Annotated in this window: 73 protein-coding genes, 1 tRNA gene and 3 pseudogenes; 41 read left to right on the top strand and 36 right to left on the bottom strand. The window is 56.1% G+C overall.

Annotated elements, in window-relative coordinates; all coding sequences use genetic code 11:
• The first annotated feature begins 146 nt into the window (after nt 1-146).
• Nucleotides 147-1469 carry an LLM class flavin-dependent oxidoreductase gene (locus HK22_RS12485; protein ID WP_086649490.1) on the top strand — a complete coding sequence of 441 codons (1323 nt, stop codon included), beginning with the start codon at nt 147-149 and terminating at the stop codon, nt 1467-1469.
• 292 nt (nt 1470-1761) lie between these two features.
• Complete coding sequence (locus tag HK22_RS12480; protein WP_233142627.1) at nt 1762-3450, top strand: TonB-dependent siderophore receptor; 1689 nt, start codon at nt 1762-1764, stop codon at nt 3448-3450.
• 146 nt (nt 3451-3596) lie between these two features.
• Here the strand turns inward: HK22_RS12480 and HK22_RS12475 are convergent, their stop codons facing one another.
• The 5 genes from HK22_RS12475 to HK22_RS12455 form a co-directional block, all read right to left on the bottom strand.
• Nucleotides 3597-4457, bottom strand: coding sequence for an SDR family oxidoreductase (locus tag HK22_RS12475; RefSeq protein ID WP_062028082.1), 861 nt, complete (start codon nt 4455-4457; stop codon nt 3597-3599).
• A gap of 113 nt (nt 4458-4570) precedes the next feature.
• Nucleotides 4571-5578, bottom strand: a complete 1008-nt coding sequence (locus tag HK22_RS12470) for a putative FMN-dependent luciferase-like monooxygenase (RefSeq protein ID WP_062028081.1) — start codon at nt 5576-5578, stop codon at nt 4571-4573.
• Between the two features lie 96 nt (nt 5579-5674).
• Nucleotides 5675-6289, bottom strand: a complete 615-nt coding sequence (locus HK22_RS12465) for an alkylhydroperoxidase domain protein (RefSeq protein ID WP_086649488.1) — start codon at nt 6287-6289, stop codon at nt 5675-5677.
• The gene (locus HK22_RS12460; protein WP_086649487.1) at nt 6286-6936 is read right to left on the bottom strand and encodes a CMD domain protein; all 651 of its coding nucleotides are present in this window, start codon (nt 6934-6936) and stop codon (nt 6286-6288) included. The genes HK22_RS12465 and HK22_RS12460 overlap by 4 nt, the downstream gene beginning before the upstream one ends.
• A 35-nt stretch (nt 6937-6971) precedes the next feature.
• Entirely contained in the window at nt 6972-9602 is a 2631-nt protein-coding gene (locus HK22_RS12455) for a TonB-dependent siderophore receptor (protein ID WP_233142625.1), read from the bottom strand.
• A 365-nt stretch (nt 9603-9967) separates the two neighbouring features.
• Between HK22_RS12455 and HK22_RS12450 the strand changes: the two genes are divergently transcribed.
• The 4 genes from HK22_RS12450 to HK22_RS12435 are packed head-to-tail and all read left to right on the top strand — an operon-like array spanning nt 9968 to nt 14977.
• Entirely contained in the window at nt 9968-11578 is a 1611-nt protein-coding gene (locus HK22_RS12450) for a TIGR04028 family ABC transporter substrate-binding protein (protein WP_233142623.1), read from the top strand.
• The gene (locus HK22_RS12445) at nt 11575-12567 is read left to right on the top strand and encodes an ABC transporter permease (protein WP_086649486.1); all 993 of its coding nucleotides are present in this window, start codon (nt 11575-11577) and stop codon (nt 12565-12567) included. Before HK22_RS12450 ends, HK22_RS12445 begins: the two co-directional genes overlap by 4 nt.
• Nucleotides 12564-13379 (top strand): ABC transporter permease, encoded by an 816-nt coding sequence (locus HK22_RS12440; RefSeq protein WP_086649485.1) that lies wholly within the window; start codon nt 12564-12566, stop codon nt 13377-13379. The genes HK22_RS12445 and HK22_RS12440 overlap by 4 nt, the downstream gene beginning before the upstream one ends.
• Complete coding sequence (locus tag HK22_RS12435; RefSeq protein WP_086649484.1) at nt 13376-14977, top strand: ABC transporter ATP-binding protein; 1602 nt, start codon at nt 13376-13378, stop codon at nt 14975-14977. The genes HK22_RS12440 and HK22_RS12435 overlap by 4 nt, the downstream gene beginning before the upstream one ends.
• A gap of 1 nt (nt 14978) precedes the next feature.
• On the opposite strand, the gene HK22_RS12430 is transcribed toward HK22_RS12435, so the two are convergent.
• Nucleotides 14979-17456 carry a TonB-dependent siderophore receptor gene (locus tag HK22_RS12430; protein WP_086649483.1) on the bottom strand — a complete coding sequence of 826 codons (2478 nt, stop codon included), beginning with the start codon at nt 17454-17456 and terminating at the stop codon, nt 14979-14981.
• 235 nt (nt 17457-17691) lie between these two features.
• Here HK22_RS12430 and HK22_RS12425 point away from each other — a divergent pair, with 235 nt between their 5' ends.
• Nucleotides 17692-18630, top strand: a complete 939-nt coding sequence (locus tag HK22_RS12425) for a LysR substrate-binding domain-containing protein (RefSeq protein ID WP_062029076.1) — start codon at nt 17692-17694, stop codon at nt 18628-18630.
• Here the strand turns inward: HK22_RS12425 and HK22_RS12420 are convergent.
• Complete coding sequence (locus tag HK22_RS12420; RefSeq protein WP_086649482.1) at nt 18623-20098, bottom strand: aspartate ammonia-lyase; 1476 nt, start codon at nt 20096-20098, stop codon at nt 18623-18625. The genes HK22_RS12425 and HK22_RS12420 overlap by 8 nt on opposite strands.
• A 174-nt stretch (nt 20099-20272) precedes the next feature.
• Here HK22_RS12420 and HK22_RS12415 point away from each other — a divergent pair, with 174 nt between their 5' ends.
• Entirely contained in the window at nt 20273-21475 is a 1203-nt protein-coding gene (locus tag HK22_RS12415) for a pyridoxal phosphate-dependent aminotransferase (protein ID WP_062107255.1), read from the top strand.
• Between the two features lie 52 nt (nt 21476-21527).
• Here the strand turns inward: HK22_RS12415 and HK22_RS12410 are convergent, their stop codons facing one another.
• From HK22_RS12410 to HK22_RS12395, 4 genes are read right to left on the bottom strand one after another with little or no spacing between them, the layout of a single operon-like run.
• Complete coding sequence (locus HK22_RS12410; protein ID WP_062029072.1) at nt 21528-21971, bottom strand: hypothetical protein; 444 nt, start codon at nt 21969-21971, stop codon at nt 21528-21530.
• On the bottom strand, nt 21968-23335 hold the full coding sequence (accC, locus tag HK22_RS12405) for an acetyl-CoA carboxylase biotin carboxylase subunit (protein WP_086649481.1): 1368 nt from the start codon (nt 23333-23335) through the stop codon (nt 21968-21970). Before accC ends, HK22_RS12410 begins: the two co-directional genes overlap by 4 nt.
• Entirely contained in the window at nt 23332-23730 is a 399-nt protein-coding gene (locus tag HK22_RS12400; RefSeq protein ID WP_233142621.1) for a biotin/lipoyl-containing protein, read from the bottom strand. Before HK22_RS12400 ends, accC begins: the two co-directional genes overlap by 4 nt.
• A gap of 41 nt (nt 23731-23771) precedes the next feature.
• Nucleotides 23772-24527, bottom strand: coding sequence for an SDR family oxidoreductase (locus tag HK22_RS12395; protein WP_086649498.1), 756 nt, complete (start codon nt 24525-24527; stop codon nt 23772-23774).
• Nucleotides 24528-24903: 376 nt separating this feature from the next.
• On the opposite strand from HK22_RS12395, the gene pxpB reads away from it, so the two are divergent.
• The 5 genes from pxpB (at nt 24904) to HK22_RS12370 (ending at nt 29614) form a co-directional block, all read left to right on the top strand.
• On the top strand, nt 24904-25536 hold the full coding sequence (gene pxpB, locus HK22_RS12390) for a 5-oxoprolinase subunit PxpB (RefSeq protein WP_086649497.1): 633 nt from the start codon (nt 24904-24906) through the stop codon (nt 25534-25536).
• A complete protein-coding gene (locus HK22_RS12385) occupies nt 25533-26537 on the top strand; it encodes a biotin-dependent carboxyltransferase family protein (RefSeq protein WP_086649479.1) in 1005 nt (334 codons plus the stop codon). Before pxpB ends, HK22_RS12385 begins: the two co-directional genes overlap by 4 nt.
• The gene (locus HK22_RS12380; protein WP_062107241.1) at nt 26534-27301 is read left to right on the top strand and encodes a LamB/YcsF family protein; all 768 of its coding nucleotides are present in this window, start codon (nt 26534-26536) and stop codon (nt 27299-27301) included. The genes HK22_RS12385 and HK22_RS12380 overlap by 4 nt, the downstream gene beginning before the upstream one ends.
• 71 nt (nt 27302-27372) lie before the next feature.
• Entirely contained in the window at nt 27373-28290 is a 918-nt protein-coding gene (locus HK22_RS12375; RefSeq protein ID WP_062029060.1) for a DMT family transporter, read from the top strand.
• 148 nt (nt 28291-28438) lie between these two features.
• Nucleotides 28439-29614 (top strand): MFS transporter, encoded by a 1176-nt coding sequence (locus HK22_RS12370; RefSeq protein ID WP_086649496.1) that lies wholly within the window; start codon nt 28439-28441, stop codon nt 29612-29614.
• Between the two features lie 19 nt (nt 29615-29633).
• Here the strand turns inward: HK22_RS12370 and HK22_RS12365 are convergent, their stop codons facing one another.
• Entirely contained in the window at nt 29634-30086 is a 453-nt protein-coding gene (locus tag HK22_RS12365; protein ID WP_062029055.1) for an Rrf2 family transcriptional regulator, read from the bottom strand.
• A 79-nt stretch (nt 30087-30165) separates the two neighbouring features.
• On the opposite strand from HK22_RS12365, the gene HK22_RS12360 reads away from it, so the two are divergent.
• The 10 genes from HK22_RS12360 (at nt 30166) to HK22_RS12315 (ending at nt 44830) form a co-directional block, all read left to right on the top strand.
• Nucleotides 30166-31344: a globin domain-containing protein gene (locus HK22_RS12360; protein WP_086649478.1), complete on the top strand. Its 1179-nt coding sequence runs from the start codon at nt 30166-30168 to the stop codon at nt 31342-31344.
• Between the two features lie 293 nt (nt 31345-31637).
• Nucleotides 31638-32861, top strand: a complete 1224-nt coding sequence (locus tag HK22_RS12355; RefSeq protein ID WP_086649477.1) for a LysR family transcriptional regulator — start codon at nt 31638-31640, stop codon at nt 32859-32861.
• Nucleotides 32858-34156: an MFS transporter gene (locus HK22_RS12350; RefSeq protein ID WP_086649476.1), complete on the top strand. Its 1299-nt coding sequence runs from the start codon at nt 32858-32860 to the stop codon at nt 34154-34156. Before HK22_RS12355 ends, HK22_RS12350 begins: the two co-directional genes overlap by 4 nt.
• Nucleotides 34153-36537 (top strand): TonB-dependent receptor, encoded by a 2385-nt coding sequence (locus HK22_RS12345; protein ID WP_086649475.1) that lies wholly within the window; start codon nt 34153-34155, stop codon nt 36535-36537. The genes HK22_RS12350 and HK22_RS12345 overlap by 4 nt, the downstream gene beginning before the upstream one ends.
• A 10-nt stretch (nt 36538-36547) precedes the next feature.
• On the top strand, nt 36548-37903 hold the full coding sequence (locus HK22_RS12340; protein WP_086649474.1) for an MFS transporter: 1356 nt from the start codon (nt 36548-36550) through the stop codon (nt 37901-37903).
• Complete coding sequence (locus HK22_RS12335) at nt 37900-39420, top strand: aromatic amino acid lyase (protein WP_158093564.1); 1521 nt, start codon at nt 37900-37902, stop codon at nt 39418-39420. The genes HK22_RS12340 and HK22_RS12335 overlap by 4 nt, the downstream gene beginning before the upstream one ends.
• Nucleotides 39413-40765 carry a dihydroorotase family protein gene (locus HK22_RS12330; protein WP_086649472.1) on the top strand — a complete coding sequence of 451 codons (1353 nt, stop codon included), beginning with the start codon at nt 39413-39415 and terminating at the stop codon, nt 40763-40765. The genes HK22_RS12335 and HK22_RS12330 overlap by 8 nt, the downstream gene beginning before the upstream one ends.
• Entirely contained in the window at nt 40762-42015 is a 1254-nt protein-coding gene (locus HK22_RS12325) for a Zn-dependent hydrolase (protein ID WP_086649471.1), read from the top strand. Before HK22_RS12330 ends, HK22_RS12325 begins: the two co-directional genes overlap by 4 nt.
• 55 nt (nt 42016-42070) lie before the next feature.
• The gene (locus tag HK22_RS12320; protein WP_086649495.1) at nt 42071-43183 is read left to right on the top strand and encodes a DUF917 family protein; all 1113 of its coding nucleotides are present in this window, start codon (nt 42071-42073) and stop codon (nt 43181-43183) included.
• A 3-nt stretch (nt 43184-43186) separates the two neighbouring features.
• Nucleotides 43187-44830, top strand: a complete 1644-nt coding sequence (locus HK22_RS12315; RefSeq protein WP_086649470.1) for a urocanate hydratase — start codon at nt 43187-43189, stop codon at nt 44828-44830.
• A 5-nt stretch (nt 44831-44835) separates the two neighbouring features.
• On the opposite strand, the gene HK22_RS12310 is transcribed toward HK22_RS12315, so the two are convergent.
• Nucleotides 44836-45744, bottom strand: coding sequence for a LysR family transcriptional regulator (locus HK22_RS12310; RefSeq protein ID WP_086649469.1), 909 nt, complete (start codon nt 45742-45744; stop codon nt 44836-44838).
• Between the two features lie 291 nt (nt 45745-46035).
• On the opposite strand from HK22_RS12310, the gene HK22_RS12300 reads away from it, so the two are divergent.
• Nucleotides 46036-46713, top strand: coding sequence for a peroxiredoxin-like family protein (locus tag HK22_RS12300; protein WP_086649468.1), 678 nt, complete (start codon nt 46036-46038; stop codon nt 46711-46713).
• 45 nt (nt 46714-46758) lie between these two features.
• On the opposite strand, the gene HK22_RS12295 is transcribed toward HK22_RS12300, so the two are convergent.
• The 6 genes from HK22_RS12295 to HK22_RS12270 all read right to left on the bottom strand — a co-directional run bounded on the left by HK22_RS12295 (nt 46759) and on the right by HK22_RS12270 (nt 54997).
• Nucleotides 46759-47940: an MFS transporter gene (locus tag HK22_RS12295; protein WP_233142619.1), complete on the bottom strand. Its 1182-nt coding sequence runs from the start codon at nt 47938-47940 to the stop codon at nt 46759-46761.
• Between the two features lie 143 nt (nt 47941-48083).
• Nucleotides 48084-49376 carry a Zn-dependent hydrolase gene (locus HK22_RS12290; protein WP_198945551.1) on the bottom strand — a complete coding sequence of 431 codons (1293 nt, stop codon included), beginning with the start codon at nt 49374-49376 and terminating at the stop codon, nt 48084-48086.
• Between the two features lie 33 nt (nt 49377-49409).
• Complete coding sequence (locus tag HK22_RS12285) at nt 49410-49835, bottom strand: VOC family protein (RefSeq protein ID WP_062029032.1); 426 nt, start codon at nt 49833-49835, stop codon at nt 49410-49412.
• 143 nt (nt 49836-49978) lie between these two features.
• Nucleotides 49979-51295 (bottom strand): CapA family protein, encoded by a 1317-nt coding sequence (locus HK22_RS12280; RefSeq protein WP_086649467.1) that lies wholly within the window; start codon nt 51293-51295, stop codon nt 49979-49981.
• Between the two features lie 21 nt (nt 51296-51316).
• On the bottom strand, nt 51317-52615 hold the full coding sequence (locus HK22_RS12275) for an MFS transporter (protein ID WP_158093563.1): 1299 nt from the start codon (nt 52613-52615) through the stop codon (nt 51317-51319).
• A 57-nt stretch (nt 52616-52672) separates the two neighbouring features.
• Nucleotides 52673-54997, bottom strand: coding sequence for a TonB-dependent receptor (locus tag HK22_RS12270; RefSeq protein WP_158093562.1), 2325 nt, complete (start codon nt 54995-54997; stop codon nt 52673-52675).
• Nucleotides 54998-55363: 366 nt separating this feature from the next.
• Here HK22_RS12270 and HK22_RS12265 point away from each other — a divergent pair, with 366 nt between their 5' ends.
• The 3 genes from HK22_RS12265 to HK22_RS12255 all read left to right on the top strand — a co-directional run bounded on the left by HK22_RS12265 (nt 55364) and on the right by HK22_RS12255 (nt 58636).
• Nucleotides 55364-56764 carry an amidohydrolase gene (locus HK22_RS12265; protein ID WP_369827266.1) on the top strand — a complete coding sequence of 467 codons (1401 nt, stop codon included), beginning with the start codon at nt 55364-55366 and terminating at the stop codon, nt 56762-56764.
• Nucleotides 56765-56849: 85 nt separating this feature from the next.
• Nucleotides 56850-57719: a LysR family transcriptional regulator gene (locus HK22_RS15455; protein WP_086649463.1), complete on the top strand. Its 870-nt coding sequence runs from the start codon at nt 56850-56852 to the stop codon at nt 57717-57719.
• Nucleotides 57720-57754: 35 nt separating this feature from the next.
• Entirely contained in the window at nt 57755-58636 is an 882-nt protein-coding gene (locus tag HK22_RS12255) for a LysR family transcriptional regulator (protein ID WP_077802716.1), read from the top strand.
• A gap of 10 nt (nt 58637-58646) precedes the next feature.
• Here the strand turns inward: HK22_RS12255 and HK22_RS12250 are convergent, their stop codons facing one another.
• The 3 genes and pseudogenes from HK22_RS12250 to HK22_RS12240 form a co-directional block, all read right to left on the bottom strand.
• Nucleotides 58647-59306: a methionine ABC transporter permease gene (locus tag HK22_RS12250; protein WP_086649462.1), complete on the bottom strand. Its 660-nt coding sequence runs from the start codon at nt 59304-59306 to the stop codon at nt 58647-58649.
• Between the two features lie 109 nt (nt 59307-59415).
• A pseudogene (locus HK22_RS12245) lies at nt 59416-60096 on the bottom strand (methionine ABC transporter ATP-binding protein); the annotation flags it as partial.
• Nucleotides 60097-60107: 11 nt separating this feature from the next.
• Nucleotides 60108-62564, bottom strand: coding sequence for a TonB-dependent siderophore receptor (locus HK22_RS12240; protein ID WP_086649461.1), 2457 nt, complete (start codon nt 62562-62564; stop codon nt 60108-60110).
• A 188-nt stretch (nt 62565-62752) separates the two neighbouring features.
• Between HK22_RS12240 and HK22_RS12235 the strand changes: the two genes are divergently transcribed.
• Genes HK22_RS12235 through mgrA form a run of 3 tightly spaced genes read left to right on the top strand, consistent with a single transcriptional unit; the run spans nt 62753 to nt 65697 of the window.
• Nucleotides 62753-63796 (top strand): isopenicillin N synthase family oxygenase, encoded by a 1044-nt coding sequence (locus tag HK22_RS12235; protein WP_086649460.1) that lies wholly within the window; start codon nt 62753-62755, stop codon nt 63794-63796.
• Nucleotides 63789-64631 carry a MetQ/NlpA family ABC transporter substrate-binding protein gene (locus HK22_RS12230; protein ID WP_233142618.1) on the top strand — a complete coding sequence of 281 codons (843 nt, stop codon included), beginning with the start codon at nt 63789-63791 and terminating at the stop codon, nt 64629-64631. Before HK22_RS12235 ends, HK22_RS12230 begins: the two co-directional genes overlap by 8 nt.
• Before the next feature lie 43 nt (nt 64632-64674).
• Nucleotides 64675-65697: an L-glyceraldehyde 3-phosphate reductase gene (gene mgrA, locus HK22_RS12225; protein WP_086649459.1), complete on the top strand. Its 1023-nt coding sequence runs from the start codon at nt 64675-64677 to the stop codon at nt 65695-65697.
• Between the two features lie 7 nt (nt 65698-65704).
• Here mgrA and HK22_RS12220 read toward each other — a convergent pair whose 3' ends face one another.
• Complete coding sequence (locus HK22_RS12220) at nt 65705-66547, bottom strand: helix-turn-helix transcriptional regulator (protein ID WP_062027467.1); 843 nt, start codon at nt 66545-66547, stop codon at nt 65705-65707.
• A 92-nt stretch (nt 66548-66639) separates the two neighbouring features.
• Here HK22_RS12220 and HK22_RS12215 point away from each other — a divergent pair, with 92 nt between their 5' ends.
• Nucleotides 66640-67545, top strand: coding sequence for an SDR family oxidoreductase (locus HK22_RS12215; RefSeq protein ID WP_086649458.1), 906 nt, complete (start codon nt 66640-66642; stop codon nt 67543-67545).
• A gap of 78 nt (nt 67546-67623) precedes the next feature.
• Here HK22_RS12215 and HK22_RS12210 read toward each other — a convergent pair whose 3' ends face one another.
• Nucleotides 67624-70467, bottom strand: coding sequence for a hypothetical protein (locus HK22_RS12210; RefSeq protein WP_086649457.1), 2844 nt, complete (start codon nt 70465-70467; stop codon nt 67624-67626).
• 282 nt (nt 70468-70749) lie between these two features.
• Nucleotides 70750-71586 carry an N-formylglutamate amidohydrolase gene (locus HK22_RS12205; RefSeq protein WP_086649456.1) on the bottom strand — a complete coding sequence of 279 codons (837 nt, stop codon included), beginning with the start codon at nt 71584-71586 and terminating at the stop codon, nt 70750-70752.
• A 74-nt stretch (nt 71587-71660) separates the two neighbouring features.
• Between HK22_RS12205 and HK22_RS12200 the strand changes: the two genes are divergently transcribed.
• Nucleotides 71661-71735: transfer RNA gene (locus HK22_RS12200), tRNA-Val, on the top strand.
• A gap of 80 nt (nt 71736-71815) precedes the next feature.
• Here HK22_RS12200 and HK22_RS12195 read toward each other — a convergent pair.
• From HK22_RS12195 to HK22_RS12190, 3 genes and pseudogenes are all read right to left on the bottom strand, one after another.
• Nucleotides 71816-72910 (bottom strand): site-specific integrase, encoded by a 1095-nt coding sequence (locus HK22_RS12195; protein WP_086649455.1) that lies wholly within the window; start codon nt 72908-72910, stop codon nt 71816-71818.
• Between the two features lie 17 nt (nt 72911-72927).
• Nucleotides 72928-73080: pseudogene (locus HK22_RS15525) on the bottom strand (helix-turn-helix domain-containing protein); the annotation flags it as partial.
• The gene (locus HK22_RS12190) at nt 73080-73352 is read right to left on the bottom strand and encodes a hypothetical protein (protein ID WP_143412422.1); all 273 of its coding nucleotides are present in this window, start codon (nt 73350-73352) and stop codon (nt 73080-73082) included. The pseudogene HK22_RS15525 and the gene HK22_RS12190, both read right to left, overlap by 1 nt.
• Nucleotides 73353-73951: 599 nt before the next feature.
• Between HK22_RS12190 and HK22_RS12185 the strand changes: the two genes are divergently transcribed.
• Nucleotides 73952-74764 carry a hypothetical protein gene (locus HK22_RS12185; protein WP_198945550.1) on the top strand — a complete coding sequence of 271 codons (813 nt, stop codon included), beginning with the start codon at nt 73952-73954 and terminating at the stop codon, nt 74762-74764.
• A 446-nt stretch (nt 74765-75210) separates the two neighbouring features.
• Here the strand turns inward: HK22_RS12185 and HK22_RS15005 are convergent, their stop codons facing one another.
• Nucleotides 75211-75399: a hypothetical protein gene (locus tag HK22_RS15005; protein ID WP_143412421.1), complete on the bottom strand. Its 189-nt coding sequence runs from the start codon at nt 75397-75399 to the stop codon at nt 75211-75213.
• Between the two features lie 156 nt (nt 75400-75555).
• Here HK22_RS15005 and HK22_RS12180 point away from each other — a divergent pair, with 156 nt between their 5' ends.
• Nucleotides 75556-76443 carry a hypothetical protein gene (locus tag HK22_RS12180; protein ID WP_143412420.1) on the top strand — a complete coding sequence of 296 codons (888 nt, stop codon included), beginning with the start codon at nt 75556-75558 and terminating at the stop codon, nt 76441-76443.
• 860 nt (nt 76444-77303) lie between these two features.
• On the opposite strand, the gene HK22_RS12170 is transcribed toward HK22_RS12180, so the two are convergent.
• Nucleotides 77304-78155, bottom strand: coding sequence for a hypothetical protein (locus HK22_RS12170; RefSeq protein ID WP_233142616.1), 852 nt, complete (start codon nt 78153-78155; stop codon nt 77304-77306).
• A 2234-nt stretch (nt 78156-80389) separates the two neighbouring features.
• On the opposite strand from HK22_RS12170, the gene HK22_RS12165 reads away from it, so the two are divergent.
• The 6 genes from HK22_RS12165 (at nt 80390) to HK22_RS12140 (ending at nt 88920) form a co-directional block, all read left to right on the top strand.
• Entirely contained in the window at nt 80390-81067 is a 678-nt protein-coding gene (locus HK22_RS12165) for a recombinase family protein (protein WP_086649452.1), read from the top strand.
• Nucleotides 81068-81212: 145 nt separating this feature from the next.
• Nucleotides 81213-81785: a recombinase family protein gene (locus HK22_RS12160; protein WP_086649451.1), complete on the top strand. Its 573-nt coding sequence runs from the start codon at nt 81213-81215 to the stop codon at nt 81783-81785.
• A 43-nt stretch (nt 81786-81828) separates the two neighbouring features.
• On the top strand, nt 81829-85206 hold the full coding sequence (gene hsdR / locus HK22_RS12155; protein WP_086649450.1) for a type I restriction-modification system endonuclease: 3378 nt from the start codon (nt 81829-81831) through the stop codon (nt 85204-85206).
• Entirely contained in the window at nt 85207-86673 is a 1467-nt protein-coding gene (locus HK22_RS12150; RefSeq protein WP_086649449.1) for an N-6 DNA methylase, read from the top strand.
• Nucleotides 86670-87998, top strand: a complete 1329-nt coding sequence (locus HK22_RS12145; RefSeq protein ID WP_086649448.1) for a restriction endonuclease subunit S — start codon at nt 86670-86672, stop codon at nt 87996-87998. Before HK22_RS12150 ends, HK22_RS12145 begins: the two co-directional genes overlap by 4 nt.
• Nucleotides 87999-88002: 4 nt before the next feature.
• Nucleotides 88003-88920, top strand: a complete 918-nt coding sequence (locus tag HK22_RS12140; protein ID WP_086649447.1) for a restriction endonuclease — start codon at nt 88003-88005, stop codon at nt 88918-88920.
• A 212-nt stretch (nt 88921-89132) separates the two neighbouring features.
• Here HK22_RS12140 and HK22_RS12135 read toward each other — a convergent pair whose 3' ends face one another.
• The 6 genes from HK22_RS12135 to HK22_RS15000 form a co-directional block, all read right to left on the bottom strand.
• Entirely contained in the window at nt 89133-89528 is a 396-nt protein-coding gene (locus HK22_RS12135) for a type II toxin-antitoxin system death-on-curing family toxin (protein WP_086649446.1), read from the bottom strand.
• Nucleotides 89528-89755 carry an AbrB/MazE/SpoVT family DNA-binding domain-containing protein gene (locus tag HK22_RS12130; RefSeq protein ID WP_086649445.1) on the bottom strand — a complete coding sequence of 76 codons (228 nt, stop codon included), beginning with the start codon at nt 89753-89755 and terminating at the stop codon, nt 89528-89530. Before HK22_RS12130 ends, HK22_RS12135 begins: the two co-directional genes overlap by 1 nt.
• An 89-nt stretch (nt 89756-89844) precedes the next feature.
• On the bottom strand, nt 89845-90363 hold the full coding sequence (locus HK22_RS12125; RefSeq protein WP_086649444.1) for a helix-turn-helix domain-containing protein: 519 nt from the start codon (nt 90361-90363) through the stop codon (nt 89845-89847).
• Between the two features lie 425 nt (nt 90364-90788).
• On the bottom strand, nt 90789-91430 hold the full coding sequence (locus HK22_RS15225; protein ID WP_082780066.1) for a tyrosine-type recombinase/integrase: 642 nt from the start codon (nt 91428-91430) through the stop codon (nt 90789-90791).
• 469 nt (nt 91431-91899) lie between these two features.
• A complete protein-coding gene (locus HK22_RS15125) occupies nt 91900-92055 on the bottom strand; it encodes a hypothetical protein (protein WP_158093561.1) in 156 nt (51 codons plus the stop codon).
• Between the two features lie 154 nt (nt 92056-92209).
• Nucleotides 92210-92455 carry a hypothetical protein gene (locus HK22_RS15000; protein ID WP_143412419.1) on the bottom strand — a complete coding sequence of 82 codons (246 nt, stop codon included), beginning with the start codon at nt 92453-92455 and terminating at the stop codon, nt 92210-92212.
• A gap of 139 nt (nt 92456-92594) precedes the next feature.
• Here HK22_RS15000 and HK22_RS15345 point away from each other — a divergent pair.
• Nucleotides 92595-92807 (top strand): annotated as a pseudogene (locus HK22_RS15345) (IS3 family transposase); the annotation flags it as partial.

The following is a 92807-nucleotide window of genomic DNA, read 5'->3' as shown; positions in this document are numbered from 1 at the left end:
ATGCGATGTCGGCCCGGGTCTGGTCGGCATCGTAGCCGCGATCCGCCAGAAGCCTGTCGAGCCGACCGCCACCTCCAAATGGCAGCGTTGAATCAATCTCGCTCACCCGCGTCAAGCTTTGTCCACGAGCGTTAGAAGACCTTTGCATGACGGCTTTACGCAGCACGCGCGCGCCCTTTGTTCTTGGGGCTTATTTTACGGGTTCAGCCACCAACGGAGATGCCTGGCGTGCGCCGGGTGAGGACACGGACGCCGATCTCTCGTTCGAACGTTATCGTGACTATGTCGCAACTCTGGAAAAAGGGCGCTTCGACGCCATTTTTCTTTACGACAACGTCCTGCCCGTCCCTGATCCTTCGCGTATTGCCCGCACTCCTGCCCTCGCGCGCTGGGACACTTTCACCCTGCTTGCCGCGCTGGCGGTTACGTCTTCTCATATCGGCCTGATCGGCACGGCCTCAACCACTTTCAACGAACCCTACAACATCGCGCGGCGTATCGCCTCTCTTGATGTGCTGAGTGGCGGAAGAGCGGGATGGAACGTCGTGACAGCTACGGGCGGCGGCGAAAATTTCAACCTCGTTTCCCATGTTGATCATGCTCTACGCTATGAACGCGCCCATGAATTTGTCGATGTCGTCAAAGGATTGTGGAAGAGCACCGAGACGGAAGCTTTCATCCGGGACAAACACACTGGCGTGTGGCTCGATCCCTCCCGCGTGCACCCCCTGAATCACAAAGGACGATTCTTTCAGGTCGCCGGGCCGCTCAATGCGCCGCCTCCCATTCAACGCCCTCCCATTCTGGCACAGGCGGGTGCCTCAGGCGCGGGAAAGGAGCTCGCCGCGCGCATAGGCGAAGTCATCTATACTGCCGAATACGATATCGATGCCGACCGCGCTTACCGCGCCGATGTTCTTGAGAGAGCTGCGCGTTATGGACGTGATGAACGGCATATCCGCATTCTGCCGGGTCTCGCGCCTGTTGTCGGAAGGACGGAAAGCGAAGCACGCGAAAAATTTGAGCGTTATCAAAGTTATCTCGACAAGGCCGATATCCTGCAGGCCATTTCATCCTATTCCAGCCTTGGGACAGACCTGTCCCAGTGGCCGGAAGACAAACCCGTCGAATTGGGTCTGGTCGAAGAAACCAACACCCACAAAAGCCGTCAGTCCCTGATCGTGGACTGGATCCGGAAAACGCGCCCCACAGTCAAAGACATCCTCCAGAATTTCACGCGCGGCGGACACCGCCTTCTGGTGGGAACTCCGGCGTCTATCGTCGATGAAATCGAGGAATGGTATCGCACAGGTGCCTGCGACGGTTTCAACATCATGTTCACATCCGCACCCGATGGAATCAATGATTTCGTGGAGCTCGTTGTTCCAGAGCTTCGAAGGAGAGGCCTAACACAACAGGCTTACAAAAGCAGAAATTTGCGGGAAAACTTGAAAATACCGTCTACATAAAACAATAATTTAAAACTCTGGTTTTTAATAAACTCATTTTACTTAAAAAAGGATCAATCATATTGATTATACACTTATGAACTCACCCAAATATTTGGAAATTCGAAATGAAGGCTTCGTTCTCTATCCTTCGATGGAATAGACATGTGGCAGTCCCGTTAAGCCTCGTTTCCGGCATTCTGCCACCTCTGACAGGTTGGGCGCAGACCGTAAGGAGCACTACCGCCCAGACACCTGAGGCGGTAACCGTTACCGCCAGATTTTAGGCAGTCTGGAGTCCGAGCGGCAAAGTGTGGCTTACAATCTTGAAATTCCCCTGAATGAGAAAATCCGGTTTTATTCTTATGCCACCTATACCCACCGCACGTCTTTCGCCGCCGCCTGGTACAGGCCATCAAACTCGCAACAGAATATCATGAGTGTTTATCCGGACGGCTATCTGCCGACCGATACGACTGAGGATAATGATTTCCAGTTTACGAGTGGGCTGAAAGGGGATGACTTCTTCGGCTGGCACTGGGACGGCAGCGTCAATTACGGTCGTAACGACAGCAGCATCGGCATCCAGAACACCATCAACAATTCGCTCGGTACGGACAGTCCGCACAATTTTCGCCTGCAATCTCTGGCGAACTCTGAGCTGACAGCGGATTTCGATATTCGTCATTCATTCCGGACAGGCCTCTTCAAAAACCCTCTTCAGGTCGCAGCCGGTATTGAATATCGCTACCAGCAGTACGAGGTAGACGCAGGTGAGCATTCAGCCTGGGCGGATGGCGGCTACATCAATCCTGCCAGCTACGTCTTCCCCAATGCGACTCCCGCCCTTCCCTTCGCATCCGGTCTGGGCGCAACCTCTCCCTCTCAGGCGGGCATCCATTCCCGGATGAATGGCGCTTTTTATCTCGATCTGACCCAGAAAGTGACGGACAAAATAACGGTTGCCCTTTCCGGTCGAGATGAACAGTACAGCGATTTTGGCAACGCACTGAGTGGGAAAACTTCACTGCGTTACCAGGTCACGCCCTGGATCGCACTGCGCGGATCAGCCAGTAATGGCTTTTATGCTCCGACGCTCCGGCAGGAATATTTCCAGAGCACGGCTCTTTATTATTCCATTCTGCCCAGCACCAACCAGCTCGTGCAATCCTATACGAACTACGCCTCTGTCACGAATGCTGGTGCACGGGCTCTCGGTGCAACGCCCCTCAAACCCGAAACCTCACATAATTTGAGTGCTGGCTTCGTTCTCACGCCTCTCAAACGACTTGATATCTCTCTGGACGCCTATCGTATCGACATTTTCAACCAGATCGTTCCCATTTCTGTCTCCGGCGCAGGCGTTTCCGGCGCGACCGTGCTGAATATCCTTCATCAGGAGGGTATCGTTCCGAACGACGGTCGCTACTACGGCTATACTTGCGAACGGAACGCAGCTCATACCCGTGCCATGGGCCTTGACCTTCAGGCGCACTATCTCAGCCGTTTCGGACGAGCCGGAAGCGTTCTGTGGACTGTCATGATGAACCAGCAACAGCACCAGATCATGAGGGTCAATCCTCTGAACGTGAACCTGGGTTCTGTCGTTACGGCACTCTACCGCAGCCAGATCGGCAACATTACCGCGATTTATCCCCGCAATACCCTTCGTCTCAGCGGAACTTGGAACATAGACAACTGGAGCACGACCGTCCGGGTCTCACGTTATTCAAAAACTCAGCTCTGGAGCGATCGCGGGGCCGCTTATGATCAAACGGTAGCTCCCGCATGGCTGATGGACTTTGATGTGTCCTGTACTTTCCCGAACCGTATCCGCGTTTCAGCAGGCGGCAATAATGTCTTCAACCACCGTCCACAGACCCTCAGCAAACTGGCGCAGGGTGCCCAGTCTCTCCTTCAGGTGAACCCGAACTGCAGCTATGCTTCAGCATATGGGCTGGATGGGAGCTATTTTTATGGGCGTGTCAGTTATTCATGGTGAAACCCAGAATGACCGCGTGAAGCTGATACCCTGGCCAATGATCCTTGAACCTATACTCCACTTCGAAGGATTGAGACGACCGAGATCGTTCTGTCTGTGCCTCTTTTTGCAGTCAAACCGCTGCAAGAGGCACATAAGGAGCTTTATCAGCCGTTGATGATCATCCCACCATTCACATGCAGTGTCTGGCCCGTTACGAACGACGCATCTTCGCTTGCCAGATAAACATAAGCTGGACCCAGTTCGGCCGGATCACCGCAACGCCCCATCGGCGTATCCTTCCCCAGGTCGGCAACCGCCTGCGGGTCAACAACACCCCAGCTTGCCGGCTGGAGCGGCGTCCACACTGGTCCCGGAGCCACGGCATTTACCCGGATGCCCTTCGACACCAGCTGAAGCGCCAGAGCCCGCGTCATCCCCATTTCCGCTGCCTTGGTCGTGGAATAGGCCAGAAGAGCCTTGTTTCCTGCAAAAGCATTAATGGACGATGTGTTGACGATGGCGCTGCCCTTTTTCAGATGTGCAAGTGCCGCGCGAACAAGATAGAAATAGCCGTTGATATTGGTGTCCATATGAAGTTGCCATTCCTGATCGGAAATGGCTTCGATGTCTTGTTCCACGATCTGAACTCCGGCATTGTTGACCAGAATGTCCAGTCCGCCAAGTTCCTTTACCGTGTGCTCCACGGCGTCGTTACAGATCTGACTGGAAGAAACATCTCCCGCGATGGCGAGCCCTTTACGTCCTTCTTTTTCAATAAGACGGACCGTTTCCTTGGCATCCTCATGCTCTTCCAGATAGAGGATCGCAACATCCGCACCTTCGCGGGCAAAATGTATAGCCGCAGCACGCCCGATCCCGCTATCTCCCCCGCTGATCAAGGCCTTCTTTCCTGCGAGTTTGCCACTTCCGCGGTAATCAGGGCGGATATGGATTGCCTTGGGCTGCATCAGCTCTTCAAGACCGGGCTGATGGGTCTGGGACTGCGGAGAGATATGATCAGGCATGGGACAACGCTCCGAAAGGGTTCAGGTGCTTTCAGAAGAAAACACTTCCTTTCCGTTTAACTGCCGAAGCGGACAAGCGTTGCCTCACGTCTTTGCGGGATGGGATCCGGAGGTTAGTTCGTGCGGGAAAAATATTCGTGCAGCACAGGTGCAACCTGAGTAGCGAAAAGCTCCAGAGAACGCAGAATATACGTATGTTCCGGATCAATGGAATGCACCTGAATGGCAATTTCGGTCGCATGCTCCAATGTCCTGTCCCGCAGAAGGGAAGCAACGACTTCTTCCGGTGTGCCAATGTGCACGTCAAAGGTGCGGATCAGGGTATCAATATTCGTATCATCTATCGTATGGCCTGCGGCACGGAATTTCCTCACCTGACGCGACAGGCCTTTTTCCGCCAGTCGCAAGGCCTCGGCCCGATCATCGGCAACAAAAACCGACCGTGACGCCAGAATTCGCGGGTTCCGACCGTCAGGAAGGGCGTTGAGGTAGGCTTCCACCATTGGAACCTGCAATTCCCACAATGAAGCATCCGGTTTTTCCGGCCGGCGGGGCTGCGTACGCGACAGTAGCAATCCGTCACCATCGCTCCCTGCCCGCTCCCCCCCGAATACGGAGAACGTTGCCTGCCAGCTACGGTTCTCAAGCCCCGTGCCACCCGGCCACAAACGGTTGCCGTCCGGTAATTCTTCTCCGGTCCATGCCGATTTCACCGTATGGAGTTTTCGGTTGAAGACGGCATGTCGATCCGCAAAATTCTCACCAAATGCCGGATAAGACGTCGGGGTTCCCCCAGAGCCAAAACCGACTTCCAGTCGCCCTCCTGATAAAATGTCCGTAACAACAGCATCTTCCGCAACCCGCACAGCATCTTCCATGACGAGCGTGACAACGCCGGTTCCCAGACGAATTCGAGACGTCTGGGCAGCAGCATGAGCCAGAAAGGGAAAAGGGGACGGAAGGCCGCCTTCATCCCCATGGAAATGGTGCTGGGCAACCCAAGCGCTCTGAAAGCCATAAGCTTCCGCAGCCCTGATCTGCTCCAGCGCAAGAGCATATCGCTGAGCGGCAGGGACATCATCCAGAAGGCGGGTAAAAAAACCGAACTGTTTTTGTGACACGGACCAGATAACTTTCAGTCTGATTCAGGGTATGGTTTGGTGCTCTATGAAATATTCCATAATCAATCGGTATCTCCTGCAGGGAATGCCGATTGATTACTCTGACGGGAGTGTCGGATATCCCAAAGAAAGCATGAGGCGATTTGCCCAGTTAAAGAATGAAGAGGCATTGATCAGATCCAGAATTTCCGCGTTTTCAAACCCGGCCTGTCTCAACACTCTGATATGAACATGCGAAAATCCGACTGGTGTTTCAGACACACGTCGGGCGATTTCCTCCACAAGCTGCCATTTCAGATCTGTGTCGTGGGGAAGCTGCCCCGTTTCCAGCAATGCGGCGAGAGCCTCTGGGGAACCGCCTTGACGCTCACTGAAACGTGCGTGGACGGAAGCGCAGTAGATGCATCCGTTAAATCGCGAAACAACAGTGGCCGCAAGCTCCCGTTCCCTGCGTGGCAATCCTCCTGAGACATTGTAGAAAATATCCTTGTCGCTGCGTGTCCGGGCTCCAAGGATCTCGGGGTCCCGTGCCAGCAGCCTGAAATATGGAGATTTAGCCCGTGCACGGTCTACAAGCCCCTCGTAATGGACCTCAGTCAGGTTGCCTTCTTCAAGAGGCTCAAGCCACGGGTGCCAGTCCAGTTGAGCCTTTGTAAAACGGTCGGGTTCCTGAGTGTCTGTCTTTGAAACAGTCTGCTCTGTCACGCTCATGATGGGTTCTCCGAAAGGGTGGCACCTGCTGCCGGGCCGACATCGCGCAGCACGCTCAGGCCATGAATAACGCGGATCTGGAACGCCAAAAATGAAATGAGCTGGGATAACGTCACGATGCCCGTGTCAGTCCACCCGGCTTTTTTCAGTCTTTCAAGTGCCTGTACCGAGGCGTCCCGGGGATGAAATGTCAGGAAATGAGCGTGCTCCAGAGCCCGCGCCAATGATCTGTCAACATTGACGTCCGAAACTTCAAATTCAGAGCCCTTGAGATCCTCACCTGAAAGTGGACCGGCTGGATAAGCTCCATAAGGCCCCAGTGTTCTTCCCTGCCGGGACAGATTTTCGATAACCGGTGACAGCTCCTTTCCTGGTTCCGATTGTTCAAGAAGGTCCAGATAGAGGCGATAGATCGCCGTATCGCCATGTAGTCCCGCAACAAAGGCGGCGACGGCCAGTCGATGCGTCTGCGGGAATTCTCCATCCTCCAGGGGATTGAGGAGCAGCTCAGCGCTCTTTTGCGCATTGTCACGCAAAACCTCACGCCCCCTCCTGAGGGTATCCAGCCAGGAATCTGCATCAATTCCGACCACGTAATCAATAAGATCTAGGGGTGGATCTGCTTTGAAAGAAAAAATTGTAGTCATCAGTCTATCCGAATATCTGAAGTATCTGGGAAAGCTCAGAAGACATAGCCAATCCGGGCATAATAATATCCGCCCTCGTACCCGCCAGGGGCCGTCTCCGGATACTTGATTGTGCCCTGGGTTTCGGAAATGGTACTGGTCTTCACGCGGGTGGGAAACTTGTTGAACAGATTATTGGCCCCTGCCGTCAGCGTAAAACCGCTCCCAACGCGGGCGCTGAAAGCAAGATTGGTCTGAACCTGTGGTCTTATATGTGTCCAGGTTGAGGAGGGATCGCCGCTATAATTGATCCATTCCACCCCCGCGTAGCGCTGTTCCTGAACATAGAGATTGTAGCGCCCCCTGCTCCAGTCCAGCGCAAAGGATTCCTTGTTCTTTGGAGATGCCCTCAGCAGATTGTTTCGCGACAGGCTGTCATAATACGTCTGCCCAAGCTGCTGTAGAACGCCGGGAGTGTCGGCGTAATGCGTCACTTCGGTGTCCGCCACATTGGCCTGTACACTTCCTGTCAGAACGCCCCAGCGTTTTGCGAGAGGAAACTGGTAACTGAGCTTTGCCGTAAAGCCATTGGTGGTCGTGTTGCCGATATTGGTCATGTAATTGACGAATATTCTGTCAGTTGGACTGCTGGTAATTCCCTGGCTGTACAGGAATTCATTCATCCGGGTGCCTGAAAATTCCGTCGTGCTCTCGATCCGGTCATTGATGTCGATCCGGTAACCGTCCAGCGTCACGCGAAGAGAGTTGATGGGTGTCCAATCAAAACCGATGTCATAACTGCGGGAGGTTTCTCCTTTGACGCCGGTTGCACCGAGAAGTCTGGCAACCGGATCAAACGAAGACAGGTTTTCCGTCACCTGTCCGGGGCCAGTTGACGTTGCGTTGTAATGAACCGCTCCCAGGGTCGGCGCCCGATAGCCTGTATTGATGCTGGCGCGCAGAGCAAAGCGCTTGTTGAAATTGTAACGCATCCCGATCGAACCTGTCGGAGCAGCCCCCTTGTCGGAATAACTGACTGCACGGCCGCCGATCGTCAGTTCCCACTTCCGGGTCAGGAACAGATCGAGGCCGACGTGACCGTCAAAAATATCGCGGGACCAGTTGCCAGCGTTCTGCGGCTCAAAGCCGGCATAACCGGCGGCGCCTGAACTCGGCTGGACACCCGTTTGTCCAACAAGAACAGGTCCGGTTGCCCAGGACTGATAGTCTCCCTGCCCGATCTGATAGGTATCGTGACGATATTCCAGACCGAAATTAAGTTCGGCAGGTTTCGCAAGCTGCGGAATTGCAAACTTCTTTGAGAATTTCGCCCCCCCGATCAGTTCGGATGCGATGATCTGTCCCTGATGGAAGTTCGTCTGGCTATCCACGCCGAAAGTCGGGTTTTCGTCGTTTTCGACATTTTCGTTTACACGCTCACGTCCGAACGAGGCGTAGGTATTCCAGGCGAGCCCATGCGCCAGAACCCCACGCAAACCGCCATTGACCTGAAAATCCAGTTCATCGAATGTTTCAAGTGGCGAGTATCCGTTAGGGTAAAGAGCGCGGGTGGTATTGTTATTGGCCGGCCCGCGAAAAAATCCGACACGCACGGTCGAGCGATGTCCGAGAGTGCCAGTCGCATAGCCTTCCACGCGGTCGGTAATGGGGACATGACCATTGAAGCTGAAGACTTCAGCCAGAGATTTGCTGACACCCTCGACACGATTGACATCCTGCCCGACCCGCTGCTGCATCTCGGCATCCTGTGGCAGGTCGTAAAGTTTGGCCGTGTTGAGCGCGTCCCGATGGCTTGGAAGCTGGTTCAGGACCTGCCAGGCGACATCAATTCCGCCCCCCTGATTACCGATCTTGTGCTCGATATCGCCATAGCCTTCAACGGCCTGTCCGTCTCCCGCATAAAATCCGCTGTTCATGAGGTTGACCGTGCCACCATTTTTTGTACCGCTCTTCAGAACGATATTGATGGCACCACCAATTGCATCCTGCCCGTAAAGAGCCGTCGCACCCTCTGTAATGATTTCGATATGATCAATGGCGCTCAGCGGGATGAGGCTCAGATCCGCAGGCTCGGTTCCTTTGGCGGGACCATCGCCCCAGTTACCAAGAGCGCTGATATGCCGCCGCACACCGTTGACAAGGACGAGCGTTTCATCAGCATTGAGATTGCGAAGAATGACCGTCTGGGTGGGCGTTGTGGAATAGGCGCCCCCACCTCCTCCCGGCGGAGCATTCAGTTCGGGCGATGTCTGCTGAAGAGCTGCGATGACATTGGTCTGCCCTGTCTGCAGAAGCTGTGCCCCTGAAACAATAGCGACGCTGACCGTACTTTTCGTGGGTGTCGCAACCCTGAACGCAGGCGCGATATTGCCCTGACTTCCTGTCGCGACGATCCGCTCGACCCCGCTGTGGTCTTCAACACTTCCGGGCGCCGTCGAAGCAGTGTGCGAAAGTGATTTGGCGGGGGAACTTGCCTTGTGTTCCGCAGACTGTGGGCGTCTGGCCTTGACGTATTTCCGTGTGTCCCGCTCGCTTTCCGACGCAGTTGTTGCATCTGCGGCAATCGCGGCGCCGGTCGCCCCCAGAGACAGCAGAAGAGTCGTGGCAATCCATACGGGTCTTGAACCGGAACGCCGCAGAGAGTCATGAGTCCGTCTATACGGCATAGCTATTTCACCATCGGATATGATGTTTGTGCCAGCGATGAATCACCAGTCTTCAATGTTGATAAACATGATTCGACATAAACAACAACCCGAAATGTTTTATGAATATAATAACTATTATATATAGTTTATTCTTGTCTGTGATTCGCTTCCTGTTTTTCAGGAAAAACGCTCCGCCCTTCTTGTCCTGTGGGTAAGACGCCTGAATGACGCTCTGGGAGCGCAACAAATATTTTCATCAAACATCTTTCCAAAATAGGGAATTTAAGGATATACATATTAACAACTATTTATTTAAGTTATTATTCCCCGCCCGCGTTTCAACGCAGTCCCTCCTGAAGGTGATAATGCCGGTTCATCACTCCGTGTCTGTCCGACGATCTGCGCTAGCAACCGTGTTTCTTGCGGGGCTCTCTGTTTTTCCGCAGGCCCAGAGCCGGGTCCCGGACCGGACGATCATCTACCTGGACCCACAGGAGCATACCAATCTCTACCCTCCCGCTGGCGGATTCTACCCAAACGGCGGCATTCTGAGCCAAATCACGGATCGTCTGACCTGGCAGGATCCTGAAACACTTGAAATCAAACCATGGCTGGCAACCAACTGGTCCGTGAATGCCGATAGTACGATTTACACATTCCACCTGCGTTCCGGTGTCACGTTTTCTGACGGGACCCCGCTCGATGCGCAGGCTGTAGCCCTGAATTTCCAGACATACGGCAAAGGCAATCAGGCACTTCATTTCCCGGTTTCAGAAGCCATCAGCAATTTCGATCATGCGGAAGTTGCCAGTCCCACAACCGTCATTTTCCATTTCACGCACCCTGCCCCTGGCTTTCTGCAGGCCACGTCTGTTCTGGGTTCGGGGATTGTCTCTCCCGCGACACTGGGGCGTCCGTTCGATGACCTGGGAACGGCAACAGGCATCATAGGCTCCGGTCCTTTCGTCGTTTCAGCTGATATTCCGGGGCGGGAGGTCGATCTTGTCGCGCGTCAAGGCTATCGCTGGGGGCCAAAAGCAGAAGAGGGCAGAGCCACGGTGGACCGGATCAAGATTCTGGTCGTTCCTGAGGATAGTATTCGGGTGGGAGCGCTTCTTGCAGGTCAGGCCGACATTATCCGGCAGGTCGAAGCCTATGACGAAGAACAGATACGCCGTGCGGGATACAGGCTTTTTGCACCATCCACTCGCGGCGTGAACACCGGCCTTGCCTTCCGGCCCGATAACCCTCTGGTAGCGGATATCCGGGTTCGGAAGGCGCTCCTCCATGGAACGGACCGGCAGGAAATCGTGAGTGTTCTGTATTCGCGGAACTATCCCGTAGCCCGTTCGATCCTGTCCTCACAGGCCGCAGGATATGCCGATTTCTCCCAAAAACTGAAATATGATCCTGCCCTTGCTGCGAGTCTTCTGGACAGCGCGGGCTGGAGAATGGGCGAAGATGGCCTGCGTCACCGCAACGGACAGACGTTACGATTGGGAATTCATGTCTCCCTGCCCCATCCCCAGAACAAGACCATGCTCGAACTGATTGCCCAGCAATGGCGTCGACTGGGCGTGCAGCTCGACATCATGTCCGGGGCTGCGGCAGGGGTTCTTCTGGACAACCTCAACCCGCAAAGAACGCCCCTGACCGTTTCGGAAGTGGGACGGGCCGATCCCGATGTTCTCAAGAGCGAATTCTTTCCACGAAACCGCGATTCCCTTCTTCAGAAGGGAGGACAAAGCACGAAAGTCCGTGCTTTCAGGGACGAGACTCTCGACACGATGCTGCTTGATATCGCCTCCATCACCGATCGCAAGGAACGTCTCAGACGGGTTGTCGCGGTTCAGGAATATCTGATCGACAATGCCTATGACATCCCGCTTTTCGAAGAGCCACAGGTCTATGCCGCATCCCCGGACTTGAAAGGCCTGCGCTTTGAGGCTGTCGGCCGACCGGTTCTGCGGGATCTGGAGTTTACGGCCCCATGAATGTCTCTCATTTCCCTGAACGCCGTGGCTTTGCCGGACATTTCCTGGTGCAGGTCGGTCGGGCTCTTCTGATCCTCTGGGGCGCCTTCACGCTGACTTTTATCCTGTTGCAGATGATGCCGGGAGATGCCGTCATGATCCGCTTTATGGACCCTGAACTTGGCCTGTCGCCCGAGCAGATCGAAACCATGCGCGTTCTGTACAGCGGGTCGTCAAACCCTGTGTTTCAGTATTTTCACACCCTCTGGCAGGTTCTGCATGGCAATTTCGGATATTCCGTCCAGCTTGGCGTTCCTGTCGGGAAACTGCTGTCAACGGCACTTCCCGTTACTCTGCGGCTGGCAGGCGTCGGGTTTCTGCTCTCTCTCGTCTGGACCCTAGCGATTGCCGTAGGGGCCAGTCTTCTGCCGATGCGGGCCCTGCGACAGGCCGTTCATGCCCTCCCCGGACTCTGGAGCGCAATTCCACTCTACTGGTCCGGAATTCTTATCATTCAGGTTCTGTCCTTCAGGTTGCACCTGCTGCCTGTCGTCGGAGTCGGGGCATGGGAAGGTGTGCTTTTACCGGGTTTGGCCGTCAGTCTGCCGGTTGCAGCCCCTCAGGCCAAACTTCTGCTCCAGCAAATCGAGGAAACGGAGCGCCTTCCTTTCGTCATGGCCAGCCGGACACGCGGGGCCAGTCGGGTTTCTGTTTTCTTCCGTCATATTCTCCCCAATTCCGTCATTCCGTCCCTGACGATGGCAGGGCTGTCGCTGGGGGAACTGATTGCAGGCGCCATCGTCACCGAGACCGTTTTTGGTCTGAACGGTCTGGGTCAGATGACGCGGGATGCCGTCTCGGGGCAGGACGTGGCCGTTCTTCAGGCTGTCGTCTTGATTGGTGCGGCAGGTTTCGTAGGCGCCAACCTCGCTGTTGATCTTCTCATTCCCCTGATTGACCCGACTTTGCGCATGTCCCATCGGATCGGAGGCGGCAAGTCCGGATCATGAAGCGATTTTCCATTCCTTCTCCCCTCTCCGTGCTCTCCGCCATTGTCATCGGGATCTGTGTGGTTGCAATCCTGTGGCCCTCCGCTTTGACGAGCGGAGATCCGGCGACAGGCGTGGCTCCGGAACATCTTCTGCCGCCAGACAATGCGCACTGGTGTGGAACCGATCAGCTCGGGCGCGACGTCCTGACCCGCATCATTTACGGCGCGCGCGAAACGCTGCCAGCCGCTTTCGTGGCGACCATGACCGGTATTGTGCTTGGCTCGGTCATCGGGGGATTTGCCGCACTGTCAGGGCCTGCGGTGGACACGCTGCTTTCGGGTGTCATTGATGTCCTTCTCGCTATTCCTGAACTTCTTCTGGCTCTGACGGTCGTCATCCTGACGGGTTTTGGCCCGGTTCATGCCGCTCTTGCCGTCGGTATAAGCCAGACGGCCGGCTTTGCGCGCATTGTCCGCAACCTCGTCCGGACACTACGGTCGCAGACCTATGTCGAGGCCGCCCGCCTGTCAGGAACCGGTTTCTGGGGCATAGTCGGATGGCATATCCTTCCCAATGCCTTTCGTCCGCTGCTCGGGATGGGGATCCTGCGCTATGCCACGGCCATCCTGTCCCTCGCCACTCTGGGCTTTCTTGGATACAGCGCACCTCCGCCAACGCCGGAATGGGGGCTCATGATTTCAGAAGGACGGGATTATCTGGCCACAGCATGGTGGATGACCACATTCCCCGGCCTCGCCCTGCTGACCGTCGCTCTGGCAGCCAACCGCCTGAGCCAGGCCATGACGAACGCAGGGGAAGAACGGCCATGACCTCTCCAGCCCCTGTTCTGGACGTAAACGATCTGGCCATTTCCTATGGTGACAGGATCGCCGTGAACGGCATTTCGTTTACGGCGCTGCCCGGAAAGACGACAGCCCTGATCGGAGAATCCGGCTCCGGAAAATCCACCATCGCCAAGGCTGTCATCCGACTGTTACCGCCTTCCGCGCGTATTGATCGTGGCAGCATTACCCTGAACGGGCAGTCTCTGCTTGCGGCATCGTCGCGCACCCTCGATACCATTCGTGGACGTCAGATCGGGTTCATCCCTCAGGATCCGGGCAGTTCGCTTGACCCTCGCATTCCCATCGGCCGACAGGTGGGGGAAATTCTGCGTCTGCATACTTCCGAAGGTCGGCAGGAGCGTCATGACCATGCGCTGGCCCTTCTGGAAAAGGTTGGCCTGCCCGAACCTGGACGGTGCTTTTCGCAGTTTCCCCATGAACTCTCGGGAGGCATGAAGCAGCGCGTGCTCATTGCCATCGCCGTTGCCCTCGCTCCCGGCCTCATTATTGCCGACGAGCCCACGAGTGCTCTGGACGTCACGGTCCAGCGTCAGATTCTGGACCTGCTCGACCGTCTGCGCGAGGAAAACGGCTGTTCGGTTATCATGATTACCCATGATCTCGCCATCGCCCGTGACAGGGCGCATGACGTCGTTGTCATGCAACACGGTGTGGTCGCGGAACGCGGTTTTTCAGACAACCTCTTCAGTGCACCCCATTCTCCGTATACCCGCAGACTCCTGAGGGATTCTCCTGCCTTTCATCCCAGAATTCCTCCCGCGCGAAAGGTCGCCCCGGCGCAGGTTCCGGCCCTGGAGGTCTCAAACCTCACCATCACCCATAGGACTCACGGAGGGCGCACAAGTCCGACCGTGCGGAATGTTTCCTTTACCGTGCAGCGTGGCACGACCCACGGCATTATCGGAGAATCCGGCTCCGGCAAGACCACGATCCTGCGTTGCCTTATGGGACTGATTGCTCCGATTTCAGGAAACGTCCGGATCCATGGGGCCGATGCTTTTGGTGGCCGCCCCGGCGACCGGGGCCCGTTCCGCAGCATGCAGCTTGTCTATCAAAATCCCTGGAGTTCGCTGGACCCGCGGCTGACGGTTTGTCGGATCATAGAGGAGCCCCTGCGCAACCATTTTGATGAAAACCGTTCATGGCGTCTCCAGCGGATCCACACACTTCTGGAGCGGGTGCATCTGAAGCCCGACATCCTTGAGCGGTATCCTTCCGATATTTCCGGAGGTCAGTGCCAGCGTGTGGCTCTGGCGCGGGCTCTTGCTGCGGAACCCGACATTCTTGTGCTAGACGAATTCGTTTCCGCACTGGACGTCACGGTACAGGCCCGCATTCTGGAACTCCTGACGGAGTTACAGAATGATCTTGGCCTGACATTCGTTTTCGTATCCCATGATCTTGCGGTTGTCAGACAGATCTCTGATACCCTCTCCATCATTCGACACGGACAGCAGGAAGAATACGGGCGTGCGGAAAGCATCCTTTCGCACCCCGCATCGGACTATACCCGAACCCTGCTTCAGGCCATTCCCGGGAAATCCGCTTCAGATTGTCTGTAACTCAGAAGTCGATGGATGTTTTGACGTAATACATGCCGCCATTGAAGCCGTAAGGCGAATAAGAGGCATATTTCGTCAGGCCCTGCTGCGTATGGGAAATCGAAGACGGCACACGCGTCGGATACTTGTTGCCGACATTGTTGGCCCCCACTCCGATGCTCCAGCGTGGCAGGATTTTGTAATCCACTTCAAGATTGGTCAGCAGTGCCGGATTCTGCATGAACGGCACGCTGCCCGGCCCCGTTGGAGCCGCCATGTAGATGATCGAGCCGTAACGCATTTCCTGCACGAATGCGGACCATTTGCCATAGGTCCAGTTCACGCTGATCTGCTCGCGGTTTTTTGGAGCAGCGTGCAGGACGATTTCCTTGGTATATTCGTTGACGAAGCTGTCTTTCGCGGAGCGGATTTCGGTATCCGAGAAATTGATTCCCATCGCAAACCGGAACTGCCCCAGACGCTGCGTGTGCAGCGTATAATCTGCGCTGAAGTCGCCGCCGAATGTCTGGGTATTATAGAGGTTCGCGTAATAGGAAAGCGATGTCGCGCTCTCAAGATTGTTCTGCGCCAGCAGGTTCATGAGGACGGAATCGTCTTTGTCAACGCTATAGGTTTTCGTGCTTCCCAGACGGGAGTTGATGGCAATGTAATAAAGATTTCCGGTGACATGAAAATTATTCACCGGCGTGGCATCGAGACCAATGCTGTAACTCCGGGAATATTCACCCTTCATCGTGCCGGAACCGAGATATCTGGCGATGGTGCTGTTTGCGGGAACCTGATCCACAGTGTAGCCGGGGTAAGGCGCGGAATAGAAATAGGACATCTCACCCAGCGTTGGCGGACGATACCCGGTATTGACGTTGGCGCGCACAGCCCAGCGTTTGTTGAAGTTGTATCGTGTGCCGACCGAGCCCGTTTCGACAGTGGCGAGGTTGTTGTAGCTCGCAACGCGGCCACCCAGTGTCCACTCCCATTTTTTAGTGACGTAGAAGTCCAGATTCGCAAAGCCCTCGTAAACGTCACGGTTCTGGTTGGTGACGGCCATCGGCACGTTCCCCGGATGATCCGTAGCTCCCAGCCCTTCCCAGGATGCCGTCTCACCTTCGGTCATCTGGAATGTATCATGGCGGTATTCCGCGCCAAATTTCAGATCAACCGGTCGCGGCAGGAAACCTGTCTGGAACGACCGGGAGCCGCGAATGCCACTCGTCAGTTCTGTTGCGATGGACGCTCCATCATAAAAGGACGTCTGCGTGCTGTCGGGGATGGAAACGTTTTCTGAATCCTTGGTCCCGTATTTCTGCGCATCACGCCCGAACGTGACATAGGCGTCCCAGGCAAATCCAAACTTGTGAGCCCGGATGCCATTATCCGTCTCGAAGTCATACTGGTCCATCGTGATATAGGGCTGGTTGCCGTTGGGATACAGGTTGGTGTTGATCCAGGTGTCCGTATCGGCCGCACTGCGATACGTCTCGGCGACATTGGCGCGACGGTGCGAGAATGTTGAGGTGCTATAGGCACTGAAGCCGTGCCCAAGCGGCAGGGACATGTTCTCGCTCAGGGTCTCCAGCGTTGACTTCGGAAGACCAAGCCCCCGCTGGACATCGCGATTGGCCGTCTCATTTCGGGAATCGCTGAAGAGCGTGCCATAGAAATTGCCACCACGCGTTGTGGGGAGCTGATGGGTAACCTGCGCGGCAAGATCGAGGTATCCGCCATTATTGCCCAGAGCCATGCCATAATTGGCTGATCCGTCGAGCCCCTGCCCATCGCCAGCGTAATAACCATTGTTCTTGAAATTGATGCTGCCGCCATGGGTGTCGCGTTTGAGGACGATATTGACCGCGCCTGCAATGGCATCCTGTCCGTAAAGGGCAGATGCCCCTTCGGTAATCACCTCGATATGGTCAATGGCAGAGACCGGGATCAGCGAAATGTCGCTCGGTTCACTGCCCCAGTTCGTTCCGGCATTCGAGTTGAAGTTGGCGCCGATATGACGGCGATGCCCGTTGACGAGAATCAGCGTGTCATCAGGAGACTGGCCACGAAGCTGCATCGTCTGAACGAATGCACTCGCTCCACCGCCTGGAAGCGCGGCCGTTGTGATGGCCGGGTTGGCCTGCGCCAATGCGGAAAGCACGTTCGTCTGGCCTGTCTTGAGCAGTTCAGCGCCGGTCACCACAGTCACCTGCGTCGTGCTGTGGCGCGCCGTAACCGGAGAGAAAACCGAATTCGTCTGCCGTCCACCGACCTGAATACTCTCCGTTGATATCGCCTGAAGCGACGTCGGAGCACGATGAACCGAAGGCTTGCTCTGGGCGGGAGAAGCACCTGCCCTTTTTTTGGCAACGACCCTGTGATGTTTCACTGGAGCCGTTGCTGAAGCCGATGCCGCAAGAACCCTGTCCGGCATGAACGCGCCCAGTGCAGCTCCTGCGACCAGACAGAGTTTCCAATTTGACCCAATCAACATTGCATCCCTCTCAAGTCGCCGGAATTCCGATACGAAGTATGAGTTTATGGTACGGATGCGTTATGTTTTGGCGTCATATGGATTATTTATATTCCAATCCCGCAACGAGAATTTTCCGGAATCCTTCTGCTGCTATCGTGGTCGGGTTCAATCGCATTCCGATGGATTCATTGACCATTTTCCCCAATCGGCAGAGTATTGGATTCACAGTTCGTCACATCAGGAGATTGGCCCGTTGGATATCAGGCGTTTGCAGGCCTTCGTGAAGATCATTGATCTTGGCAGCATTTCCCGCGCCGCCGATCTGCTGAACATCGCCCAGCCCGCGCTCAGCCAGCAACTGGCAGCCCTTGAAAGCGCGTTCCGCCAGAAACTGGTGATCCGGAGCAAAAGTGGTGTCACGCCTACGATTGCCGGTTCCGTCCTGTACCGTCATGTCCAGATCCTGAGCAAACAGTTCGACCGGGCCATGGTCGAAATCACCCAGGGGGCTGGTCCCCTTGTCGGCAAGGTTTCGGTCGGCCTGTCTCCATACAGCGCAGGCTCGACGCTATCCGTGGAGCTTCTGCGCCGTATCCGGGAAGAACTTCCAGGCATCGTCCTGCATCTGACCGAAAGTTTTGACGACATTTACAGCGAACTCGTCATGACCGGACGCCTGGACATGGCCGTCATACATGGCTCGGGGCCCATGAAAGGTGTCAGCTTCACGCCTCTGATGAAGGAGGAATTCTTCCTGCTTGCTCCGGAGGCGCTTGCCATTCCTCACGACGGCGAAAACACGGTTCAGCTGGCAGATATCACGGAGATTCCCCTTCTCGTACCGCCCAAGCACAACTTTGTCCGCAAGGCGATCGACATGGCATTCATGCGCAAAGGGCTTGAGCCGAACATCGTCGCGGAAATTGAAGCTCTGACAACGCTTCAGGGAGCCATTCAGGAAGGGATCGGGAGCACCATCCTTCCCTGGTCGGTCGCGAGCAGAATTGCCGTTGAAGGCCAGTCGCGCATATACGCCCTGCGCAACCCGGTCATCAGCGAGAATGTCTCCCTCTGCATTCCCGAACTGGTTCCTGAAACGGAGGCATCCGTGGCCGTCCGGGAGCGGCTCATCGAGCTGGCCAGGGCCATGGCATCATCACGCAACTGGCCGGGGACGCAGGCATCTACCTGAAAGCCGCTTCAACCTGTCCGACATTGGGCCGCGTCAGGAATTCCGGGCGAAGCAGACCTGCGAGTACGTCCTGAGACACCAGTTTTTCCTGAAGGACAAGCTCCGGAACGCTCCGGTTTTCAGCCAGAGCCCGGCGGGCAATCCGGGAACAGGTATCGTAGCCGAGAAGCGGAACCAGCGCGGTGACGATACCGATATTCCGTTCAAACAGAAACCGGCACTGCTCGGCGTCCGCGGCAATTCCGGAGACGCATTTTGTGGTCAGAAGCCTAATAGCTGCCGTGAGCGTCTTCAGGGACGAAAAAAGACAGTATCCGATCATCGGCTCGAAAGGATTGAGCTGAAACTGTCCCCCATCAGCACACATGCTCAGCGTGACATCATAACCTGCAACGAGATAGGCCACCTGATTGACGGCTTCCGGGATGACCGGATTGACTTTGCCTGGCATGATCGAAGACCCTGCCTGCACGGACGGCAGGGTAATCTCTCCAATGCCCGCCCGCGGACCGCTCGACAGCAGGCGCAGATCGCTTGAAATCTTGGACAGTTTGAGCGCCAGCCGCTTGAGCACGCCGGAGAACAGGACGAAAGCTCCGACATCCGATGTCGCTTCAATCCTGTCAGCGGCTCCCGTTACGGCCAGACCAGTCAGTTTTCCAAGCTCCCGGATGACGGCGTCCGCATAACGGGGATCAGTGTTCAGGCCTGTCCCGATCGCCGTTCCGCCAAGATTGACCGTCAGAAAAGCTTCGCACTGGCTGCGTATGTGACGGATTTCCGTTTCCATCGCATGCTGGAATGCCCTGAACTCCTGTCCAAGCGTCATGGGTACCGCATCGCGCAACTGCGTGCGGCCGACTTTCAGAATGTCCGAGAATTCATCGGCTTTCTTTCCGAAAGCCCGGGCCAGTTCTTCCAGGGCCTCAAGCAGAGGCGCAGTTGCTGTAAGAAGCCCCAGGCGCAGGGCGGTTGGGTAAACATCATTTGTGGACTGTGCCATGTTTACATGGTCGTTTGGATGCAGGATCTGGTAATCACCGGGCTTTTGTCCCGCCAGTTCCAGCGCGACATTGGCGATGACTTCGTTGACGTTCATGTTGGTGGATGTCCCTGCCCCACCCTGCATGACGTCCACAATAAAATGGTTGCGATAATCGTCACGGGTCAGCAGGGCCCTGCAGGCCGCCTCGATCAGACTGGCCCGATCTTCATCCAGATAGCCGAGCGCCCTGTTCGTCCGTGCGGCAGCCTGCTTGACCGTCACAAATGCCCGGATGAAATCGGAAAATGCTCCGACAGGCTCCCCGCTGATGGGAAAATTTTCTGCTGCGCGGCTGGTATGAACCCCCCATAAGGCATTCTTCGGGATACAAGCCTCTCCCAGCAGGTCTTTCTCGACCCTGAAGCCATCCAGTGGCGGCATCATGTCTGCCGCAACGTCGGACCGGGATGCGGATGTCGTCATTTCGGGTATCCAGAGCTGTGATGGACCCCGAACCTATTATTGCGACTTCGATTCAACCCCATATGATTGTGATATAGGGTCAGACAATTTTCGGCAGTATCTCGACGCCTGCGAAACGATTTACGATACGTTCATTCGCGTATGCGCTACCCTTATGCGGCAATGGAGACATCAATGCCCGGTTTTGCTGATCGACTGAACGGAATTGGAGTCTCGGCCTCTGCCGCCATGACCGACAAGGCCCGTGAACTCAAGGCGGAAGGCCTCAAAATCGTCAGCCTGTCTTCCGGCGAACCCGATTTCCCGACCCCCGACCACGTCGTGGAGGCCGCCATCGCGGCCGCTCGTGGGGGCGATACCAAATATCCGCCACAGGATGGAAAACCCGCGCTCAAAAAGGCCGTTCAGGCCAAGTTCCTGCGCGAAAACCATCTCGATTACGCCCTTGACGAAATTCTCGTCGCCAATGGCGCCAAACAGATCATTTTCGACGCCCTGATGGCGACCTGTAACACAGGCGACGAGGTTGTTCTCGCCGCTCCATACTGGATCAGCTATTCGGATATCGCGCGTCTGTGTGGCGCCAGACCTGTGCAGATCGACTGCCCGGCCGAAGACAATTTCCGTCTGTCTGCCAAAGCGCTGGATGCCGCCATTACACCCAACACCAAATGGCTGCTGCTGAACTTCCCCAACAATCCGACTGGCGCATGTTGCCCGCGCGAGGATATGGAAGAAATCGCGGCCGTCCTGCTGAAGCATCCTCATGTCTGGATCATGACGGATGATATTTACGAACACCTGATCTATGACGGGTTCGACTTCTGCACCATTGCCGAAGTCGAACCGCGCCTGAAAGACCGTGTTCTGACGGTCAATGGTGTCTCCAAGGCCTATGCCATGACGGGCTGGCGCGTCGGCTATTGTGGCGGCCCACGGAACCTGATTGCCGCCATGAACAACATGCAGGGGCAGTCCACCAGCGGTATCAACACCATCGCGCAGGCCGCTGCCATTGCCGCCCTCGAAGGTCCGCAGGATTTCCTGAAAGAGCGTGCTGCCGAATACCAGTCCCGCCGCGATCTGGTTGTTGGTCTGCTAAATGCCATTCCGGGCGTCACGTGCCATACACCGCAGGGCGCATTCTACGTCTACCCTGAAATCGGCGCCTGCCTGGGCAAGACCACACCCAAGGGACGTCATCTCGCCACGGATGCAGATTTCGTCATGGCTCTCCTGGAAGAACAGCAGGTTGCATCCGTTCAGGGGGGAGCTTACGGCATGAGTCCGTTCTTCCGTATTTCCTATGCAACCGACCGGGAAACCCTGAAGGAAGGCTGCCGACGTATCTCGGATTTTGTAAGCTCTTTAAGCTGAAAAGACGGCGGGGAAGCAGCTGAAGCCTCCCCGTCCCTTTAAGGTATCGTGGCTATCGGCTTGTTGGTTCAACCTGCACAACCGGAGCTCCATACCCCGTCAGCGCACCATCCTCCCCGGCGACGTCAACGATCGTCCCCGTCACCGGAACCAGAACAGGGATCTGCAAGGCTCCGATCCGCATCTGCGCCACCACATCTCCCGGCTGCACCGATGTTCCGACTTTCGCCAGTTCCGTCAGGACCAGAGTGCCAAAATATGGCGCACTGACTGCAATACGGCTCGAGAGATCCTCGACAGGCGTAACATTTTCTGCAACCTGCTTATCCGATTTCGCGACAGAGGACGTTACACGCATAAAACAGCGTGCACCCTTGCCATCGGAAAGCTCGATTGTCTCCAACCCGGCCTCGATCAGCAGATCCGCAATCCGTGCAAGATCCTCTGCAGACGGAATGCCTTCAAACTCCGGAACCTGATTTTCTACGGCGTTCATGAGGGCGACCTCTCTGCAAGCCAGCGTTCGAGATGGTGAATATCGACGCCTCCCTCCTGAAACTGCGGATCGGCCAGAAGTGCTTGATGAAGGGCAATATTGGTAGAAATTCCCTCAACCCGCATTTCAGCCAGCGCCACGCGCATCCGGGCAATCGCCTGTTCGCGTGTTGCGCCGTAGCTGATGATTTTCCCGATCAGAGAGTCATAGTAAGGCTGGACGGTATAGTTACTGACCACATGCGTATCCACGCGAATGCCTGGACCGCCAGGCAGGTCCCACCGTGTCACCGTTCCCGGAGACGGCATGAACGTTGCCGCATCTTCCGCATTCAGACGACATTCAATCGCATGACCCTGCATCAGAATATCGTTCTGGCGCAGGCCAAGTGTTTCACCCTGTGCAATCCGAATCTGCTGGGCCACGATATCAATGCCGGTCGTTTCTTCCGTAATGGGATGCTCGACCTGCACGCGTGTGTTCATCTCGATGAACGCAAAGATCCCGTCTTCATACAGGAACTCGAAGGTCCCTGCCCCGCGATAGCCAATCTGTCGGCAGGCCTGAACACAGCGTTCTCCGATCCCGGCGATGGTTTCGGGCGGGATGCCAGGTGCGGGGGCTTCTTCCAGAACTTTCTGATGACGCCGCTGCAAGGAGCAGTCCCGCGCGCCAAGCCAGAGAGCCGTTCCATGCGTATCACACAGGACCTGGATTTCGACATGGCGCGGCTTCTGCATGTATTTTTCAAGATACAGCGTTGGGTTGCCGAAGGCCTGCTGGGCCTCCTTGGCCGTCAGTGCTACGGCGTTCTCCAGCTCGTCTCCACCATGCACAACCCGCATGCCACGCCCCCCACCGCCGCCGGAGGCCTTGACGATCACGGGGAAACCGACTTCGAGCGCAATGGCCCGAACTTCTTCCGCAGAAGCCGGAAGTGGTCCGTCCGAACCCGGCACGCAGGGCACCCCTGCCTCCCGCATGGCCCGCTTGGCGGTAATCTTGTCTCCCATCATGCGGATGGAGTCTCCGGTCGGGCCGATGAATGTCAGACCCGCCGCTTCAACCGCATCTGCAAAATCCGCATTTTCCGAAAGGAACCCATATCCCGGATGGATGGCTCCTGCTCCCGTCACTTTCGCCGCCAGAAGCAACCCGTCCCTGTCGAGGTAGCTTTTCGATGCGGCCGCAGGGCCGATGCACAGAGACACATCCGCTTCACGGACATGTCGGCTGTCTGCATCGGCTTCCGAATATACGGCCACAGTCTCCAGTCCCAGCTGACGGCAGGCGCGCTGGATCCGCAAGGCAATTTCCCCGCGATTGGCAATCAGAACTCTTTTGAAACGCTGCATTTCATTCATACCAGACGGAACAGAGGCGTTCCCATATCGACTTCAGTGTTACCCGCCACCAGAACTGCCTCAACCGTTCCTGCAACACCCGCACGGACTGGATTGAAAACCTTCATGGCCTCCAGCAATCCGACCTGCTGCCCTGCTTCCACCTTCTGTCCGACAGCAACGTAAGGCGGCGCATCCGGTGAAGGCGCAAGGTGAAAGACGCCATAAGACGGCGCGGTAATGGTCTCCTGCGCATCTGAGGCGGATGTCATCACGGAGGGCTTAGGGACGGCTGGTGTTGTTTCTGCTGGCTTTGCAGCAACAACACCAGCCCCTTGGCCTTTCTGCGCTCTCGCAAGGCGGATCCTGCGGCCATTTTCCTCAATCTCAAGCTCCGCAATCGGAGCCTGAGCCATGAGATCGATCAGACGTCTGATCTGTGAGAGATCCACTGATATCAGCCCGGAGCAGAAGTTTTCTTTGCAAAGTTCAGACCACCCACGACCTGCATCGTCGGCAGCACTTCCATGAAGCTGACATTCATGCGCTGCGGCGCCAGAACCGCAAAGGCCACGGAGGTGGCAATGTCTTCTGGCAGCAGAGAATCATACTCGTCGAAGAAGCGCTTCTTCGCTTCGGCCATATCCCCGATCAGACGGCCGAAAACCTCAGTCTCCACCCGTGCGGGAGAAACTTCCGTCACCCGGATCTGACGGCCAAACAGATCGCACCGCAACTGCTGGGAAAGCGAATGCACGCCGGCCTTCGTGGTATGATAGACGGTGTTGCCGCCTGCAAAGGCGTAGTGACCGGCAATCGAACTGATATTCACAATATGCCCGCGGTTGCGCTCAATCATTCCCGGCACCACCAGACGCGTCAGTTGCAGGACTGCGCGCAGATTCACGTCCACAAGCGCGTCGATGTCCTCAGGGGTCGTGCTTGTAATGTTCCCAGTCCGGGACTGACCCGCATTGTTGACCAGAACATCGATTTCCAGACTGGCGATGAGGGCCTCGAGCCCGGCCTGATCCGATACGCTGACGGCATGGGGGATGCATCCCGTTTCGCTTGCCAGCGTTTCGAGGCGCTGCGCATCACGCGCCAGAGCATGAACTTCAATGCCGCTCTCGCTCAGCCGCCGGACAATGGCAGCGCCGATGCCTGAAGAAGCGCCTGTGACGAGAGCTGTGCGGTATGGAGTATTGCTCATGCGAAGAAAACCCATTGCTGGAATAAGAGAAAGACTGCCATCAGCTTCATCTGCAAGACGGAGCGTCAGACCGGAATGTCGACCCGACGCTAATGGAGTTACTGTACAAACACCAAGAGCCGTTCGTTCTTGCCCCATAACATTATCCGATGGAACTCGTACTCCTTCACTCAACCATAAGATTATCCGATGACCTCAAACGCCGAATTCCTCTGGTCATCATTCCCGTGCCAGTCATATCGTTTCGATGCCGCCTCAAAAACGGCCTTTGAGACAATGAGACGGATCCGTCACAGCCCGGGAACTGCATGTTTTGACCGCAGACACGCTTCTCACATCTGACCGGCATCACGCCAGCAGCGCGCCAGTCATCAGCATGATGGGCACGCGCGCCATACTGTTCGAAGCACCCGGCGCCTTTACCATGGAGCAACAGCAGCGGATCTGGGCGCTCATTGAGTACGCCGAAAACCGTCCTGACATTCAGGAACTCGTTCCCGGCGTCACCAACCTGCTTCTGATCTTCACCCACGCCCCGGAATATCCGGAACAGATTGCTGACTGGCTCCGCAACGCCTGGGAGAGCCTTCCACCCCGCCAGATCGCCGGACGTCTCTTTGAAGTGAATGTTCGCTATGGTGGCGCACTGGGGGAGGATCTGGCCGCGGTCTCCGCTCATACCGGACTGTCTCCCGAAGAGGTTATCCGGCTGCATCATGAAGGCGAATATACCGTCTGCGCGGTCGGAAGCGCGCCGGGGTTCGGCTACCTTCATGGCCTGAATCCGCGTATCGCAACGCCGCGAAAATCCATTCCCTCTCTCAACATGCCCGCAGGAACCGTAACGATCGGAGGGATGCAGGCAGGGATTTCCGCACTGACTGGCCCCAATGGCTGGAATTCGATCGGTTATACCGAAATCTGTCTTTTTGACCCGTATCGCAGCTCTCCTTCCCTGTTCGCCATAGGCGATCGCATCCGTTTTTGCCCGGAGAGCATTGAGCTGTGATCACGATCCTCGAAACCGCACCGCTCAACACCATTCAGGATCAGGGACGTTCGGGCTATCGTAATCTCGGGGTTGGAAGCTCGGGCGTCATGGACCCGCTTGCCCTGAAAATTGGCAATATTCTTCTGGGAAACGCGTTAGAGGCAGCCTGCATCGAGCTTCAGACCTATCCTTTCGTAATCCGGTTCGACACCCCAAGCAGCTTCGCCGTCACGGGGATTGACGCGCCTCTGACACTGGACGACAGGCCTGTTCTTGCGTGGTCCGTGGAAACCGCGGCTCCCGGACAGGTGCTGCGGGTGGGCATCCCCAGAACGGGTGCCCGGGCATGTATCTGCGTGGAAGGCGGCGTTGACGTTCCTGTGGTGCTGGGTTCACGCAGCACCCAGCTTCGAGGCGGTTTCGGCGGAATGGATGGACGCTTTCTCGAGGCCGGTGATGAGCTTGCCACGAAACCCGCGTCCGCTTCGCTCTCAGGTTATGGCGCGGTTCCACCAGCGCGCGTTCTTGAAAATCAGTCTGACGACGGGAAAATCGTTCTGCTGCGCGCGGTGCCTGGAACGGATTATGCGCGTTTTACACCTGAGTCCCGGGAGCGTTTCTGGGATCAGGGCTGGCGCATCACGCCCCAGAGCAATCGCGTGGGATATCGCCTGAGCGGCACCCCACTTACCCTGCTCGAACGGATCGAGCTGCGATCATACGGCATTATTCCGGGCATCGTACAGGTGCCTCCGGCGGGTGAGCCTATCGTCCAGCTCGCCGATGCGAATACCGCTGGGGGTTACCCTCGCATCGCAACCGTGATCGAGGCCGATCTGTGGCGTCTGGCCCAGGTGCGGATTGGAACATCTATCCGCTTTGTCGAATGCAGCCATAAGACAGGCATCGCGGCCCAGCAGCCAATCGACAGTTACCTTGATGATCTCCGCCTGATGGTCGCCCATTACCGCGCCTCCTGTCAGTCACGAAATGGCACAAACTCCCGAGGCACAGCATGAAGATCGACCTAAACTCCGACATGGGCGAAGGCTTTGGCCGCTGGCGTATCGCTGACGATGACGGGCTGATGGACGTTATCTCGTCAGCCAATATCGCCTGTGGCTTTCATGCCGGCGACTACGCCATCATGAACCGCACCGTTCAGCGCGCGAAAACAAAAGGTGTCGGAATTGGTGCACATCCGGGATTGCCGGATCTGATAGGTTTTGGGCGCCGTTCCATGTCCATTTCGGATGCGGATATGGAAGCCATGATGGTTTACCAGATCGGTGCGCTGCAGGCCGTGGCAGCCTTACACGGACATCGCGTCACGCATGTCAGTTATCACGCCGCCTTCGGAAACATGGCCAATGCCGATGCCGGTCTGGCATTGAGGCTTGCCCGCGCCATCGCCGCGCTGGATCGTGAACTGACGGTCTTCTGTATGCCCGGACAGCTGACGGAGCGTGCAGCCGAGACGGCAGGGCTTCGTGTTCAGACCCTGTTTCTTGCAGACCGGGCCTATACAAGCCTTGGAACGCTTGTTCCGCGCGACCAGCCGGGCGCCGTCATCCACGATCTGGCTGCCATCAGAGCGCGTGTCAGGCAGTTTCTTGAAGACGGGTCTGTCACGACCTCTGTGGGATCGCGGCTTCAGGTCAAGGCACAGTCCATTCTGGTGCATAGCGATACGCCGGGATCACTGGAACTGGCAAAAGCCATCCGCTCAGAAATTGAAGCTGTCGGGGCAGTCCTGACACCGGCGTTCCGGCTTCACGACTAACAATCATAATGCCCCTGACCAGTCCTTCAGACACTACTGCGTCAGTATCGTGCATCGAGGTATAAGTTAAAATGAAGCATGATCTGAAACGCGGCGCCCTGCTTCTGGCATCGGCCACGTTTTTTGTTGCGGCGCTCAATGCCCTTCAAAAGCTCACCGGAACGCGGCTTCCAGCTCTTGAGATCATCTTTTTTCGTAACCTCTTTTCTCTGCCTTTTGTACTTCTGATCGCCTCTAGAACAGGTATTGTCCTCAGAACGCATCACTTTGGTGGTCACCTGATCAGATCTGTCGTCGGACTGATCAGCATGATCATGGTCGTCATCACCGTGACACGCCTGCCGCTGGCAGAACAGCAGGTCCTTTCCTACACCCAGCCCCTGTTTCTTGTGCTGCTTTCAATCCCGCTGCTGCAGGAGCGGCCTTCCCTTCAGCGCTGGATTGCGGTTCTGATCGGGTTTTCAGGTGTCGTGGTTGTCGCTCTTGGAAAAGGGCTTCTCAATACGAACGCTACATCGGTGTCCACCATCATCTATCTGCTGGCGCTGGCACAGGGAGCGGTCGGTGCGCTGACGACCATGCAGATCCGCCAGCTTTCGGCCACCGAGGCCAGTACGACGATTTCGTTATGGCAGGCCATTCTCATGACAGTCATGACGGCTGCGCCCCTCCCTTTCATCTGGATCACACCAGGGTGGCAGGACGGTTTGTGTCTGGTGGTTGTGGGCGCTTTTGCCGGAATTGCCCAGGTTCTTCAGACCGAGGCTTTTGCTTCGGCGCAGGTCTCTGCCATTGGTCCATTCGCCTATACGGGTCTGCTCTGGGCGGCACTGATCGGCTGGCTCGGCTTTGGCGAAATTCCCAGCTCCGCCATGGCTGCCGGCGCAGTTCTGATCATCGGATCAGGCGTCTGGATGCTGCGCCATGACCGGGCATCGAAAGCCAGAGCGGCAGTCGTCGCAACAGTTGAAGCCGCCGAGGGCTCCTGAGCTTTCCTCGTCTTTCCATACCTATCACCGTACCCAACAGCAAAAATTCCCGGAGAATGACAGCGTGACACCCGATCAAGCCACAACGTTCATATCCCGGAAACGGAACATTCCGTCTCGATACATATTCTTCATTCTGGTCTTTCTGATGTACGTCATCAGCTACGGTGACCGTGCAGCGCTTTCCATCGCCCTGCCCACACTCGGGAAAGAATTCACACTTTCTCCCGTACAGATGGGCTGGGTCTCCTCCAGCTTTCTCTGGTCGTATTTCCTGCTGAATCTTCCCTCAACCATGCTCCTCGACCGCAAAGGGGCGCGACTGATCGGCAGTCTCGCAGTATCGATATGGTCTTTTGCAATGTTGCTAGGGGGAATGGCTCACAACATTACCCAGTTCCTGATGACACGTGTTCTGCTCGGCGTCGGAGAGGCGCCGACCTTTGGTGTCGGCGCTACGGTTGTCCGTAACTGGGCGCTCCCAAAAGAACGCGGCTCCGTCATGACGATCCTGTTGACCGGCATGCAGCTTGGACTGGCCGGGGGTACGATCGCCGGGGCTTATCTGATCTCGTTCTTCGGCTGGCGCTTCGAATTCATGGCACTCGGGGTGATCGGGCTGGTCTGGGCCGCAATCTGGTGGCTGGTCTATCGTGCTCCAGCCGACAGGACGTCTCTCCCTACCCGCGCGCCCTTTTCCCTTGGGTCAATCCGGAACCTTTTCAGATCACGGTCTTTTCTGGGTATTCTCGTTGTCCAGTGTACCCAGAACTACCTGAATTTTCTGGTCATGTCCTGGATGCCCCTTTACCTCATTCACGAACTTCATATTGATATTACCGGAACAGGTAATCGGACAGCACTCTGCTATCTCGCCGCAGCTGCTGGTGCGATCGTCATCGGCCGTATTCTTGAACATTTCACTTTCCGGAACGGCATCCATCCGCCACGCCGCAGGTTCATCGTTGCAGCCTGCCTTGGAGGAGCCGCCACGATCGGCTTTCTCCCCCGGTTCCATACCATGACACCCATTCTCCTGATCCTTGGAGGTTCGCTGGCCTGCCTGATTGCAGCGAACGGTGCGAATACGGCTCTGCTTACAGACCTGGTCGAAGACGGAGACAAAATCGGCACGGTGACGGGCGTTACCCTGACCTGTAGCAACTCTCTTGGTCTTTTTGCACCGATCGTAACGGGTTATATCGTGTCCTACACCGGGCGTTTCGATATGGCGTGGTATATGTGTTCGGCGGCCCTGACAGGAGCCGGATTGCTCTCACTCCTGCTGGTTCGCGCTCCAATTTCCATGCAACGCGCCCCGTAAAACCAGAGCAGAAAGTATTTTATGAAGATGGCTTGGCGAGTTCTGGAAAGAGCCTGGCGAGATCGGTGGGTTGAAGGATATCCGCCAGCGTATAGCGGTCGAGCACACCCATAAAAGCGTCCAGCGCTTCACCGAGAACCCCTCGCAGCCTGCAGGCTGGTGACAGGATGCAGGGCCGGCCTCCTGAGGACAGACCATCGCAGTCCACCAACATCATGTCCTCTTCCGTAAACCGCACCACAGTCCCGATCCTGATCTCTTCGGCAGGGCGCGCCAGCATCAGACCGCCGCCTCGACCACGGATTGTCTTGATGAATTCCCCCTGCCCCAGACGATGCACCACTTTAACAAGATGATTTTCGGAGATTCCGTAAGCATGCGCGATCTCACGGATCGAAACCCGCACTTCAGGGCGCGCGCCCAGATACAGCAGGGTCCGCAATGCGTAATCGGTATGAAGGGTCAGGCGCATACGAGTCCTTTGACAGATTGACACACAGAAGTCACGACCTTAAAGGTGTAAATTATATACACCTTTAAGGGGACCCATCATGTCCACTTCAGATCGCAGCCTTACTCCAGACGTTATCGCCATCATCAAGGCTACCGTGCCTGCACTTGAAGCGCACGGACTGGCCATCACTACGGAAATGTATCATCGCCTTCTGGCGGATCCGGCCATTTCGGAATTGTTTGATCCCACCCACCAGTCCAAAGGCACGCAGCCCCGCGCCCTTGCGATGGCGGTTCTCGCTTATGCGAAGAACATCGACAATCTTGGTGTCATGGGGAGCGCCGTAGAACGGATTGCACAGAAGCATGTCAGTCTGGAAATTCTGCCGGAACACTATCCGCATGTTGCAACCGCTCTGCTGGGGGCAATCCAGCATGTCCTCGGTGCCGCCGCAACGCCCGCCATTCTCGATGCCTGGGGCCGCGCCTACTGGGCTCTGGCAGATATCCTGATGGGTCGCGAACACCAGCTTTACGATGTCAGTACCCATGCTGAAGGGGGCTGGACAGGATGGAGGACTTTCAGGATCGTTCAGGCCATCCCGCTCTGTGAAAATGTCACTACGTTGGAACTCAGGCCGACGGACGGCAAGCCTGTTATCAAGGCTGTATCCGGACAGTATGTCGGTGTGGATCTTGATATTCCGGATCATGGCCGGACGCGCCGAAACTATAGCATCACGTCCCGCCCGAACTATGATTCCTACACCATCAGCGTGCGCCATGTTCAGGAGGGTACCGTATCGTCATGGCTGAACAGCCAGAGTTGCGAAGGGCATGAAGTCCGGCTCTCTCCACCTGCAGGCAACTTCATTTTGCCTGAACATTTCGATACCCCTGTGGCATTCGTTTTCGCAGGTATTGGGGCAACGTCCATGATCGGCATGATCGAGGATCTGGCTGCCCGTCCCCAAGCTCCTGCCGTCAGCATCGTACAGATCGCCCACTCCCGCGAGACGGCGCCTTTTGCCACCCGACTGGCTGAAATCGTTCGCAATTCTGGCGGTCGCATCACCCTTGATACACGCTTGACATCAATTGATGGTCGCCCGGATGCGGAGTGGATTGCCACGCGTATTCCGCACAGCGCTACGATCTATCTCTGCGGCCCGGTGGGCTTTATGCGTGATACGATCCAGGGTCTTTCCAAAACGGGTATTCCCGCCGACCATCTTCGGTACGAAACATTTGGACCAGACACCGGCGTCACGGATTAACCCTCAGAGCGCCGCAATAATCATTTTTATTTTACAGGCATCCTGAAGAGAAACCTTCTTTTCAGGATGTTTTTTATAAAGCGGACTGACAGACTTCAACAGGCGTCAGTCGGGATTGCCGTTGCTGAATAGCGCAACATGGAATGCTTTTTTTTGCATAAGGTATGCATAAAAGCATTTTTTTATTGCAGCCCCGTGACGACAGTGTTCTCATACAATCTGGTTAGTTAATTTTTATATTGAACTATTTTATATTGTTCAATATATTCCGGGTCTTGTGAGGGCTGTTGGCGATGGAATTACCTGCGCTCACATATTTTGTGGCTCTGATTGACGTGGGCTCACCGGCAAAAGCGGCTGAAGCCTTGGGCGTCAGCTCCTCGACCGTCAACCATGCGGTGCAGGGTCTTGAACAGTCGATGGAGTTTCCGCTTCTCCTTCGCACGTCAAAGCGGCGATACCCCGAAGCCGTTCCAACGGCTTGCGGACAGAGCCTCTATCGGTCTGCCCTGTCTCTGCTTTACTGGGGTGTTGAACTCGTGTCACCTCCGCAGGACGCGTCGGAAAAATCAGTAATATCCCTGAGTCTTACGGACTTGCGGATGCTCCTGCAGACGGGCCTGACTCTTCGCATGATTGGCTATTTCCTGACGGTCTGCGAGGTCGGGAGCGTCGCAAAAGCCGCCCGAAAGCTTTCGATCTCCCAGCCAACCCTGTCGCGTCAAATCCAGAAACTGGAGACAATCCTCAATCGGAAGCTTCTGATACGTTCTCCTTTCGGAATGCAGCTTACGCCTGAAGCACAATTGCTGCTGGAAGGATGCCAGCGGGCCGATCAAACCTATCGCAGCATCATGCGGGACGAAAATTTCAGCTATTTCCGCCAATTCCGCACATTGCGACTGGCCTCCATGATGCCGTCCAGCAGCGACAGTTCCCTGACGCTGACACTGGCCAGACTTGTGCGTCTGTGGCGTGAACGCCGTTATCAGCCCACCCTGACGGTTTCCACGCTGGCAGCCCCCACGATGGTCGAAGGACTTCTGGAAGATACTTACGATGTTGGCCTGACCGACCTTCTGGATGTTCCCCCCACTCTTGATCACGTGGATCTGGAAATATCGGACCTGCATCTGGTCTTCGCCCGAGGGCATACTCTGAACGGCGTAACGCTCTCTTCACTGATCGAAGGTGGCACGCTGGCCATACCCGCGTTCGGTACGGGGTTACGACGCCTGACAGACCAGTTTCTGGAACATGCAGGGCTGGTACCAGCATCGGTGTTTGAAACGCAGTCCATCTCTCTCATGCTTCGCCTCGTCATTGATGGAACATGCTGCGCCATCATGCCTGCCGGCTCCTTTCGCCCGCAGGATGTGGACTCTCTGCCGCTGCCCTCACGCTATCGCATGATCACGCGCCTGATCTGGAAAAAGACCCATTCCAATCCCGCCAGCATTGAACGTTTGAAATCCTGCCTGCTGGAAAACAGACGTCACCGGAAGTCTGCGGCATGACAGTCATTCCGGCTGTTCCGGGGTGGCGCCGCCGCCTGAGTGTCGCTCTGCTCGTGCTGGCAGGCTGCATCAGCTATATTGACCGGTCCGCTCTCTCCATCGGCAATACCGCCATCATGTCAGACATGCACATGTCCTACACCGGCATGGGCTGGCTGCTGTCCGTCTTCGCATGGGCCTATCTGGTCAGCCAGATTCCCGCGGGACTTCTGGCGGACCGCCTTGGTGGACGGCTGTTACTCGGGGCTGGTCTGTGCCTGTGGTCCTGCGCACAGATCGGCTTTGGCTTCGTGTCGGGCGTGGCGGGACTGTTCATATGCCGAATTCTGCTCGGAATGGGGGAATCCCCGCTGTTCCTGGCTGGAACACGCGTTCTCGTGCGCTGGTTTCCGCCTGCGGAACGAGGGACCGTTATCGGACTGTTCAACGGGTCTGCGGCCCTCGGCCCGGCTCTTGCGCCACCGGTGCTTCTGGCAATCATGGCGTTTCAGGGATGGCGGGGAATGTCCGTCAGCATCGGGATCCTCAGCCTGCTGCTCGGGCTGATCTGGGTACTCTATTACCGTGACCCGACAGGCCCTGTTACTGCTCCCTCACAGGCGCCATCCGTGCTTCGCGATGACCTGGGATATCTGCTGCGCCAGCGGTCAAGCTGGGTTGTGACAGCGGGTTTTGCCGGAATTATCTACCTGACCTGGCTGTATGCGACCTGGCTGCCCGCGTGGCTTCAGTCCGCCTACCATCTCACTGCCGCACAGGCGGGACTGCTCTCGGCCCTTCCCCAGATCTGCGGTTTTGCCGGCAACCTGACGGGCGGGCTGCTTTCCGACCGCCTGATGGCAAGGGGTATGGGCCGGCTGGAAGCCTGCCGGCGGCCGGTCGTTCTCGCGATGCTCGCGGCGGCTGTGATGACCGGCCTGACCACACTCCATACCGGATTGGTCATTTCGATGGCTTTCATGGCAACCGCCCTGTTTGCCGGAGGTCTCGCCATGAGCGCGGCATGGACGCTCGGAACCGTCATTGCCGCAGAGCATCGCGTTGCGACGCTTGAGGCGATCCAGAATACGGGGGGCTCACTTGGTGGCGCGCTTGCCCCCGTCATTACCGGCATCATGGTGGACCATTTCGGATCCTTCGCCCCCTCGATGCTCGTTGCCTGCGGCGTAGGGCTCATCTGCGCCGCCATCTACCAGTTCGGACTTCGTGAAACGGATGCGTCGAGCAGCCACGCTCCATTCCCGATGTCCCCTTTCTCCCTGCCTGATCGGGCAAACCAAGGAACAATCAAATGATCACGCGACAGGCTCTCACGCTTTCGACCGTTCTCAGTGGCGTGGCAATCATTCCCGTATTTTTTTCGGGAATACTGTCTGCCGGGGCGCAGGCGGCCGAACGGGTTCCGGATGGTACAGCCCGGAAGGCACATACTCCGGCCGCTCAGAAGAGCGTTCCGAGAGTTCCTGCGAAAAAGGAACCCGGAATTCTCGGACGCGATGAGGCCATTACCGTTTTCGGTCATGGCTCTACACGCCAGATGACCAGCATTACGCACAGCATGATGCAGCAGAGCGCGCCGGGAACCTCTCCGCTCAAGGTCCTGAGCCAGTTGCCTGGCGTCGTCTACCAGTCCGCCGATCCGTTCGGAGCCTATGAATATTCCAGCCAGATTTTCATGCGCGGTTTCAGCCAGTCCCAGCTCGGATTCACGCTTGACGACATCCCTCTCGGAGACCAGCAGTTCAATAATTACAACGGACTCAGCGTTACGCGCTCGATCATCTCCGATGATGTCGGCGGCGTGGATGTTTCGCAGGGGGCGGGGGCGATCGACGTAGCCTCCACCAGCAATCTGGGCGGTGCAATCCAGATCCATTCCCTCGACCCCGATCACAAACGCGGTGGCACCGTCAGCCAGACCTTTGGCAGCAATTCTGCAATGCGGACCTATGTGCGACTGGACAGCGGAGACCTCAACAAGTCCGGCACGCGCTTTTATGTCGCCTATGCCCGAACGAACATGAACCTGTGGAAGGGTGGCGGCTATGATTATTCGGATCAGGTGAACGCCAAGATCGTCCAGCCGCTGGCGCGGGGCTCCTCAATCAAGGCCTTCTTCGACTGGAGCTCGACGCAGCAGTTTGACTACCAGGACATGACCATGAATTACCTGCATACGGTCGGCCCCAACCTTGCGAATTACTATCCGGATTATACGGCAGCCTATCATGCGGCACAGGGGATCTATCGGCCGGAATATCTCAAGACCAACGATCCCTATGACGCGGCCTATTATGCCGGTACGGCCAACCGGGTTGACTATCTGGGGGGCCTGACCCTGGACGAAAACTTCACGGACCGTCTGAACTGGAAGACCACGCTCTATGGTCATGCCGATACCGGCTACAGCACCTGGACGACGCCCTACATGCCGTCTCCAAACGGAGCGCCGCTGTCACAACGCATTCAGACGCCGGAAATCGCTCGTGGCGGTTTTCAGACCGCACTCACCTACAAAATCGCACGTCATACGATCAATGCCGGTGTCTGGTACGAGTACGACAACTTCAACGAGAGCCGCTATTTCACGGAAGCGCCGCTTCTGGGACAGGGAACACTGGGCAATCCGACAACGGGTTTCCCGACCAGCAAGGTTTTTGCCCAGCCCTGGCAGGAAGCATTTTCGACCAACACGTTCGTCTTCCATCTTCAGGATACCTACCGCATTACTAAAAACCTGACGGTCAATGCAGGTTTCAAGTCCATGATCGTCAATGCGGGAAACAGTGTTCCGACGCAGAGTCTTGCCATCAACGGGACGCAGATCGCGCAGGGACGGCTTGAAGCCTCCAACGCATTCCTGCCGCAGGTTTCGGCAAACTGGCGCTTCCTGCCCCATCATGAACTGTTCTTCGATGTCTCGCACAACATGCGCTCCTTCCCCGAAGACGGATACGGGACCAATGTCTCCGCAACACCGTGGACATCGTCACAGACAGCGTTCCAGAGCACCAAGAACACCCTGCGGCCGGAGACAGACTGGGTTTATGAAGGGGGATACCGCTATACGACGCCATTCCTGAGCGCGCTGGCCTCGCTCTACCGGATCAACTTCTCCAACCGTCTTCAGCTGATCAACAGCCAGTCCGGCATCAATCCGATCACCGCGGTTGAAAATGTAGGCGGTGTCACCACGAACGGTGCGGAAGCGAGTGTCACGATCCGGCCGCTCGACGGGCTCTCCATTTACAACTCTTTTTCCTATGCGCATTCCACCTACGATCAGGATGTCACGACAGCCTCCGGCGTGCAGGCAACGCGCGGCAAGCTCGTGCCGAACTATCCGCAGTTCATGTACAAAGGGAACATTACCTACCGCCTCGGCGGCTTCGAGGTGCATGTCGATGGAACTTACCTGTCCAGCAGGCAGCTGACCTATACCAATGACCTGCATGTTCCGGGCTATTTCCTCGCCAACTTCGGGGCCCGCTACAATTTCGGTAATATCGGCGTCCTGAAGGGACTGACGACGAGCCTGAATATCTACAACCTCGCCAACAAGACCTATGTCTCGACAACCAACGAGCTTGGAAACAACTTCGTCGATACCGGATATAATTACTTCCTGATGGGCGCGCCGCGTCAGTTCTTCGGAACCGTCAGTGCGCATTTCTGAAAACAGGGTCATGTCCTCACGCAGGCGGCTGATTGCAGCGGCCTGCGTCGGCAATCTTCTGGAATGGTATGATTTTGCGGTCTATGCGCTGTTTGCGCGTTATATCGCTGCATCCATCTTCCACAGTTCCGACAGTTTTTCACAACTGGCCCAGAGCCTTCTGGTCTTTGGGCTCGGGGCCGTTGTCCGCCCGCTCGGCGCCATCCTGATCGGACGCTTCGCAGACCGGAACGGGCGCGGCGCTGCACTGACGTTCACCTGCCTGCTGATGGGGGCCGGAACGCTCATGATCGTCTTCGACCCGCCTTATGAAACAGGAGGGCGCCTGTCGATCGTCATCATCTGCGTGGCGCGTGTGCTGCAAGGGTTGTCGGCAGGAGGTGAAATCGGGGGAGCCGCAGCGTTCCTGACTGAGCAGGCCACATCCGGCGCCCGGAGTGTGACGGCCTCATTCCTTCAGGCCACAATGGGGCTGTCCAATATACTGGGCGCCACGGTGGCAACCCTCGCAACACTCTGCCTCGATCAAACGCAGATGACCGCCTGGGGATGGCGCCTTCCTTTTATCGTCGGGCTGCTGATCGTTCCCATGGGACTGATCCTGCGGCGTTCTCCCGATTTTGCTGGATCAGCGCGAACGCCACAACAGTCCGAAACGCCGGTACTCAAAACCCTTCTGCGCCAGTATCGCCTGTCTCTCAGCGTCTCTTTCGGGGTCTCGATCCTGTGGACGGCAGCTCCATACGCGCTGGTGATCTATCTGCCGCTCTACATGCAGACGGCGTTCGGCATTTCGTCCCATGTCAGCTACGCGGCCTATCTGGCTGCGAATGTCGTTCTGGTTCTAACCTCGCTTCTTTCGGGAAAACTTGCGGATCAATATGGCGCACGCCTCGTCCTTCTTGCCGGGATGCTGATGGTGCTCCTTGCTCCCACACCTCTTCTTTTGCTGGCAGGAGCATTCACTGATCCGCCAGTCATCATGCTGGTGATGATGGGGCTGTTTGGAGCGGTCGGGCTGTTTGCCGGGGCAGCCCCCGAAGGACTGGCCAGCCTGTTTCCTTCTGAAGTGCGGGCGACCGGAATCGCTGCGCCCTATAATGTGGCGGCTGCCCTGTTTGGAGGTTTCGCACCCATGTTCCTGACAGAAATCGGGTCGCACTGGCATGGGATACCCTCGCCCGCACTCTACATCCTGCTGGCCGCAGTTCCGGCTGCGCTGGCTTTGGGATCTCCGTTGTGGCGACAGGGCACCACGTCTCCTCAACAAGCCGGAGCTATGGGACATGCAGCAAAAAGCATAACACCTGCATCGCCGGATGATGGGACAGTTACCGCAGAATCACTCAGGGGAGAGCGGTTGTGAACGATATCACACTGACGGGCAAAACCCTGCCGCTCGCCGATCTCGTGAGCATTGCCGACGGCCGACGGATCAGGCTCTCAGAGGCAGCTTTGCGAGAGGTACGCGCGGGCCAACGCACTCTCGCCGACGCGCTGGCGCGTGGCGAGGGTGTTTACGGGACGACCAGTATGGTCGGCGCGTTCAAGGACGCTGTTGTAACGCCGGAGGACAGGCCACACCACACCTTGCGCCTGATGCGATCGCATCAGCTTGGCTTTGGTGAAGCTCTTCCGGTCCGCACCGTCCGCGCAGCCATGGTCATCCGCCTGAACGGTATCCTGAGCGGTCATACCGGCGCGGGGCCGGATCTGGCTCGTGCCCTGGAGGCGCTGCTCAACACCGGTATCACGCCAGTCGTTCCGGAATACGGGTCCATCGGCTGCGCGGATGTGGGCCTGATGGGCCATGTCGGGGCGGTCCTGATGGGTGAAGGCGAGGCCTTCGGGCCGGATGGAGAACGGCTGAGTGCCGCAGTCCTTCTGAAGCGTTGCGGTCTCAGAGCATTTGTCCCCGGCCCGAAGGATATGATGACCGTCCTGTCGAGCAACGCGCTCGGTGTGGCGGGCGTAGCACTGGTCGTGGCGGAAATCCGCGCCCGTCTTCCGCTCTGGCTCGGAATCTATACGGTGTCCTGTGCAGGGTTCGGTGCGTTCAGGATTCCATGGGAAGCCGCACGGCGTACCGGAATGCCAACGGAACAGCGGATCGCACGTTTCCTCGAGCGCGTCAGCGGGGACGGAGGCTGGACGCCGCGGAGGAACCTTCAGGACCCGCTGAGCTTCCGCTGCATGCCTCAGATCGGCGGGGCGTTTCTGGCCGCGCTGGAGCGGGTCGAGGCCTCCCTCGCCTACAGTTTCAGCCATTGCGACGACAACCCGATCCTGCTGGATGGACGGGCGCTGACATCCGGAGCCTCGCTGCCGCTGTCACTGGCACTGGACGCGCAGGCTTTCGTTCTTGCCCTGTGCCATTATGTCCGGGGCGTTCTGGGACGTATTCTGGCGCTCTGTCGCAACGACCTGTCCGGCCTGTCGCGCAACCTGACCTTCGAACCGGGGCGTCAGGTCGCCTTCGGAGCTGCGACCAAGCTCGCCGCGGATCTGGCGACGTCCATCCTGCGGGAGTCTACGCCGGCCTCGCTTTATCAGGTCCCCGTCGCCAACGGTTTTGAGGACGAGGCCAGCTATCTGCCGTCCATTGCACGAGCGCTGCGTCTGCAATGCACGCTTCTGGAGCCTCTGGTGGCCCTGGAAGCCATGGCGGGACGACAGGCCGTCCGTCTCTCGGGCGCAACGCCCAAAGGCCTGCCCGGCGCGATTATCGCGGCTCTGTCGCAGGATATCCCCTGGCTCGACGACAGCCATGCGGTGGGAGACGTACTGCGGGCGACCGAGGCTGTTCTGGCCGAGTTCCCCCTCCCTCCTGCCCCGGAATTTGATTCTTCCCAGCCTGAGCCGATGGAGTGCCTGTATGCATGACGTATTGCTGAAAGGAACGGTCGTGACCCCCTCAGCCGTTCTGGAAAACGGCTGGGTAGCCATTGACGGCACGAAAATCAGCCGACTGGGTCAGGGCACGCCTCCTGCGGCGCAGGACATACGTGACTATGGAGAAAGTCTTATCCTGCCGGGCGGGATTGATGCGCAGGTGCATTCGCGCTCCCAGAAAGGACAGGAAGATTTCATCTGGACCACCCGCGCCGCAGCGGCAGGCGGTATCACGACAATTGCAGACATGCCCTATGACGAGGGTTTTCTTGTCAACACCGCTGACCGTCTGAAACAGAAAGCCGCCGAAGCCGGAGAGCAGGCCCGCGTCGATTTCGCGCTCTGGGGCACGATCGCTCCCGGCGATAGTCTGCATCATATCGGCGAGATGGCGGCAGCCGGAGCCTGCGGCTTCAAGTTCTCGACGTTCGGGACGGACCCCAAACGCTTTCCACGGATCCCGGCCGATCTTCTCGCTCGGTGTTTCGACGCCGTGCGCGAGACCGGGCTGATTGCGGGCGTTCATAATGAAGACGACGAAATGGTCCGGGCGCGGCTGGCACAGGTAACGGAAGCAGGCATTACGGACTGGCGCGCGCACGGACTGTCACGACCTCCCCTGACCGAAACTCTGGCGATGGCGCAGATTTATGAAACGGCGGCTGGTACGGGATGCGCGGCGCATGTCGTTCACTGTTCCGTAGCGCGCGGCTATGCCTTATGCGCGTCCTACCGCCAGCAGGGTTTCGAGACGACCGCCGAGGCCTGCATCCATTACCTGGTGCTTGATGAAGAGCATGACGTCGCCCGCCTGGGCGGTCGCGCCAAGATCAATCCGCCCATCCGTCCGCGGGCGCAGGTCGAGGGACTCTGGCACCATCTTGCTGCCGGGAACGTAACCGTCGTTTCCACCGACCATGTTTCATGGAGCCTGACGCGAAAATCCGATCCTGACATGCTGAAAAATGCGTCGGGCGCCCCTTCGCTGGAAGTCATCTATCCCCTGTTTCTCACGGAGCTGGGGCGGCGTAACCTGTCATGGACACATGCCGCACGTCTGCTGGCTGAAAATCCTGCCCGGCTGTTCCGTCTCACCTCTCGCAAGGGTGGTCTGGCCGCAGGACGCGACGCGGATATTACGGTCGCCCGGCGTGAAGACTGGATTTACGATCCGAAAGCCAGTGGCCACGCCTTTGAAGACTGGAGCCCTTACGAAGGGCGGACGCTGGACTGGCGCATTGCCGAGACATGGCTTCGGGGAGAGCGGATTTTTGCCGACGACGCCATACTGGCAAAACCGGGGCATGGGCGCTTCGTAAAACCGGAGCAGCCATGAACGCCGCAGAATTCGTCCAGCCCGATCGCCTCTGGTCCGATCTCATGACACTTGCGGACATCACTGATCCGGAGCGTCCCCATACCCGCCGCTCCTTTTCCGACCGGTTTCTCGATGGCCGCCGCTGGCTAAAGCAGCGCTTCACCGAGGCCGGGCTGACCTGCCATCTGGATGATGCAGGCAATCTCATCGGCCGACGTCTCGGTTCCGCTGACGGGGCTGGAACGGTCATGAGCGGATCACATTCCGATACAGTCCCCGACGGTGGGCGTTTCGATGGCATTCTGGGCGTGCTCTGCGCGCTTGAAGCCGCCCGCGCCTTCCGGGATGCGGGGCTGGTCCTGCGGCACGATCTTGAAATCGTTGATTTCCTTGCTGAAGAGCCAAGTGATTTCGGCCTGTCCTGTATCGGCAGCCGGGGCATGGCAGGCGCGCTGACAACCGATCAGCGCGCGCTTGTCGCTCCTTGGGGAGAGACGCTGGCGCAGGCGCTGACACGGATGGGAGGGCGTCCGGAGCGTCTTGATACGCCGCGCCGTACAGATCTGCGGGCGTTTCTGGAGGTGCATATCGAACAGGGCATCGTTCTCGAACAGGACGGCCTGCCGATCGGGGCGGTCACGGCAATTGCCGGTGTCACGCGCGTTGAAATCCTCTTTGAAGGCCGGGCGGACCACGCGGGAACAACCCCAATGGACCGCCGACAGGATGCAGCCGTCGCTGCGGCTGGTGTCATCACATTCGTCAGCCGCCGGGCGACGGAACTGGCCCGGTCCGGTCAGGGACATATGACCGCGACATGTGGGATCGTCGGGGTTTCACCGAATGCGTCCAACGTGGTGCCCCGCTCCGCCCGGATTGTGGTGGACATCCGGGTTTCGGAACGCGCCGTCGTCGAGGCGTTTCTGAAGGAACTTGAAACAACCAGCCTCAGACTGGCCTCCGAGGCGCATGTCCGGTTAGAGCGATTCACGTGTCTGTCGGATACGAAACCGGTTACCTGCGATGCAACACTCGTCCGCATGATCGAACAGGCTGCCGGTCAGCTTGGACTGAAACACCGTCAAATAGTATCCGGCGCGGGTCACGACACGGCTTTTGTCGCACAGCTTTGCCCGGCCGCCATGGTGTTCGTGCCATGCCGGGATGGACGCAGCCATGACCCGGAAGAATGGTGCTCGCCGGAGGACGCAGCCAACGGCGCGCGCATCCTGACCCAGACTCTTCAGGACGTTGATCGGGATTTTTGAATAATGGTTGTCTCCCCGCGCAGGAGTGAGACGCCGCAATACGGGAATGGTCACGATGGGCAGAATACTGGTTGAAAGAGACGTCGAAGCCGCGATCCGGGGTGGATCGGTCTTCGCCTGTGGCGGCGGTGGCTGGGTTGAACATGGGCGGATGCTGGGTATGGCAGCGGTTAATGCCGGACAGCCTGAACTCGTCTCCGCGGAAGAGATTGAAGACGATGCCATCATCGCCACGGCGGCGGCGATCGGTGCGCCTGCCAGTACGACGGAATGGCAGATGCTGGGTGTCGATTACGTCAACGCCGTAAAGCTCGTCCAGAAGGAGTTGGGACAACCAATTTACGGTCTCATGATCGGACAGAATGGCAAGTCCAGTACGCTCAATGCCTGGCTTCCCGGAGCGATCCTGGGCACGAAGGTCGTGGATGCAGTTGGCGACATGCGCGCTCATCCCACCGGCGACATGGGGTCCATCGGCATGGCCAATTCGCCCGAAACAATGATCCAGGCCGTTGTCGGCGGCAACCGCTCCCGCCATTCCTATATCGAGATGGTCGCAAAAGGCGCGACTGCACGGATTTCGCCCATTCTGCGGACCGCCTCCGATATGTCGGGCGGCTTCATCGCATCCTGCCGCAACCCGCTTCCCGCGTCTTACGTCAAACGCCATGCCGCATGGGGCGGAATTTCCCGTGCCCTCGCATTGGGAGAAGCCATCCTCGAAGCCTCGGGCAAAAACGGAAATGCCGTCGTCGACGCCATTCTGAAAACGCTCGACGGGGCCATTCTCGCGCAAGGTATAGTCAGCCGGAAGTCGGTCACCTATACGCCCGAGGCCTTCGATGTGGGGACCATTACGGTCGGACAGGGCACTTCTGCCGTGACCCTGCATGTTATGAACGAATACATGGCAGTTGATGGTGCGGACGGTCAGCGTCTGGCCTCGTTCCCCGATATCATTACCACGCTTGCTCCGGACGGCTATCCGCTGAGCGTCGGGGAAATCGAGGAAGGTATGGAAATCCTTGTCCTTCATGTCGAGAAAACCAAGTTTCCGCTTTCCTCAAGTGTTGTAGATCCGGCCGTCTATCCGCCCGTCGAGCGTGCTCTGGGTATTGATCTGGCGAGCTATGCGCTTGCGCCCTCTCCTTTTGGCAAGGACATCTGAAATATGACCAAACGGCATTTCGACGTCACGTCAGACAACACGCTGCGCTGTCGGGGATGGCGACAGGAAGGGCTTCTGCGTCTTTTGGAAAACGTCCTGTCTGTGGCTGAAGATCCCGAAAATCTCGTGGTCTATGCTGCTCTGGGCAAGGCTGCACGGGACTGGCCGTCACATGATGTCATCGTCCAGACGCTGAAGACCATGCGCGATGACGAAACGCTCATCGTTCAGTCCGGAAAGCCCATCGGTGTAGTACGCACACATGAGCGTGCGCCAATTGTCGTCATGGCCAATTGCAACATGATCGGACAGTGGGCCAAGGCTGAGGAATTCTACCAGCTCGAAAAGAAAGGCCTGATCTGCTGGGGTGGCCTGACAGCCGGCGACTGGCAGTATATCGGCTCTCAGGGCGTCATACAGGGAACGTATGAGATCTTCCGCTGTATCGCGGAGCGTCATTTCAGCTCGAACCTGTCCGGAAAGCTGATCCTGACCTCCGGTCTTGGCGGCATGGGGGGCGCACAGCCCCTCGCCGGACGTCTGGCTGGCGCCGTAATTTTGTGTGTGGAAATGGATGGCGCACGCATCAACAAGCGGATGGAAGCAGGCTATCTCCAGCATCGGGCAGAGACGCTGGACGAAGCCCTCAAACTCGTGGCGGATGCGCAGCGCGCGGGCGATGGCTGTTCGATTGGTCTTCTGGGAAATTCAGCGGACATTCTCCCTGAAATCCATGCCCGCGGCATCGTTCCCGCCATCGTCACAGACCAGACATCCGCCCATGATCTGGTCTACGGCTATCTTCCTGCCGGACTGTCCGCTGCCGAGATTCAGGCATTGCGAGAAAGCGAGCCCGAAAAACTCGCCGCGCTTTCCCTGAAATCCATCGCCCGTCATGTGCAGGCCATGCTGGATTTCCAGTCTGCCGGGTCCATCGTTTTCGATAATGGCAACCTTATCCGCACGCAGGCAAAGAAGGCGGGGATCGGGAATGCGTTCGATATTCCGATCTTTACGGAAGCCTATCTGCGGCCTCTTTTTGCGCGGGCGATCGGACCTTTCCGCTGGATTGCGCTGTCGAACGACGAGAACGATATCCGCAGGATCGACGACTATCTTCTGGAAACATTCTCGGACAACCCATCCGTTGTGAACTGGATCACGCTGGCCCGGGCGCATGTGCCGTTTGAAGGACTTCCGGCGCGGATTGCCTGGCTTGGCCACGACGCCCGTACGCAGGTCGGCCTGGCCGTGAACGGAATGGTTCGTGATGGCATACTGGCCGGACCGGTCGCTTTCACGCGCGATCATCTGGATGCCGGCGCAATGGCGCATCCAAACATCATGACGGAAAACATGAAGGACGGATCAGACGCCATTGCAGACTGGCCGCTCCTGAATGCCATGCTGGCCTGTTCATCACAGGCCGATCTGGTCGCCATTCATTCCGGAGGCGGCGGTTATGCGGGATACATGACCAGCGCAGGTGTCACAATCGTCGCCGACGGCTCCAGCGAAGCGGATGAGCGACTGCGGATTGCGCTGACCAACGATACCAGTCTGGGTGTCATGCGCTACGCCGATGCGGGCTATGAAGACGCCCACGACGAAGCAGAGCACCGTGGCATCCGATGGCTTTCCCTGTAGCGAAATCAAGCCCTGGAAACAGAACAGGGAGTATTCGCGGGTTTCATGATGCTTTCCACGAAATCCGCAAACTGCCGGGCTTTGGCCGTCATCATCCGTCCGGCCGGGAATACCGCCCACAGATCAATCGAAGCCAGAGACCATGCTTCGAGAACACGAACGACGGCGCCGTCTTCAAGCTCGGGCGCGAACATCCAGTCGGATGCGATGGTCAGTCCCATGTCGGCCAGAACGGCGGCTCTGATACCCTCCGCAGCACTGACTTTGAGGCGTCCGCTGACAGAGACTGACACGGCGGCTCCATCTCGCAGGAATGACCACAAACTTGGCAACTGGCTGTAGATAATTGCCTCATGGGTCGCCAGATCCGCAGGAGACTGGGGTATGCCTGCGCGTTTGAGATAGGCGGGGGTGGCGAGGACCGAGCGTCCCCCGGTCGCCACCCTCCGGGCAACGGCCGTGGAGTCCGCAAGCGTTCCCATACGCAGCGAAATATCCACGCCTTCCGCCACAAGGTCGATCATCCGGTCATCGAGAATGATCTCAACTGTCAGATGAGGATTCTGCGCCAGAAACAGCGGCAGTTTCGGGATGATGTGCAGCCTTGCGAACGTTGTCGCAGCTGACACCCTTAACCGGCCTGAAAGACCCGCCCCCGCGCCTTTTGCAGCAAGTTCAGCCTCGTCGGCTTCCTGAATCGCATTCCGTGCCCGCTCATAAAAATTCTGCCCTGCCTCTGTCGGTGTCAGACCATGGGTGGAGCGGATGAGAAGACTGACCTGAAGTCGGGCTTCAAGCTGCGCAATGGTTTTGGAAACCGCCGGCTGTCCTACACCAAGCTGTCGTGCGGCTGCCGAAAACGATCCCGTGTCCACCACCCGTATGAAGGTGGCCATTGCCTGATAACGATCCATAATATTCCTCCAGGGAATGATCCTTATCGCCTTAGGCTCTCTGCCCTGTCGAGCATGGAAGAGGCATTTTTCATTCGTCACCCCAACAGGCCGGGTTGTGAAGGAAGGGTTCAGAGATGTTCGGTTCACTCATACGCATCACGTCTGGCTCCGCCATAACGGATGGTCTTGTGGCTTTTCATCTGACGGGCAGCCTGCTGCACGTCGCTTCCACCCTGCTGGGACATATGTTCTCCGGCCTGTCAGCGGCCCTGACATCAGACGCCGCATCCTCTTTGGAAGGAAATACCCATGTCTCTTCAGGCAAAACTTGATGCCTTCAAAGCCGATTTTGAAGCCGGAAAGCCGCCTTACAATGTTCCGGCCTCGGTCATTGAAATCATGCATCGTGCAACTGCGGAGCTGATCGCCTCGGGCGCAGCGGGGAATGCGCTCAAAGCGGGCGACACGGCTCCGTCTTTCATCCTGAACACCCCTGACGGCGCTCCAGTGTCTTCGTCCGAACTTCTGGCGAAAGGTCCGCTGGTCCTCAGTTTTTATCGCGGCGTGTGGTGCCCGTACTGCAACATGGAGCTTCAGGCCCTTGAGGCCGCCTTACCTGCATTCCGGAAGCTGGGCGCAAACCTGATCGCCATTTCACCCCAGACAGCCGTGAACAGCCGTAAATCGGTCCGCCAGAATAATCTGGATTTCCCAATCCTGTCGGACGTGCACAACGACGTTGCAGCCGCTTTTGGTCTGCGTTTTGTACTGCCGGACTATCTTGTGCAACTCTACACAAGCCTGAAAAACGACCTGCCGTCCTTCAATGGCGACGATAGCTGGACTCTTCCAATGCCTGGACGGTTCGTCATCGGTCAGGACGGCGTAATTCTCTATGCCGAGGTCAATCCGGATTATACCCGCCGGCCGGAACCGGAAGATATGCTCCCGGCTCTGCGGAAAGCGGCACAGTCGATCAGCGGATAATCTCGACGCAGATGCCCGTCATGACGCTGCTCAATATGAACAGAGTCATGACGTGGGATCACCATTGATGAGAGCTTTCGGCAGAACCATTCCTCCTGCTGCCACCCCACCGAGAAACACGCCCACAATTCCGAGAGCGAACGGAAGGCTTGCAGCCTGAGCGACGAAGCCGAGCGCGGCCGGCCCGACCAGAATGCCAGAGTATCCCAGCGTCGTTATGGCCGACACGGCGAGATGTTCAGGCATGAAAGTCTGTCGTCCGACGGCTGAGTACAGAACTGGCACCACATTGGCGCACCCTGCGCCCACCAGAGCATAGCCCAGCAATGCGACCTGCCAGAGCGGGATAGCGGCCACCAGAAGCATCCCTGATGCGGCCAGCAGGCTTCCGCCCGTGATCAGCATACGACCGGGAACACGCCGCACCAGCCAGTCTCCCAATAGTCGGCCGATCGTCATGGTACTGGCAAACGCCACATATCCCAGGCCGGTATAGCGCATATCGACATGCCGCACCGTGGCCAGGAATACGGCACTCCAGTCTATGGCGCTGCCTTCGGCCAGAAAAACGATAAAACACATGATCCCGATGATCAGAACGATGCCGTGCGGCACAGCAAATGCAGGCCCCTTGCCTGAACTGCTTCGTCCGGTCAGCAGTCCGGGCAGCGCCAGCCCGCCGCCCAGAAGCAACAGAAGAACGACCGCAAGAGAGGCCTGAACAGGTGACAGGCCAAGACCCAGCAGAGTGCTTACGCCCATGGCCCCGAGCAGACCGCCCACGCTGAACAGGCCATGAAAGCCGGACATCATCGTTTTCTGGCTGGCACGCTCGACGATGATGGCCTGCACACTGACGACACAGTCAATTGACCCGACACCGGCCCCAAAGACTGTCAGCGCGATGACCAGACCGGGCAGGAAGGCTGAAGACGCCAGAACCGGCAGACTGCAACAGACCGCCAGAGTGGCAAACGCAATGATCCACCGGCAACCGAAACGCCCGGCCAGACTGCCAGCAATCGGCATGGCAACAATCGATCCCATCCCCAGACACAGAAGGAGCAGGCCGAGATGAGCGTCCGTCAGTTCACACCGGGACTTGACGTAGGGAATGATCGGGGCCCATGCCGCACCCGAAAACCCGGCACTGAAAAATGCCAACCGGGTCGCGTGCTGTGCCTTCAGCGAAGCAGGATTGGGGCTGTCCATCAGACGCAGATTCAAAACCCTGTTGCCAAGAGTTCGTGAAAAATACGTCGTATCCCTGCGACCGTGGAGCCGCCTTGTAAAGGCGTAAAAGCGGCTGCTGCCCACGTTTTTGAAGCAGGAGCCGCCAGCAGAAGAAGGATTTTCAATCCCTGTGAGTTTCAGGAAGCCCTCTGACGCAGAAGCCGTTCCAGCAGAACGACGCCTACAAGGAAGTCCGGCATTTCCATGCTTTCATCAGGGTTATGGCTTCCGTTCTCATTGCGCACAAAGAGCATTTCCGTAGGAACGCCCTGCCCTGCGAATGTTGCCGCATCATGTCCGGCTCCGCTGGCCATGGAAACGACCGCGATGCCCATTTCCGCAGCCAGATCTTTCGCCTGCTTCTGAATCGTCTCATCCATGAATGCAGGCGTGCTCTGCGTGCGTGGCCCCAGTTCGACACGAACCGAGAACTCGGCTTCCACCCGACGCGCCTGTTCGATGACCCGTGCGTTCATGCGTTCCAGCAACGCCTCATCACGCGAACGGATGTCGATGACCAGGTCGAGCTTTCCAGGAACGGCGGCAAAATTGGCCTGTGCAGGGTCCGTCTGGCACACACCGAATGTCAGCGTCATGTCTTCGCCTGCGGCTTCAACCGTTTTCCAGTCCGTGTGAAGGGCCATCATCATGCTGGCACCCGCCATGACAGCATCCGAACGGAAACGGCGCGGCGTTGCGCCGGAATGGGCGTACTGACCGTGAATGACGGCTGAACGGTATCGTGTGCTGCCGCAGATGCCTGTTACGATTCCCACGGGAACGTCGGCCTCCAGCAGAACCGGTCCCTGCTCGATATGAAGCTCCACGAAACAGTCGATTTTCGTCGGGTCCAGAACAGGCGCCGTGCCACATTCTTCCGGTTTTGCGCCGCAGGCCTGCATATGCTCGCGTAACGTCACACCGTCATCACTGCGCGGTGTTTCAAGAGCATCCGCATCCAGCAGACCGAAAGCCGTCCGACTTCCCAGATAAGAAACCGGAAACCACACGCTCTCTTCCGCACGGGTTACGATCAGCGTTGTGTCCCGTTCCGGCTGAAAGCCTGCCGTGGACCATGCACAAAGGATCAGGAGTCCGGCCGCCGCTCCGGCCGCACCGTCAAAGTTGCCACCGCATGGCACCGTATCCAGATGCGAACCGGTCATGACCACAGGCAGATTACGATTACGCCCCGGAAGCGTGATGAACAGGTTCGATGCCCAGTCTCTGCGGATTTCCAGTCCGTGTTCCCTGGCGATCTCCTCAAACAGGGCATGTGCCCGGTTCTCACCTTCACCGTAGGACGGACGGGTCATTCCCCTCCCGTCAAAACCGATATCATACAGGCGATCGAATATCAGCTTCGCCAGTTCGGGATCAGGAACCGGACCGACAGCGGCGGTATTGGAAGATATCAGGGAACTGGACACGGAAACTCCTCTCTGGACCGGGGTAATGGAGACTTACTGCTTCACAAAAAGCTGTTTCATGTCAGCGAATGCCTTGAACTCCAGCGCATTACCTGCCGGATCACAAAAGAACATCGTAGCCTGTTCCCCGGGCAGGCCTTCAAAACGGATCTGTGGTTCCAGCCCGAAAGTAATTCCGTGGCGTTTGGCGCGTTGAGCAAGATCTTTCCAGTCGTCCATATCCAGAACGACACCGAAATGGGGAATGGGAACATTGTGTCCGTCCACTGCTCCGCCTTCGGCATCTCCTTTACGACATGCGCCAGGAATAAGATGTGTGACGATCTGGTGGCCATACAGATCGAAATCAATCCAGCTGTTCGTGCTGCGCCCTTCCGGGCATCCCAGAATTTCACCGTAAAAGGCACGGGCAGCATCAAGATCGTCGACCGGGAAGGCAATATGAAACGGATTAGGCATCTCTACACCGGAAATTAAGAAGAAATACAGAAATAACACGCAAAAACAGCGCACTACAGAACGATTATATGGCTTCTAATGAAAGAAAATATTGTCTTTGCAGGGCGTTTCACTTTGGAACCCCCTGCAAACAATATGCTGTATCACTCCTGTTTCAGGATCAGCTTTCCTTTGTCCCGCGTAAAGCTGACACCATAGGGCGCACAGAGGGATTCAAAGCGTGACAGAATACTCTCGCCTTCTTCGCCTTCCGCCAGGAAAGGCAGGCCGCGCGTATGAGCGCTTTTGCCCAGTCCGAGCGAAACGGGATGGATTTCCATGGATGACAATGTCCCGTCTTCCGCGAATTCGCAGATCGGCAGCAGGGTTTCCCAGAAACGGCGGTCAGCAGGGAAGCCCTTCTTGTCGTTCAGGGTCCGGGTCTTGTAGACCTGATGGGGCGTTACATCGGTGCTGACTTTATAGAAGGTATAGGAATCCTCGGGCAGCATATCGACGAGTTCATTCTGCCCGATGAAATTTCCAAGGCTGTAGAAGATCGGTTTGCCTTTATAGAGCTCCATGCCTTTCAGCAGATGCTGACCGTGGCAGACCACGATATCGGCGCCCTGATCGATAGCGTCACGAGCAAACGCTTCCAGAAATTCTCCCGGTTTTTCCCAACTGATTGTGCCATCCGCGTCATATCCGACTTCATGGGTATGAACACTGACGATCACCACATCAGAAACGACCCGGGCTTCCCGGACCCAGCGCCCGATCTCTTCAAGATCCCGCGCATTCGGAGTGGTAAGGATACGGGTTGCGCTGCCTTCGACGAAACGTGTTCCATCCAGTGTCAGCGTCCCTTTCGGAGCGGGATAGCCAAAGCCGAGCTTGATCTGTTCCTGCTTGATTTTTTCCAGTCCAAGGCCTGCGGAAATCTGCTGCAGCACGGAAAGCTCTTCTGGTCTGACCTGATAGGTCGTGCTGAAATGCAGCGGATTGAGGCCGGGGCGCCCCTGCATGCTGCGGGTCTGATCGGCGGCTTCCTGCCCACGCGCAAACGTTGAACAGCAGGACAGCATTGAAACCGTGCCTTTGGGATGGCTGAAATAGGCTGGCCGACGCGCTTCCTCAAGGGTCAAACCGACGCCGGAATACAGGATTTCCCGCTTTTTCAGCTCCTCGATCGCAATACGCAGACCGGAAATTCCATAATCAAGGCAGTGGTTGGTGGCTGCGGCGAACAGGTCGAAACCGGCATCGCAAAGTTCGTCCAAAATCCAGGGATGTGCGCTGAAATGGGAGCCACCGTGGTCCAGGGCTGGATCGCCCTGAAAGTCGCTTGGCATGATTTCAAGGTTCGTGAAGGACGCATCACAGTCCCGGATCATGTCAAACAGCGGAGCACAGACCGGATCAACACCTGTATTCAGTCGACGCAGAACAATACTGTCACCCGTGAGGCAGACTTTCATAGTCAAATCTTTCAATTACAGTTACAGAATTTCAGAAGGAACAGGAGAAACGGAAGGTGCCGTGATCCTGCGCGTCACGGACCACAGGATGAGCGCGCCGACGGCGACTGTTACGGCCATGCACAGCATTCCAGCTGACAGTGTTCCTGTCATGGAGGTCAGCTTTCCGACAACCATGGGGCTGATCACTCCGCCCCACAGACCGATGGCATTGATCAGAGCAAAGCCACCAGTTGCGGCACTTCCCTGAAATACGTTAGCAGCCATGGCCCAGAACACCACGTAAGAAGCGTAGATCCCGGCCGTAGCGCCTGCGAGAACGATCATCTTCAGAACGAAGATGTCCGGAATTACAGTTGTCAGCAGAAAGCACAGACTGGCCAGAACTGCGGGGGCATAGCAGTGAAAGATCCGCTCTTTCAGCCTGTCCGAACGCGCGCTCCAGTACGCCATCGAAGCGACAGACACCACATACGGGAAGGAAGAGTATAGTCCGACCGCCACGGAAGAATGGACACCGGACTCATGAATGATGGACGGCAGCCAGAAGTTGAGCATGTACATTCCGGCCATAAGCGCAAAGAAGCCGAGGCCCAGAAAATAGATAGCCGGATCCCGTACGACTGCGGAGAACTTCACATGACGCACGTTCTGCCGCACGCTCCATGTCTCGATCATGTCGCGTTCCTGCGCGGACAGCCAGCGCGCATCCTTTGGAGCCCTGGGCAATACAAATGCAACGATGATTCCCAGCAGGATGGAAGGAAGACCTTCGAGAAGGAACATCCACCGCCACCCCGCCAGACCGGCGACCTGATCAAAATGGACCAGAATCAGTCCCGATATCGGACCAATGATGATCCCGGCCAGAGGCAAGGAGAGCTGGTGCCAGAAAATAACTGCGGACATTCGGTTTTCGGGATACCAGCGGGCAAGATAGTAAGTGCAGGTCGGAGCAAACCCGGCTTCAAAAACCCCCAGCAGAAACCGCAGGACATAAAAACTGTCACGGCTGTGAATGAAACCTGTCGCCGCTGATGTCATGCCCCACAAAACCATGATTCTGGCGAATGTCTTGGGTGCGCCCACACGCGAGGACCAGAGACTGATGGGAATCTCGAACAACACCAGACCGACAAAGAAAATTCCCGCAGCAAACCCGAACTGCGCCGCAGTCAGTCCCACATCCTGCGAGATGTGACTGCGTGCGAAGCCCAGATTAGTCCGGTCGATACTGTCCATCAAATAGATCACGATAATCCATGACATGATCCGCCAGTTCAGGCGATGGTACAGTCTGGTCTGTAACTCGTTCGTCAATGCCGTCTCTCCTCCCACGCTGGGCATGATTTAAACCTTAACCGGAATATTCCGGCTTTAGAAATCATAGGAAAAACGTCCTCCAACAAACCGGGGCTGCCCGGAGATGCCCATGTTGACCGTTGTTGCGAGAGTCCGGCTGACGATATAGTCGCGGTTGAGGATGTTCGTGGCATAGGCCGTAACAGCCCAGCGCCCCTTGGCCGGCTTGAAGGTTACACTGCCATTCATCAGGAAATATGCAGGCAGCAGGTAGGTTCCAGTTCCCCGCGGCACAGTATTCTGGGCTCCGCGATAGGAATAATCTCCCTGAAGCGTGATGGTGTATTTCCGGAAAACAGGTTTTGTTTCGTAGGATACGCTGCCATTCAGCGTCAGCTTGGGAATACCTGTATCCGCACCATCATAGTTGTCCGTAATGGATCTGTACTGTCCGGTTTTGGCGTAATAGGCCGTGACAGCCTGCACGTTCAGAACCTGGAAATCGTCATATGTCCCGCGCTGATATCCGACGTTCTGCGTCAGTGTCAGCCCACGGAAAGGATGCGCGCTGATGGAGAGCTCCGTTCCGAAAATATGCGACCGTGGTACATTGACGTAAGACCCCACCGTCCCCCATCCGGGCACCAGAATATATGAGAAATACTGCTGGTCGTGGTAGGAATCCCAGAACGCGGCGCCGTTGATGCGGAGGCGGTGATTGAAGAATTCGCTCTTGAACCCGACTTCATACGCCATCAGCCATTCCGGCTTGAAGCCCGCAGCCTGCTGCTCGGTCAGGGTTGTGTTGGCGGTGAAGCCACCAGGCTTCACACCGCGCCGAATATCGGCATAGAGCATCGCGTTCTGCATCACCTGATAATTGATGCCGACCTTGCCCGAAAACTGGTTTGTCAGGGCACCGTGGTCGGGGAAAACCTTTGTGTAGGTTTTCCCCAATGTCACAGGATTGTACCGATAAACGGCGTCATCGAGAAACTGGCGATCGTCGCTTTGATGCTCCAGACCGAAAATCAGGTGAAGTTTGGGTGTCAGGGCATATTTCAGGGTCGCGAACTGCGAAAAGTTCTGCTGCGGCTGAACATGCGCACTGTCCTGAAAATAATATTTTCCGGGGCGATCCGTATAATCAAACCAGTTTTCGCCCGAGGCCCGTACACGGTTGTAATACATGCCGGCCACCCATTCGAGACGGTTGTGAAGCGCCAGTCCTGAGAGACGTATTTCCTGAGAGAACACATTCATGCTCCCTGTCAGATAACTGTCTCCCGAGCGATAGGCTTCGGCGTCACGATCAATATACTCATGGCGCTGCTGTTGCTGGAATGAAGAAATCGTTGCCAGATGGGCCCATCCGAGGTCCCGGTCGGCATTGAGATTGATGCTCCACTGCATGTCGTTATAGGACGGCTTGCTGTCTGGAGAGATCCCCAGAATCTTGGCGTATTGCGGGTTAAGGCTCCAGCCGGTCGCATAGATATCCTGATCGCGCGGAAGGATATTGTTGCTGTCGGACAGAATGAACCCTGCCTGCGCTTCCGAGGAATCCTGTGACCAGTTGGCGGTCAGTTTGATGTTCGTCTTGTCATCAGGTTGCCAGGCCAGTTTTCCACGAAGCGCACCTTCGTTCGCCCGTCCGATCGACTCACCATTCACCCGATTATAGCGAAAGGCGCCCCCCTGTAGCATCTGACCGGCAAGCCGGAACTGAAGCCGGTCCGTGATCGGTGCGGACACATAGAAATTCGTCTTGCTTCGTGCGTAACTCGCGATGTCTTCCGATGCACCGTAGTGAAGGGTCTTGGTCGGATCGTTGGTCGTAATCCGCACTTCCCCACCCGTGTCGGCAAGTCCGTGCTCAAAACCCACAGGACCGGGCTCGACCCCTACGGATGCCACATCAAACATCTGACCGGAGCTCATCGCCGTGATGGTATACGGCACATCGTCGAAATAGGTCATGACCGAAGACATGTTGTTCTGGGTATAGTCCTGCATGCCGATACCGCGCAGGTAATAATCCGGAACGTTCGAGCCGCCTTCAGTCTGAATTGTCAGGTTAGGCACCAGATTCTGGATATCCTCGACAGTCGTGACGTGGTGCGTCACGAGGTCCTCGGCCGTCAGATTGGTGGTGTTGCCCGCCCTGTGCTGATCCGTACCAAAACCAAACGCCCGGCGCGTCGTCGTCACGCTGATGACTTCAGGATGATCCTGCCTGGCAACCGCATGGTGTGCGGGGGGGGCGTGCGCATCCGTATGCCTGGAGGGAGCAACCCGACGGAGTTTGTCGTTTTTTGAAGTGGCGGCAGATGCCCCCGTCATGGAAAGACACCCCGTACAGACGGACAGCATCAGGACGCTGCGGAATGCGTTTCTCATAACAGAACCCTGCCGTTCAGCCCGAACCATCATCATTCTGAACTCCTGCTCATAAACCGATCATCCCGCAGACCGGCGCTCTTTATGTTTCATATTCAGAACATATTCAGCGTTCAGGGCATAGAGGGTCCTGTTTGGTTCAAAAGATATTAAAACTATCTTATAGGAGGATATATCAACAAAATATCTTGGATATCCTCGGGGAATGAAGCAATTTTATCATCCGAAAAGATGAGAAAAACATTTTATTGCAGATTATCCATGTGGGAAATATGCTGGTTTTCCCAGAGGATGATCGTTCTTCGCAATATTCCGAGTCCCCACTCAAACGATCCATGTCCAAAGATCAGGAACATCACCATGTCGATACGAAACACCGGGAATGTGCAGGATCATGTGGATGCACTGGCGGACGAGGCCATCGCCCTGAGCGATAGCGTGTGGGCTGTTCCGGAGCTCTGTTACGACGAAGTGCAATCCTGCGCGCTGCACCGCAGAATGCTGTTGGCTCACGGTTTTGCCATAACACCTGATATTGCGGGAATTTCGACAGCCCTGATGGGAGAAAGCGGGGAGAGCGGCCCGGTCATTGCTTTTCTGGGGGAATATGATGCCCTCCCCGGCCTTGCAGCGGCAGCGGGTAGCTTTGTGCATACTCCAACCACGCTAAACGGCCATGGATGCGGGCATAACCTGCTCGGAGCTGCGTCTCTTCTCGCGGCCCTGGCCGTCCGGGACTGGCTTGCGGTCATGCATCTTCCCGGACGGGTCCGGTATTACGGATGCCCCGCAGAGGAAGGCGGAGCAGGAAAGGGCTTTATGGTCCGGGGCGGAGCATTTCAGGGCGTAGATGCCGCCATTTCTTGGCACCCCTCTCCGTTCTGCGGGGTGCTGCCGCCGTCCTCTCTGGCAAATGTACGAATGGACTTCACATTCACCGGTCGGGCGGCACATGCGGCTGCGGCGCCACATCTTGGGCGGTCAGCTCTGGATGCAGTCGAACTGATGAGCGTCGGGGTCAATTATCTGCGTGAACATATGCTTCCCACCTCCCGCATCCATTATGCCTACATCAATGCGGGGGGCGTGGCTCCCAATGTGGTGCAGGCAGAAACGACGGTTCGTTATTCGGTACGTGCGGAAGACCTTTCGGAGATGCTGACGCTGGCAGAACGTGTGAAGCAGGTTGCACAGGGAGCAGCCCTGATGAGCGGGACGCAGGTTCAGGGCGTCATAACCTCAGGGGTTGCAAACCTGCTGCCCTGCCCGCCCCTTGAAGAAGTGATGCAGGCGAGCTTCGAGCAGCTCGGGCCACCTCCATTCGATGCGGAAGATCGGGCTTTCGCTGAAAAGATACAGGAGACCCTCTCGGCAGAAGACATCGCTTCGGCTCTTCGTCAGATAGGACGGCATACGTGCGATGCGCCTTTGGCTGACTTTATCCTGCCTGTGGGAAGCCGGTTTTCTCTCGGCTCTACCGATGTCGGGGATGTCAGCTGGACCGTGCCGACAGTTCAGGCTCTCGGAGCGACCTGCGCCATCGGCACCCCTCTCCATTCATGGCAGATGACGGCACAGGGTACTTCGGATGTGGCGCATAAAGGGATGGTTCATGTTGCAAAAGCAATGGCCATGACCGCCATTCGCCTTTTCCAGTCTCCCGAACTCCTGAAAGCCGCGCAGGACGATCACACACAACGTCTGCTGCGCACACCGTATATCTGCCCGATACCCGAGAGCACCTTGCCCCCTCAGGGGAACTGCTGAAACGTCTGTTCTGAATTTCCGGTGATTGCCATATCATGATGTCTGGGGACATCGCCTCCGCATCAGAAACGAGAGACAGCGCATCTTGGATACACGCTTTCTGGAAAGCTTCATCGCCATCGTGGAACGGGGTTCCATTGCCGATGCAGCGCGTCAGCTCTCCCTCACGCCTGCGGCCGTTTCCCAACGCATCAAGGCTCTTGAAGACCAGATCCGGCAGCCATTGCTGATCCGTGCCGGCAGGACCGTAACACCCACTGCTGCCGGGCTGGCGATCATCGAGAAAAGCCGACAGCTCATCAGGGGCGTCGAAGAGCTGAGATCACTGGCTTTTCAGGAGGAATTTGCCGGTGAACTGAAAATCGGCGCCATTTCCACGGCACTGACCGGCATGCTTCCCTTCATGCTGAAAGATTTCTTCGCCGAATACCCACAGATCGACCTGCACATCACTCCCGGACAGTCCATCAAGCTGTATCATGAGGTTCTGGAAGGACAACTGGATTGCGCGATCATCGTGGAGCCCCCTTTCGCAATTCCCAAGACCTGCGGCTGGAAAAGGCTCCTGTCAGAGCCGCTGATTGTTCTGGTTCCCGAAAGCTGCACCCAGACAGACCCGCTGCAGATCCTCAAGGACAATGTCTTCCTTCGTTACGACCGCAATCAGTGGGGCGGCCGTGTTGCGGATACGTTCCTCAAGGACAACAGGATTTTTCCCAAAGAACAGCTTGAACTGGACTCTCTTGAAGCCATTGCCCTGATGGTCAGTCAGGGCATTGGAATTTCCCTGCTTCCGGACTGGCTGCCGCCATGGCCGGAAGGACTGGCAGTGCGGAAAATCCCCGTCTCCATCACGCCCCCTCAACGTCATATCGGCCTGCACTGGCTGCATTCGTCTCCGCATACCCATCTCATCAAGACCCTGGAGCCATTTCTCGCCACCCAAAGGGCCTGAAAGCTCCCATTCCACCATTTTCGGAAAAACCATTCATGGACACACGTTTCCTTGAGAGCCTGCTCATCGTGATCGAACAGGGCTCCATTGCCGCTGCCGCCCGTCAGCAGCATCTGACCCCCGCAACCGTGGCGCAGCGCCTTCGGACACTGGAAGAGGAAATCGGCTGTTCTCTGGTACAGCGGGACGGCCGGAATGTCCGCCCCACGGAACACGGTCTCGCCATTCTCGAACAGAGCCGCCGGATCATCACGTCTGTCCGTGAACTCTGTACCATCGCCACAAGCGACACACCGGTTGGAAAACTGAGGCTGGGAGCGATTTCGAGCGCGGCAAATGGTCTGCTTCCCCCCTATCTGAAACGTTTTTTCGAATGTTTCCCTGAAATCGAACTTCACATCATGCCCGGCTCATCCTCCGCGCTCTACAACGCCGTTCTCGATGGGACGCTGGACGCCGCGTTTATCGTCGAACCCCCGTTCGACATTCCAGCCAGCCATGTGTGGGAAACACTGCGCTCCGAGCCTCTCATCGTTCTTGTTCCCGGGCATGTTACGCAAACCGATCCTCACGAAATCCTGCGGACCTACCCCTTCATCCGCTATGATCGCAATCAGTGGGGCGGGCGTCTGGCAGATGACTATCTGAGACGCACCGGTATCTGGCCGCACGAACGCCTGGAACTGGATGCACTTGATGCGATTACGACGCTCGTCAATCAGGGAACCGGCGTCTCACTGATCCCGGACTGGGCTCTTCCCTGGCCGGAAGGGTTCCATCTGAAAAAGGTCTTCCTGCCTGACCCCGCCCCTTGCAGAAAACTCGGATTTTTTTCCCAGAGAAATGCTCCTGGAAGACGTCTTATCAACCGCCTTCTTGGCGTTCTCCAGTCTCCGCTTGAACGCGCCGATCCATAATCGAGGGGGACTATATAAAATTTTTTCTCAATCGGGCCGAAATCCAGTTCCCACCGAGCTGAACAAGAATTGTCAGCACAACAAGAATACTCACCACCCACAACATCATGGCAGTATTAAATCTTTGATATCCATAGCGGATGGCAAGATCTCCCAAGCCGCCTGCACCGACAACACCCGCCATGGCAGATGCACCGATCAGCGTTACCAGCGTGACTGTCAGTCCGGACACCAGCCCTGGCAAAGCCTCCGGAACAAGAACCGAGAGCACGACTTTTGCCCGGGTTGCGCCCATAGCACGAACCGCGTCAATCAGCTCCGGAGACACCTCTTTCAGCGAAACTTCCGCAATCCGCGCAAAATATGGGATCGCGGTGATGGAAAGAGGAACGATGGCCGCAGCAGTGCCCAGAGCCGTCCCCATTACGAAACGCGTAAAAGGGATCAGGACCACAAGAAGAATAATGAATGGCACCGCCCTTGTCAGATCAACAGCAATCCCAAGAAACCGACCGATGGGACGAACTGGCCATAGTCCCCCGGACCTCGTGATGGTGAGGAGAATAGCGAGAGGCAATCCGAAGAAGACGGCAATTGCTGCGGACGCAAAAACCATTTCGAGCGTCGCCAGTGTAGCCCTCAAAAACAGATCAAAAACCTGACGATGCATATCCCGCGACCTCCATATCCTCTGCATTATTCGACAAGCGGCTGATGAAGGATTGCGTTAAGGAATGTTCCGCTTCGCCCCTGCTCAGAGCCTCTCCTGAAATATCTTCAACGATACGCCCCTGATCAAGCACAAGAACCCGATGAGCTAGCCGGCGGATAACATCCATTTCATGTGTAATAAGAACAATCGTGACGCCAAGCTCTGTGTTTATTGTTTCAAGAAGCGTGAGAATTGAAGTCGTCGCTTCAGGGTCCAGCGCTGACGTCGCTTCGTCACACAACAGAATAGCGGGATGACCTGCCAGTGCTCTTGCTATCCCAACTCTCTGCTTCTGCCCTCCGGAAAGCTGTGAGGGGTACTTTGCCTCGTGCCCTTCCAGGCCGACCAGATGGATCAGTTGCTGAATGCGATGGTGACGCTCTTTTCTGGGAACGCCCAAAATCTCCAGAGCAAGGGAAATATTTCCGCTTACCGTTCGGGACTGAAGAAGATTGAAGCCCTGAAAAACAAGCCCGATCCGTTGTCGAAGAACAAGGAGTTCCCGCTCCTTCAGAGTGCTGAGGTTGCGACCTTCAACGAGAACACGACCTGAATCCACACTTTCTGCGCCATTGAGACACCGAAGCAGCGTGGTTTTCCCGGCACCCGAGCGCCCAATGAGCCCGACAATTTCGCCACGACAAACAGAAAAGCTGATATTTTCCAGCGCATAGCGGCCATCAAAAGCCTTTGACAGCCCTTCAATCTTCAACGTCTCGTTTGTTTCAGCCAGACTGGTATTCTGCATGATCATAATATTCAAAGAGCCAGATCAGCCCGAAGGTAATAAAAACCACCTTCTTCGGAGAGCTGTTGACTGAGGGTATCGTAGAGATTGTTGTTATAATCTGCCGTGAAGGAAGGTACGCGACTGGGATGGGCGTTCCCAACGTTATTACCGCCCAGCGCCAGATGAAGTAGTGGAAGAACCTGATAGCCGACTTCAAGATTGGTCACAAAACGCGGGCGATTGATCTGATGGTAAAAATTCGTTGTCGAAAAAGCATGGCTTCCCGAGACGAATGTCAGGTTGGACGTCGTATGACCGTAACGGATTTCATGAACGGCTACCGTCCATTTTCCCTGACGCCAGATCCCTCCGAAAATCAGCTTGTTGGATGGGTTCTCCGTTGACATCAAACTGATCTGCTGGGCATTCAGAACAGGGGCCCCTTCCCCTGTCCGTGCAATATTTTTCACATTGGTATGATTGAAATTGACGGCTGCATCCCAGTCTACTTTCCCATAGCGACCGAAATCTGAAGAATAACGGGCCGTGATATCGAGGCCGGTTGTCCGGGTACTGGCACCATTCGTAAAGTAGTTTGTACTGACAGCAGATTCATCGCCCGAGAAACCGGATGTATCCACGCCTGCTGCTGCATAAGATTCTACAGCACGGGCCCCTGAAGCATAACCGCCGTCAACAATCCGGTGCTTGATATAGATTGTATACCCATCAACATTGATATGAAGCCGCGGTAACGGATTCAGGATCATGCCTGCACTGAAGTTGGTAGACGTCTCTGGTCTGAGGCCGGGTGAGCCCAGAGCGCGTGCGGCGGGCGAGTTGGCCGCAATCTGCCCGGTTGCGTAGTTCGGACTGGAGATGAAGGCCGCAAAATTCTGTTCCGCAAGGGTCGGCGCACGAAAGCCGGTGCTGGCGGTGCCACGAAATCCAATGAAGCGGTTGATATCATATCGCGTGGAGATCTTGCCTGTTCGGGCATTTCCGACGTCGTCATAATGCTCAAACCTTCCCGCAAGATCTACACGCCAGCGCTTGACGATCTGTGTCGAGAAATCGACATAGGCTGCTGCAACGTGTCTAGCTGCGTTAACAGCATCCTGAGGCGTTTCACCCTGGTATCCCTGTGCACCACTCAGGTAATATGACAACGGTTCTCCCGAACCAATGGAATAAGTGTCACGGCGATATTCGCCACCAAACGCGATATTCAAAGGACTATAAAGAAACGGAAGATCTACGCCCCGTCGAATATCAAGATTGTTCGTCCACTGCTGGTTGGAATAATTCCCGAGATAAAACCGTGAAGGAGAATAACCAGTTTCCTTATAGGCATCCGCGTTGGCAGAGTTGTAGTCCCCCAGCGTGTCATGGTCTCCACCAATCGTGGAGCTCAGATCCCAGTCAAAGCCGTAAAGCCGTTTTCCCCGGAACCCGAGAGTAAAGCCATAATCATTCTCAGGCATCGTCTCAACAGGTTCGAAGCCGTTCGGATACATCCCGGATAGCCCGTCCGCCGCTGTCGTGCTTGGAGCCCGTAAAAATGCCCAACGTTCGGCATCACGGTGCGTGAATGTCCCAAAACCGTAAAGCTCTATAGCATCCGTTAAATGATAGCCAAAATTCGTCTCGATGGACTCACGCGTAACCTGAGGCTGGCCCGTGGCCAGATCATTGTTTCTGCCGGTCCGAGGGTCAATACCGGTTCTCTGTGTGCGGTCCTGATGTTTGAATTCGGCACTGAGGTTCAGAAACCCACGATGACCCAGCTTGAATCCTGCGTTCAGGTTCTCACCGGTCGTGAAGCCATCTCCCGCAGCGTAACCACCATTTACAGCCTGAAGATGAAGTCCGTGATTGTTGGATTTCAGAATGACGTTGATTACGCCTGCAATCGCATCCGATCCGTACTGCGCAGCCGCTCCATCCTGCAGGATCTCGATATGATCGACTGCAGAAATCGGTATCATATCCAGATCAACTGGAGTGGTTCCCTGCTGCGATGAAGCATCCACCGCAATTGCGGCCGTCGTATGCCGTCTTTTGCCATTCACCAGCACCAGGGTCTGATCGGCATTCAATCCCCGCAGGCTCAGCGCATCTATGACCGATCCCTGATCCGACCCGTTAACCTCACGGCTGATGGAAGGAGAAAGCTGGACCAACGCCTCCCGGATGTCGGTCATTCCTGTTGAACGAAGCTGGTTGCCCCCGATGATGGTGATGGGACTGATGCTTCGTGCTGCCGTCTGGGATGGATCACGCGTTCCGGTCACAATGACCTGTTCCGGTTCGTCAGCTACAGACTGTTCCGCCCTGACGACAGGCACGGATTTTTTGACAACAGTCTTGTTCCCGGAGGGATTTTTCTCGCCAGAGCTATCCTGACCCGATGTGGTCTCGGCCGCGACGGCCGTAGAAAACGAAAGGCCAACAAGAAGTGGCGCCAGGATATAACCACTACGCATAAAAGTTCTTTCAAGGAGATTTTTCTTTTATTGATTGTTTCATAGTGTTTTTCGAGTCAAGCAACATATTGATGTGGATTTAATATATATCGCGTTTTATGGAGGGGTATATGAAGACAAATGCTTCTGCCTCCTACTTGTAAGCGGGGCTCAGAGGCAAAAATTCAGAGCCGAAAGCGGTTACGTGTATGACGCAGAACACTCTTTCTCTACCGACGATCGACCTGTCCCTGTGGCAGGACCGGCAAGCTCCTGACGACACTTTCCTTGCCTCTCTGCGGAATGCTGCCCATGAATATGGCTTCTTCTACCTGAAAGGGCATGGAGTTTCGGCTGACCTGAATACCGATCTCATGGTGCAGGCGAACAGGTTCTTCTCTCTATCTATGGAGCAGAAAGAACAGATTTCCATGGTTAATTCCCCACATTTCAGAGGGTATAATCATGCAGGTCGAGAAATCACACGCGGCAAAGCGGACTGGCGCGAGCAACTCGATATCGGGCCCGAAAGAGCCATCGTCACAGATCTGAAGGACAAGCCGGCTTATCTCCGCCTTCAGGGTCCGAACCAGTGGCCAAAGACACTTCCACAATTCAGAGTGGTCGTTCTGTCATGGCAGGATCAGGTTCTGGAGGTCTTACGACGCCTGCTTGAAGCGCTTGCCCTGTCTCTGGGTCAAGCGGCGAACGCCTTTCACTCCGTCGTCAGCAATACGCCTTATCAGCTTTTGAAGCTTATTCATTACCCTGGCCATCTTGGCGACGGAGAAAGACAGGGCGTGGGCGCCCACAAAGACAGCGACCTGCTCTCCCTGATCCTGCAGGACAATGAAGGCGGCCTGGAGGTAGAGCTGGCGAGCGGTGAATGGCTTCAGGCGCCACCCCAGCCGGGAACGTTTATCGTGAACATCGGCGAATTGCTGGAAGTTGCCACGAGCGGATATTTCAAGGCGGCAGTCCATCGTGTCGTAAGCCCGCACTCAGGGCGAGACAGGCTTTCTGCGGCTTTCTTCCTCGGGGCCCAACTCGATGCCACGATGCCGATCCTCCCCCTGCCGGACGCCTTGGTCAATTTCAGCACCGGTATTACCCAGGATCCCGAAAACCCTCTTTTCTCTCAGATCGGACAGAACACGCTCAAAGGGCGGCTGCGCTCTCATCCCGATGTCGCGGCACGGCATCATAGCGATCTTTTGTCTGCTGCTTCATCGAAAGCCCTGCATCATGCATAATCGCCTGAAAACGCGGCCGCAGTCCGCCTCGGAGGGTCTTCTGGGCCGCCGTCGACTGCTCACGCTGGTTGCCGCCACGTCCCTGATGGGAGCATCCGCGAAAGCTCAACCGAAGCCTGTTCGGGTCGGGATCCTGTCAGGAGAAGACGAGGATATCTGGCGCATTGTGCAGGAAAACGCCCGCGCAACAGGATTGACCATTGAAATCGTTACCTTTTCTGAAGGCAATCCAATCAACGCGGCCCTTGCAGCAGGAGATCTGGAGGCCAATGCATTTCAGCACGGCCCCTATCTTCAGGCTCAGAATGCTGCGCTTGGATCCCATATCGTGCCGGTTGGAAATACTTATTTCGCGCCGATTGGCTTTTATTCGAAAAAATGGAAGACACTTTCCACAATTCCAGATGGCGCTACGATCGGCGTTCCCGCTGATCCGACGAACGAAGGCCGTGCGCTCAAGCTTCTGCAATCTCTCGGACTGCTGAAGATCTCATCTGAAGCAGGCGAAATGCCAACAGCGCTCGATATTTCCGAAAACTCGAAAAATCTGACGATCAGGGAACTGGATGACCCTGTACTGGCACGTTCCCTGCCGGATCTGGATGCCGGAGTAGTGATTACGGAATGGGCCTACAAAGCCGGAATTGATCTTAAATCGGAACGTCTTGCGCGTGAGAGCATGGACAACAATCCGTACATCAATTTCATCGCCGTAAACGAACCCGATGCCCATGCCGCCTGGGTTCAGCGGCTGGTAAGCGCCTTTCAGAAACCCAATATCCGCGCCAAGCTGCTTGAAGCCTATCACGGAGCCATCATTCCCTCCTGGACGTAATGTCCACCCAGCCTGCTTCCACGATCGAAAAGGACATCACACCATGGAATGGCTTCCTTCACCTTCGCGCTATGATGGCGCTGCATTTCGCCGTTCAGGTTGTTCGGGCCTGAAACTTCCTCTTATCTCTTTGGGATTATGGCATAATTTCGGAGGCGTTGACGTGTTCGAAACGGGGCGCGCAACCATTCGCAGGGCGTTCGACCGAGGCGTTACGCATTTCGATCTGGCCAATAATTACGGCCCACCCTGCGGGTCAGCCGAAGAAAACTTCGGCGAAATCCTCCGACGCGATTTCAGACCTTACCGCGATGAAATGATCATTTCGTCCAAAGCCGGCTGGGACATGTGGCCCGGTCCTTATGGCAGTGGGGGCTCACGCAAATATCTGCTGGCCTCTTTGGATCAGAGCCTCAGACGGATGGGGCTCGACTATGTTGACATCTTTTATTCGCATCGGCCGACGCCCGATGTTCCCTTGGAAGAAACGATCAGCGCGCTTGTGCAGATGCACCGTCAGGGCAAAGCGCTATACATCGGGATCTCGTCCTATGGCCCCGAGAGAACGCAGCAGGCCGCGGAAATTCTCCAGCGCGAGGGCGTGCCGCTCCTGATCCATCAGCCCTCGTACTCACTTCTGAACCGCTGGATAGAAGTCAGACTTCTGAAAACACTGGAAGAGCTGGGCGTTGGCTGTATTGCCTTTTCGCCTCTGGCGCAGGGTCTGTTGACAGAAAAATACCTCCAGGGCGTTCCGGAAGGCTCAAGAGCCTCGGCAGGATCTTCCTTTTCGCAAGAAATGCTGACAGAGGAAAATCTGACTCATGTGCGGGCGTTGAACGACATTGCACACAAACGGGGGCAGAGTCTGGCCCAGATGGCAATCGCCTGGGTTCTTCGCGACGAACGTGTGACGTCGGCGCTCATCGGCGCAAAGAATGTCCAGCAACTGGATGAGTCTCTGGATTCCTTGAAAAATCTGGACTTCACTTCAGCAGAGCTGGCAACAATTGATCGCTACGCAAAAGACGGCAACGTCGACCTGTGGCGCAATCTGTCGGAATAGACCTCCATCATGGGAGAAAGTCAGCCTGACTGTTAGCAATCAGCGTACGGATACGGTGCAGGTCCGCGTGGGTGGCCGGATTGTAGATGATCAGACCAAGATCAGGACGTCCATCCACGGCAAAGCCCGAGTATTCCAGTTCAATCAGTCCGACATCCGGATGAAGAAGACACTTCGTTCCTTCTCCGTGGCTCTGCACATCGTTATCCTGCCATAGTGCAGCAAATTCCGGACTACGCGCACTCAACTCTTTCACAAGCTCATCGACCTCGGAGGACGCCCCGGCCCGTATGGCATCGGCACGAAAGGCCGCGACAACGGATCGTGCCAGGCTGGGCCAGTTCATCTGCATCTCACGCACCCGAGGCGTACAGAAGACAATCCGCAGAATATTGCGCTGGTCCGGTGGCAGTCTGCTGTAATCAGTCAGCACGGCTGCAGCCGCCCTGTTCCAGGCCACGACATCCCATAACGGCGTCTTGACGATTGCGGGACTGTCCTGAAGAGCATCAAGGATACGTTGCAGACGCGGAGTAATTCCATCAGGAACGCGATAGCGGACTTCCGGAGCATGACCGCGCGCAAGCATGAACAGATGCTCGCGTTCCGGTTCCGTCAGCAACAGCCCCCTGGCGATACGATCAAGCACATCTGTCGAGGGCGCGCCCCCTCTTCCCTGCTCCAGCCAAGTATACCAAGTCGGGCTGATATTGGCGCGTTGCGCGACTTCTTCCCGACGCAGTCCGGGTGTGCGACGCCGCGTTCCGGAGAAACCAAACGCCGCGGGATCAAGGCGGGTTCGCCTGTCCTTCAGATAGGCGCCAAGCGAAGTGGGAACGATCACGGTCATCTCGTTAATTCTTATACTACGATAACGTCACTACTGTAACAGGATAAAAATTAGGATCACGGTGCCCAGCAGACAACAATGGAAATTAGCTGATGAAAATTTTTCTCACAGGGGCCAACGGCTTTATCGGATCCAGACTCGTCCGTGAATTGATTGGTGCCGGCCATGAGGTTGTGGGACTGACACGTTCGGACGCAGGAGCACAACATCTCGCTGCTGCGGGCGCTGAAGCCCACCGGGGCGATCTTGAAGATCTCAACAGTCTGCGCGTGGGCGCCGAAAGCTGCGATGGAGTCATCCATACGGCCTTTGACCACAATTTTTCAAATTATCTTGCCAACTGTCAGAAAGATCAACGGGCCATCGAAACCATAGGAGCCGCACTGAAAGGCTCTGATCGCCCTTTCGTCATCACCTCCACAACTCTGTTCGGTGAACCGATTGCTGGTCAGCTGGCTGATGAAGATACATTCAATACCGAACACAGCAACCCGCGTGTCACGTCCGAAATTACCGCCGAAGCCCTGATGGAGCGAGGGGCCAATGTCTCTCTGGTGCGCCTGTCCCAGATCCACGACACCCAGCGACAGGGTCTTGTAACCTTCATGATCGACCTTGCCCGCCGGACCGGTCGGTCATCCTATGTCGAAGGGAGCTCAAACCGCTGGTCCGCCGCCCATGTCTCCGATACGGTGCGCGTGTTCCGCCTCGCGCTGGAAAGACAGCATCCCGGTGCACGCTATCACGCAACAGATGAAGAAGGCGTTTCTATCCGATCCATCGCGGAAGCAATCGGACATCGCCTCGGTTTGCCGGTTGTGGCTTTGTCTGCACAGGAGGCGGCCACACATTTTGGATGGCTGAACGGGTTCATCTCCAAAGACATGACGGCCTCCAGCGAGAAGACAAAAATGCGCCTGAACTGGCAGCCCATGGGACCCAGATTGTTAACTGATATCGCCAATCTCGATTTCCAGAGTGCAGTTTTCTCCCCCTGAGGGCTGCTCAGGGATCGCCGGACATCCTGTTTGTGGCGTGTCAGGCGATCCCTGTATCAGACACTCACGACGGTGCCGTCAGAAGACGGAGCCGCCAAATTCACCGATATAATAGGTGGTGGCAGGCAGACTTTCGCTATCGAGAACAATCGCGATATGCGTCGCAAAAGATGGTGCCCCGCCCGCACCGACGAGTGAAATGTCATCCTCTCCTGTCCCCGCCGATGGCAGTCCGAGATACGCACACGCGAAACCGGCCTCCATCCACTGTGTGCAGCCCTGTTTTGGAATCCTGAAATCCGCTTCCCCCGCGAACAGATCCCGTGCCCCGAAATTCGGTCTCCCGAAGGCGTCATAGCCCACGATCGACACGTAAAACGCCCGCGCATAGAGCGGAAAGACATCATCCGAGTAAGCTGCCGACTGCGAATTCGTCGATAGAACCTTGCCACTTTGTGTCAGGTCGTAGGGAAACAGGCACTGGATATTGAAAAAGCCGGACTGATAACGGTCGATCGGGATACAGAGCACGACACGGTCGTTCCGGCCGCCACCCTGGGTCGTGACCGCAAGCGCAGCAGGATTGCCGTTGACGGTATAGGCCGTGGTCATGGCAACCGATGCACCGTCCGACACCCACTGCGAGACCGCAGCGGAGTTATCGGAATACAGACCGCCCGCCAGTCCAATTCCGTCCCGACACAATACGGACTTGGACTGCGGGATAAACTTCCCTGCCAGTCCCAGCCGATCGGACGTACCGTTGATGAACGTCCCGACATTGGGATTGCCGGTATTCAGCATGTTAAAGGTCTTGATCGACCCGGAACCGTAACCCGCCCGACCATCCGCACTTGTCAGATTGTAAAGCTGTGTCCCGTAAAAGCAGATCTGCGAGAGGTTCTGCTCCATCCAGACCGGTGGCGTCTTATAGGTCGCCGAATTTCCCGCCAACAGGATCATCCCGCCGAACCACCCCAGATATCCGCTTCCGGTACAATGAAACAGCGGCTTGTTCTCGGCCTGCGGTCCCCACATTTCGCAATGCACCCCATGCATCTCGATGCGGCCGGTATTCTGGATGAAAATCTGGTCCGAATAATCCAGAGACGTTCCATAAAACGTCATTTCAGCTCCGCCTGGATTGAACACAATCCCAGCCGAATTGCCCAGACTGCCACCATACCAACGGAAATTCTCACCCGCGTTGACACTGCCTGCGAGGAATTGGAGCGCGTACAGCGCAGAGGAAGTTACGGAGCAGTTCCAGTACTCCGCAAGATAAGCCCCATTACGCCAGTCAATTCCGACCCCGAACCCCTGGATGGACAAATCCTTGAAATTGTGGATCGTACCATCCGTATTCTGGAATGAATTGTAAAACACGCCTGTCAGCCCAACGTCACCCGTTGGTCCAAGAATGGCCGCGTCTTCAATCAGAACATTGTTCGGATAGTGTTCAAGTGCACCATCGCGGGTGGAGAGAACGGCGCAGTTCCAGCGCAGGGCCTTCACGGAGACGCTCTTGACCCGGACGTTGATATACCCCGAGACCGAAATCGTCAGCCAGGCACTACCAGCTTCCGCGACATTGAAGGCAAACGAAATCTCACCTTCCACGGCAGGATCAGGCCACCCGGTATCCTTGGAAACACTATTGTTCCAGGGATTTGCTCCAGAACCCGGACTGTTTGCACTGAACGAAACCCCAACATTTCCCGGCTGCCCGTTTCCGTTCGCATATGATGCGCCAAGCGTGACCTCATACTGGACGTCCAGCATGTAGTTTCCGGCTGGCAAGGTGAGCTTCTGACCGAACTGTCCATAATGACCGGTCGAATTCGACATGGCGACCGCAGTGGCGATGGACGCCGTGCTATCGGATATCTGGTAAGTGCCATCGCCCCCCGTACCTGTCAGAAGCTTCGTAATGGTCGTCCCCGAAACGAGTGAGTCATTAACGTCATAAACGACAGACCCTACGGCCAGTGCGGGATTGCCGGAAAACCCGGTCACGGTCATGACACCACCCGAGACTGTTCCCGTCCATGCTCCGTGAGCGGCAGGATCCGTAAATATGGCGGCACCCGTCGTAAAGGTTGCATCCGTGATCTGCATTGCCGGATAGACCGTGGCGTTCGACCAACCTGCCCCGCTGCTATCGGTGAACGTGCCGTTCGTCACGAAATCCTGTGTATCCGCGGCAGTTTTCAGCGTGGTGAAATCGAAGGTCGACCCGCCAAATGACCCGAATGTAATGCCCGGGATCCAGACGAGCGGATTGTCATCGGACGCAACCGCGCTGTTGCACATCATATAGGCCCGCTTTGGGCTGGAAACCCCATACCCTGAAAGCGAAGCAGCCTGCACGGCCAGCCAGTCCATTTCCTGCGACAGGCTATAGGCCTTGGGGAAAACGGATTGCAGATCTGCCAACGTGGTAAAGAGCGTTGAAGCCGGGTGTGAGGTGCCATCTCCGATCGCACCATACCAGGCCGGGTCCACACCGCCCTGAAAAACACGGCGATAGGTTCCGGCCCCGGCCGTTGCAATGACCACGCCCCCGTCTGCCACCAACCCGTCAGGTGCCTGCAGGAAAATGCCGGCCGCACCCCGCGTCTGTGCCGTCCCGTCCCACGATGTGAGTGTAACCGCGACGGGAGCGCTCTGCAGCGCCCTGAACTGCGCCACTGAAGAAATCTGTGCCTGACTGCTGGCCGCCAGCACATCCGCAACTGTCACACCATCAAGCGTACTGGACGCATCAAGCGCGCCGGACTGGATTGATTGTCGGATGGACTGACCGCCATCTGCATCGACCTTGTTACCAAGCGCGCTGGCAATCTGAGGAGATTTGACCAGACCAATCATATCCGACGTATCTGTTGCGGATTCCCAGAGTGGCGTAAAATTCTGGACCATCACAAGTCTCCATTACTCAATGTCATGAGGGTTCTGAGGCAAAAAAAACAGCGCTCTCACAGCGCTGTTTTCTTCACCTCCATCCAGTTTGATCCGGTGATAATCCACAATTTCCTGTACCGACCCGCCTTGTCGGCACAGGGAGCGCTTAGTGTTTCCAGTGGAAAGACGCACTTTGCTTCATCGACGGAAACAGCCTGGAAGCGGCAGTCTGGCGATAGCGAAGCGAACCTGCGCGCACCAAGAAAAATGATGCGTCAATACAGGACAGTCCTCGAGTATTTATAAAAGCCAGTCCGATATGGCGGCAAGAAAATGCCGCATATTCTGCTTTGTTTCCATGAAACCGCCCCCTGGCTGAAGGGTCGCGCTGTTCAGATAAAGAGACCGGCATATTTCTATCTGAACAGTATGAATTTTCCTTTCCGGCCTTCCGTAATGCTGCGTAATATACCCACCAGAATAAGGAATATTCCTGCGAACCGAGTGATATTTATTCTTTATTATATTTTCTATTTTATCAATTATGTTTTGATCGCAACTTTTGCCATGCAGATCTCCAAGTACGACGTCGCATGAACGTGCATATGGTAATTTCGGCATTGAATGCAGGTCGAGAAGGATAGCATAGCCAAAACGCTGGCTTGTTTCCTCTAGAAGAGCATCAAGAGCTTCATGATAAGGCAACCATACTGTAGAAATTCTTTTTCTTAATTCGGAAAGTTCCAGAGGGTGCCTGTAGATCGGACGTCCTTGCGAAATGCAGCGCGGGATAACTCCAAACCCGGCCTGTACTTTGGCGCTCGAAATAACCTCGTCTTCGGGAGGCACAGGGTGAAACATTTCTCCATCGACTTCGCGCCAGTCCCGATTCACGTCACACCAAGCGCGGGAAAAATTTGCGCTCAACAAGGTCGCCCCGAAATCGGGAGCATCCTCCAGCAATTGGTCCATGAACCGATCTTCAATCCGCTGAAGTTCGAAAAGAGACAGGGACGCACTGCTGAGGAAATCAGAAGGATAAAACCGCCCGGAATGTGGTGAAGACACAATGACAGGAATGGCGGTATTCCGGGGATAATCTACCTTGAAAGATGTTAGAGGCGAAGAAATTTTCATAATTTTTCATATTCTGCCTCAAGGGGGGTTGCAAGGTTTTGCAGACGCATCTAAAAGCCACCTCACCGGACCGGGGGCGCATAGCTCAGCGGTAGAGCACTACCTTGACATGGTAGGGGTCACAGGTTCAATCCCTGTTGCGCCCACCACTCGGTCCGGCAGAAAACCAACGGTTTTCTGAGGCTTATGCATTGGACTGCCATCCTTTGCTGTCGATTCTAACACGCTACTAGCACGCAAATTGAGATTTTACCATTGATCGGGCTGCCACCCGGTCAATGGTGCTTGCGACCTCGTCAATAGCCCGTTTGGCATTCGCGAGAAAGTCTGGACGTACGTGTACGTAACGACCCGTCGTCCTGAGATTCGGCATGGCGTGCCCCATTAGGGAAGCGACCTCAATTTCAGGGACACCACGGGTGATAAGCTCGGTCGCCATCGTATGGCGAACCGTGTAAGGTACAATCTCTTGCGAAAGGCATGCGGCTTCGCGCGCAGCTCGCCATGCGCCATTAATCTTAAGTATCGGTTTGCTCTTATATGTTACGAGATGACCAATCGGCACATCTTCAATCCATGGCTTCAAAAAATTAGGGATTGGAATGCGCGGGCGTCTCTTCTTGGTTCGCATACGTCCTGTAGGATTGAGGTCTATGACACCATGACGCAAATCACACTGCTCACGCGTGAGCTGTAAGAGAGCCTCCGGACGAGACGCAGTTCCAATAAGAAGCGCGAGAAACATGCGGAGATGCGGTGGCATATCTACCTCCCAAAGACGAGCCATCTCTTCAATCGTCATTATTCGTTCGCGTCCACTACCTTCGGGGGGCAACACAATCGGAATTTGACGGTCAATTTCGCCATTTTTCCAAGCCCAATTCACCCCCGCAGCAGCGATACCCATGACACGTCGCGTGTAGCCAGCAGAATACCCTTTTCTGCGCAAACATGTCGCAATCCTACGCTGCTCAGCCACGGTATAGCTAGCAACAGACGCGCCTGGGTCCACATGGTCGAGCATAAGCTCCAATGCCCGTCTATTGGGGCCTGCACTTCGCGTTTTCTCACTATGATTTTTGAAATAACGCATAAAAACTGAAGTTAAACTCACCTCAGATGTTGGTTCATTCTTCCTCTTCGCGTTTCCTGTCACATATTCTGCAAGCTTTAGCTGCGCTTCTTGAAAAACATCTGTGCCAAGAGATGCTCGTTTTGTTTGTCTGGTTTTCGAATCATACCAGCAGGCACACCATGCCTTTGAGTTAGGGCGTTTTCCGAGAAAGAATTGCCCAATTCGGAAGACGGTATCGGCCTCGGGCATCTTTCATTCCTTGCAAGATAATCCGTTAGATGAACTTCAGAATAACGTACACGGGCGCGAATTTTTAGATAGCCGATCCGGCCTTCATGCCTCTCACGTCGCAGAGTAATGGTAGAGACGCCTAGACGAGATGCTGCCTCACTTTCTGTAAACAAAAGATAACTCGGCATCATTCGAGATTTACTCGTAACACCGTCTCTAAAAGCTTTGCTTCTTTGCCCAGCTCTTTTTGAAGAACGCGCCTTGCTCGTTCGCGAAAAACTTGCAGCGACATAGAGAAGACTTCACCATAGCATTCCAAGAATGCCTCATGAATGGACTCATAAGACCATTCTTCTTCACGCAAGCGTCGTAATTCATTGGCGTGACGCACAAGAAGCGATCGGGAAGCACGTGCACCTTTCGGAATAGGTAGATCTGGATTTTTCTTAAGAACACACATCTCGTTTCTATTTCTTATAAGATGAAATCCGCATAACGAGATAATACGTTATATTTAGTTTTTAATCGTGTAAAGTATATATTATTTCTTTACTTAAAGAGTACTTCCCTTCTTCCCTTCTTCCCTCATCGTCAGGAGATAATACGCTGCGATCCTGCCTGGGAGATGACTTAATCGTGCCTCCATTATGGATATCGGGGGTCATGATTCGCCGGAAAGAGGTTTAGCAAAGGCTACTCGTCTTGTTTGCCAAATGCAGGCTAACGCAAGCAGCTTTCTGCAGCAGCCATGGTTTCAGCTCCAGCGGCTGATCAGGGGGGGGGAGGCGGAAGGTCGGTTATCGGAAAGGGATGACCGAAAGCCGCCACTCGCAGTGTTCACATTCATGACAGCTGCCGACCAACTTTAGACATTCAATGTCATCGCTGGGGGCGTCAGCTTTTGGTGCAACCCGCCACACGAGGTCGCCCAGACCGACCGCCTAGTCCAGAAACGGCCGGTGATCGTCGCTGCCTTGTGACCGCCGCTTTTGCCGGTGCAACCCCGGTTGCTGACCGGGCTCTTGCCAGCTAAGGTGCCGCGTTGTTAGCAGCATGATCATGACGACCAAGACCCGCGACAATTTCACAGAATCCACACGGCGCGCGCTCGCGATCCGGGCCGCGCACCATTGCAGCAACCCGCGGTGCCTGAAGCTGACCGCAGGACCGCATTCGGACAGCGAAAAAGGCCTACAGACCGGCCATGCCGCCCATATTTGCGCGGCAGCACCCGGCGGGCCGCGCTACGACAAGGATCAGACGCCCGCACAGCGCCGTGCGGCCGCGAACGGGGTTTGGATGTGTCGCGAGTGCGGGGTGATCGTCGACACCGATCCGGCCGCCTACACCGTCCTCCAACTGCGCCAGATGAAGGCTGACCACGAGGCCATGATCGGCGAGATCCGGACCGAGGGTTGGTCCAGCAGCATCGAACTCCTTCGGAATGGACGGGCCGATCCCGCATTCGCTGAGCGGATCATCGCGCTGTTCGAGGATCGGAGTGTTTTCTGGGCGGCGTTCGATGCCGAGTTCCCAGATCGGGTGCGCCGCTCGCTGGATGGCCTTCGCCGGGACCTGACGGCGCTCCGCGGCGAGCGCGTTGCGGGCTCGCCGCTTGACCAGGTCCTCGTCGCACTCGGCAGGACGATCCGGCACTTCTTCGGCACGGTCACACGCTTCGACATGGATACGCTTCGCTGCGACGGCAACGATCCCGAATGGCTTGCCTTCGAGTCTGCCTTACGGACGCTGCGCAAGGCAATCGGCTTCCAGTTGGCGGCGCTCGGCAATTCCTATGGAATCCCGCTTCAAGGCGAGTTCGCCGTTTATCAGGCAGCGCTGGCGAAAGGCGAAGGGTCACCCGCCGCCTAAGAACCTTTGGAAAAATGGCCGACGATGCAGCTGAACCTTGGACCAGCAGGGCGGGATCGTAGCGCGGATCGCGATCGGCCCTCGACGGGACGATGTATCCCGCGCGGTCCAGACGACCAGAACGTTGTCGATGGACTCGTTCGGGGAGGAGGTCCCGAGTTTCTCGATGTGGATCGAGTTACAAGCACTTCGACGTGGCCATAGCAGCGGCCGGAAGTCGGCTTGAAATTCAGAACCTCCCCACCCCATTCATTCTCCGCAGACCATTTGAAGCCGCCCGCATAGAAACCATCCAGACTGCCGCCATAGTCATTGAGATGGATGCCATGCAGCATAACCAGCGGACGGTTCATTGGGTCACCTCGAGATGCCCTTGGATTGCCAAAGACCATTCGCCTTAAATTATGTGATCATGGGGCGGCCGCGTTCTCGTGTACACCCATACCTCAAACTTTAAGGGTGATCGGAAACTCCACCGGATCTGGATCAATTGAAATCGATCTGATCGTATATTCGACATCCGTCCCCTTCATCTTGAAGGAGGTGCCAACCTCGAGAGGGTGATCACAGGATGATATTCCGAGTAAAGCGCCATTTTCTTCGTTAACCACTCGGAAATTAACTACCTCTGCCATTCTAATCTCCTACTCTGTGAAGGAGGAGCGCTGAAAATGCTCACGAACGCGACGATCGAAGCTGGCATGAGATGACACGCTTTGCCTCGTGTCACAACTGGCGATATTGACATCGTTTTTCGCGGCCGAACCACGGAGACGGATTGGAGATATGGTTTGACGATTATAGCTTGCTGGTTGGACGAAAGTTACGGCGTAAAGTCGCTTTCGGCACTCGCTGACGCGCGAGCATCCTCGAAAGTGAACGGAATCTGGAAAGTCCATTCCGACGCGACGATCAAGTTATTCGCAATCGAGGTACGCTGCTTCAAGGTGGACTCCATGATTTACGGGCTCGGCGCTCATGTAAACCCATACTATGAAACTAACATCGGAATTGGTTTCGCTGGTCATTGCTTTGAAGCCCTGACGGTCATTTCACATATTCAACGAGCAATGAACCTCCTTTGTTCACCGGACCCTGGCAACCCTCTGCCTGAACCTGATGGTCTGCTCAACCTCGCGAAAACGATCGCTGAACGCTATCTCATAGACCACCAGTTCGGAGCCCATCGGGACTTGGAGATGGTGTTGTTCGGGTGGGCCGGACCGAACGATCCTTGGATCGGTAAACTTGTCTGGAATAAGAATAATAAAGAGGTTTCGAGTGAGCTGACGACGCCAACAGCCGCTGACATCGTTACGGTCGGCGACGGCTACCGCGCTTCATCGGCACTCCCGTTTGCGACTAAGATCCGTCGCAAGATTTCGAGGCAAATTCAACGCGTTTTGCGTTGGCCCGCCACCGAACAACAGGAATTCTCAAAAGCGATTCTTTCGATCGAAGCCTCGAAGCGTATCGAGCAGGGTATCGGCGAATTAGTCGAGAACGAATTCGTAAAAACTGTTGGCGGGGTCCGGCAGAAGCTCGCGATTAGCTACTACACAAAACGTGCCTACGCGGCGTTCACCGCTGACGACCAACCTAAGCTAATGGACGGACTTCCGTCAGTATGTCAACACAGTACGCTCGAACCAATACCGATTGTCAGCAAGATGCCTTGAAAGCATGGTCAATTGCCATATGCCAGCGCCGCGCTCGAGGGAATTTCGGAACCATCAGTATTTCGAGACCAGTGCTCGATAACGATTTGCGGCGTCGCGTTCCTGCCTTCGTCTTTGCACACGCTAGCTATCCGGGTTGTTCGTGTGTCGTTCTTGCCCGGCTTATGTGTGGCAAGATTTGGCAGAATTTGACGTTCAGCGGATGGTTTGCAAATGGCGGCTTAGTCCCAAACTCGATCTATCGCAGTTAGCCTAACAATGTCGGCTTTCGGGCAACCATCATCACCACTTCGATGTCTGCCTTGAGGCGTAATCAGCCGTCAATTATGCAATCCTCGAACACTTACCTTCTTGAAAAATTCGCTTCCTTGCGAAAGGTAGCGATAGACAATTATCTTCTTTTCTACCGCTATCTGTTCCCGAATGGTAGAAGCGGCGGCATCCCGCCCTTTTCCTCTATCAGCCTACTCAGATAGCTGACATTACCTTGCTGCATGTCTGCGGTAAGTTCACCAGGCAGAGGATGCTCATAACCGTTCAAACGGCGTGCCTGGCTGTACGTCCGGTTGATAGATCGTATCTCTTGGTCAAGCCCCTGAACGCTCTCTCCACCAAATCGCCGACGCACATAGGGCATCGTGCCTGGCACAAGTCCCTTTGCCGTGTAGGTTTCCTGGAGCTGCTCTTGGCACTGAAACTTGCGTGTTAGCGTCATGTGCCGGCATTGCTTCTGCTCATCGGCTTTTATGGCGGCCTGCGTCGCCCGCCATTCGGGGTCTATGATTTGTGCATGAGCCGTGTGGGGCTCGCCCACACCCAACCCGGCCACCACTGTAGCCAACAATAGAGCCTGTCTCATGTCAGTCACTCGATGCTTCAAAAGCCTGCACCTTTTGCAGATGCTTGAGGTTCTTTTCAGCAATGTCGTTCTCGATTTCCAGTTGTCGAATATGCTGTTGGAAAGCCATGTCCGCCGTGGTCTGCTGTAACTGCAAGCTGGCGTCGTTCTGATGCAGCGCAGTGGACTGCTCGGCCGCGATGAGCTGCGTGGACGCCCCCACATCATCATCCCCCAAGTCGGCCAGAGCCTCGTCCTGTCGCTGCATCGCCCGGGTCGATGCCTGACGATACTCGTTCACTGACGCCAGAGATGCAGCCTCCCGCATGGACTGGTTGGTATCACGGGCCGCCCGATCGTATCCGGCATCTGTCGGGCTGTCCGAGGCCAGGCCCATCAGGCTGGCCGCACCTGCCTGGGCGCAGGTGCTTCCCGGTAGATTGTAGGTTCTGGAAAGAACTTCTCTCGCTGCCTGAGAGAAATTCCCACTAAACCCGTTCAGTGAATAAAGATCACTCAGGTCATCCGTGAGGCCCTCAAGGCGGGAAATATCAGAATCCAGTGATCCACCCCCCAATGAAGAGATATTATCCAGACCTTTAGCATTCTGTATTTCTTGTGCCGCCTGCTCTAGCTGTTCGTAATACTGCTCTCCCTGTATGTAGTACTGCTGACCTTGTTGCAGGTAGGACTTGGCAGCTTCGAGATAGCCCAGGTCGGTACTAACTTCGGTCTTTGGATCGGTCACTATGACCTGCGCTTTTGCATCAACGGATATGCTGCACAGCGTAAAAATCGTGACTGCCAAAGCACTTTTGAACATATTTACGGCCATATTTTTTGCACTCCCGCGCATATCCTCAGTCATGTTCATGGCGCGTTTTCTGTGTTCAACCGGCATATTTAAGCGGCAATAAAATACTCACTTAAATACACTTTAACTTTGAGAAATCCGCGCACGAACCGTAACACAGAAATTAAACAATAAGGTAGTGTCAAAATACAGATACACTATTTTAACACCTGACATTAATGTATCGCGATACATTAATAATTCTATACTTGATTCGAGCAAGACCCTGACGTGAGTGCGCGGCCAGGACGTGACAGGCGTTCAGAAACGTTCGTTTTCGTTCAAATACGTTCGATAACCGTCGATTTCGTTCGGATTCCGTCGATAACCGTCGATAACGTTCGAATTTTATATAGATTGTTGATTTATAATGGTATTTTTTAAGGAAACTCACCTATTGCGAGGTGGGTTGTATACTTCATATAAAATAAGCGGAATACGAACGGAAAGCTGCTCTAATACTTAATTAATTGAACATCCTATAAAAAATTACTTGATGGGCAGAATCAGGGTGAGGCATCCTGCCCTGGCAGGACCTCCACGTCCTGCATGCGCGTTGATTGACATACGCGGGGCGGCTGGATGCCGACACCCTATCCTCACATAGAAAGCCGTAATGCGTGCCGGTCGCTGGCACACCGAAAGAACCGGCGTCCCGGTTCCTGATTCTGGTCGTCGAAATCGTGTCCCTCGTGGTCGATCTTCGATGCCCGCCAAGCATCAGGACCGACCCTCGCCATCCTTCCGGTGCTGCGCCAACAGCACCCCACCAATCCGGCCCCATGAAAGGAGAGGGCCAGGCTGCAAACCACCACCTCAGCACGTCACTTCGTATTGCCGCCCCAGTCGGGGCACGCCTGCCGTCTAACCATCGGCAAGCAGGGTGCGGCCTAACCAGCCCCACCCGATCTGTTGCTGTAGCCGGATGCCTTTAATCGGGCTCGTCCGGTTGCAACGGGCGCTCGGGGGTGAAACTCCCCCGTTCGATCCAATCCGATCTTTGACATTTCAAGATGAAGATGGGCGACGCGGACACGGCCACCCCTGCCGGTTTCGGCAAGGGGTGAGCCTGTCAGATGGGAGAAACGGTATCCAGTCCGTTCTACGGGCGGCAAGGGATTGTCGAACGTGTGCCGCGCAGGTGGGCGACGGCATGGCGGGAAACCGTCATGGGCCTCAGAGGGGAAACCTGGATGAGGCGGTACCAGGGGGCGCAAGCCACCTGGATCGTCGGATAGCTCAAGCCTGTAACGGCGTTCAGTAGGACGCTGCGCGGAGAGAAAGTGCGAGTGCCGGGGCCTATAGTGTCCCGGTGGGTAAAATTGGAAACCATGATGTGAGTAAGGGAGGCGCTTTGGATGTTCGGTCCCCCCAAATTGGCCGTGCCCCGGCACGGTCGAAAGGCTCCAAGAGCCTAGCAATCATGGTGAGATGCTCGCGTACTGCTCGTTAAAATCCGTCTGAATAACGCGGGAAGGTCTAAGGGCTGCTCGGGGTGGTTCCTGAGCGACAGCCTATGACCGGGAGCGGGCTTAGTAGAGTGAAAATCCCCTTCGCGGTTTATCCGAAGCGTTGGGTAGAGGCAGGGATTTCGAGGGTGGTTCCTCGTCCTGTCAAAGTCTCGAAAGGTCCATGCGACAGAGAAGCAATACAGAAGGGTGCCTGGCGGCACCCGGTGACGATGTTCCTGGTCCTCGTGGGTGGTACCACGATCGACCGGGGGAAAAGGGAATGTTGGTCGCATTCCCCTTAAAACTGGCAGTTTTCCAACAATCAGCAATCAATGCACATGCAGCAATCAGGAGATAATCTTATGAGGATGTCGAGTTCTGTACGCCGGGTAACCGGCAAAACCTGCGGTAAAAGAGGATGCCCCTTTCCTGGGACCTGGGCGTTACACAGGTAGTCCTTCGGCTGTCCCCTTGGGAACGGCTGACCGGTCAACAGGTCCGAGGGAGAAGCATTAATTTGCTTCTCCCTCTCCAAGCTTGGCTTGCATAACTTCCAATTTTTCCTCCAAGCTATTTATGCCTCCTACACGGTTGCACGACGAGGTTCAGGGAGGCCTCCAGCTCTCTGAACCTCACCATTTACACGATGCTCGTAAGTGCTTTGTGGACAAGCGAGGAGAGGAGTTACAGCAGCATTCCATAGCCCTATGCTTCTTAAAGCATTGTAGATAAGAATATTTTTTAGAGTGAGATTTTCGTTTGAAATCTAAAAAAGCTCCGAGTAGTAAAATTGAACCTTCCCCGATGACCCCAGAAAAAATAAAACAAAATAAAATTAGTAACATTTATCCAAATATAGCGCGATTTTATCTTCGAATTAGTAACAACAAGCATGATCAAATAAGGCAGGATAAAATAATAGAGAATATTAGAATGTCAGGATATTATATTTCTGCTATATACAGAGAAAAGCCATCTGGCCCATCCCCCGATCGACCTGAATTGGGAAGAATGATCTCTGATCTCCAAGCAGGAGAACTAGTAGTCGCAGAAAAAATGAACCGTCTTAGTCACCTTCCGTTGGGAGAAGCAGATAGGCTGGTTCAGGCTATCCGGCAGTATCGAGTTCGGCTTGTCATTCCCGGATTGGTAGATCTATCTGAAGTTCCATCCGAAACTGATGCCGTGATATACGGTGACCTAGAAGTCAAACAAGAGATGCTTCTACGACTTGCCCTACAAACCGCGCGGGAAAACTACGAAGAAATGAGGGCACGTCAAAAACAGGGTATTGAGCAGGCGAAAGCCTCGGGGCGCTATCGCGGGCGAAAACCAAACCATGAAGTGCACGAGCGCATTATCACTTTGCGCGAAGCAGGAAACAGCATCTTGGAAACAGCGCGTTTGATAGACTGCAGTCCAAGCCATGTGAAAAAGATATGGCTTGAGTATGCCAGCGCAGCGTCTTTAGAAACGGCATAAGATCAAGCATTATCGAACCTTATGATTATCACTGTTCATAAAACGGTCATTTTCTGGACAGGTTGAAAATGGGCATTCCGGACTAGCCGAACGGCATCCGCTGGGTTAGCATTGCCGTCAAGTTTTCAATGTTCCGGTTTCGTCAATGAATCAGCGTATTGGATATGCGCGGGTCTCCACGGAAGACCAGCATCTGGATCTACAGCGCGACGCGCTTCAGCAGGCCGGGTGCGGTGTCATCTATGAAGAGGCCGCGAGCGGTAAGAGCGCCACACGCCCTGAGCTTGAGCAGTGCCGCAAGGCTCTCCGTAACGGCGACACGCTCGTGGTGTGGCGCTTAGACAGGCTCGGTCGCAGTCTACCCGACTTGGTGCAGATTGTGGCTGATCTTGAACGCAGCGGCATCAGCTTCGAAAGCCTAACCGAGAAAATTGAGACCGGCAGTGCTGCTGGAAAGCTCGTTTTTCACGTGTTTGCTGCCCTGGCGGAGTTCGAGCGTAGCCTGATCCGCGAGCGCACCCATGCTGGCCTGGCCGCTGCTCGCGCTAGAGGCCGCTCCGGCGGCCGCAAACCCAAGCTTGGGGAGAAGCAGGTCCGCGAGATCAAGGCGCTCCTGCGCGACCCAGAAATTCAGGTTGCTGACGTGGCCCGACGTTATGGAGTTTCCCGGACCACGCTCTACAAGCACGTAGGCGTCGTTGCCCCGAGGCATTCATGACTTTTGCGGGACATAAACACTCGATCAAGAACCGAGGTGTACGATGAATTCGTTGAACTTCGATTTCTTAGCGCCGCACAACAAACAACTGGTGACTCTTGGTGGTCTCGCGGAAAGCTATTTCCCTAGCGATCCCTCCACGGCGATCGTGAAGCTGCGACAGTTCGCAGAATTGATGGCGAAGCTGGTCGCTGCCCATCATGCGGTTTATCGTGATGAGCGTGAAACATTCGAAGAAACCCTGCGACGCCTTTCTTATGATCGCCTGATACCGAAAGAAGCCGCTGATATTTTCCATGCCTTGCGGAAGGCTGGAAACCGCGCGGTGCATGAAGCAACGGGTGACCACTCTACCGCCCTTACGGCGTTGAAATTCGCTTGGTCGCTAGGTATCTGGTTTCATAGGACTTATGGCCGTGCAGCAGACTTTCGGTCCGGTGCCTTTGTTCCGCCGCGCAAGCCTGTCGATGCGACGGTTGCGCTGCGCGAAGAGATCGAAAATCTTAGGCAAAAAGTAGCGGAAAGTGAAGGTGATGCGGCGCGCGCTCGCCTTGAGGCTGAGGAGCACGCTCACGCGCGGGAAGCAGTAGAAGAGAGGTTGACGCGCGAGGCTGAGGAGCGTTCCGCCTGGGAGAAGATCGCTCAGGACATCGATGCCGAGAAGGCCGAGGTCACTGCCAAGCTCGCTGCACTCCAAGCTGAGGCGGAGGCCACCCCTCGCGCTGTAGCTGCTCAGTTGGTGGAGCGAGGCGAAAAGGCTGCGATAAAGATTGACCTCGACGAGGCGGAAACACGCGCGCTCATAGACCAGCAACTTCGCGACCGTGGATGGGAGGCGAACACCCGCGAGCTTCGATACGCTAATGGTGTTCGCCCAGTCAAAGGTCGCAATCTCGCTATCGCTGAATGGCCTACTGCAAATGGCCCGGCTGATTACGCCTTGTTTGTCGGAACCACCCTGGTCGGGGTCGTGGAAGCGAAGCGCCGCCGAAAGAATGTTTCCGCTGCGATCGATCAGGCTGAGCGTTACTCGATCGGCATTAAGGATAGCGCCGATTTCAGTTATGCCGGTGGCCCTTGGGGTGAGCACAAAGTGGCATTTGCTTTCAGCGCGAATGGCAGATCTTATCTCAGGCAAATCGAGACAGAGAGCGGCATCTGGTTTCGCGACACCCGGCGAGCCGCGAACCATCGCCGCGCATTGGTTGACTGGCCGACGCCGGAAGGTCTGACCGGCCTGCTTGAAGTCGATCAAGATGCTGCTGATGCCGCGCTACAGGCGCAGCCGTTCGAATTCGGCTTTCCGCTTCGCCATTATCAGGAAAGCGCCATCCGGTCCGTGGAAGCCGCCCTGTCGGCTGAACAGCGGGCTGTTCTGGTCGCGATGGCAACCGGAACTGGAAAGACCAAGCTGGCCATCGCCATGTTGTACCGCTTGCTCTCAGTGAAGCGGTTCCGGCGCATATGCTTCGTGGTTGATCGCAGCGCCCTTGGCGATCAGACTGAGGGAGAGTTTTCGACAACCAAAGTCGTATCCGGCAAGACATTCGCGGAAATCTTTGGCCTAAAGGGTCTGGGAGACGTGACCCCGGATGTGGAAACCAAGGTCCACATCTGCACTATTCAGGGCTTGGTGAAGCGTGTGCTGTTCGCCGCCGATGCAGCATCCGTGCCGCCTGTGGACCAATATGACCTGATGGTCATTGACGAATGTCACCGGGGCTATCTGCTCGACCGGGAAATGTCGGATGCCGAACTGAGCTTTAGGGGGCAGGACGACTACATCTCCAAATATCGGCGCGTGCTGGACTATTTCGACGCGGTCAAGATCGGCCTGACGGCCACGCCTGCGCTTCACACCACGGATATTTTCGGTGATCCAGTCTTCACCTATTCCTATCGCGAAGCCGTGGTGGATGGATTCCTGATTGACCATGAGCCGCCGATTCGCATCGAAACAGCGCTAGCGCGCGCGGGTATCAAATTCGAGAAGAATGAAGAGCTTGAACTGCTCAACACCCGGACCGGCGAAGTCGATCTGGCTCATGCGCCGGACGAAATCCGTTTTGAGGTAGAGGCATTCAACCGTCAGGTTATCACCCCCAAGTTCAATAGTGTCGTGGCGGAGGAACTAGCGCGCCACATCGATCCAGCGCTACCCGGTAAAACGCTGATCTTCGCAGCCACTGATGCCCATGCGGATATGGTGGTCAGCGCGATCAAAACCGCATTTGCTGAGCACTATGGCGAGATTGACGACGCAGCCGTCAAAAAAATCACGGGTAGCGTGGACAAGGTGAAGAGCTGGATTCGCTCGTTCCGCAACGATGCCAATCCGCAAATCGTTGTGACCGTCGACCTCCTTACCACTGGCATTGATGTGCCAAAAATCACCAACCTCGTGTTCCTGCGCCGGGTGAACAGTCGCATCCTGTATGAACAGATGATTGGTCGCGCCACGCGTCAGTGTCCGGAAATAGGCAAAGAAGTCTTCCGGATTTTCGACGCCGTCGATCTCTATCCCCACCTCCAGAACATGACCGACATGAAGCCGGTCGTCGTTAACCCTTCGATCAGCTTTTCCCAGCTCGTCCACGAAATGACAGCAGCGCAGAACGATGAGCAGCGGGAGGCCATTCGCGAGCAGCTCGCCGTGAAGCTGCGTCGTCGGATCAAAAAGCTGACCGATGATGCAAGACAGCAGTTTGAGGCCTCAGCGGGCGAAACGCCGGAGGCGATGCTGCAACGGGTCATGTCCGGTGATGCACCGGGCCTTGCCGCATGGCTGAAGGATCATGCTGCGATCGGCCCTATCCTCGATTGGCAGGCTGATGGTGATAATGTCGGTTATGTTCCGATTTCCAAGCACGCGGATCATATCGTTGAAGTGTCGCGCGGTTATGGCAGCGGCGCAAAGCCTGAGGATTTTCTGGACAGCTTCGCCGCCTTCGTGCGCGACAATATCAACACGATCGCAGCACTCAAAGTCGTCGTGCAACGCCCTCGTGATCTGACCCGCGCCGATCTGAAGGCATTGCGCCTTGCCCTAGACTCCAAGGGCTTTTCCGACGCTAATCTGCGCCGTGCGTGGGCGGATGCACGCAATGAGGAAATTGCCGCGTCTGTCATCGGCTTCGTCCGGCAGGCAGCCCTGGGCGATGCCCTGATCCCTTATGAAGACCGTGTGCGGCACGCGATGCGCGCCATCATGGCGAGCCGTGCATGGACAGACCCACAGAAACGCTGGCTCAAGCGGATCGGCGAGCAGATCGAAAAAGAGATTGTGGTGGATCGTGTGGCGATCGACAAGGAGCCATTCATCGCCGATGGCGGTTTCAATCGTCTTAATAAAGTGTTCGGCGGAGAGCTGGAAAGCATCCTCGCCGGGATTAACGAAGAATTGTGGAAGAAGACCGCGTAAATGAGCACGACCACTGACATCGTCGCCAAGCTTTGGAGCCTGTGCAACGTCTTGCGCGATGATGGCGTCACCTACAACGAATATGTGACAGAGCTGACTTACCTACTGTTCCTCAAGATGCTGGAGGAGACAGGCAAGGAAGAGCGTTTGCCGAAAGATTGGCGATGGGGCCTGCTTGCCAAACGAGAAGGCTTGGAACAGCTGGATTATTACAAGGCGATGTTGCTGGAACTCGGCAAAGCGAAAGATGCGCTCGTCAGCGCGATTTTCATCGACGCCCAGACCCGTCTGCGCAAGCCAACCAACCTCAAAGCACTGACCTCCAATATCGATCAACTCGACTGGTTCTCTGCGCGCGAAGAGGGGCTGGGCAACCTCTATGAAGGCCTGTTGGAAAAGAACGCAGCCGACAAGAAATCCGGCGCGGGGCAATACTTCACGCCTCGTCCGCTGATCGATTGCATTGTACGCCTCATGCAGCCGCAGTCGGGGGAAGTGATCCAGGATCCGGCAGGCGGAACGGCGGGTTTCCTCGTCGCCGCCGATCGCTACATCAAGGATCATACCGATGATCTCTACACCCTGACGGAGCAACAGGCCTTCTTCCAGCGGCACAACGCCTTTTCTGGTGCGGAACTCGTGCCGGACACCCATCGCCTGAGCATGATGAATTTGCTGCTTCATGGCATCGAAGGCGGGATGGAGAACATCGACACGCTTTCGCCCGATGGTGAGGCGCTGCCCAAGGCCAATCTGATCCTGACCAATCCGCCCTTTGGCACCAAAAAGGGTGGTGGGCGTCCGACCCGTTCCGACTTCTCCATCACGGCAGATACGTCGAACAAGCAATTGGCCTTCGTCGAACATATCGTGCGAGCCTTGGTCCCCGGTGGCCGCGCCGCAGTGGTTATCCCTGATAACGTCCTGTTCGAGGACAACACCGGCCGCCGCCTGCGCACCTGGCTGATGGATCTGTGCGACCTGCACACCATCCTGCGCCTGCCGACTGGCATTTTCTACGCACAGGGCGTCAAGACCAATGTTCTGTTCTTCCAACGTGGCAAGAGCGACAAGGGCAACACCAAGGCCGTCTGGGTGTATGACATGAGGGCAAATGCTCCTGCCTATGGCAAGACACGACCGCTGACCGTTGCTGACTTCGCGGATTTTGAGAGGGCGTATGGCGCGGATGCCAATGGCGGAGCCAAACGGACAGATGGTGGGGAGGACAGCCGTTGGCGTAAGTTCGACCGCGCTGCCATTACGGGACGTAACGACAACCTCGACATAAGCTGGCTTCGCGATACCGAAGCGGAGGCGGAAGAGTCGTTGACCGAGCCGGAGGATATCGCTGCGGCGATCATCGGGCATTTGAGGGCAGCGCTGGAGGAAATTGAAACGCTTTCGGAGGAGTTAGAGCCGGACAGCGTTGAAGAAGAAGTTGCGATGGCGGAGGCAGCAGCATGAGCAGTTTGCCGATTGGGTGGAGCCGTTCTCGTCTTGGGGAGTTGGCAACTGACATAGGCTACGGTTTCACAACGGCATCCACAGTCGGTGGCGGCAGACCAAAACTACTCCGCATCACGGATATACAAAATGGCTGCGTCAACTGGGAAACAGTTCCGCGCTGTACTGACAAGCCGGATGAGAGGACAATGCTCGTCGCAAGCGATATTGTAATTGCGCGCACCGGCGCGACGACCGGGAAAAGCTATTTGATACGCTCGGTCCCGGAAAAGGCCGTGTTTGCTTCGTATCTAATCCGTGTGCGGTTGAACTCCGCGGTTGGTCCCGATTACGTATGGTCGTTCATGCAGTCTCGCGATTATTGGTCGCAGATACAAACCGTTGCCAAGGGAACGGCACAGCCTGGTGCAAATGCTTCCATTCTTTCGAGTCTGTCCTTACCGGTACCGCCACTCCCCGAACAGCGGCGGATCGTGGCGAAGATCGACAGCCTCACCGGCAAATCCAGACGCGCCCGCGACCATCTCGACCACATTCCCCGCCTCGTCGAGAAATACAAACAGGCCATCCTCGCCGCCGCCTTCCGGGGCGATTTGACGCGAGAGTGGCGCGAAGGTCGCAGTTTAGCAGCAACGCGCAGCGTTTTACTTGGCGAAGTAGCTGAGGGCTTTAACTACGGTTCCGCTGCGAAATCTGCAAAACAGGGGCGTGTGCCGGTTCTCCGCATGGGGAACATTCAAGACGGCAAACTCGACTGGGAGGACCTCGTTTTTACGGACGACGCTGCGGAAATCGCAAAATACCGACTGAAGAACGGCGATGTTCTGTTCAATCGCACCAATAGCCCGGCGCTGGTTGGTAAAACCGCGCTATTCACAGGGAAACGCGAAGCCATTTATGCCGGTTATCTCATCAAGGTGCGGTGTAAGCCGCAGCTGTTGCCTGCATTCCTAACATATTGCCTCAATGCACCAAACGGGCGCGCCTATAGCTGGGAAGTGAAGACCGACGGCGTGAGTCAGTCGAACATCAATGCGAAGAAGTTGGCTGCTTTCCGCTTCGATCTTCCTTCAGTGCAAGAGCAGGAAGAAATTGTTCGACGTATCGAGAGGGCTTTGTCTTGGATCAATCGGATTACGGTCGATACCACCAGCGCCCGCAAGCTGATCGATCACCTCGATCAATCGGTGTTGGCCAAAGCCTTCAAGGGCGAACTCGTGCCGCAAGACCCCGCCGACGAACCCGCGAGCGCCTTGCTCGATCGCATCCGGGCAGAACGCAGCGCCGCGCCAAAGGCCAAACGCGGCCGCAAGAAAGCGGCCTGACCCCATGGCCATTCCCGATTATCAGACATTGATGCTGCCGGTCCTGCGCCTCGCCACCAGTGGCGAGCAGCGCGTGGCCGATGCCGCCGAGCGCATCGCGGATGATCTCGGCCTCAGCCCCGATGAACGCGAAGAAATGCTACCCAGTGGACGGCAACGCCTGCTGTACAACCGTATCCAATGGGCAAAATTCTATTTGTCCAAGGCGGGCCTCTTGGCCTCCCCAAAGCGGGGGCGTTTCATCGCGACGGATGCCGGGCGGGCACTGCTGGCGGCCTCTCCAGAGCGCATCGGCGTGGATGAGTTGAAAAACTATGAAGGTTTCCGCGAATTTTACAGTGGTCAGAAGTTTTCTGAAGATAATGCCGCCCCTGTTGCCATCGCTCCGTCGGTCGAAACCGGCACGCCGGAGGAACAGATTGAGGCGGCCTATCAGGCCGTGCAATCGGCCCTCCGCGCGGACCTGCTGGAACGTATCGTCCAGAACACACCGGCCTTCTTCGAGCAACTGATCGTCGATCTGCTGATCGCCATGGGCTATGGCGGGTCGCACAAGAATGCGGCCACCCAACTCGGCCGTTCGGGCGACGGCGGCGTGGACGGTGTCATTAACGAAGACAGGCTGGGACTGGACCGGGTCTACGTGCAGGCCAAGCGCTACGCTGAAACAACGGTCGGCCGTCCTGATGTGCAGGCCTTCGTCGGCAGCTTGGTCGGCCACGGTGCCACGAAGGGCGTGTTTGTCACCACCTCTACCTTCAGCAGTCAGGCGAGGGACTACGTTAAGCACCTCGCCCAGAGAGTCATCCTGATCGATGGGGAGCGGCTGACCGACCTGATGATCGAATATGGCGTGGGCGTTCGTGTTAGCCGCAGGATTGAGTTCAAGCGGCTCGATGAGGACTTTTTTTCGGAGGAATAGCTCAGCAGTGCGCTACCGGATCAAGACTGTACCGTGCCAACGAGTATTTTTTCCGGAAGGGGTATTTTTCATGGCATCGATGTCAATTGGAAATATAAATAACTGGTTTTTCTATAGAAATTTCTGTAATTTATAATCGAGTGGGAATGATGAAGTCTATTCATAGTTCCTAATCGACCTCCTGAAATCGTAAGAACTCTCTATCTACTCGTTCAGAGAACGCCGCCGGAGCCATATCGCAAACGCCTCTTCCTGCATTGTATTGGGCCAGAGGCAAGTGCCACCATGTCCGCGACCGCGTCCGGGGCACTGACCTGCACACGAGTTCCATTCAGCCGAAGGAAAAGAACGCAGCAACTCCAAGCTGTCTGCTTGTTGGCATCATTGAAGGGATGATTACGCGCAATGCCATAAGCGTAGGCAACCGCCAGAGTCGCGATGTCCGGCTTCGGCGCTTCGGCATAGTACCAGCGGTTTTCTGCGCGGCCCAACGCGCTATGCAGCAAATCTTCACTTTTGAGGCCGTGGGTTCCGCCGTATTCCCTCAGAGCCTGATCACGCATGAACAGCACTACATCAGGCTCCAGAAACTCAGGCGCATCGTCCATCAGCGCTTAGCCAGTTCCTGCAAAACGTCTGCCTGCTCACGCAGTATCTCACGCGCCATCTGCATCTGACGCGCAAGTTTGAGATTGCGCTTCACGAGCTTGATGCCATCGGCCATTTCGAACAGCGTAAGTTTCTGCCCGACTTCCAGACCAAGACGGATACGTGTTTCCGCCGGAAGGATAACACCAACAGAATTACCCTGTTTGCGAACGACGACAGTTTCCATGGCCCTGTTCCGTAATACGGAACAGGGCCATGTCAAAGGTGACAAGCCCCAAAAGCCCTTTAGCAGTGCTGTTCAGACCGAATTGCGTGTCAGGTGGTTTCCCAACTTTTGATGATTTCCACCCACTCGCTGGGTGAAAGCTGGCTTGGACCGTGCGGTTCCGGATATCGACGCCCTGAAAGCAGTCCTTTCTCTTTGATATGTATATCTATAGACGCCTTCTGCGCCATTTTGTCACTTAGAACCCTCACACCACGGAAAATGGCGCGAGCCATATGTTTTCCAGCCGCGCGAACCTGATCAGCGGCCTTGATAAGCAGCTTGTAGGTATTGCTGGTTCTCACCCATCGCCCCTCAACCCGCTTGCGCCGATAAGCTCGCTCGACCAGTCCGAGTTCATAGCCTCTTTCAAGCGCCCGGATGACGGTTCGCACGGAATACCGGCAAGCCCGAGCGATTGCATCATGGCTCGGATAGAGCCCATCCGCCCCCAGGAAGGTAGCGAGCGTCATGAGCACTGACTTTTCGGACGGCTTTAGTTTGTATTCATAAAAGAGGCTCATAACCTGCTTGCGGAAAGCTGCCTTAACGGAAGCATAGCGACTCATCGCTCCGCACTCCCGTTCGAAACCAGAACGCTGTGAAAAAAACTTGCCCGAAAGGTCTGGAGATCCGTGACAACAGAATCAGTTTCTAGTACGCTATTCGCATGCATTGCACGATTTTTCCTTGATCGTGCGTGCCGTTTTTGAACGTGCTTGACTCTGTAAGTCTCTGATTTCGTTGGGGGCAGCCGGTTTTGACATGGTAGAGGTCACAGGTTCAATCCCTGTTGCGCCCACCACTCGGTCCGGTGATAACTCCTTGAAAATATAGAGTTTCTAGTGATCCTTTCAGTGCATTGGACTGATTAGTCTGGGTCGCTTAGAGCCTCTTCGTGCCGCATAAAGCCGGTTGTGACCGAGCAAATCCGTGCAAAATCCGTGCACTCTTCTCTGGATCAGCGTACTCCTGCGAATCGGGGGCGGTGAGTTCAATCCCTGATGCCCAGCCATTCCAATATCTCGGCCCGGTAAGCCTCCGGCATCACCTTGGCGTAACGGGTGACTGTCGTGATGTTACCCCATCCACCGTCAGCCTTGAGGCGCATCAGATCCTTGTGCAGGCAGTATTGCCAACTTGCCCAGGTGTGACGGGCATCATGCGGAGTGACGTCCGGAACGAATACGCTCTTCGGTTTCTCCTGCCCCTTGGGTATCCAGACGCGCATGTGCCCCGGCAGACCCGTTTTGCGACAAGCCACCGACCATCCGGATTTGATCTGGCCACCGCTAGTGCGTCCATTTTCCGAATACGCCTGACCGATTTCCCTCCCCTTCCCGTTTCTCGACTTTCGGGCACGGACCGGACGGAACAGGCGGCCGTCTCGATTGGGCAGAGACGCCAGCGATGCACAGACGCGGGGCGGCAGATCGATATGCCGCTCGTTCCCTTGCTTCTGCCAGACAACAGCCCGTCTTCCCCTTAGGTCCACGCAGGACCAGTCCAGTTCGAGAGCCTCTGACATGCGCGCACCGGTTCCGAACAGAAAGACCAGCAACGGCTTCAGGTGTGGCGCCGCGTTATCGATCAAGCTCGTCACCTGCTCGGGCCTGAGATAAACCGTCCGGCTTATCGGAATGCGCGGCTTGTCGAACGCCGGCCGCTCGCACCATCTCCGAACAGCGGCAAATTCCAGAACGGATCGCAGAGGCGTGAGAACGGACCTGACCTTTGTGGCAGGACTGGCTTCGGCTCCATCACGCAGAATATGCCGATAGGCTTGGTCGAGCGCTATCTGGTCGATGTCTGCCAGACGCGTGGTACCGAAATGGTCCAGCAGACGACGCAGATAGGCCTTGGTTGCCTCGGAGCGCGGCTCTGCCTCAGCATAGGCAGAGACCGCATGGGCAAAGGTTACAACGGACCGCTTGCCATAGATGCTTTCCTGCCAGAGTTCGGCTTCGCGCTTCGCCCTTTATTCTTCCGCCTGCTGGGGGTCAGAAGTTCCTGAGCTTTCGTAAATGCTCTGTCCTTTGACGGTTCCGCGAACGTAGTAAGTTTCCAATCTGGCATGTTTGACGAGTTTGAGTGACATTCCAGGCTCAGATGATGCGGTGACCCCAGCGACGATGCGTGGGGCCTCCATGAAAGTCCCACACGCGGTCCAGGCGCTCGCGGAGCTTCGTGCGTCCGACGCGGTCTTTGAGGCGGTTCAGAACATCCTGAAAGGTCAGGGTTTCTTCGAGTATCTCACTCATTCCCGTTCCTCCGCGTCCATGGCTGCGCGATCTTTCTCCCAATCATCCATCGCAGCATTCACCGCTACCCGGACTGCGTCCTGATGCTCGGGACGCACCTCATGGGCTGGAATGTCCCGCAGTCATACGAAAAGTTCCGCATCCGTCCGCCCTCTCATGCTTCACCTGAGAAGGTGCGAATATTGAAACTGCGAGTTGCAGATGCACAATCTTCCATAAGGCGTTTCCCTGCTTCACGAGAAATAATCTCGACGTATCGACATGCCGGCTTGGGCGATTGGCAGTGCGCAAATCCCTCGATTGCCCGCAACCGCGCTATCACTTCAGCCCGGTATTCAAACGACATCATGCCAATTTTAGCGGCTATGACTTTGACGGCTTTGTCAGTTCGCCCGCTCATGCCGGGTATTCTGCGCGAAGCGCGAGATTTACTTCGACCCATGACCACGTATTCTTAAATTCAGTCAAAAGCTGTGCCTCAAGTTGCTCATGCTGGGCGAGCACAAATCCTACTAGCCACTTCACTTCCTTCGGATTGTTTGCGGCATGTTCGACACATTCAGAAAGCCCTGGCCCTGAGTGAACGCCGAGCCTGTGCGCTTGTTGATGTTGCCAGACGTGTCGCGCGGTATGTTTCTACCGGAGCGGACGATGCTGCCCTGCGCCAGCGCCTACGAGAACGGACGGACCAAGGACGCTGCTTTGGCTATCGCCGCCTGGGTTATCTTCTGGCGCGGGAACTGACGGCCCTG

The sequence above is a fragment of the Gluconobacter sp. DsW_056 genome (assembly GCF_002153595.1).
Lineage (GTDB): Bacteria > Pseudomonadota > Alphaproteobacteria > Acetobacterales > Acetobacteraceae > Gluconobacter > Gluconobacter albidus.
This window is presented reverse-complemented; position numbering and strand designations above follow the sequence as displayed.

Coding starts and splice junctions, on each gene's coding strand:
- HK22_RS12460 (WP_086649487.1), bottom strand. CDS start 6,936: ATGACTACAATTTTTTCTTTCAAAGCAGATCCACCCCTAGATCTTATT.
- HK22_RS12300 (WP_086649468.1), top strand. CDS start 46,036: ATGTCTCTTCAGGCAAAACTTGATGCCTTCAAAGCCGATTTTGAAGCC.
- HK22_RS12355 (WP_086649477.1), top strand. CDS start 31,638: ATGGAATTACCTGCGCTCACATATTTTGTGGCTCTGATTGACGTGGGC.
- HK22_RS12465 (WP_086649488.1), bottom strand. CDS start 6,289: ATGAGCGTGACAGAGCAGACTGTTTCAAAGACAGACACTCAGGAACCC.
- HK22_RS12455 (WP_233142625.1), bottom strand. CDS start 9,602: ATGCCGTATAGACGGACTCATGACTCTCTGCGGCGTTCCGGTTCAAGA.
- HK22_RS12195 (WP_086649455.1), bottom strand. CDS start 72,910: ATGCCCGAGGCCGATACCGTCTTCCGAATTGGGCAATTCTTTCTCGGA.
- HK22_RS12145 (WP_086649448.1), top strand. CDS start 86,670: ATGAGCAGTTTGCCGATTGGGTGGAGCCGTTCTCGTCTTGGGGAGTTG.
- HK22_RS12135 (WP_086649446.1), bottom strand. CDS start 89,528: ATGGACGATGCGCCTGAGTTTCTGGAGCCTGATGTAGTGCTGTTCATG.
- HK22_RS12140 (WP_086649447.1), top strand. CDS start 88,003: ATGGCCATTCCCGATTATCAGACATTGATGCTGCCGGTCCTGCGCCTC.
- HK22_RS12410 (WP_062029072.1), bottom strand. CDS start 21,971: ATGAACGCCGTAGAAAATCAGGTTCCGGAGTTTGAAGGCATTCCGTCT.
- accC (WP_086649481.1), bottom strand. CDS start 23,335: ATGAATGAAATGCAGCGTTTCAAAAGAGTTCTGATTGCCAATCGCGGG.
- HK22_RS12420 (WP_086649482.1), bottom strand. CDS start 20,098: ATGACGACATCCGCATCCCGGTCCGACGTTGCGGCAGACATGATGCCG.
- HK22_RS12315 (WP_086649470.1), top strand. CDS start 43,187: ATGACCAAACGGCATTTCGACGTCACGTCAGACAACACGCTGCGCTGT.
- HK22_RS12365 (WP_062029055.1), bottom strand. CDS start 30,086: ATGCGCCTGACCCTTCATACCGATTACGCATTGCGGACCCTGCTGTAT.
- HK22_RS12235 (WP_086649460.1), top strand. CDS start 62,753: ATGACGCAGAACACTCTTTCTCTACCGACGATCGACCTGTCCCTGTGG.
- HK22_RS12395 (WP_086649498.1), bottom strand. CDS start 24,527: ATGAGCAATACTCCATACCGCACAGCTCTCGTCACAGGCGCTTCTTCA.
- HK22_RS15005 (WP_143412421.1), bottom strand. CDS start 75,399: ATGGCAGAGGTAGTTAATTTCCGAGTGGTTAACGAAGAAAATGGCGCT.
- HK22_RS12430 (WP_086649483.1), bottom strand. CDS start 17,456: ATGTTGATTGGGTCAAATTGGAAACTCTGTCTGGTCGCAGGAGCTGCA.
- HK22_RS12215 (WP_086649458.1), top strand. CDS start 66,640: ATGAAAATTTTTCTCACAGGGGCCAACGGCTTTATCGGATCCAGACTC.
- HK22_RS12185 (WP_198945550.1), top strand. CDS start 73,952: ATGACGACCAAGACCCGCGACAATTTCACAGAATCCACACGGCGCGCG.
- HK22_RS12190 (WP_143412422.1), bottom strand. CDS start 73,352: ATGTGTGTTCTTAAGAAAAATCCAGATCTACCTATTCCGAAAGGTGCA.
- HK22_RS12485 (WP_086649490.1), top strand. CDS start 147: ATGACGGCTTTACGCAGCACGCGCGCGCCCTTTGTTCTTGGGGCTTAT.
- HK22_RS15000 (WP_143412419.1), bottom strand. CDS start 92,455: ATGAGCGGGCGAACTGACAAAGCCGTCAAAGTCATAGCCGCTAAAATT.
- HK22_RS12280 (WP_086649467.1), bottom strand. CDS start 51,295: ATGAAAGTCTGCCTCACGGGTGACAGTATTGTTCTGCGTCGACTGAAT.
- HK22_RS12160 (WP_086649451.1), top strand. CDS start 81,213: ATGAATCAGCGTATTGGATATGCGCGGGTCTCCACGGAAGACCAGCAT.
- HK22_RS12400 (WP_233142621.1), bottom strand. CDS start 23,730: ATGGCTCAGGCTCCGATTGCGGAGCTTGAGATTGAGGAAAATGGCCGC.
- HK22_RS12320 (WP_086649495.1), top strand. CDS start 42,071: ATGGGCAGAATACTGGTTGAAAGAGACGTCGAAGCCGCGATCCGGGGT.
- HK22_RS12205 (WP_086649456.1), bottom strand. CDS start 71,586: ATGAAAATTTCTTCGCCTCTAACATCTTTCAAGGTAGATTATCCCCGG.
- HK22_RS12270 (WP_158093562.1), bottom strand. CDS start 54,997: ATGAGAAACGCATTCCGCAGCGTCCTGATGCTGTCCGTCTGTACGGGG.
- pxpB (WP_086649497.1), top strand. CDS start 24,904: ATGATGGGCACGCGCGCCATACTGTTCGAAGCACCCGGCGCCTTTACC.
- HK22_RS12435 (WP_086649484.1), top strand. CDS start 13,376: ATGACCTCTCCAGCCCCTGTTCTGGACGTAAACGATCTGGCCATTTCC.
- HK22_RS15125 (WP_158093561.1), bottom strand. CDS start 92,055: ATGAGTGAGATACTCGAAGAAACCCTGACCTTTCAGGATGTTCTGAAC.
- HK22_RS12350 (WP_086649476.1), top strand. CDS start 32,858: ATGACAGTCATTCCGGCTGTTCCGGGGTGGCGCCGCCGCCTGAGTGTC.
- hsdR (WP_086649450.1), top strand. CDS start 81,829: ATGAATTCGTTGAACTTCGATTTCTTAGCGCCGCACAACAAACAACTG.
- HK22_RS12285 (WP_062029032.1), bottom strand. CDS start 49,835: ATGCCTAATCCGTTTCATATTGCCTTCCCGGTCGACGATCTTGATGCT.
- HK22_RS12150 (WP_086649449.1), top strand. CDS start 85,207: ATGAGCACGACCACTGACATCGTCGCCAAGCTTTGGAGCCTGTGCAAC.
- HK22_RS12440 (WP_086649485.1), top strand. CDS start 12,564: ATGAAGCGATTTTCCATTCCTTCTCCCCTCTCCGTGCTCTCCGCCATT.
- HK22_RS12250 (WP_086649462.1), bottom strand. CDS start 59,306: ATGCATCGTCAGGTTTTTGATCTGTTTTTGAGGGCTACACTGGCGACG.
- HK22_RS12240 (WP_086649461.1), bottom strand. CDS start 62,564: ATGCGTAGTGGTTATATCCTGGCGCCACTTCTTGTTGGCCTTTCGTTT.
- HK22_RS12445 (WP_086649486.1), top strand. CDS start 11,575: ATGAATGTCTCTCATTTCCCTGAACGCCGTGGCTTTGCCGGACATTTC.
- HK22_RS12370 (WP_086649496.1), top strand. CDS start 28,439: ATGTACGTCATCAGCTACGGTGACCGTGCAGCGCTTTCCATCGCCCTG.
- HK22_RS12475 (WP_062028082.1), bottom strand. CDS start 4,457: ATGCCTGATCATATCTCTCCGCAGTCCCAGACCCATCAGCCCGGTCTT.
- HK22_RS12375 (WP_062029060.1), top strand. CDS start 27,373: ATGAAGCATGATCTGAAACGCGGCGCCCTGCTTCTGGCATCGGCCACG.
- HK22_RS12325 (WP_086649471.1), top strand. CDS start 40,762: ATGAACGCCGCAGAATTCGTCCAGCCCGATCGCCTCTGGTCCGATCTC.
- HK22_RS12220 (WP_062027467.1), bottom strand. CDS start 66,547: ATGACCGTGATCGTTCCCACTTCGCTTGGCGCCTATCTGAAGGACAGG.
- HK22_RS12330 (WP_086649472.1), top strand. CDS start 39,413: ATGCATGACGTATTGCTGAAAGGAACGGTCGTGACCCCCTCAGCCGTT.
- HK22_RS12415 (WP_062107255.1), top strand. CDS start 20,273: ATGCCCGGTTTTGCTGATCGACTGAACGGAATTGGAGTCTCGGCCTCT.
- mgrA (WP_086649459.1), top strand. CDS start 64,675: ATGGAATGGCTTCCTTCACCTTCGCGCTATGATGGCGCTGCATTTCGC.
- HK22_RS12380 (WP_062107241.1), top strand. CDS start 26,534: ATGAAGATCGACCTAAACTCCGACATGGGCGAAGGCTTTGGCCGCTGG.
- HK22_RS12340 (WP_086649474.1), top strand. CDS start 36,548: ATGTCCTCACGCAGGCGGCTGATTGCAGCGGCCTGCGTCGGCAATCTT.
- HK22_RS12130 (WP_086649445.1), bottom strand. CDS start 89,755: ATGGAAACTGTCGTCGTTCGCAAACAGGGTAATTCTGTTGGTGTTATC.
- HK22_RS12165 (WP_086649452.1), top strand. CDS start 80,390: ATGACCCCAGAAAAAATAAAACAAAATAAAATTAGTAACATTTATCCA.
- HK22_RS12125 (WP_086649444.1), bottom strand. CDS start 90,363: ATGAGTCGCTATGCTTCCGTTAAGGCAGCTTTCCGCAAGCAGGTTATG.
- HK22_RS12210 (WP_086649457.1), bottom strand. CDS start 70,467: ATGGTCCAGAATTTTACGCCACTCTGGGAATCCGCAACAGATACGTCG.
- HK22_RS12230 (WP_233142618.1), top strand. CDS start 63,789: ATGCATAATCGCCTGAAAACGCGGCCGCAGTCCGCCTCGGAGGGTCTT.
- HK22_RS12345 (WP_086649475.1), top strand. CDS start 34,153: ATGATCACGCGACAGGCTCTCACGCTTTCGACCGTTCTCAGTGGCGTG.
- HK22_RS12310 (WP_086649469.1), bottom strand. CDS start 45,744: ATGGATCGTTATCAGGCAATGGCCACCTTCATACGGGTGGTGGACACG.
- HK22_RS12170 (WP_233142616.1), bottom strand. CDS start 78,155: ATGAACATGACTGAGGATATGCGCGGGAGTGCAAAAAATATGGCCGTA.
- HK22_RS12360 (WP_086649478.1), top strand. CDS start 30,166: ATGTCCACTTCAGATCGCAGCCTTACTCCAGACGTTATCGCCATCATC.
- HK22_RS12255 (WP_077802716.1), top strand. CDS start 57,755: ATGGACACACGTTTCCTTGAGAGCCTGCTCATCGTGATCGAACAGGGC.